Consider the following 115,343-nt stretch of genomic DNA (forward strand, 5'->3'; position numbering starts at 1 on the left):
CTCTATCAGGTACTGCTACCTTCTTTACCTCGGGCGATGCTTCCAGCGTCAACTTCCTTGACGGCGGACTTGGGACTGGCATCGCCAACAGTGGCAGTCTGAATACAGGGGACGGAGAAGACGCGCTCACCGGCACAGGGAAGGGTGGCAACGGCAGCGGTGGGACTGGGACAGGCATTAGCAACAATGGCAATCTGAATGCAGGCGACGGAGAAGATACAATCACTGGCATCGGTACTGGCAGCATCCGCAATGTCCGCTTCTTCACCGCTAATGGTGGCATCGCTAACAGTCGCAATCTGGATGCAGGGGACGGAAAAGACACCATCGCTGGCACTGGTACTGGGGGCAACGGCGGCGATGTTGACAGCGGCAGTTCCGGCATCTCGGGCGGATCTGGGATTGGTATCAGCAACAGTGGCCAACTGAATGTAGGGAATGGAGAAGACACGATCATCGGCACAGGGAAGGGCGGTAACGGCGGAGATGTTAACAGAATCGCCAATAATATTCAGGGCATCGGAGTCAAGGGCGGAGTTGGGATCGGTATCAGCAACAGTAACAAACTGGATACTGGCGACGGAGAAGACACTATCTTCGGCATCGGTAGTGGCGGCAACGGCGGTATCGGCGACAGCGGTGCTGGGACTGGCATCCAGAACACTAAAAATTACACCATCACTACAGGGTCAGACAACGACACAATTACTGGTTATGGCAACAGTTCTGGAGAAAACGCCACCGCCTATGGCATCTTCAACGATGGAATAATTGATACTGGCAATGGTTCTGACAAGCTTACCGGACAGGCTACAGCAACAATTGGTGGTACTGCCTATGGCATTTATGGACAAGGAATAATTGATACTGGCAATGGCAATGACGAAATTATTGCCACCAGTATCCTAAATGGAGTTCAACAGAAAGTCACTATCGGTGGCGGCATCAAGATTGCTCTAGGCACTGATGATGACTACTTCAAAGGATTCGGTGCTGCGAAGGTTGATGGTGGGAACGGTTTTGACACCCTTGATCTGAAAGCTTTCAATCGCTCTCAACTGAGCGTATCTGGTGTTATTTCTGGCAATCCCCTTAAAAGTGCCAACATCACTTTTAATAACAATGGGAACTCCATTAGCTTATTTACCACTGGCTTTGAGAAATTTATCTTTGCAGATAGCTCTTTCTGCTACAGTACTTTGGTAAACGGGGCATAGATTTGTTAACTATCTCGCCTTATATCCCTGTATGGAAAATGTCAGCCCCTTCCCTACGGGACGCTCTTGCGTTCGGGGAAGTCAAAAGTCAAAAGTCAAAAGTCAAACATTTTGAACCCCATAAATAAATTTAGGGGCTTGTACCTTTTTGTTTCTGGTCACTTCCTCTATCTCGTGTTTTAACCCCTGAGTGTCTAATAGGTGTAATTTGCTCTTAATCTGAAAAAGCATCTACCAGCGTATATATTCTTAGCTCCAAACTTGCATAGATTTACTGTAACTCAGGGATTACTCGCCTATATGCAGTTTAGCTGTAACAATAAAGTGACGAAAATCACACGGATCTATGATTAGGATCGTCTCCCTGCACTTATGAAGTAGGCATAATTAATGACAACTGAACTCTAGCCGAGTCATTAATAGGGAACACACTTAATTGCCGACAGCCTTAATCAAAGACTGTCGGTTTTTTATGTCCGTATATCCTTCATCCTTTGAGAAATGCCCCATAAATATACTTATTGAACAAGAATTCACCTATTCTGAATACAAGAGCAAAGCCGGAGACTCCGAAAGCTGCGGTCAGAATCAAAATGCCAAGGGACTTGCTACCGCTGCGGTATCCGCTTTTTCGGTCAGAATTCATCGCTTTATTCTGACTCCTGAATTCTTTATTGATAAAATTTCCCCACAACTGGTTGGTAACTTGACAAAGATTTTGCCAAAGCCACTACCAAATGTGGGGACGGGATGATCAAATTGCGGATCTTATGCCTATCGAGTGCTAATATCTTGCACTCACTTTAGTAGACCAGAAGTATACTCCTAGAACCAGCACACACTTTGTATTAAGACATCGCTTGAATGATGTAATCAAAGTAGGGTGCTGCTTGGGCAGTGTCTTCCGCACTCAGTAAGCTAAGGGAGGCTGTTTTGAGAGAATTGATCGCTTCTACCATTCCAGGCACGGGAACGCCCAATGAATTGTACATTTCCCGCACGCCTATCAAACCGATTTTTTCAATTGGCTCTTTGTCGCCGGCAAGCACACCATAAGTAATTAGACGTAAGTACCAACCAAAATCACGGATACATAGAGAGCGCTGGCGTTCTCCGTAAGCATTACCTCCGGGGGAGATAAAGTCAGGACGCTTCTGCCAAAGTTGTTTGGTTGCTTCCTGAACTATCTTTTTTTCGTTTTCGGCTAAGGTAGCCGCAATCCGCGTCCGTTGTACGCCGGTTTGCAAAAAGTCTTTGATATTTTTAAGTTCGCCACTGCTGGGATAACGCAGTTCGTCGTCGGCTTTGAGAATAACTTGGCTAATTACAGTCATGATTATTGAAATCACCTGAAATATTATCTGTTAGTTTAACGAGTCGGAGGTACACAAGTGAAGGGATAGGAGCTACTTATGTATTGAATTTATCTATTTGGGAAGATAAAAGAGAAATGAAGTGCCCAGTGCTGAGTGCGGAATCTCACTTCTTTACTCATAACTCGGAACTCAAAACTGTTTTGCGCCATGCCCCATACCCCATACCCCATGCCCAATGCCCAATGCCCAATAACTAATAACTAATGACTAAAATAATTTGGCAACAGGGTGAATTAATTGAAGTGACGATCGCTAACCTGAGTGATACAGGCGATGGTGTGGGACGCGCTGATGAGCGTGTTGTGTTTGTCCCAGATACTGTACCAGGCGATCGCGCCATTGTCCGCTTAGTACACGTTAAACCCAAATTCGCCCACGGCAAGCTCCAGCAGCTATTGGAGCCATCCCCTGAGCGTATCCGACCCAATTGTATTGTGGCGGATAAGTGCGGTGGTTGCCAGTGGCAGCATATTAATTATGATTACCAGCTAGTAGCCAAGCAAAATCAAGTTATCCAAGCTTTGGAACGCATTGGCGGTTTTCTCCAACCACTGGTAGATCCGGTACTTGCCGCCCCTTCTGCTTTAAGCTACCGTAATAAATCTACATATCCTCTGGGTAAATCGGCAACAGGACAGGTACAAGCTGGTTACTACCAAAAAGGTAGTCACCAATTAATTAATTTAAATCAATGTCCAGTCCAAGATGCGCGATTAAATCCCTTACTTGCCGAAGCTAAGCAGGATATCCAACAACGGGGTTGGCAAATTTATGACGAACAGCGCCACCTTGGACAAATTCGCCATCTTGGTTTACGCATTGGCCGACACACAGGAGAAATGTTGCTGACTTTGGTCGTGAAGAACTGGAATTTATCAGGAATTGAAACCCAAGCCCAGGAATGGTTAAAGCGCTATCCCCAGTTAGTCGGAGTGTCGCTCAATCGCAACTCTGATCGCACAAATGCTATCTTTGGATCAGAAACCCGTTGCATCGCTGGAGTCCCACACCTGCGTGAAAATTTTGCTGGATTGGAATTTCAAGTGCGCCCAGATACATTTTTCCAAGTTTATACAGAAACAGCAGAGGCACTATTGCAGGTAATTCAATCAGAACTCAATCTTCAAGGGCATGAGTTGCTAGTTGATGCCTACTGTGGTATTGGCACTTTAACTTTACCCCTCGCCAAAAAAGTCCGTATTGCTACAGGATTAGAAGTGCAACCAGCAGCAGTGGAACAAGCTATTTTGAATGCCCAGCGTAACGGAATTGATAATGTAACATTCCAAGTCGGGGCAGTAGAGAAATTGCTGCCAAAAATGGGCACAATACCAGAAGTAATAATACTCGATCCACCACGTAAGGGGTGCGATCGGGCTGTCATCGACACTTTACGGCAACTGAAACCATCTCGGATCGTTTACGTCAGCTGTAAAGTAGCCACCCTCGCCCGCGACCTAAAATTACTTTGTCAAGATGGGCAATATACTATCACACGGGTACAACCTGCTGATTTTTTTCCTCAAACGGCTCATATTGAAGCTGCCGCCTTTCTTACGCTATCAAATTTGTACAAGGATAGTAATTCCTTTACAAAAACTGAAATTTGAAATTTTTAGTCTAGTGCATACTAAAGATGCTAAAATTGAATTAAGCTAAAAATAGAAATTCATTTTGTTTAAATAAATTCAAGTTGCATAGCCTCTTAAAAATATGAATTGGATTGTGTAAATTACAAATCGGCAATTAATTAGAGTATGCCAATACTCTGTCAAATTACTAGCATCTTTTTAGGTTGCTTAATTCATTATCAAAACTATTGCAGCCGTTTTATATTTAAACAATCCCAACTCATACTATAGAGCTAATGCTCCCTAGCATTTTCAATATTTAGTTTTAAAGACGCAAGTTTGAAGGCAGCATGACCACCTCAAGTTTTATCAGGGTGCCTGTAATAGCAAACTGATGTCTAGCTAACTGAAAGCTATGGGGTTTCTCTTGTGATTACTATTTCACTCCGTCCAGTTGGACGTTATTGGGGCACTATTAGTTTTGCCTCAACCCTCTACCTTTGTCCAATATTAGATTTACTATTGGCAGAAATCCCAGCAAAATTACAAGCAGAACTGCGGCTAGGACTTCAAGAAGCCTTAGTAAACGCAGCTAAACATGGCAATAATCTTGATCCAAGTAAAACAGTTGTAGTCCGTTTTTCTTTAATAGATAATCAATATTGGTGGATAATATCAGACCAGGGTAGCGGCTTTACTCCTTCATCTACTAGTGATGAGGAGCCAACAGACTATTTACCACCAGATGAATCAGAAAGTGGTCGTGGTTTATGTCTTCTGCATCAAATTTTTGATCAGGTAGAGTGGAACCGCAAAGGCACAGAATTGAGGCTTTGTAAACAAATGGAAAATCGTCCCCGTTTATCTCTGCGACGGTAGCTTATTTAGGAGTTAGGAGTAGAGACGCGATTAATCGCGTCTCTACAGGAATTAGGATTTAAAAATTTAAAACTTTTAACTCCTGACTGATAATTTTTAAGTTTTTCCGTGAGTTGGACAGGGAGGGGCAGAAATAGAGCGATCTAACCAACCAACTGCTTGTTCTAATCTGGCTTGAGCTTCTTGTGGCTGATTCTTTAAAAGATACACAATAGCTGCTGCCACTTGTTCATTAGCGCGGGAATTGCGGTTAGACTTGAGGCGATGCCAATCGTTAGGGGAAATGCTTAGTCTTTCCATCAGGGCTTGAGCTAGTTCCAAAGTACTAAGTTCATTTAGTTGACTGGTTTGAGGCAGCTGGGTAGATTGGGACATAATCTATTGGCACATTTGCATTTACTTCTACTGTACTACTTGTAAATGAAGCCGTCTAAACAATCACAGCCATCAGGGGAAAATCCACAACCAGATTTTGAACAAGAATTGGAGGAAGTAGAGCGATCGCTCCTATCCTTAAAAGAGCGTTATGATCAAGTGCAACGCGATCGCCAACAACAGGCACAATGGCAACAGCGCCGCGATCAACTGAAGCACAATAAATCTCAGACACCAGAAATCAAAGCAGAGTTACGGCAAATTCAACAGCAGTTGGAAATGCTAGAACTAAACTTAGAAAGCCAGTTATTTTCTTGGCGTAGCCTCAAAAAACCTTTCTGGCAAGTCGTCCGCTTTGGTGGAATGGGCGTTATCATAGGCTGGATATTAAAGTCTTATGCTGGATAAATATGGTAAATCGACGGATTGCAGAAATATTGCGAAGTGGTCAACCTGATGAGTCTCTCCAAATTCAAGGCTGGGTGCGGACGAAACGCGAGTCCAAAGGGTTTGCTTTTATTGAAGTCAATGACGGCTCATCACTAGCTAATTTGCAAGTCGTCATTAATCAGGATTTGCTAGACTATGAAGCTATATTGAAAAAATTGAATACAGGTGCTGCTGTTGAGGCGACAGGGGTACTAGTGGCTTCTCTTGGTAAAGGACAACGGATTGAGTTGAAAGCCGAGACAGTAAAAGTTTACGGAGAAGCTGATCCCGATACATATCCCCTGCAAAAGAAACGCCATTCCTTTGAATTTCTGCGAACCATTGGACATTTGCGATCGCGTACCAATTCTTTTGGTGCAGTTTTCCGCGTCAGAAATGCTTGCTCTACAGCAATTCACCAATTCTTCCACGAAAGAGGCTTTTTGTGGGTACACACACCGATCATCACTGCTAGCGACTGCGAAGGTGCGGGTGAACTTTTTAGTGTTACCAGTTTGGATTTAAAGAATATTCCCCGCACAGAAAATCAAGCAGTAGATTACAGCCAAGACTTTTTTGCTAAACCCACATATTTAACAGTTAGCGGTCAATTGGAAGCGGAAGTGATGGCGATGGCGTTTTCTAACGTCTACACCTTTGGCCCTACCTTCCGTGCAGAAAATTCCAATACTTCCCGCCACTTAGCAGAATTTTGGATGGTTGAGCCAGAAATGGCTTTTTGTGACCTAGAAGGCGATATGGATTTAGCTGAGGCGTTTCTCAAACACATTTTTAAATATGTGTTGGAAACTTGTCCAGAAGACATGGAATTTTTCAATGAACGCATTGATAAATCTGTGTTAGCAACAGCCGAAAATATTATTAATAATCAGTTTGAACGCTTAACTTATACAGAAGCCATCAAACTTTTAGAAAAAGCTGATGTCAAATTTGAATACCCTGTGAGTTGGGGTTTAGACTTACAATCAGAACACGAACGCTACTTAGCTGAACAATTATTTAAAAAGCCTGCGATCGTTACAGATTATCCAGCGCAAATCAAAGCTTTTTATATGCGTTTGAATGACGATGAAAAAACCGTCCGCGCAATGGATATTCTTGCACCTAAAATTGGCGAAATTGTCGGCGGTTCTCAGAGAGAAGAACGCCTAGAAGTATTAGAACGCCGTGTATTAGCGCAAGGATTAAACCCAGAAGATTTGTGGTGGTATCTTGATTTGCGTCGTTATGGTACTGTTCCCCACGCAGGTTTTGGCTTGGGTTTTGAACGACTCGTGCAATTTATGACTGGTATGGGAAATATTCGTGATGTGATTCCCTTTCCCCGTACACCGCAAAGTGCTGAGTTTTAGTTTGAGAATTTGAAACCCAGGCGATTAGAAATCGTGTCTGCACGGACTTATAAAAACTTTGAAACCCGCGATCGCGGGTTTCGCTTGTATAGCCTATCTTCTAGTCAGTCTATACTTTTTAATATGTTTACGACAATAATTCGTTACGCTGACAAAGGAGATATAAATAAAAGTATCAATTTAACAGAGATTGAAGGAATTGTAATCATTGATGAAAATGATAGAGAAGGTAATGAACAATTTAAGGGATTAAATAAATCTTGCTTTGAAGATTATGATATATCTAAAGAATCTAGAAAGCACGGTTCAAAGGATGCTTGGGGGTTTTTATTAACTATTCCAGTTTCACGTTCCAAATTTGTAACTTCAGATGATATCACACAAAGATATTTAGTTATTGAACATTATTTTTCGGACGATTTGCTCAAAAAGTTCAACAAATATGGTCAAAACATTCTTGGAGCAGAAGTGTTTAAAATAATAGGAGATAAAGATAGTTTTGCCAGTAATGTAGAATCTTTTGATATTTCAGAGTTTGAAAACTTTAGACAATTATTTGAAAAGCTTAATAATTTGCTTCAATCGATACAAAACTCATATAAATAAAAGCTTAGTAGTATTGGTAACATTTGATTACAAATACTACTAAATAGAGGTAAAAGTTGTAAATACTTTCTTGCTTACCTACGTGGAATAAGTGACGCTAGTGTTAAAAGAAATCGTGCAAAGCAAAACTCTCATCCCAGAAGTCAAGTAGGAAGCTAGAATGGCAATTTTGAATAAATAAGTAAAATCTAATACTGGTATTTTAGATAATAGACGCACCCAAACTTGTATCCAGATTCGCATTCCTAAAGACTTGCATGAGGAACCAGTCATTTCACGACTGGTTTCTCACTATAGGGTGACAATAATTATTGCTGATGCTCAGGTAAGCACAAACGTGCCACAACATAGTTGCTTCCATCTACAACTGCGAGGTACTGTTTCCCAGATTGAAAGCGCCTTAACTTACCTGGATGAGCTGGATTTAGAAGTTTTGCACCAATCCAGTCCTGAAGAAGATGGGTGGTAATCAATTTTTGATTTCGGATTTTGGATTATGAATCCAAAATCCAAAATCTAAAATCGGCTATGCCATTTGATTTTCAATCGCCCACCGCGCTAGTTCAGTGCGGTTGTGTAGATTGGTTTTGCCCAACATATTGGACACATGGCTTTCAACTGTACGCTGACTAACATTAAGTTCTTCAGCAATTTCCCGGTTAGCTAAACCCCTAGCGACAAACTGGACTACTTTCAGTTCGGTTGGGGTTAACTGCACATCGAAGGGAACCTGGATGCGGGAACTGTTTTCGCCTCCTTTTGCTTGGTGTTCTTTCCAACGGATAGTTTGTTTCAGCGAGGATTCAACTTGTGCTACGAGTTCTTCTGGTTCAAAGGGTTTGACCATATAAACATCAGCACCTTTATTTAAACCCTTAACTCGGTCTGCACTTTGTCCCTTAGCTGAAAGGAAAAGAACCGGAATCCAGCTGGTGCGTTCGTTTTGCCGGACTTGTTCCACAAAAGTATATCCGTCCATTTCCGGCATCATCACGTCGCAGATAATCATGTCTGGAACATCTTGCTCTAAAATTTCCAGAGCTTCACGTCCATTTTCGGCGGTGATGACTTCGTATCCCCGGAATTCCAAGTAATCCTTCACCAGCAAGATGAGGTTAGGGTCATCATCAATCAATAGAAGTCGTTTGTGATCTTTCATGCTGGGCTCTTTCATAGCAGTGGCACTTGTCGCGCTTCGGTCCATCAAAGTCTTGAATATTTATCCTCTATGGTGGGTTATTCGAGATGTTGTCCTTTTTCCTACTTAACTTGCCTTTGCTGTCTCGAAGTCTCAAAAATGCCGAGCACTTTTAATAGACTAGTAGCTCGATAGCAAAAGTCCAGCAAGGATACGTATAGCAGTAGTATCTATAATGCGCTATTATATATCGCTTTGAAAGGGGCGGGGTAAAAAACACTGATTCAATAATAATCTTTCTGACTCACAAGTAAGTATTGGCTTAAAGATGACCCTACCTCAAAACAACCCGCACTTTCTTAAAGCTTACTGCTATAACATATCCTTCGGTTGTTAAGCCTCTATAAGGTGTTCACAAGAAACTAGGGGAGTTTTTGGCAAAGGATGGGTTGAAAACGCATATTCTTCTACCACCTTATTGCCTATTAAGTGTTCTCGGATGAGCCGCAGGGTAACTTCCGGGTTTGCTTGGCGATACCAGGCCCCATCGGCGTAAACCACCATTATGAGTCCAGAACAACAAACGCGCAAGCAGTTGGCTTTAGTTCTAAAGACAGACGCAAATGGGATAACTTTGTTGCGGCTCATCAAGTTTTAACTCTTTAAGTCGCTTTTTGAAGTATTCCCAGGATTCCAGACTAGCTCGTTTTGAGCAGCAGTTAGCAATTGTCTGGTCAGCGCAAATAAAAATGTGTCGCTGAATTTTTGCAAGTCCTAAAGTTTCTACACAATTACTCAGGGTTTGATGTTCGACAGACTTAGTGGTTTTGGGGATTTTATGGCTAGACTGGATCACTGTATTGTTACTCATTGAGCGGCTCCCTGATTACAGTTCTATAACAATTTCCAAGCTTTGCAAATAAAGTTGACCAGATAAAAATATTCGTAACTTACGGAACGGAACCTAAAAACTAGAATTAATTAGGCATTTATACTTAAGTACCCTGATGCTCTTCTAGTTCGGGAACCCGTACTCAAGGAATTCTTGCCATTGGACGCCACTTTTCGGTAGATTAGCACTCAGGAGTTGAGAGTGCTAAACTCTGGAGGAAATAATATGGCTGCTTTATCTTTAAGCGTTTCTACAGTTAAACCTTTGAGCGATCGCGTTTTCGTAAAAGTGAACGCCTCTGAGGAAAAGACCGCAGGTGGTTTGTATTTGCCCGATACCGCCAAGGAAAAGCCCCAGGTAGGGGAAGTAGTTGCCCTTGGTCCTGGCAAGCGTAACGATGACGGTAGCCGTCAGGAATTGGAAATTAAAGTCGGTGATAAGGTGCTGTACTCGAAGTACGCTGGCACCGACATCAAGCTCGGCACCGAAGAATATGTACTGCTTTCTGAAAAAGATATTTTAGCAGTCGTTATCTAATGGGTTATGAGGGCTATGGGTTATCAGGTATGGGTTATGGCGTATGGGAACAATCCCCAATCCCCATTACCCCTTATCCCTAGAGGGAACCCCAAGTTCCCCAATCCCCAATCCCTAATACCCAATTCAAGAAAAAATTGACCTAATCCCTGGATTTAGACACCTATGGCAAAGCGCATTATCTATAACGAAAACGCCCGTCGCGCCCTAGAGCGAGGCATTGACATCCTGGCTGAGGCTGTAGCTGTTACCCTTGGCCCCAAAGGTCGTAACGTAGTCCTAGAAAAGAAATTTGGCGCACCGCAAATTGTCAATGACGGTGTAACGATCGCCAAAGAAATCGAATTAGAAGACCACATTGAAAACACTGGCGTAGCTTTGATTCGTCAAGCTGCTTCTAAAACCAACGATGCTGCGGGCGATGGCACCACAACTGCCACCGTTTTAGCTCATGCGATCGTCAAAGAAGGCTTGCGGAACGTTGCAGCTGGTGCTAATGCAATTTCGCTGAAGCGTGGTATTGACAAAGCTACCAGCTTCCTCGTAGAAAAAATTGCTGAACACGCCCGTCCAGTGGAAGATTCCAAAGCCATTGCCCAAGTTGGTGCGATCTCGGCTGGTAATGACGAAGAAGTCGGTCAGATGATTGCCCAAGCAATGGACAAGGTGGGCAAGGAAGGCGTAATTTCCCTAGAAGAAGGGAAATCTATGTTCACCGAGTTGGAAATCACTGAAGGGATGCGCTTTGACAAAGGCTACATCTCCCCCTATTTCGCCACTGATGCTGAACGGATGGAAGCGGTTTTTGATGAGCCTTTCCTGCTGCTGACCGATAAGAAAATTGCCTTAGTGCAAGACCTCGTACCAGTGTTAGAGCAAGTAGCTCGTGCTGGTCGTCCTTTGGTGATTATCGCCGAAGATATCGAAAAAGAAGCTTTGGCAACTTTAGTAGTAAACCGTTTACGCGGTGTACTCAACGTAGCTGCTGTTAAGGCTCCTGGCTTTGGCGATCGCCGCAAAGCACTGCTGGAAGACATCGCTGTTTTGACTGGTGGTCAACTAGTTACTGAAGATGCCGGTCTGAAGCTAGACAATACCAAGCTGGATAGCCTGGGTAAAGCTCGCCGCGTCACCATAACCAAGGACAGCACCACAATTGTTGCCGAAGGTAACGAAGCTGCTGTTAAGGCTCGTGTCGAACAGATTCGTCGTCAAATCGATGAAACCGAATCTTCCTACGACAAAGAGAAACTGCAAGAGCGTCTTGCTAAACTCTCTGGTGGTGTAGCTGTGGTGAAAGTGGGAGCAGCCACCGAAACCGAAATGAAAGACAAGAAACTGCGCCTAGAAGACGCTATCAACGCTACCAAAGCTGCTGTGGAAGAAGGTATCGTTCCTGGCGGTGGTACAACTCTGGCTCACCTGGCTCCTGAATTGGAAGTTTGGGCGAAGGAAAATCTTAAGGATGAAGAGTTGATTGGTGCGTTGATTGTCGTTCGCGCCTTACCTGCACCTCTGAAGCGGATTGCTGAAAACGCCGGTCAGAATGGTGCTGTGATCGCTGAACGCGTGAAAGAGAAAGAATTCAACGTTGGCTACAACGCTGCGACAAACGAATTCGTCGATTTGTTAGCTGCTGGTATTGTTGACCCTGCTAAAGTGACTCGTTCTGCTCTGCAAAACGCTGCTTCCATCGCTGGTATGGTGTTGACAACCGAATGTATCATAGTTGACAAGCCTGAGCCTAAGGATGGCGCTCCTGCTGGCGCTGGCGCTGGCGGCGGAGACTTCGATTACTAATACTTTGTAGTTACATAATTTGTAAAAACAGCTGCTTCCTTTATGGAGGCGGCTGTTTTTTTGTGTCAGGAGAAGAGGAAGAGGGTGAGTTACGATAACGCTTGTAAATATTTAGCTTGGCGGGTTTGTGGTTTGAAAAGGATTTGGTTCGGCAATTTTTACGGGAGGATATTATGAAAGAATCTGTAATTTATCAAGATATCGTTCAAAAAGAAGCTTTTAAATTGATTAGTCGTCACCTGAAACGGCGCTTTGGTGATATTGATACATTATTATTTGAGCAGGTTCGGAATTTATCTGCTAAACAGTTAGATGAGTTAGGAGAAGATTTGCTTGATTTTTCTGAAGTTGCTGATTTGGTAGCTTGGTTAGAACAGCAGGAACAAGCTTAATCAAAATGAATAACAACCCCCTTTATTACTAAGAGCGGTTAAGAAAATCTTCAGGTTCAATACCAGCTTGCTTTAAAATTGCACGTAATATTCCTTCTGGCATATCACCAGAATGATTGGGAATAGTAGTGTAACGATTAGTTTCAGGATTAAACCAGATTTCATGACTCCCTGCGGCTTGACAATGAAACACAAAGCCAAAGGTTTTTAAGATTTTGATAATCTGTCTGTAGCTAAACCCAGCTAGCCGTCCCATGAATTGACTACTGACTTACAACTAAAGGATAGTTAAATTGTTTGGCTATTGGTTGCAAATAATCTAGTTCTTGATCCGGAGATTGTGCTTCTAATAACTTACGTGCTACATCACGAGCAATTTCTAAAGTTTCAGCAACAGTCCGTCCTTGAGCTACTAAACCTTGAAGTTCATCAGATGTTGCTAAATAAACGCCTTCAGGTAATTTCTCAATGTGGATGTTTAGCAATCTTTCCATTTTTGTAGGCAGTTATTACGTTTTGACCACTTTCGTTTCTATCGTATCGCTTTTCAGAACTACAGCGATCGCACGATATTTTACCTTTACATAAAAACCCATGAGCCAAATTAATCCTGAAACAGCTCCCTTACATACCTGAAACCCACTCAACCGATTTTCTGACAGAGCATTTAAAAATAAAAATGGGAATCATAAGAAGTAGGGTGTGTTAATTCACTCTCAATAAATATCAGAATTCACATGGCACAACCAAAATATGAAGGTTATTGCGAATGCACTCCTACCAAATTAGTCCGAGAAAAGTTTGGAGATGTCAATGTTTTTGCACAAAATGCTAAATCACTCTTAACAAAAGCTACTGGTTTTATTGGTGATTATGATTTTACTCTAAATCCTTACAGGGGATGTCAATACGGTTGTAGTTATTGCTATGCTGCTGCTTTTACCCCTAATGCTCAAATGCGCGAAGATTGGGGTAAATGGGTAATTTTTAAGGAAAATTCTGCTGAAATTTTAGCGAAGGAATTAAAAAAATGGTATGAAAAGAATCCCCAGATTCCTCCTAGTATATACATGAGTAGTGTTACTGATCCTTATCAACCACTTGAGTCTAAACATCAACTGACTCGTCGATTGTTAGATGTAATGCTTGATGTGAGAATTGACGGTTATCCAACTCCAACTTTGGTGATTCAAACTCGTAGCCCAATTATTACTAGAGATATTGATTATTTACAACGATTTAAGCGATTGCGAATTAATATGAGCATTCCCACTGGGAGTGAATTAGTGAGAAAAGATTTTGAACCGCGATCGCCCAGTATTAAAGCCAGATTAAATGCCATCACTAAAATTAAACAAAGTATTGATTATTTCAAAGGTTTTCTTCCCAAAATTTCTATCACTATTACCCCTCTACTTCCTACTTTACCAACTGATGAAGCTACTTTTATTGACAAACTAGCCATCGCCGATAGAGTTGTAATTCAAGCTTTTCATCCAAGCCAGAGTCGTTCTCTTATGGCATCAACTCGCCAAGAAGCTGAAGAAATTAAACAAAAATACGCTTGGTGGTATGAGGATGAGAAATTAAGCTATATGAAATTTAAGGAAAAATTAGTTTCTCGGCTTCCAGGTGTAGAAATTATGGAAGGTAAAGAGGGATTTGGTTATGAATAACCCTATCGTAAATTGGTGGCGAAGTCAGCAGTTCAAATTATCTTTAAAACGCGGGGATATCCGGCGTGCAGTGCAACTATTGCAAGAGATTCAAAAATCAGGTGCAACATTCTCATGGTTAGAAAAACTATTTAGGGATAAACTTCAACTTGAACGTTATTCCCAAGAATATAAACGACAAACAGAAACTTTAACTAAACAACTAACAGAAGCATCCCAGCAAAAAGATGATATCATATTAATCCCAGATAAGGAATTTGTTAAATATATCTATAAAGTTTTTAATTTAATACAGCACGATGAATGGAAACTGCAATCTACTGGTATTGATGAACGAATATTTGATGATTTTGAATCAAGGCTAGTTGAATATCTCAAAGAAGAATTTAGCAAGATTCCTGACAAAAAGTTATTTATTAAACTCGAAGACGCTCTTGAGGATATTAATAACTTAAAAATTGGACAAGACCCAGACTATCGTTTTAGTCTAACTCCTCATGTCTACTTCATGAAGTATTTTTTAGAAAATGTATATTGCATATATTTAGCTTGGTTTCTCATTTACCAAGATGCTTTACTACCAAGTAAGGTTAATATCCTTGATATTGCAGCAGGCCCAGGAACAGTTGCTTATGGTTTAGCTTTATTTCTCCAAAGTAGTAGCGGTTTTTTTCATATGCCGCAAATGCACATATCTTACTACTCTTTAGAAAAACAAGATACTTTCCAGTTTCGTGGACTTCAGTTTTGGCGACGATATATAGAGTCGCGTCTAACCACAGTGAATGCTTACTTCCGCTTTGTTACTACTGATATTTTTACTTGGGAAACTCAATCGAATAATCTACCCAAAGACTTTTTCGACTTTATCGTAATTTCCCACTGCTTCTTTGCAGATCCAGTCAAGAGGGTTGAAGCTAATAATACTTACAAGCAAATATTTGTCAGTAGTTTAAAAGATTCAGGTTATATTCTGCTAATTGTGCAAGATAAGAAGTTATTCAAAATTTACGATGTTCACCAAGTTGAAAACCAAGAGCAAGAAAAAAATGTAGTGGATAAATTTCTCGCAGAACTTGGATTAGAGTTAGTCTGGTATAAATATCTTACCTCAACAGGTTCAAGAACATCTTTGTCCGGTGCTGATTTTGCTAAGTTTGCTCAAGATAAGTTACCAAAAAAACTGTATATGAGTCCAATACTGCAACAGTTTTTTGGTCAGAAGTATCAGTCAAACTATACATTAGATGATTATGTAATTTTGGCGAGAAAATAATGATAAATTGCAGATAAAGTAGCAGAGAATGTATGAAATAAATATAAGGTACGTGAACTTTAATCTTGAATTTATAAATGACTTGCAACTCACAAACAGCAGAAGGTTGGCATGGCAAACTTAATTTAGTCTATGCCGATCGCCAAGGTGCAACCCAACTAATTTATAATCACCAACAAGCGCCCCTGAAGGTACAACGCCCATTTTATCCGGAAGGGGAAAAAGTTTGTCATAGTGTCATTTTACATACAGCTGGGGGAATGGTGGGAGGCGATCGCTTATCCTCTAACATCCACCTCCAACCCCAAGCCCAAGCCTTAATCACCACAGCGGCTGCAAGCAAGATATATCGCAGCAATGGCTTACAAGCTAGACAAACCATCCAAATGCAAGCTGATGTTAATGCATGTTTAGAATGGTTGCCGCAAGAGACAATTTTATTTAACGGTGCGATTTATCGGCAAGATTTACGGGTAGAATTAGCAACCGGGGCTAGTTGGTTAGGCTGGGAAATTACCCGATTTGGTCGCAGTGCTAGAGGAGAAAAATTCTTGCAAGGGGAATGGCGATCGCACACCGAAATTTGGCAACAAGGCGTTCCTTTATGGATTGATCGACAATGTTTACTGGGTAGTGAAGACATTTTTCACAGTCCCCACGGCTTGGCTGGAAAACCAATAGTAGGTAGTCTAGTTTGGATTGGTGGTGCAGTTTCAGCAGAAATCGCCGAAAAAACGCGAAATTTATGGTATGGGGAAGGAGAAGCGGGTGTTACCAGGTTACAACATGGATTATTGTGTCGATATCGCGGTTCTTCCACATCTGAGGTGAGAAACTGGTTTATTAATGTTTGGCAGCTGCTGCGAGTTTCTTTTTTAAATCGTGGTAATTGTATACCAAGAGTCTGGCAGGTTTAAAACGTAGACGCGTAGCGGTGAGGGGGTCGCAGTCTTCTCTACGAGACGCTCCGCGAAGGCGGTTCTCGTCGATTGCGTTAGCGCAAGCGGTAGCGACGAAGGAGCGTCACCCCCGAACCCGTTGGCGCAGCCTCTCCAAGAGTTGGGCTTGCCGCAGGCTACCACAGAGGCGCAGAGAACACAGAGGAGATAGGAATGCAATTGACGCCGCAGGAAAAAGATAAGCTATTAATTTTTACTGCTGCTTTATTAGCAGAAAGACGTAAAGGAAGGGGTTTGAAACTGAATTATCCCGAAGCAGTTGCTTATATTTCTGCTGCCATTTTAGAAGGTGCAAGGGATGGGCAAACTGTAGCTGAATTAATGACTTATGGTACAACTCTATTGACGCGGAATGATGTCATGGAAGGGATACCTGAAATGGTGCATGAAGTACAGGTAGAAGCTACTTTTCTTGATGGCACAAAGTTAGTAACAGTACATAATCCAATTCGTTAAGTTTAGAACTTTAAATTTATTATGATTCCTGGGCAAATTATCACACCAGAAGGTGAAATTGAACTAAATGTTGGTCGTCCAACTATAAAATTGCAAGTGGCAAATACAGGCGATCGCCCCATACAAATCGGTTCCCATTATCACTTTTATGAAGTTAACACTGCCTTACATTTTGACAGAGAACAAGGCCGAGGAATGCGCCTCGATATCCCCGCAGGAACCGCAGTTCGCTTTGAACCAGGCGACGAAAAAGAAGTAACTTTAGTCCCCTTAGTTGGTACTCGCCAAATCTACGGCTTCAACGCCAAAATTAACGGAAACTTGCCACTAATCTAAAATAGACTCAGACATTGATTGAGGATTTTATATGTTAACAGCAGAACAGCGACGCATCAGCCGTGATTTTAAAACTATATTGAAATCAATGGTGTGTCTGTTTAGAGAACCAACTAATCTAGACTATGTTTATAATCTGGAAGATGAGTTGCGTTACACTCAGGCAAGCTTATTAGCTGTTGAGTGGTTAAAAACTCAACCGCAAGTATCACTGTTGATTCAAGAACGTTATATTGCACCATCTCCTAATATCGAAGTATTACTGCAATATCCTGAAGACTCATTAGGATATGCCTACGCATCTTATATTAAAAAATCGGGTTTTGACCCCGCTTTTTATCGTCAAATGCAAGTAGAAGACGATGTGAGTTATGTGCTGTTACGCAGCCGTCAGACTCATGATATTTGGCATGTAGTTACAGGTTTTAAAACTGATGGACTGGGAGAACTAGGTCTTAAAGCTTTTGAATTAGCCCAAACCCGGAGAAATTTAGCTGTTTTCTTAGTAGGAGGCGGGTTATTATCCATCCTCGTAAAAGCGCCAGATGTTCTCCCTAATTTATTAGAACAGATAGCTGTCGGTTACACAATGGGTTCAAAAGCAAAACCATTATTAGCGCAAAAGTGGGAAGAACATTGGGATAAACCTTTATTAGAATGGAGAACTGAATTAGGAATTGATTTAGATATTTTAAATTAAAAGGAATGAGATAATGAGTTACAGAATGGATCGCCGCGCCTATGCCGAAACTTATGGGCCGACAGTAGGCGATCGCATCCGACTTGCAGACACAGAATTATTTATTGAAGTTGAACAAGACTTCACCACCTACGGCGATGAAGTGAAATTTGGCGGGGGTAAAGTTATCCGAGACGGGATGGGACAATCCCCAATTTCTAACGCCGATGGTGCTGTAGATTTAGTAATTACTAATGCCTTAATCCTCGATTGGTGGGGTATTGTCAAAGCGGATATTGGCATTAAAGATGGCAAGATTTTCAAAATTGGTAAAGCCGGAAATCCTTATATTCAAAATAATGTAGATATTATTATTGGCCCCGGAACTGAAGCTTTAGCAGGGGAAGGAATGATTCTCACTGCTGGTGGTATTGATGCCCATATTCATTTTATTTGCCCCCAACAGATTGAAGTGGCGATCGCTTCTGGTATTACCACCATGATCGGCGGCGGTACTGGCCCAGCTACGGGTACAAATGCCACTACCTGCACGCCCGGCCCTTGGAACATTTACCGAATGCTGCAAGCCGCTGATGCTTTTCCCGTCAACTTAGGATTTTTGGGTAAAGGTAACGCCAGTCAACCCCAAGGACTTGTAGAACAAGTAGCCGCCGGTGCAATGGGGTTAAAGCTGCATGAAGACTGGGGAACCACACCCGCAGCAATTGATACCTGTCTCAGCGTTGCTGATGAATATGATGTGCAAGTAGCGATTCATACTGATACCCTGAACGAAGCCGGATTTGTGGAAGATACGATCGCTGCTTTCAAGAATCGTACCATCCACACCTACCACACTGAAGGCGCAGGCGGCGGACACGCACCAGATATTATCAAAGTTTGCAGTCAAGCCAATGTCCTGCCATCTTCCACTAACCCTACACGCCCTTACACCCTCAACACCTTAGATGAACACCTGGATATGTTGATGGTATGCCATCACCTTGATCCAGCAATCGCCGAAGATGTGGCTTTTGCCGAGTCTCGCATCCGCCGGGAAACCATTGCTGCGGAAGATATTTTGCACGACTTAGGCGCATTTAGCATGATTTCTTCCGATTCCCAAGCAATGGGAAGGGTAGGCGAAGTGATAATTCGCACGTGGCAGACATCTCACAAAATGAAGGTGCAACGGGGAACTCTTAACCCACATGGAACAGAGCAAAGAGCAGACAACTTTAGGGCAAAAAGATATGTTGCTAAGTATACTATTAACCCAGCGATCGCTCACGGAATTGCTCAATATGTCGGTTCCGTGGAAGAGGGAAAATTAGCAGATTTATGTTTGTGGCGATCGGCGTTTTTTGGGGTGAAGCCAGAGATAGTGATTAAAGGCGGAATGATTGCATGGTCGCAAATGGGCGATGCCAACGCCAGTATTCCCACACCGCAACCAGTGCATATGCGACCGATGTTTGGTAGTTTTGCAGGTGCTAAGAATGCCACATCATTAACTTTTGTTTCGCAAGCAGCTTTAGAGAAAGAAATTCCCAGCCAGCTAGGTTTACAAAAGGCAGCAGTTGCAGTTTCTGGGACACGCCAATTGAGTAAGCGGGATATGAAGCTGAATGATGGACTACCCCACATTGAAGTTGATCCAGAAACCTATGAAGTCAGGGCAGATGGTGAGTTGCTGATTTGTGAACCTGCGACAGTTTTACCAATGGCACAGAGGTACTTTTTGTTTTAGTTCATGACCGAGCAATTTATCGCTTTTAAGGACGAGAGTAATATTGCCCTGATAAATTTTTTCTTTTGGAGTTACGATCAAATAGTTAAACGTTGCATCTGATGTAGAAAATCATGCTACCTTTTAAGAAAAAAATTGTGACTGATGAAGCGATGTGTCCGGTAGCAGTGTTGATTGATTATCAGGAGTGGCAGCAAATTGAGATGATATTAGAAGCTCATCAATCACAACAAAAACAAGAGTTTAATTTAAACCAGTATGCTGGTGTAATTCAACTAACTCAAGACCCTTTGGAATATCAGCAGCAAATTAGGGATGAGTAGTGTTGACACAACCTTTGATTTTCTTAGATACAAATTAATACACAGTTATTGCAAATTGTGTGATACATAGTGTTCTATTCTGGCTTTGTTTTAATAAGAACATTATCGAAATATACAGCAGCCCCATCATCGCTGCTTCCTAATGAGATAACTCCAATTTTTCCAGAAGTGTAAGAGTCATCTTCAAATATCCCGACCCTTTGGCCATTAATCCATCCAATTACCTTTTTACCATTGCAAACAACTCTTAATCGATTTATATTATTACCTAGCTTGATGCTAGTAGAATGTTGCCAGCCCACTTTCTCTTCCCATTTGTTACTTGCTATGAGTTTTCCCATCGCAAACTCGCCATTCCCTTTAATTAGTAAGTAATAAAAATTCTGCCTTACACTAGATTTCTTGTTCTCGCTAGTTCGGGCAATTACACCGAATGCTGAATCATCAGTTCCATTAACCTTTTTAACATCAACTGAAAAATCCAAGTCTTTAAATATCTGATTTTTATTGCCCCAAATAGATAGTTTAAAATTATTATTTTTAGTTCCAGGATGGAATAAACCTCCATTCTTTATACTTAGCAATGTATCTTTATTCCAATTTTGTGATGGATATTTAAAATCATCGACAAGTACAACATCTGGAAAAAAGTCTATATTATGTTGAAAATTAGTGGTTATCAAGCCAGTTATGAATAGTAGGGAAGGTATGATAATAGCAATTAGATAAACTTTACCTAAATAAGAAAATTGTTCTATACGTTTGAGAGATTGAATTAATCCTATAGCTCCACCGACAAAGCAACCCAATACTAACCACCCAATTGCTGCTTGTTCGACGCCAATTGCCTTAAGTGGATATGTAGTTAAGTCAGTAATGAGAAGAAAGCTTGAACCAAGCCATGCTAGAAGGTTTATTATCCAATTAATGATGAATATAACTAGCCATAATAGTATTAACAATAAAAATGTTGTTTTGATTAGCCAACCTATAATAATCATTCCTTTACTTGGAGAATATCGCAGATTATAACCCCATTGATTACTCAAACGCGAGCGATTTTTATAGTTTTCTATTACTTGATTTATCGAATCATAAAATATTTCTACTTTTGATTTTAATTTTTCCTTGAATAAATTTAAATCTTCACGAAATATAAACGCACAAACAAACAATACTAGACTACCAAAAATAGAACATATAATCTGCACCTCTGGTATCCCAAATATACTCAGATGCAAAAAAGGAAAAAATTCTGGTAAATAAGAAGCTCCAGTGACTTCAGGTGGGTATGACAAAACCCAATTGTCATCTAAACCTACTGATAAATAGTTTCCCAAAATGTGGCGGATTAAAAACATGACTAATCCTACAGGGATACAAATTCTAGCAGTTAATGCGGTTATTATGTCCCAATTTAGAGATTTTTTGAAGTAAATGGGTACTTCAAATTCGCCAGTATTTGTTTTTATAGTTATTTCAGTATTATAGTGACCAGCCTCTAGATTAGTGGTATCTATACTCAACGAAAATTCTAATGATTTTCCTTGCGAACTATGCTGTATTATTTCTATTTCATTCATCTTAGTTGAAGCAATTCCCTTAAGTCTTCCGCCAGAAGACTCACAAGTAATTATTAATGTTCTACTAAAGGAATGCCTACCATGTGAAATAACTCCCAAGTCTAATTTTTCTGGCTTCCTGATATTTAGATTTGTAATTTTGTAACTTATAGGAATTCGACAGGTATACTCAATCTGTTTTAAAAAAATGAAAATACTACCTTGATAATCACCAGGTTCAACTTCAAGAGCATCAAAATTAATATCAAATGTTGTGTCTGTAGAGGAATCAAATTGTTCGGGTACACTCAGACCTGGGAGATTAGGGTTAATTACATCTCCCCATGCAAACCCACGCCCATTGTTACTAATTTTCAAGGACAGCTTATCTTGGTATCCGATGGGGATTTCACCAAGCTCTAGCTGATTCGGTTCAAAAAAGATTTTTGGGTGTGGAGGTCTGCCTAGATGTCTACAAAGTTCCCTCACGAACATTTCTACACCTCTACGCTTTTCTTGCTTATAGCCCTCAACAATCTTTCGAGACAGATTTGCTAAATGTGTTTCACTACGCAAGAATAGCCACTCTTCAAGATATTCGCTATTGAATAAATAATCTTTTGTTATATCTGGATACTTATCACACTTGTCAATTAAATCAGAAACTGAGAAAACTTCCTCATTTTTAAACTTTAATTTAGTTGGGCCTAAATACTCCTCTAGTTCTTTAGTACGAAGCTCTCGACTAGCATTTAAAAAATCGTTATCCTCTTTACTTAAGTTTTTTCCTGCTGCCCATCTCTGTGCATTCTTTAACTCATCTCCACGCAAAAGCCACGATTCATCTTGATAGTTAGAAGCTAACCAAGCTGTTATTGCTTCTCTATAAAACTGTGGTCTTAGCTCGGCTAATTGCTTGTTCACCCAGCTTTTGTCAAAAACTTTCTTATAAATACGATTGTATACCTCTAAGGAAGCCTGTCGCTTAAGCACTAAACCTGTTAGCCGTAGTTCCATTTGTTCTAGAGTGTCATCAGCTAATATCCTCTCTTGTTGCAAGATTTGCTTGTACAGTCCTAGCATCTGACCTGCTCGTTGTTCGTTCCTCAAAATGCGATCACGTATCGTCCTCAAATGCTCAGGCTCGTCTTGTGATTCCCAATTTTCAATGATGCGCGATCGCACTAATTCTTCAACTCCTGATGTCTCCATCTCATTTGGGATGAGATCACAAACTTTTTGGGTAAGAAACGGTTGTCCACCAGTCCAAACCAATACCTCATTCAGCACCGCTTGGGGTTTCTTAACTTTTCCCACCAATCCTTGCGCTAATGGTTCGGCTTCGTGTAGAAGAAAACCGTTGACTTCAATGGCACGACCAATATTAAATGGTGTGCGCTTTTTATCTTGAATCAGATCCGAGGGTGTAGCTACTCCCAACAGACAAAATGTAAGGTGTTTGTATGCTGGTTTATCAACACGCTGGTTATAGCAGAACCTGAGCCAAGCAAAAAAGTCGTCAGTCGAAAAATTCAGGCTGAGAACACTATCAATTTCATCAATAAAAATCACAATAGATTGAGAAATTTCAAGCAGTAGAACTTCCTCGATAAATTCACTTAATCGCTGTACGGGAGAAAGATGATCCTGATCGCGCCACCAACTCCGTAAATTAAACTTTCTTGAAAGCTCAAAACTACTTACTAAATTACGTACTACACCTATATACCAATTATCTGGTGTAATATTCTGGCTACCAATTCCCGTCAAGTCAATCGCAGCACAGGCAATACCCTCTACTTTCAAGCGTTGCATAATTTGTACCCGCAAGCTAGACTTACCCATCTGCCGAGAATTTAAGACATAACAAAATTCCCCAGCCTTCAATGCCTCATACAAATCTTGGTCTGCTTGTCGCACTACATAACTGGGGGCATTAACTGGTAAACTGCCACCAACTTGATATTCATAAGCTGGGTTTTGTTTTATTTTCATCAGCTAACTCTCAAGCGATCGCAAAAATATTGACGATATAAATTACAACGTGGCGTTACATCATTTCCTTGCTGTTGTAATAAGCCCATACTCAGTAATTTAAAGCATTGTATCGAATCCAACCGAACTGGGCTAGTATTGGCAACTACCTTTTTAATAGCAGCAGCTAATTCTGGACGCTGTTCTAAATTCCACAAATGCCGACGTAAGTGGTCGCTATAAGGGCCAGCTTCTGTGGGGGCTGTTTTCAAAAGCTCATTGAGCGTAATATCCTGTCTGGCAATGTGATAAAGTGCTACTCGTACAAGATAAGGATGTCCTCCCACCGTTGCCATTAGTTGTTCAACTTGGGTAAAACTCCAACTGAGTCCATGCCTTTGTGCCAAATCAAGAACCTGTTGAGCGTTAAACTCTGGTAACTCAATCGGCAAGCCTACATTAAACGGTGATTGATTTATATTCATCGGAATATAAACTTCTGTGGAATGCACCACTACCAACCGCAGTTTTTTCCAAATATCCCGGTTTTTAGCATCTTCATGCCAAGCGCGTAACAGCCCAAAAAAGTCTGCGGCAATTTCGGGATGTTGAAATATACGATCAACTTCATCCAATCCCAATGCTAGGGGTTGGTTGATTTCTGACAAGAGATACTCCTCAAAATAAGCGGTGCAATTGTCCTTACTGCCATAAATCACATCCCAGTAATCTGCTAACTTGTTGGCTAGCCTCAACCTCCGTCCGACGCTGGCACAAAACCACTGAAGAAACTTATCTAAATCGGTAAAAACTTTCCCATCTGCTAATTGAAAGCTCAAAGATACAGCTAAACAACCCTGTTGTGAAGCGTGATGGAGAATCCGTGCCATAAGTGAGGTTTTACCCATCTGTCGGGGCGCTTTGATCCGAATCAAAGATCCTGGCTTCAAAATTGCCTCGTAGCAGCGGGATTCAATCGGGGGACGTTCAATATAAAATTCCGAAACTAAATCTACTTGTCCTTCTGGCAATTCTGGTTCTGCAACTGGTAGAGGCGGACTTTCCTGAGTTTCCCAAGCAGGTGCTACAGTTGGTAATTCCTCTATAGCGGCACGATTTGGGCTGCTTCCACCATCTTCGGTCAACAATGATAAAATTTCTTGCAAAATCCTCGGAGTATCGGCAGGCGATTTCCACTCTCGCTGCTGAATCTGACTTAAATAACCCCGTAATTCATAATTTAGTGGTGAACTTAAAGGAAAATTAACCCGAATGGGCAAAATTACTGGTTTATGCTCAGGACGCAAATCCTGTAACTGCTTTGCCCTTCTTACTTCTTCTGTAACCATCTCACTGGTTGCTGATTGTGGAGATAACAGCAGCAGAAAGTAATCACACCGTTCTAATTCTGTATCGATGCGTTGGGGCCAGTTTTCCCCCAAGCGAATACTCTCACCCGCCATAAATACTTCATGTCCAGCAGCTTTGATTGCTTCATAAAAATACTGGGCAAGGCTCAAGTCTGGATCTTGACTGCGATAGCTAATAAAAACTCTGGTGCTGTCGCTATTTGGTGGCAACAGTGGTACATTCTCATTAATATCCAGAAATAGTGACAAATTTGAGCATTTTTGCTGCACTGTAACCAGAGGTAGAGCCAATGCGCCTTCTGTATTGTCATAAGCGGCAATTATGCCAATAACTCGTTGAGTTTCCGCATCAAATACGGGCGAACCGCTATAACCCCCTTGCACTTGTTGCGAATTCGCCTTGACTCGCAACCGCAACATTGGTAAGTTGCTAAATTCAGATTGGGGATTAATATCAGTGATCGTGCCATCAATCGAAGCACCTTGAGGAAAATCCGTTCGCCCATAGCCAATAGACAGAAATCGATCCATCGGCTGAAAATTAAAAGCTAAGGGAACTGAAGCACCTTCATAACCGGATAATTGCAATATGGCAAAATCATCGCGGGTGCGATCGCCTAAATAAACCAACTCAACCCCTTGCCCATTGACTCGCACTTCTTCCCAACCCCCTGCCGATTCAACTACATGAGCGCAGGTGAGTAAATGTCCATTAGGTGAGATAAAAAAGCCCGTGCCTTGGATGCAACCTTCTGGGGTAGCGATCGCTACGGTACAAGCTTTAACTAATTCCCAGTTCATGAAAATTTATTACTTGTTTTCTTCGGATGCCAATTTCCAAGTTATTTTCACCTTCAGTGATGCCTGCCCAGTGGATTCGACCACATAAACCGAGCCTTTAGCGGTAAAATTCACGCCAAACTCAACTTCTCCGCTCACGGGTTGCGATTCTTGCTGCAAGGTACGAAATGCTTTTGTAATTGGGCGACACCCACGAACAATCAATTCCTTAACTGCATCGAAGTTAGCCTCTACTTTTTCTATAGGTAACTCACCAGTAGGCGATACACGACCTACTGATGCATCTGGTAGTTCAACTGCTACCAAAATCGTGCCTCCATCCTCTGTATTCAGTTCTAGAAGCTTACGAGCCATAATTTAATTAGCTTGTGGCTATATCTAAAAAAGGTAAGTAAAGTTGTTTTGAAAGTCAATTTGTATAAATTTGTTAGATAAACAATTTTTTTGAAGAAAATATATCTAAGGGTAATATCTAGTAAAACTATACCAATAAAGCAACTACTCTAAAAATTTACTTTTACCCCATACCTTGCATCTATATGACTTTACAATCTTCTCGCTCTGACAAAATTCTGGTTGTTGATGACTCTCCTGATAACGTGTTTTTGATCAAAACCATTTTGGAGGAAGAAGGTTACACGATTAGCACCGCAGAAAATGGGATTTCAGCCTTGGCAGAATTGAAAGCTTCTCCTTGTGATTTAGTTCTGCTGGATCTGATGATGCCAGGTATGGACGGCTACGAAGTTACTAAGCACATTCGTGGAGAGATGAAATTGCCACAATACATCCCCATATTGCTGATCACTGCCCACGATGCGCCCAACGTCGCCCACGGTTTAGACTTGGGTGCTGATGATTTTATCCGCAAACCTGTAACAGTAGATGAATTGCTGGCACGAGTGCGATCGCTCCTGCGCTTGAAGCATAGTATGGATGAACGTGATGAAATTGCCCGGCAGCGAGAAGATTTTGTCTCCCGCCTCACCCACGATTTACGCACTCCCTTAGTCGCGGCCGATCGCATGTTGATGCTATTTCAGCAAGGAGCGTTGGGAGCATTATCATCACAAATGCAGGAAGTAATCGCCATCATGGCCCGTAGCAATATCAACCTGCTTTCTATGGTCAATACCTTATTGGAAGTTTATCGTTTTGAAGCAGGTCGCAAAAGCTTGGCATTCCAACCAGTTAATCTGGGTCAATTGCTAGAAGAAGTGACTGGAGAATTGTCACCCCTAGCTCAAGACAAAGCACTATCCATTAATCTAGATTTTACTGAGGAGTCAAGCACAAACACAGTGATGGGCGATCGCTTAGAATTGCATCGTCTATTCACAAATCTTATCGGGAATGCGATCAAATTTACCGACTCTGGGTCTGTGACTATTCGTCTTACTTCTCAACGCCAGTTCGACAAAAGTAGCCAATCTCAATTTTCTGGAAAATCCAATTCCGTTGAATATATTAGTATTGAGATAGCGGATACTGGCCCAGGTATTCCCCCTGAAGAACAAGCCACCATATTTGAACGATTTCGCCAAGGCAACCACAAGACTTCTGGTAGTGGCTTAGGACTATACCTTGCTCGGAGAATTGTTGAAGCACATCAAGGCATCATTCTGCTTAATTCGGAGTTAGCGAAAGGTAGTGTATTTATTGTCCTTCTACCCACCAAAGCATGAGAAAATTAGCAATTATAAATTATGAATTATGGAATTTTTACCCTGATAATTCATAATTTATAACTTTACTACTCTCTCCCAATAATTTAAATTAATTATTCCAATTAGAAATCAAATCCTAAAATCTGATGAATCAAATATGCTGAACTAGCAGCACTAACATTAAACAAATACTTTTTGATAGGAAAAAACAATGATTACCACTGAATTATCTAACGTTGGCCATATTATCCAGAGTCAGCGAGATTTTTTTCAAACTGGCAAAACTAAAGATGTCACTTTTCGCATTGAACAACTTAAAAATCTCAAGCAAGCAATTATTGAGCATGAACAGTCAATAGTCGAGGCATTACAAGCGGATTTACATAAACCAGAAGTGGAGAGTTACCTAGAAATCGGCGTAATTAAGGAAATTGATTACGCTATAAAACATCTTCAAAACTGGAGTAAACCCAAAAAAGCAGCGGTTTCCTGGGATTTTTTTTCTTACTCAGCCCGAATTTATCCAGAACCGTTAGGGGTTGTCTTAATTATCGGCCCTTGGAACTATCCATTTAACTTAATTATCTCACCGTTAATAGGTGCGATCGCAGCCGGGAATTGTGCAATTATCAAACCTTCAGAAGTTGCTTCTCATACCTCCCATATCATCACTGAAATTTTTGCCAAACATTTTGACCCAGCTTATATTGCAGTAGTTGAAGGAGGCGTTGAAGCAAGTCAAAAACTACTGGCAGAAAAGTTTGACCATATCTTTTTTACTGGTGGCACAGCCGTCGGCAAAATCATCATGGCAGCAGCGGCCAAATATCTCACACCAGTTACTTTAGAATTGGGCGGTAAAAGTCCTTGTATCGTAGATACTGACATTAATCTTGAACACACTGTTAGACGAATTACTTGGGGCAAATTTATTAATGCTGGACAAACTTGTATCGCCCCTGACTATCTTTTAGTTGATAAAAAAATCAAAAAAGATTTAATAGATGGAATAGAAAAATGCTTAAAAGAATTTTATGGCGATAATCCTCTAACCAGTCCTGATTACGCCAGGATTATCAGTCAAAAACACTTTGATAGATTGGTTAACTTTCTCAAAGATGGGGAAGTTATCATCGGTGGAGAAAATCAACCTTCAGAGCGTTATATCGCTCCCACAGTGATTGATAATGTCTCTTTAGAAGATTCTTTAATGCAGGAAGAAATTTTTGGCCCCATTTTACCCATTATTGAATATACTGATGTTGCCGAAGCGATCGCCTTGATTAACTCTAGACCTAAACCCTTGGCGTTATACTTATTTTCTCAAAACAAAAACCTGCAAAAGCGAGTTTTGCAGGAAACTTCATCTGGTGGAGTCTGTATCAATGACACAATAATGCAGGTTGGTGTCTCGTCTTTACCATTTGGTGGGGTGGGAGATAGCGGTATTGGCAACTATCACGGCAAAGCTAGTTTTGACACCTTTTCTCATGACAAAAGTGTGTTGCAAAACTCATTCTGGCTAGATTTAAAATGGCGATATGCTCCCTATGAGGGCAAATTGCCGCTAATCAAGAAACTTCTGGGTTAAAAGTTATGAGTTATTTGAATTTTGGATTGAAGGAAAAATCTAAAATTTAAAATCTAAAATCCAAAATTGAATAACTCCTAACTATTAAAACCCAAAAGCGTTGCTGTAACGCTCCTCAGCCCAAGGTTCACCACGGCGATGGTAGCCATTGCGCTCCCAAAAACCAAGTTCTTCACCAGCTAAAAACTCTAAACCATTAATCCATTTAGCACTTTTCCAAGCGTAGAGGTGGGGCACAACTAGCCGCATCGGGCCACCGTGTTCAGATGGAAGGTCTTCACCAAAGACTTTAAAGGCAAAGAAGTTTTCTTCGCGCATAAAATCTTCTATAGAGATATTGGTAGTGTAACCGCCGTAGCAGTGTTCCATAATGTGGGCTACTTTCGGGTCTAGCTCAATCAGACCCATGAAATCTGTCATTTTTATGCCAGTCCATTTGACATCGAGTTTAGACCAGCGCGTTACACAGTGGAAGTCTGTTGTGAATTCGTGTTGAGGTAGCGCCATAAAATCTGACCAACTAAAAGTAGCAGATTTTGCTAAACCCCAAACTCGAAACTCCCATTCTTCAATGCTGACTTGGGGAGTTGCACCGTAAGTTAATACGGGGAAACCTTTAGCTAAGTGTTGACCTGGAGGGACGCGTTCCCCCTCTTCCTTCCCTGGTTTCTGAAAAAATTTTCCTAACATAGTTGGAGAAAAATAAGTTTTCTCAAGGTATTTACAAGCTTTCTTGCTGAGTTGCCAACACCACTAGATGTTTTACTCTTTATATGATTACTTGATCATTACTCATGAATGATCGGTAATGGGTAACGGATGTTCCCAATTACTCACTACCAACTTTTCTCGATTTAATCAGCTTGTGTAGAGGATCTATGATCCGTAATGCAATCAGAAAAGCTAAGAAAAAGCGTTTATCCAATGGTAAGAAGCTTGATTGGTATTTATTGCCAATCAAATTTATCGGTGCTGTTCATGCTTTTCCTGACTGGGGAATTATGATTCTTCTTCCTCTTCTTCAGCAGTTGGATACACAAATGTAGAACGTCCAGTCAAAATCGACTTGCCCAGAGATAGGGCTTTCTGAGCTTCGATGACGGCTTTGTGCCTCCAGGTAGCTCGACGTTTATCTCGTTTTGATTTGGAAGTTTTCTTCTTAGGAACAGCCATGTCAGCAGATATTGCGATTCTTGACAACCTTCTTATTCTAGGCCATCCATTGACGCCAAGGACAACAGGTAAGTTGAATTGAGAGGTTGAGACTGAAGTTGGACACAAGATACTGGGACAGAGGGAATTCTAAGATTGACCAAAAAAGACTCATGATACAAGCCCCTAAATTTATTTATGGGGATTATTAATTTTGACTTTTGACTTCTGACTTTTGACTTCCCCAAAGGGGCTGACCTCTTCCTTGTCTTTGTGTCTAGCTCAACCCGTCATTTTTGGGTTGACACACCGCTAGCTGCTGGAACTGTATTAGAGCTATTTTCAAAGAAAAGTAATGATCGCGCTGTTTTGAAGTAAGTGGCCCAATTTTGAGCATCGGGGCGCGATCGCCATTGGGGACGACTAACTTCTAATGTCAGAACAGGTGCGATCGCGCCATAATTTTGTACGGTCACAATGATTGAAACATCTGTCACCAAGATATCTTGGTCGAAACTCCGTTGAGCAGCTGCCCTAGCGGCTGCTTCTGCTCTGGTGAGAACGGTTTCATAGTTTTCTTCTGGCAAGCGGTCAATAGCTAGATCAACTCTAGCGGTGTAAGCTCGCACAACCTGAGGTGCGATCGCTTCCGTTAAAAACCACGTAGGAACGGTAGATATGAGCAAAACTATTAAAGGAACTATCCGGATTCTTCTGGCAATTTGGCTAATAACTGAAAAGGGAGTGATCGATGATGGTAGGTGAGCAGAAATCTTGCTCATGACCTTCTATCTCCTTAGTGATGATCTGTTATTGAAATTATGTGAAAGTATTTTCCGGTCTATTGACGTAATAAAAATTACATTTTAACTTAAGATTCGATCAGAATCACCTAGACATAAAACATCGGTTAGCTTTGTTTTTTTGGCAAAGCTGACCGCAATTTTAAGACCAGCAAACAATAACTGACAAAAAGCGGGATGGCAAATTACTGGGCGATCGCGATTGGCATCAATCAATATCAGTTATTTCAACCTTTAAGTTGTGCCCAAGCAGATGCTGAGGCACTAGAGGATTTTTTGGTGACAGAGGGAGGTTTTGTCCCCAAACACTGTCTAGTCATGACAGATACTTCGCCGCCCATTCAGGATAGGTCAACTTACCCAACAAAGCAGAATATTTTGCTGCTGCTTGAGGATTTGGCAGCGACAAGTTGGCAACCAGAAGATTATCTGTGGTTATTTTTTAGCGGTTATGGGGTCAACTACAAGGGCAAAGATTACTTAATGCCAGCGGAAGGCAACCCCGAACTCGTGCAAGAGACTGGCATAGAATTGCGATCGCTAATGCAAAGTCTCCAACTTGCTGAGATGAATGTATTGTTACTGCTCGATATCAACCGTGCTTTTGGCACCCAAGCGGATGCTCCTGTTGGCGAAGAAACAATAGAACTAGCCCAAGAACTACAACTCGCTACAATTCTTTCTTGCCAACCAGAGCAATTTTCCCATGAAAGTAGCGAACTAGGTCACGGATTCTTTACAGCAGCTTTATTAGAAGCTTTGCGTTCTGGTAATGGCAGCAACTTGACAGATTTAGAAAGCTACCTAAGTCTGCTGATGCCAAAATTATGTCAACATCATTGGCGTCCTGTCCAAAACCCTGCCACGATCATTCCATCAAGACCGCAGGTAATCTTGCCACAATTGGCAATGGAAAGCGACTTTGAAGTAAATCCGGTGATTTATCCGGAAGAATCCTTTGCTGTTGCCCTTGCAGCTCCTCCCCTCGACGATTACCCTAAAACTTCAGCAGAACGAGGCAGATGGGGAGAAGCTACTGTGAATTCCTCCCAACAGGTGAAGGCTTACAAGGAAGAGAAGTCTAAGAGTCAACCAGTCCAGGAGTCAGCTACTAGCTTAGTTTCCCAGCCGATGCCGGAAACTTCTTTAGGAGTGAATACAAGGGGAAGATTTATCCCCAATTCCTCCAAAGGTTACGTCTCTCGATTGCCATCGAATCAGCCAAGTATCCCTTTTTGGAAACAATTTATCTTGTGGGGCGGAGGCAGCCTGCTGGTAGCAGGTTTAATCGCCGTAGTTTTTCTCCGTAATCAAGAAACTTTTAGAATTAAGCAAATATCAAAAACATCACCTAATGCTACTGCTAGCGATCGCCAGGTTATCCAGAATTTACCAAACGATCGCACTCCACCAGTTAAACTCAAAAACCAATCTAGCGCCCAAATAACTTCTAGTTCCGAGTCGAAAAAGCGAAATCAAGCAGTATTAGACTTGGCGAAAATGTCGCTCAGACAAACTCAGGCTAGCGATTTGAGCTTGGCGATTGCTACAGCCCGGAAAATTCAACCCGGTGAACCACTGTACGAGCAAGCTCAGGAGAATATTAAGATTTGGAGCCGGATGATTTTAGATTTAGCAGAGGGTCGTGCTAAACAAAGACAGTATGCTAGCGCTATTGCTGCTGCACGATTAATCACCAAAGATGAAGCCCTCTATGCCAAATCACAAGCAGTAATCAACCTGTGGCGGCTAGAGGGGAAGCAGTATGTGACTAACAAAACTCTTTTAGATGCAGCTAATGCCTTAATTAAGTCTGAACAGGCATCTACCTACAATCGGGCGATCGAAGTTGCTAAGAAAGTACCATCAGATCAACCAGGCTTCGATACTGCCCAAAAATCGATCAATAAATGGAGTGAGAAAATTTTAGACCTGGCCAAGCGTCGCGCCGCCGAAGGAGACAGCAATGCAGCAATTGCGACCGCTGCTTTAGTACCAGAGGAGACAGCCACTTACGAAGATGCTCAGGATGCCATCCAAAAATGGCAAAAAAAATTGTAGAAAATATAGTTAGAAGTTAGAAGTTAGAAGTTATAAGTTTTAATTCCTCACTCCTGACTCCTGACTCGTAACTTTTCCCCCAGCATTCAGCAGTACTGCGACACATCTTCGCCGCATTCGTCCGCTAGATAGCACATTGCTCGGAAACGTAAACCAACCACTTCTTCATATAAGGGGTTGAGCTTGCACATGGGCGGAATGTGAAACAGGGTTTTCCCAAATAATTTGACATCTCGCTCAAATGGACACTGAGATGGAATCAGTTTGCACAAGCGGTGAGCTAGTTGCCGATCGCGGACTTGAATGCTATCTACACGCTGCCGTAGGGGTTGGAGAATATTCCAGTAAGATTTGGAAACAGAACGGTCTAGCTGGGTTGCTTTATGGTCACTAGTCTCTGCTTGATTGATTGATACCCAGCTTGCCAGAAAAATCTTTTTTGTGGTATTATCAGATACCTTCATGGTTAATCCCCTGTATTATTGAGGCTGTTCATCTTTTTGATGAATATATACAACGTGGCAACGAACTTTACCGGAAAAATCGCGTTCTGACTGCGATATAATGTAATACCTGATTAGCCACTTAAGTCAGAACCTAATTTATTACTACGTCAAGTTAATCGCAAATTTCTGGGGATCGGTAGTGTAATATGATCATCTTGTTCATAACTTGATATAGTTTAGATTTTAATGAAGACATCCGTCATTGGATAGGTTTTAGTGTAACATTTACAGAACTTAATATAAGGTCTTTCTGCAAGTATTTTTGCTAAGTATAAATATTGGTAATACCCTAATAGGCGTCTTTCGTCTGCGTATTCTCACTTCCCCACATCAGAGCGTCCTGTTCATTGCTGGCTCAATGCCGTAGAAGTAAAGAGAAGTCTGTAGACGCGGCTGCGGCTTAAATCCAGGTGGGTTGACTTTCTCAGTAGATGCAGAGCGGCTAGTCATGAAACATCAGTTGTGGCAAAGTCTCGGTAAAGAAAGTGATTCTTCTTCAATTTGCAATCTATAGCGTCTTAGGGCTAACTTATCTGGGATTAGCATTGGGCTACATCCCTGGTTTACGCATGAACCGCGCCACCATTGCTCTGGTCGGTTCTGCCTTTTTAATTGCTTTAGGTGTTCTGAATTTACAGGAGGCATGGCAGGCCATTGATGCCAATACCATCGTATTTCTCTTGAGCATGATGGTAGTTAATGCCAACCTATCCTTTGCAGGGTTTTTTAGACGAGCAATCTCAATGATATTGAGTATCACTCGCAGTCCTCTAGGTTTGTTAATTGCTTTAACTTTTGGTAGTGGTATTCTCTCCGCCTTTTTTCTCAATGACACTTTGGCGTTGATTTTTACACCCTTAACCTTGAGCCTGACTCTAGCTTTGGGCTTAAATCCAATTCCTTATTTATTAGCGATCGCAGGTGCAACTAATATAGGCTCGGTAGCAACTTTGAGCGGTAATCCTCAAAATATCCTGATTGGCTCCTTTTCAGGCATTTCCTATCTAGATTTTTTGCGTGTATTGGCCCCAGTTGCCCTAATAGGCTTGCTAATTCAGGTAGGATTACTGTGGCTACTTTACCCAGATGTGCGCTCAGTCAAACCTTGCCAACAGTTAACAGTTGGCAACCAACGGATTTTTAAACCCTTATTTAAAAAAACATTAGTCATCACAATTGGGCTGCTAATTGCATTTACTGTCGGCTTACCCTTAGCGGAGTCTGCTTTAGTTGCTGCTAGCTTGTTGCTAATTACTCGCCGGATTAAACCCCAGCGCATTTTGCAAAAGGTGGATTGGAACCTGCTGGTAATGTTTTCTGGATTGTTTATTCTGACGCGAGTCACGCAAAAGTTGAATTTGCTTCAGCCATTTACCCACATGGTTAACTCTGCTGCAAGTTTTCTGGGTGTAACTGTTGTTTTATCTAACTTGATTTCTAATGTACCTGCCGTACTGCTGCTGCATCCCCTGGTTCCTCCAGGTGACACTAAGTATTGGCTATTGTTGGCAGCTGGATCAACTTTGGCAGGGAATCTAACTTTGTTTGGTTCAGTCGCTAACTTGATAGTTGTAGAAGCTGCTGCTGATTTAGGATACAAGCTAACTTTTGGGGAACATCTAAGGTTTGGAGCGCCGTTAACAGTGTGTACTTTAGTTCTAGTATACCTCTGGGTTCATTGAGGATATGTAGCAACAACCTTAAGCTAAAAACATCTACTGGGCTGTTAGGGTAAGTTCTGCGAATGTTTGAGAAATAATCTGCTGGTTTAATACAAACCGCTGCGGCTTCTATAGCATGATCAGAAACTGTATCTCATCCCAAAGCGCAAAGACGTTAGAAAAACTCTACGCTACGTCTGTGCGCCTATGCATGAGATTATCTTAAATTCCCTATGATGCTACTTGAGCAGCAGTACGAGTGCGTCGTCTTCTGCCATCGGCAACTTTCACAGGCGGCTCATCAGGGATTTGCATCAACAAAGTCACAGATGGCTGACATTGCAATTCCCGACGGATGGAACGTTGCAATTCTCGCTCTAAAGTACCTTGCAATCCACCCCAATCTATATCTGCTGCTTCACCTTCCCCAGCAGCAAATTCTGACCAGCGCACAGTGAGGATTTCTTCAATCCGTTGTTTTACCCAGGTTTGTAGCAGCGATCGCTCTACACTTGTGACTACACCCCGTAAGTGAATTTCTGGTTTTGCCAACAGTTTACCATTCCAATCAATGGCAGCTGCGATCGTGATAATGCCTTCTGAAGCCATGCGTTGCCGTTCTTGTAAAACTTTGGCACTTACCATGCCTGAACTAGTAGTATCCACCAATTCGATACCAGATGGCACTTTACCAGCGACGCGAATGGCATCTTCGGTCAGTTCGACAATATCACCATTCTGAATAATAATCATGTTTTCGGCGGGAATGCCCATACTCTGAGCCGTTTCTGCGTGCTTCACTAGCATCCGATGTTCGCCGTGAAATGGCACAAAAAACTTGGGTCGAGTTAAGGCAATCATCAGCTTTTGTTCTTCCTGACAGCCGTGACCGGAGACGTGAATCCCTTTATCCCGCCCATAGACCACTTTTGCACCCTGAATCATTAATTTATCAATGGTGTTGACTACTGCGATCGTATTTCCGGGAATTGGGTTAGCAGAGAATACTACCGTATCTCCTTGGCGGATTTTAATGTGAGGATGTTCTTTGTTAGCAATGCGGGTCATTGCTGCCATCAATTCACCTTGAGAACCTGTAGTTAAAATTAGTACTCTCTCATCAGGTAGATTGCGGACTGCGTGCAATGGTTGCAGCAGATTATCGTCACACTTGATGTAACCTAAATTGCGGGCATGAGCAATCAAGTTCAGCATGGAACGCCCCACAATCGTCACTACACGGTTTTGCTTCTTGGCGATATCCAAAATCATGTTGATGCGATGCACGCTAGAAGCAAAAGTGGTGACAAATAATCGTCCAGTGGCTTGACTAAATACTCTCTCCAGATTGGGATAGACGGAACGTTCAGAAGGTGTAAATCCTGGTATCTCGGCGTTAGTGGAATCACTTAGCAAGCAAAGAACGCCTTTTTCACCATGTTCTGCTAGCCTCTGTAAATCAAACTTTTCACCATCTACTGGAGTATGGTCAATTTTAAAATCCCCTGTGTGAATGACTACACCGAGAGGAGTATGAATGGCAACAGTGAAACTATCAGCGATGGAGTGGGTGTTACGGATATATTCCACTAAAAAGTTTTTGCCAATCCGCACCACATCACGTGGTAGAACTGTTCTGATTTCTGTGCGATCGCGCACTCCTGCTTCTTCTAATTTACCCTCTAGCATTGCCATTGCTAGTCTGGGCCCATAAATCATGGGGATATCAAATTGCTTGAGATGAAAAGCAATCCCGCCGATATGGTCTTCATGACCATGAGTAACGATCATCCCTTTAATTTTGTGGCGATTTTCCCGCAGATAGGTCGTATCTGGCAAAACAATATTTACTCCATGCATCGCCTCAGTAGGAAAAGCCAATCCTGCATCTAACAGGACAATTTCATCGTCATACTCAAAAAGACAGGTATTTTTCCCAATTTCATGTAAACCGCCCAAAGGAATAATTTTCAAGGCGGAATTATTAGCTTCGTTTTTAGCCATTTTCTCCTTAGATTGTTACTTGTGGTTAATTAAGTTGATAGTTAAGTTTCTTTGTATTTAAGACAACATCATCTGTCTCTTAAGTTAGTCCCAAAGTAATCAAGTTTTAATTGAAATCTTCAATTTTTTATTCAATAAAATGGATTTAAATTGCAACTTATGAACAATTATGGTCATTGTTTATATGTATCTTAAGAAAGCAGCAGATTATCAGCGCTTAACCAGATGGTGGCTAGATTAAACTAAGTTCTTTCAGAACCGCTTCTAACTTTTGACTTACTTCTAAGTCAGCTTCACATAGCGGTGGACGAGTTGAACCAACCTCCCAACCTTGAAGTTTCAGTGCTTTTTTCACTGGAATGGGATTTGAAGTGAGAAAAAGAGCTTTAAACAACGGGAAGAGTTGGAGATGAATTTCGCTGGCTACCTCTATTTTTCCCGCACTAAAAGCTTGGATCATCTGCTGTAGTTGGTTTCCTACCAGATGAGAAGCCACACTTACCACACCCTTTGCCCCGATCGCTAACAAGGGCAAAGTCATGTAATCATCACCAGAGTAGATGTGGAATTCTTTTGGCGTCAAGCGACGAATTTCGCTTGCCTGATCTATGCTACCAGTGGATTCTTTAATCCCGACAATATTGCTAACCTTAGCTAACCGGGCAACTGTTTCTGGCTGAAGGTTTTGTCCGGTACGACCTGGGACATTGTATAACAATAATGGTAGGTCGGGACAGGCTTGTGCTATTGCCTGAAAGTGCGCTTCCAATCCCGCTTGTGGCGGTTTGTTGTAATAAGGAACAACTTGTAAGGAACCATGTACTCCTATTTTAGACGCTTTTTGGGTGGCAGCGATCGCTTCTTTGGTGGAATTTGAACCACAACCTGCGATCACTTTGGCTTTTCCTGCCACGGACTGCAACACCTCGACAAACAACTGGTATTCCTCATCCCAACTTAGAGTAGGAGATTCTCCTGTTGTGCCGCACATTACCAATGTATCTGTACCGTTATTAGCTAGATGTGCAGCTAGTTCTGCCGCTAGATCATAATTTACACTACCATCTGCTTTAAACGGCGTAATCATAGCGGTTAAAACATTGCCAAAATCTCCCACCCTGTTTTCACTCCTGATTACCCATGTTTTTGTATCTTGGTGGTTTTCTATTGTAATAACTTACCTGCATATTGCTTTCAACAGTGATTCGCACATTTGCTCTTTGTCATTAGTTTTTATTTTTACTAATGACTAGCTTGAAACGTAAGCCTTAGCAGGTTTTAGTAGATTTTTTTCTACCAACAATTCGGCGATTTGTACTGCATTCAATGCTGCGCCTTTGCGGATTTGGTCGCCACACAACCATAATTCCAAGCCACACGGATGAGAAATATCCTGACGAATTCTTCCCACTAAAACTTCATCTCGACCAGTTGCTTCAATTGGCATCGGAAAATGATTAGTTTCCCAATCTTCTACCAATTTCACTCCAGGGGAGCAATTTAAAATTTCTCTGGCTTCCTCTGCACTAAAGGGAGTCTCAAATTCTAAATTAATGGCTTCTGAATGGGCGCGGAGTACGGGAACCCGTATACAGGTTGCAGTGATTCTGATTTGCTGCGTACCAAATATTTTTCGGGTTTCGTTGACCATTTTCATCTCTTCCTCACAGTAACCCAAATCGTTTAATGGTGAGTTATGGGGGAATAAATTAAATGCCAGTGGGTAAGGCAATACCTCAGCAACTGGCGGCTGTCCTTGTAGTATAGCGCTTGTTTGGGTTTTGACTTCTGCCATTGCTCGAGCACCAGCACCACTAGCAGATTGGTAGGTTGAGGCTACGATGCGTTGCACTGGTTTAACCTTATGCAATGGCCATACTGCCAAAGTCATTAAAATTGTTGTGCAGTTGGGGTTGGCAATAATACCTTGGTGATTAGCTGCTGCTAGTGGATTTACCTCTGGTACTACTAAGGGAACTTCCGGGTTCATCCGAAAGGCACTGGAGTTATCAATTACCACTGCGCCCTTTTCAACAGCAATTCCTGCCCAAGTTTTGGATATGGAACCACCTGCACTAGCCAGTACTATATCCACATTTTCAAAAGCGCGATCACGAACTTGCTCTACTAGTATATTTTCCCCTTTAAACCGCAGCGATCGCCCAACACTCCGCTCTGATGCCAATAACTTCAAGTCAGCAATCGGAAAATTACGGCTTTCTAATAATTCCAGCAACTCTGTGCCAACAGCACCAGTTGCTCCCAAAATAGCTAAACGATAGGATTTAGACAAACTCACTTCCTCCTTTAAGAGGTTTATTTGCAATTTCTTGGAACAATTGAAAATTTACTTATATTTAAATGGCGATCGCAATTAATCTTAAAATACATTTTGAATATATTTAGATTTTTCTCTAATTTAGTCGATCTCTATAGAGCTAATACATTTATTTTCTTGGCTATTTAATAAGTTAAGTAATGTTGCATTTTACAACAATGGCTATCCAATTTTTACATTTATTTAAACTATATATTATTATACAACAAACCGCCATTTAGTAGAAAAATGGAGATATCTGCACTTAGACGTTTAATAGGCATCCCACCAGTAATCCTAACAAATTTCTTGGTTGCAAAGTTGCTTACCAAGAGGATGAATATATTAAGATTGAAGTGCATAAAATCAGCACAGCATAAAACTGAGCTATGCAACTAGGTAATAGATACACTCTCGGACTACAACTTAATAATAGCTAGACTTAATACTATAACTTTAACTTGGGAGTACTAACCACTCACCCAGAACCAGGATATCACAGCATTAGTCTGCTAAATAATTAATTCCTAAGTTCAGAGTGACTGGAAACTGGGGAACTCGGGGCCCCCTCTGGGGATAAGGGGCAATGGGGACTGGAGAAGAGTTTTCCAATGTCCAATGCCCTGATTAACTAATTGTTATGAAGGTAAAATGTCAAGTCTTTGGTCATTGGCAGTAAACTGGATATTTGCCCCAGGACAAATATCCATCGTTGGATGTCATAAAGCCTTGTGGCAACATCCCACTACCCCTAAGAGACATCAAGCCATAAACGCAAACAATTATTTTATTGCGTCTTGTGTGTACTCCGAGTTTAAAATATCAGCAAACTAGAGACGAAGCATGAAAGTTACCCAGGAAAGACTCCCCGCCAGCCAAATTGGTCTGGAAATAGAGATTACGCCGGAAATTACCAAGCAAACTTACGAACAGGTGATTAAAAACTTAGCGAGTACTGCCAATATTCCTGGGTTTCGTAAAGGCAAAGTGCCTCGACCGATATTGCTACAACGGTTGGGTACAACTCGAATCAAGGTAGCAGCGCTGGAAGAACTAATTCAAGATGGCATTGAGCAAGCAGTCAAACAAGAAGCTATCCCGGCAATAGGTCAGCCACAATTGCGCTCCTCCTTTGAGGATTTGATTAAGAATTATGAACCTGGAAAACCCCTGACGATTTCGGCTGCTGTCGATGTAGAACCAGAAGTGAATCTAGTGCAGTACACTGATTTGCTTTTCCAAGCTGAAGAAGTCAAGTACGATCCAGAACAAGTGGACAGTAGCCTCGACAAGGAACGTGAAGAATTGGCGACATTGATTCCTGTGGAAGGACGTGCAGCCCAAATCGGCGATATTGCCGTAGTCGATTTTAAAGGTGTATTCTCCAAAGCGGAGGGCGAAGACGAAACAGCCGAACCAGAAGTGATTCCCGGAGCCGAAGCAACTGATTTTCAAGTTGAATTGCAGGAAGATAAGTTTATTCCAGGTTTTATTTCTGGAATAGTGGGGATGAATCCGGAAGAAACCAAAGAAATTGCGGCGCAGTTCCCAGATCCATACGCTAATGAAGATTTAGCTGGAAAAGCGGCAACTTTCACAGTAACGCTCAAAGAACTGAAGGAAAAAGAGCTACCAGAATTAAATGACGACTTAGCCCAGGAAATCAGTGATTTTGAAACCTTAGAGGAGTTACGTGCTTCCTTGGTAGAGCAATATCAAAAAGAGGCGGACGAGAAAACAGAAACAAATAAGCAGGAAGCCTTATTAAAGGAACTGCTCAAGCACGTAGAAGTTGACTTACCAGCAACGTTGATTGAGCAAGAAGTGGATGCAATGCTAACGCAAACAGCAATCCGCCTGTCTCAGCAGGGATTAGATGTGAAGAAGTTGTTTACTCAAGATATTATTGTTCAGTTGCGGGAGCGATCGCGCACTGAGGCAATTGAACGCATCAAACGCTCCTTGTCCTTGCGAGAAATCAGTAAACGCGAATCTATCGAGGTAACACCAGAAGAAATTGCATCCAGAGTCACAGAACTTTTGGAACAGTACCCGGAGGAACAAGAGGTTGATGAAGATAAACTGCGCTCAATCGTGCAAAACGAACTATTAACCGAAAAAATCATCGATTGGCTCTTAGAACACTCCTCAGTTGAACTTGTACCCGAAGGCTCCTTGAGTCCCACAGAGGAAACGGAAGCCGCAGAATTAGATGCTGATGCTGATGCACCTCAGACACAGGAAGAAAGCAGCGATTCCACAGAAGTCACAGAAGGATAATAAAAAATTCCACAGCCATGAGTTCACCAGTTCTGAGTTAAAGTACTGGTGAAATGGGTAAGGTAAGGGAGATGAGGGAGCAGGAGGAGATAGAAGGACCACTGCCTCCTAACTCTTGGCTCCTCAAAACTCAGCGATCAAGTCAGAATAATTAAAGAATTAATGAATTTTCGGCAAATAGTGACACCTGTTATCGCCTGAGCTTGATACTGTGTTACACGAGAAGAAATTATATGAGGCATAATGGTTAACACGTAGCTAATAAAAATTTCATTCGTCGAAAAGGCAGCACATGCTGCGGAAACATTTGTCCTAAATTATCGTCAAATTTGATTGTATGCTTGGATCGCAATCGGGAAATTACCCCATCAGCAACTTAAGTCGAATAAAGATTAACTCCCAGTTGAGCAGCCCTAGCAACATCGTGCCGATGGTGGTAGAACAATCTGGAATGGGAGAAAGGGCTTTCGACATCTACTCCCGCCTGCTGCGAGAGCGGATTATCTTTTTGGGAACGCCAATAGACGATGCTGTTGCCAACTCAATTGTGGCTCAGTTATTATTCCTAGACGCCGAAGACTCAGAAAAGGATATCCAACTGTATGTTAATTCTCCTGGTGGCTCGGTCTACGCAGGGATGGCAATCTATGATACAATACAACAAATTCGCCCTGATGTTGTTACCATCTGTTTTGGATTAGCCGCGAGCATGGGGGCGTTTTTGTTGACAGCAGGAGCTGCTGGGAAGCGAATGTCTCTGCCCGACTCCCGGATTATGATTCACCAACCACTTGGTGGCGCTCAAGGTCAAGCCATTGACATTGAAATTCAAGCCAGAGAAATTCTTTACGTTAAGGCTAAGTTGAATCAGTTAATGGCTCACCATACTGGTCAACCCTTAGAAAGACTTGAAGCAGATACGGAGCGCGACTTTTTTATGTCGGCAGAAGAAGCGAAAAACTACGGTTTGATTGATCAAGTCATTTCCAGGCAAAATCTTCCCGTAGCAGGGGAAAACGTCACCATTCTGAAATAAGAGGCTGGTATGTCTAAGTACGACTCCCATTTGAAGTGTTCATTTTGTGGCAAGTCTCAAGAGCAGGTGCGTAAATTAATCGCGGGGCCGGGAGTCTACATCTGCGATGAATGCGTTGACTTGTGTAATGAAATACTAGACGAAGAGTTACTAGATACAAATGGTGCGGCAGCACAACCAGCACCAAGAGCAGAACCACCTCAAAAACGGCGTACCCGATCTTCTAGTATTTCGTTTAATCAAATACCCAAGCCAAGAGAGATTAAAAAGTATCTAGACGAACACGTCATTGGTCAAGACGAAGCCAAGAAAGTGCTGTCAGTAGCCGTTTACAATCACTACAAGCGACTGGCGGTTATTCAGTCTAAAGCTAGTGGTAAACCTGGGGCGGATGATGCTGTAGAACTGCAAAAGTCCAACATTTTGTTAATCGGCCCGACTGGTTGCGGCAAAACTCTCTTAGCGCAAACCCTAGCGAAAATCCTGGATGTACCATTTGCCGTCGCCGATGCTACGACGCTGACGGAAGCGGGGTATGTGGGAGAAGATGTGGAAAATATCTTGCTGCGACTCTTGCAGGTGGCAGATTTGGATATAGAAGAAGCGCAGCGGGGAATTATCTACATTGATGAAATTGATAAAATCGCTCGCAAGAGCGAGAACCCGTCAATTACCCGCGATGTTTCTGGCGAAGGCGTACAGCAAGCCTTGCTGAAAATGTTAGAGGGAACGATCGCCAATGTACCACCCCAAGGAGGGCGCAAGCATCCATATCAAGACTGCATCCAGATTGATACAAGTAATATTTTGTTCGTCTGTGGTGGTGCTTTCGTAGGTTTGGAAAAGGTTGTAGATCAAAGAGTTGGCAAAAAAGCAATCGGCTTTGTGCAACCGGGAGAAGGCCAATCTAAGGAAAAACGGGCAGCAGATACTCTCCGCAATCTAGCACCGGATGATTTAGTAAAATTTGGCATGATTCCAGAATTTATTGGGCGCGTGCCAATGGTAGCAGTAGTAGATCCGCTAGATGAAGAAGCGCTAATGGCGATTCTCACCCAACCACGCAGCGCCTTAGTGAAGCAGTACCAAAAGCTGCTGAAGATGGATAATGTCCAGTTAGATTTTAAACCAGATGCTTTGCGAGCGATCGCTCAAGAAGCCTACCGCCGTAAAACTGGTGCAAGAGCGCTGCGGGGCATTGTCGAAGAATTGATGCTGGATGTAATGTACGAATTACCGTCGCGTAAGGATGTAACTCGCTGCACAGTCACACGGGAGATGGTCGAGAAGCGATCAACTGCCGAACTCATAATACATCCATCTTCACTACCGAAACCAGAATCAGCGTAAATCAATGCTGTTAGCTGATAAGCTATGGTTTAGCCCGTAAAGTTAGGAGTTAAGAGTGGAGAATGAGTAATTAACTCAAAACTCCGAATTCAAAATTAAAAACTTCTAACTCCTAACTCTTAACTCCTAACTCTCAAAAATGCCTTATATTAATATTCGTGGCGTTGAGCATTACTACGAATGGCTGAAAAAACCATCTGGTTCTTTGGTAAAACCAGTGATGATTTTCATGCACGGTTGGGCTGGTTCTGCTAGGTATTGGCAAAATACCGCCAATGTTTTATCAGAGCAATTTGATTGTTTACTCTACGATATGCGGGGATTTGGCCGTTCTGGTGGGAAGCCAACCATAGCTGAAGCAAGTGAAGCTGTTGCTGAGTCTGAGTCCCCTCAGGAAGAATCAGAGGCAATCAGAGAGTTAACCTATGAATTAGAGGAATACGCTGATGATTTGGCAGCTTTGTTAGATGGGTTGCATCTTCAGCGTGTTTATATTAATGCTCACTCAATGGGCGCGTCTGTTGCTACTTTATTTTTTAACCGCTACCCCCAACGAGTGGAACGAGGAATTTTAACCTGTAGCGGCGTTTTTGAGTACGACGAAAAATCCTTTAGTGCTTTTCATAAATTTGGTGGCTATGTAGTTAAATTCCGTCCCAAGTGGTTAAGCAAAATTCCATTTGTTGACCGGATGTTTATGGCCAGATTTCTGCATACTTCCATACCAAATTCTGAGCGTCAAGCTTTTTTGCAAGATTTTCTCGAAGCAGATTACGATGCGGCTTTAGGGACAATTTTTACTTCAGTTAGCAAGGCTCAATCTGAAGTAATGCCGCAAGAGTTTGCCAAGCTTACAGTGCCGACTCTGCTGATCGCGGGGGAGTATGACAAGATTATTCCAGCTGAGATGGGGCGTCAAGCAGCTGCATTGAGTGACAAAGTGGAATTTGTGATGATTCCTAACACAGCGCATTTCCCGATGTTGGAAGATGCGCCAACTTATTTGCAACGAGTACAAGAGTTTTTACAAATTAACACCCCAAAACCAGAAGTGGGATAAATGATAGGGGTTTTTTAAACAGTTAAGTGTACTTGTGTGATACGTTGACGCATTTTATACTGTCGCTTTAACCAAGACTTTTTAATTGTTTTACGGAGCAAGGGAGTAAATTGAATCAACAGCGAACGCAGCAGTGCATTTTTTCGCAATAGTTCACCTTGTTTAGCTTCTTCTAACTGGAGTTGCTGGGCGCGGATAATTTCTGGCTCACGTTCTGCTTGGATGTGCGATAGTGCCATATCAATATCCTGGTGTCCAGTTTTTTTGTGCAACAGTGGCACAAGATGATTAGCAGTGACAATCACATCACGCAATGCGAGATTAATTCCTTGAACGCGGACAGGAGACATTGGGTGTGCAGCGTCACCTAGAAGTAGTACCCCTGGTGCGTGCCATTGTGGACAATAACCAACCACAACAGAAAGCCGAATGGGGGATTCGATGGTTTCTGCATGATTACGGAAATGCTCTGCTAGCCATGAGGGTGATAGTGAGGCAAAAATCTCTGCCCAGTTAGCTTGCTTGAAGTCGGTGTTTTCGGTTGCGGACATTACCCAAGCCAGATGCAGTTTTCCTGACTCTGCTCCGTGAAAGATGGTAAATACGCGATCGCCATTTACAATAGTACGAAATACATTATCGGCTGCAAACTCAGGACTGGCAGCAAGTTTAAACCAGAGAATATCAATATTTTTGGGCTGGCGTACCAATTCCAATCCTATACGTTGTCGCACAAGAGAATTTCGACCATCTGCCCCAATCACTAAGTCAGTAGTTAGTTCTCTCCCATCGCTTAGTACTACACCTGCGACACGTTGATTACTCCAGCGTAAATCTTTGACTGGAATACCCTGAATAAATTCAAACCCATCATTGGTTTGAGCTTCAGAAATCAGTGCATTGAGTAACGGTGGTTGTAAAACCAGTGTACAGGGTCGGGTTGCTCCCATTGGTTCATCAACTCGAAACAACTGCTTATCCCCCAGAATGAATTCCCATGCGTCGAGTTGTCGATGGGGAATATGCTCCAACAACGCCGATAAACCCATTTGCTCTAGTGCATCTAAGCCACTAGGCATTAATCCTTCGCCGCGAAAAACACGATGAAAGTCTTTTGCTGCTTCAATTAACGTTACAGCAATACCACGTTTTACAAGGAGCAGGGCAAGTGTTACACCTGTTGGACCTGCGCCCACAATCACAATCTGCACCATCTCATCCCTCGTGTATTAGTTGCTCTCAAAGATGTTGGTCGAATTATCTTGAGATTAACCTAAACCCAGTTCTCGTTTTAGCAAGTTAATCGAGTTTGTCCCGATATAATTTTCAACCTTAATCAGCTTCGGTGGACGAATAATATCTTCATCAAATGCTTGCACGGCTGCTTGCACTGCCGCAAAACTGGCTTGATCACTTATAATTACCTCAGCCCGCTTAACCATTGCCTGAAGTTTATAGGCATCTTTTGGTTGCGAAGTCATCACCAGTAGTTCATCCCCACGTAGACCGTGCAGGATGACTTCTGCTGCTCGTGCAATCCCGGAACTGAGGCTAACTATGCCTACACAGTTTTGTTTTGGCAGGGTTTTCAATAAGTTGAGTTCTTTGGTGTAGTCGTAGATATCCAAAGGAATCACCCGTGCAGCTTTAGGAGCAGCGATCGCTTCCACATTACTGATAAAATACCGACTTGTGACTACTGTCGCAGAGGTAGTTTTATCTAACGCAACTGTTAATTCTTCCATTGCTACCAACTGGACTGGTATTTTCAAAGCTCGCTCTAATTCATACACCATCAACTCACCAGCACCCATGTCATAAGATGGAACGGCAACCAGTACCCGCGCACTACAACGCAAGCGCCAGTCAACTTCCGCTAAAAATAGCTCTCTAGCTTGATTGAGTGAACATCCTTGAGAGAGCAGCTCGTCAAGTGCTTGCTGGACAACTTGATATGCATCAGGATGTTGTTTAAGAATTGGTGATTGCAGCCTGCTACCGCCCTCATGACCTTGGGCACGAACATAAATTCCCGAACCAGCCATACTTTCAACAAATCCGTCTTCCTCCAGTTGACGGTAAACTTTGCTGATAGTGTTACGGTGTAACCCAGTTTGCATTGCCAGCGCCCGTGTACTTGGCAATTTGTAAGCAGGTGGATATTGCCGAGAAGCGATCGCAAACCGGATTTGATTAAACAGCTGGGTTGATGCGGGAATTTCGCTGTCTGACTGAATACGGAATTGAATCATCACCAAACCTCCTGAATACTAAGTGCTGTTAGCGATAGCGGGGCGTTTAGCCCGTGCTGAGTGCTGAGTGTTGCTTTCCTACTCAGGACTCAGCCCTTTTAACTCAGCACTCCTTTAGTGACCAGCTGCATTTGCTACATGTCAAATATTTTATTTACATATGAAGTTTTTCTAGGAGAAATTTCTAATGCGCTCCTTATTAGTAATTGATAATTTAATTACAAAAAACCTAGTCATACTGGCATAGTTATATCAAATAAACACATGGCTAATCACATAGCACTGGTAAAAATTATTATGACAGAGCAAGCAATAATTACCACAACGATTAATCTTTTGCAAGATAATATTCAAGTGGCTGCAAATCTTGCAGAGCCAAAAGAATCTGGATTTTACCCAGGAATTGTGGTCTTGCAGGAGATTTTTGGTGTCAACGTTCACATTCGGGATGTTACAGAACGGATTGCAAAACTTGGGTATGTAGCGATCGCACCTGCACTTTTCCAACGGACTGCTCCTGGCTTGGAAATCGGATACACACCCGAAGATATTGAAACGGGCAGAGGCTACGCCATGCAAACTCAAGCATCAGAGTTATTGAGCGATATTCAACTAGCAATTGACTACCTCAAAAGCCTGCCCCAAGTGAAAAAAGATGGCTTTGGCTGTATTGGCTTCTGCTTTGGGGGTCATGTCGCATATCTTGCAGCCACCTTACTAGATATTAAAGCTACAGCTTCCTTCTACGGTGCTGGAATTACCACCCGCACACCAGGGGGTGGCGCTCCCACTGTTACCCGCACCAGAGAAATTCCAGGTACTCTCTATGCCTTCTTTGGCACAGAAGATACTAGCATCCCACCCGAACAAGTAGATGAGATTGAAGCAGAGTTAGAAAAATATAAAATTCCTCATCGTCTGTTTCGCTACGATGGAGCTGATCACGGATTTTTCTGTGACCTTCGTGCCAGTTATAATCCTAAAGCTGCTGCTGATGCTTGGGAGCAAGTGAAACAACTCTTTAGTCAACTGAACTGAAGTCTATACAGCCAAGTTCGTTTTTTGTCATTTGTCATTGGTCATTAGTAAGAACCAAAGACACGCTAGAAGTCTGAGCGCTGGATAAAGGTGATGGCTTTGCCAACGCTAAGGACAAACAGAACTTTGAGGACAAATGACAATCTAAACTCCAGTGGAACCATCTCAAATAACAATTAATCTTCAAAAGTCATGAATTCCGAATCGAAACTTTCTCAAACAGCCAATTCGTCGTTTACGATGGACGATTTTGCCAAAGCACTAGAAAAACACGACTACCAGTTTCAAAAAGGACAGGTTGTACATGGCAAAGTGTTCCAACTTGACCATGATGGAGCTTATGTCGATATTGGTGGCAAGTCGTCAGCTTTTCTGCCGCGCGATGAGGCTTCTTTGAGAGCAGTGACCGATTTATCGGAGGTGCTGCCATTGCAAGAGGAAATGCAGTTTTTGATTATCCGAGATCAGGATGCAGAAGGTCAAGTCACCCTTTCTCGAAAGCAGTTGGAAATTCAGCACATCTGGGAACGACTGGCCGAAATGCAGGAAAATGCCCAGACTGTGCAAGTACGGGTTATGGGTGTAAATAAAGGTGGTGTCACCGTCGATATTCTCTCCTTGCGGGGATTTATTCCGCGATCGCACCTGGCAGAGCGTGATAATTTAGAAGCACTCAAAGGTCAAAATCTGACTGTGGGTTTTTTGGAAATTAATCGTAACACCAACAAACTTATCCTTTCCCAACGATTAGCAACTCGTTCTAGCAATTTCAGCTTGTTAGAACTAGGTCAACTGGTGGAAGGTAAAGTTACTGGCATCAAACCTTTTGGTGTATTTGTCGATTTAAACGGTATGGGTGCCTTGCTTCATATCAAGCAAGTAAGCCAAAAATTCATCGAATCTCTAGACAAGGTATTTCAAGTTGGGCAGCCAATTAAAGCTGTAATTATTGACTTGGATGAGGGTAAAGGGCGGGTTGCTCTTTCTACCAGAGTTTTAGAAAACTTCCCTGGCGAAGTGCTAGAGAATATGGATGAGGTGATGGCTTCGGCTGAGGCGCGTGCTAATAGGGCTAATAACAAAGCTTCTGAATAGTTTTGAAATGGGCTGCTTGCACAAAGCGTTTAAATCCCCATGTGAAACAATTTTGAATTGTTAATACTCCCCCTGCATCTACAAAGATGTGGGGGGATTTTAAATTGGGAAAACTTTTCCCAGACTTCTTTCTAGCCTCTGGCTGGAAATGCGGGTAAAACAAGAATTTCAGTCAGCTTTAGATGACTTTCGCTATGAGCCGCAGAATTTATTCTGAGGCGGACGTGTGGGCAATGCCAACATTCTACAATGATGCAAATACCCTGAGTTCACAATCTCACATTTGAACCCATCACCCGCCATAGGTTAGAAACCTACGGCTAATAGCCAAAGTCCTCTCAACAGGACTAAACAAGAACTTATCTCACTTCATGACTCGCTCACCCCGAAATTTTCAACCTGGATTTTGCTATCACATCAAAAACTAATTGCTATCAGCCCCCAGTGCCAGGTATCGGATCTCTAAAATGTTGATAAACTCGTAGAAAACAACCTTATTACAAAGTATTTATAAAAGTCTGAAGTGCTTATATGTTACACTTCACAAGTTTCAGCCCGACAAAAGAGAAACTACCCTCCACTGAGAAAGCTGAGTATAATAAAATCGGGATGTGTCCCTCTGGTGCTGAAGTGTTAAAAGCTACCTCACTCTCTTCTTTAATCCAGTTTCCTTTCACTCTCCATCCTACGCGATCACCAAATTCTTCCCAGGCTTCTTCATCATATTCACCATATTCACCGTCAGCCTTCTCACCAACGCTCAGATAAATTTTCTTCTGAATACTAAAGCCAAAGCGCCCATTGCTGTATTTTACCCAGAGTTGGTTAATGGTGCGTAAGTCAGTACAGGGAAAATTATTGATGGATTCAGTATTAAACTGGCCTTCCTCTTCCCTGCTAGATGCCTTGAGCATCACAGCTAAAGTTTCCTCATCCGCTTCTTTCCACTTGCCTGCTGCTAGTAAATCTCGCAATCGCGTGTAGTTTACTCCCTTCTCAGAACTGAGGTCGTCGGCTTGAATTACTGGCTGTAGCTTTGGTTTTCGCTCTGGCGGTTTTCCAGTAATACCCCAAATTAAGTTCTCCATAGCCTCAGTATCTGTCCGAAAGTCAACCCACGTATGACCCCTAAGAAAAATTGAGAGTTTAGGCTGCTGTGGTGTATTTCCAAGCAAAACGGGAATCACGGGGCAGTTTCTCTCTACAAATTCGTTTAAAAAAGCTCTCATCTCTTGACTTTGCCAAGGGCCAAGTCCACTACTACCGACAAAAACTGCTGCTGATTTAATATTTTCTATTTGTTCTTCTAGTAAAGACTGCCATGCTAAACCAGGACGAAGTGCCCACTTATCTAGCCAAGGTTTAATTCCTTGTCTTGTTAATTCATGAGCAATTTCTATAACTTCAGGCTTGTCTTTGCTATTGTGACAAAGGAAGACATCATACTGATCTTCGTCACTCATCTATAAGTCTCCTGACATCCACTTTTCTATACCAGCAATACTTGCCAAGGCATTATACTTACTGCTCTAAATCCTTCTTCAACGATTCTAACTCAACCCAATACTGCGTACGTTTTGCCTAAAAAATAACTCCAATGTAGGTTGGGTTGAGGAACGAAACCCAACATTTTCACGGCTTTGTTGGGTTTCACTCCGTTCAACCCAACCTACAAATCTTCTTAACGTAATTACTTAAGTTACTAGTTAATGCATCGAAAAAATGGATCAAGTCGAATTTAATAAGCAAAATGGCATTTGACTTACTCAAAATACCATTTGACTTACTCAAAAGCTGTGTTTGCTTTCTAATTTCGGTGTTTTCCGCAAGCAAAAGCTGTGTTTACTTTCTCAAACCCCAGTTTGCTTTCTCATTTCGGTATATTCCGCAAGCAAAATGAGCTTTTACTTTCTCAAACCCCAGTTTGCTTTCTCATTTTGGTGTATTCCGCAAGCAATCAAGCATAGTGCTATCTCAATATGCTTGATTGCTGACTCATTCCAGTAATTCACACACTCGTGACAACTATCCCTTTGAGATTACTTCTCTTTATCTTTATCTAATGCTTCCTCGATCGCACGACGGCAAAATTCTGGAGGATCATCCTTGCTGGATAGTTCTTCCTTCATAGTCTTGGTAATACGTAGGTTAATCCTTTCTGTTAATGATTCTTCTCTATTTGATTTAATTGGTTGTAAATTTTGTGGGTTCCCTTTAGGATTAGGCATTATTGAGAAATATAAACAAGGCTTGATTTACTTGGTGCCAAAACAATAGATTGTTTTTTGGTGGTTGCTACAACTTGCCGGAAGTACAACCACCAATATCCAATTTCAAAAATGGACACTACTATTTTATGTTCACGCGTTCTGAACTTGAAATCAAGACTATTAAAGAATTACGCGACTTGTGTCGTAGATACGGCATCAAACCAACCGGGAATGCAGGATACAAAACCTCGTACATCGTAACTCTGATGGCATTTCCATTTTTAGCGCTGCAACAAATGAAGCAAGGTAAAGGGTTAAAATTCCCTAACTTTAACGCTATCCAGATAATCAGTTCTGCTATTGAAGAGATGAATTCACCCACAGATGAGCAAGCAGCACTAATTCGGATAACTTTAGAGGGTAGGAAAATGAGCTATCCTGACCGCTACGACCAGGAGAACCTGCTGAACTTGCACAAGGCTAAGATGTCGCTTGAACAAGCTATTGACTTGTTGAGCCAGTAAAACTAATCCCATTACCCTATCCCCTGCATCTACAAAGATATGGGGGATCATTTGTAGAGTATTAAGATAAATAAGGTGTGACCTATTGGCTTAGTTGGCGTGAGGATATCTTGAGCATAGTAACAAAGTATAAAGATATGCTCATGTTGTTTAAGTATTGCTCAACGGGTTTTGAGCATATATCGAGCATTTCAAGAACTATAAACGCTGAAAGTATTCAATTTAGGTATTTATATGTTTCTAGTAACTGGAGCAACGGGAGGAATTGGTCGCAGAGTTGTGCGACTCCTACGGCAACGAGAGCAGTCTGTGCGGGCATTTGTCCGCCTTAACTCACGCTACAGCGAGTTAGAACACCGGGGTGCAGAAATTTTCATCGGTGACTTACTAGAGGAAAAAGATATCCAAAAAGCTAGTCGGCATATCCAGTATGTTATCAGCGCCCACGGTTCTGATAGCGATGCCCTATCTTTAGATTACCGCGCCAATATTGAACTGATTGACCAAGCAAAAGCCAATGGCGTAGAGCATTTTGTCTTCATTTCTGTATTGGGAGCCGATCGCGGATATGAAGACGCTCCTGTGTTCAAAGCCAAACGAGCAGTAGAGCGATATTTGGCAGCTAGTGGCTTGAATTACACAATTTTACGCCCAGCTGGATTAGCATCTAACTTGTTGCCACTAGTAGAACGATTTCGGGAAACGGGATTGTATTTGCTGATTGGCGATCGCAAAAATCGTACCTCAATTGTCAGTACCGATGATTTGGCAAGGATAGTGGTGGATTCTGTGACAGTTGAAGGTGCTCGCAACCAGATTTTACCAGTGGGAGGGCCAGAGATTTTATTACGAGAAGATATTCCCCGAATTTTTGGTCGGATCTTCACCAAAGAGCCAGTAATAATTAACTCACCACTATTTCTCATTGATGGGTTACAAGGTGGATTGGGTTTATTTAATCCCCAAATCCAGAAAGCTTTGGGAACCTATCGCACATTGCTAGCAAATGAATTTTTCTGTACAAAAGATGAAATTGCCAATTTAGAGGCGATTTTTAACTTCCAGTTGGAGACATTAGAAAACTTTTTGCGGCGCTATCTAGCTGTTTGAATTAAGTAATGGGGCATGGAGCATGGAGCATGAGCAGAAAAACTAATACCCAATGCCCAATACTTCGACGCCGCTCAGTACAAGTGCCCGATGCCCAATGCCCAATGCCCAATGCCCAATGCCCAATAATCAAAAATTCTATGAAATCTTCCCTATCTGCAAAAGCTGCTCAAGCACGTAAGACAAAAGAGCGATTCCCTCAACCAGAGGAACAACTCACCTATGAATTGGGGAAGGCGGTACAGGAATTGCCACCCCTGTACACTAGATTATTAGCGGGAACGATGAGCGTCATCGTATTTGGGGCGATCGCCTGGGCGCACTTCTCACAAATAGATGAAGTAGCAACAGCACAAGGGGAATTAATTGCTTCCACACAGGTAAGACCGGTGACATCCTTGGGTGGGGGGTCAATTGTCGCCGTCAAAGTGCAAGAAGGCGATCACGTTACCAAAGGTGAAGTTCTGATTCAAAAAGATCCAGACTTGCAAATAACCGATGTTTCCCGCCTAGCCAAATCTACTAGATTGATTCAAGACGATTTGCAACGTTTGGATGCAGAACGCACCGGAGGCAAAACTACTGGGACGAAAGTGCAAGATGAACTTTTAAATTCCCGCCTGCAAGATTTCCAAGCTCGTCAAGCAGCGGCGGAAGCAGAAGCAAATCGCCAAATAGCACTGATCAATCAAGCCAAAGTCCGCTTGACTAGATTGCAAGACAACTTAGTTAATGCCAAAAGCAGCGTTGGCAATGCCAAAACCAACCTTGTGAACGCAGATAGCATCAGAATTAAAATTGAAAGTAATTTGACGCTCGCTCAACAAAGGGAAAAAAGCCTACGCACCTTAATTACTCCTGGTGCTGTACCTCGTGTCGATTACTTGGATGCCCAAGAAAGATTAACTCGGGCAAAAACAGAAATCACTAAAGCACAAGATGATGTTACCAATAGCCAGAATAAAATCACAGAGGCTCAAGATAAAGTCACATCATTAGAAAAAGATATTGCTGCCCAAGTCCAAGAAATTCGACAAGCAGAACAAGCTTACAACGCTGCACGCAGTCAGACCGAGCGTGTATCATCAGAACGCCAAAGTGAAATTTTGACCCAGTTCAATAAGCGTAAAGAAGAACTGACAACTGCTCAAGGTCAATTAGAGCAGGCAAGGAAGCAGCAAGCTTTAGAAACGATTGAGGCTCCCGTTGCCGGTACGATTTACAGAGTTAAAGCCACTAAGGGCCCAGTGCAATCTGGTGAAGAATTGCTGTCAATTTTGCCGGAAGGGGAAGAAATGCTCCTAGAGGTGAAAGTTCTCAATCGTGATATTGGGTTTATTCGTCAAGGAATGAAAGCAAAAGTGAAAATGGCGACTTTCCCCTTCCAGGAATTTGGCATTGTAGATGGCGAAGTCATACAAGTCAGTCCGAATGCAATTGTTGATAAAGAATTGGGGTTAGTTTTCCCCACCAGAATTAAGGTAAATAAACACTCAGTGAACGTGCGGGGTCAAGAAGTAGAATTTACACCAGGAATGGCTGCTACAGGTGAAATTGTTACTCGTAAAAAGTCAATTTTGACATTCATTACTGAACCTGTGACACGACGATTCAGTGAGGCATTTTCTGTTAGGTAGGTTTGTATCTCCTGTTTGAACAAAATGTTCCCTCTCATTTCAGACAACCTACAAAAGAGCGATCGCACTCTATTATTCCAAGCAATAGAAAGGCGATCGCTGCCAATTAACTTCTGTAAAAAAGAGCGCTCGCCTATTTTCTCTCATCCTGTGATAGCTTTTTACCAAATATATTCTATCTGAAATATATGTTTTTTTCGCCTGGTATACTTATCGGGTAAAGATTGTTAGCAATAATTATAAAAATGTAGAGACGCGAAATTTCACATCTCTACAAACTTTTTCAGTTGGTTGATTTTCTTAAGCGAGCAGTATTAAACTCAACTGCAAATCGCTATATAATTTTCAAGCGATACCCAAGTATTTTTTAGACTGCTCTATTTGTTTTTGGATTCCCTCTAGTAATTTGCCAAAATCAGGATTATCTTGATCATCATTATCATCATTGCTATCCACATTGATGCTGCTCATAATCTTCTCAGAGTTTTGGAATTGCGACCATAATTCTGGATTGGCTAATCCGTTATTACCTTCGGTTGGTGTCTGATATTTTCTCGTCTCTGTAATTGCCTGACCTGTTAGAGAACTGACATCAGAATTATTAAAACTAGAAATTGTCTCTGGTGTCAAATATTTTGCCGTTTCTGTAATTGCCTGACCCGTTAGAGAACCGACATGAGAACTATTAAAACTAGAAATTGTCTGTGATGTCAGATAATTTGCTGTTTGTGCGTTGATGTGTAGCAGGTTGTCGTCAGACATCGCCTGCCTTGGCAGAGAATTGACATTGGAAAGATTAAAACTAGAGCTTGTAGTTTGTGTACTATTTATTGCTGTGCTTGCAATCACCTGATTTGCTAGAGAACTGACATTAGAAAGATTAAAACTAGAGCTTGTAGTTTGTGTGCTATTTCCTGCCGTTTCTGTGACAATCTGACGGACTTGGGCATCAGTCAGGTTGTGGTTAGCACTAAGCATCAGAGCAACTACGCCAGCAACGTGGGGAGCAGCCATAGACGTGCCGCTATAAGTGGCATACTGATTATTCGGAACTGATGAGTAGACCTTGACTCCTGGGGCTGTGACGTAAGCGATTTCATTCGTTCCAGAGCGATTAGAGAAGTCGGGCATATTATTATTTCTATCTACTGCCCCAACGGCAATTCCCGACTTGTATGCATGGCGAGCGGGATAGTCTGGTAATGAGTCACCATCATTACCTGCTGCCATGACGACAATCACTCCTTTGCTGCTGGCATAGTCAATGGCTGACTCTAAAGTCTGATTGGTAGATGGCCCTCCTAAACTGAGGTTAATCACGTTAGCTCCATTATCCACGGCGTAGCGAATACCTTTAGATATGGCATTATAAGAACCGGAGCCAGATTCATCCAAAACTTTGACGGGCATAATCTTGGCATCATAGGCAATACCAGTGACACCATAGTTATTATTTTCTCCTGCGATCGTGCCGGAAACATGAGTACCATGACCATTATTATCTAGGGTGTTGTTGTTTTGATCAGCGAAGTTCCAGCCGTAATTATCATCAACATAACCATTGCCATCATCATCTATACCGTTACCTGCAATTTCCTTGGTATTCGTCCAGATATTATTTTTTAAATCCTCGTGGTTATAGTCAACCCCAGTATCTACAACAGCGACAACAACACCTTTACCTGTGTATCCATGTGCCCAGACTTCCGGTGCTTTAACCAAGTCTGCTCCCCAATTATTGCCACCAAGATCAGGAACATCAGCAAAGGTATTCTGACCAGCAGCTTTAGCCACTGCTGCTGCTGCATTAATCAAGCCATAGCCATTGGTGGAGTTATAATTCGCAGTATTAAAAGCAGTAGCGTTACTGCTATTTTTAGAGTCACCCCTATTTTGCAACTGCACATCAGCATCGGCTGAGTTGTAGCTACTACGTCCGATTGAGTTGAGGCTGTAGTCATCCTTCGTATTAAAGCTATCTAATGAGGAGATTGAAGTGACATTGAGCCGTTTATTTGACAACACATTGTTATTAACATGATCAATGTTCATAAGTATTTTTTCTCAAAGATAGCAATCTTTTTTTGACAGCTTGAAGCGTTAAAACCTTTGACAAAAGGTTTTAATGTGTGAATAAACTCCATTGTCAATAATTACTATGGAATTTCAGAAAAAATTGCTAAATTTACTACCAAAAAAAGTTCTAAAAATAGTGCTTTTTCTGAATAATCAATTTATCAAGTCAATTTTAAATTATTAATAGTTAACTAATCGAAATTAGTACCATAGAAAAATTGCACTATATTTCTAAAATTAAAGTTTGCAGAGATTTTTAATGCACTACCTTAACTGTGTCATGCCAGTAGGGTGCGTTACACTCCGTTAACGCACCTATTTTTATACCTTAAAAATAATTGTTCCTAATTCTCTTTCCAGTGATGTAAGACTAAGACGACAAATACCTGATTTAAAAGCACACCATTCTGATCACACCTGATCTGTCGTAGGGGCGCAAGGCCTTGCGCCCCTACCGCGTGGTCTATTTACCTGAAAATAGCTGTAAGTAGGGGCTGGCTGCTTATCCAACAGTCGTTTTAGAAGCCGAAATAGGAAAGGTGGTGTTAAATTTAGACTTGGGATCACCGAATTTACGATGTTTAAATTTTGAAAAATAGAATTGTTGGCGGAGCCTCTCGTAGAGGAGATTCAAAATCCAAAATTTAATGCATGTTTGTCCCTTGCGCGTCTGGTAGAGTTGCCCCCGAATTAGAACGCGAGAATAATTCTATTATCCAAAATCCTTGCATTAATTGACTTTTCAAGTGACTTGATTGCTGGGGTCAATCTAAAATCTAAAATCGTTCGACTGAGCGACTTGTGCCGAGTTTAGCTTGAGCGGCGTCGTAAAGCCTGCGGCATAGCTACGCTTAGGGCGCAGCCTCTCGTAGAGAAGAGTTGGGCGAAACCGAGGTAAGCTGAAAGGAGCCGAAGTCCAAAATTCAAAATTGCTTGACTAGATATTTGCCTGCTGCCGTTGATATAGTGACCAGTACAAACCCTTTTGTTGCAACAACTCGGAGTGAGTACCACGTTCGGCAATCACGCCTTGCTCCAATACCAAAATCAAATCAGCACGTTTGAGGGGGGCAAAGCGGTGAGCAATGAGGAACACGGTACGATTAGCGGAAATTTTTTGTAGGTTATGCAGTACCTGCTGTTCAGTTTCACTATCCAAAGCGCTGGTAGCTTCATCCAAAACTAAAATCGGCGCTTGGGAAAGAAATAGCCTTGCTAGGGCAATACGTTGTCTCTGTCCACCAGATAAAGCTGTACCGCGTTCACCAACATTGGTTTCGTAACCGTAGGGTAATTGACTGATAAAGTCGTGGGCCACTGCTAATCTTGCCGCCTCTACTACTTTCTCTGCGGTAATGTCAGGACTACCGAGAGTGATATTTTCCAAAATGGAACCGTTGAATAAAAAGTCTTCTTGGAGAACTACACTAACTTGTTGCCGCAGTGAAGCTAAATCGGCACTTTTAATATCAAAACCATCAATCAGGATGCGTCCTGATTCAATTTGATAGAGGCGTTGCAATAGCTTAGACACCGTACTTTTACCAGAACCGCTGCGTCCGACAATGCCAACAAATTGCCCTGGTTCGACATTGAAAGATATTCCCCGCAGAATTGCTTCAAAGTTTGGCCGGTAGCGGAAAAATACTTGCTCGAAGGTGACTTGACCTTTCAGGGATGGTAAAACTAAGCCAGTTCCTAGTTCAGCTTCTGGAGAGACGTTAAGAATATCACCAATGCGATCTACAGAAAGTAGCACTTGTTGGAGATTTTGCCACAACTGTACTAAGCGCAGAAGCGGTCCTGTGACTCTGCCAGACAGCATTTGAAAGGCAACTAGCTGTCCGATTGTGAGCTTTTGTTCGATGACTAACTTGGCTCCAAACCAGAGAATCAGCATGGTGGAAAAATTGGTGAGAAAGTCACCGATATTGCTGCTGATATTGGAGGTGGTAGAAGCTTTGAAACCTGTGCGAATGAAGCGAGCAAACAAGCCTTCCCAGCGATCGCGGGCTACTGGTTCTGCTGCATGAGCTTTAACGGAGTGAATTCCTGTGATTGTCTCTACTAGAAACGATTGACTATCGGCACTGCGGTTAAAAGTTTCGTTGAGCCAGTTACGCAGAATTGGTGTTGCAACTATCGTCAAAGTTGCAAATAGCGGCAGTACTGCTAAGGCGACAAAGGTGAGTGGAATATTATAGTAAAACATCAATGCCAGGTACACCACAGCAAAGATGCTATCCAAAATCACAGTTAATGCTGTACCTGTGAGAAACTGACGAATTTGTTCGAGTTCCTGGACTCGTGCTATTGTGTCTCCGACGCGCCGCGATTCAAAATAAGCCAAAGGCAGACGCATTAGGTGGCGAAATAGCTGTGCTGATAAACTCAAATCCAGACGACGAGCTGTATGAGTAAAGATGAATAGGCGCAGAATACCAAGTATGGACTCAAATATGGCTACGAACAAAAGTGCGATCGCCATCACATCGAGAGTCGGCAAACTCCCCTGCACCATCACTTTATCAATGACAACTTGCGTAATTAGTGGTGTTGTTAACCCTAAAAGCTGCAAGGTAAAAGATGCTAACAACACTTCTGTTAGCAATCCCTTATACTTCCAAACTGCTGGGGTGAACCAACTGAGGTTAAATTTTTCTTGCTGAGATATTAGTTCTACTTGCCACAATTGTCGATCCCAAGACGCCTCAACTATCGACTGCGGCAAGCTTTCGCAAATCCGATCGGGATTTAGAGGGTTAGCGATAATTAGGCGATCGTTCTTAACTCCATAGGCTACCACCCAAGATGGACTTTGGGGTGAGTCAGAATTCCACAGCAGTAAGGCTGGAAATGACAGCTGTCGCAACTCACCCCAATTCACTTGTAACCGCCGCACCACTAACCCTAACTTTTCTGCTGCTTCTACAACCTGTTTTGGGCGTTGTCCTCTGAGTTGGCGCTGCACCCATTCCAGCTGCACAGAATTTTCTAACTGTTGCGCCACCATTGTTAAACAAGCAGCAGCGGTGTTCCAGCTGGCAACAAACGGATAACTTGAGACGATTAGATTGGCGGCTGGGAGTCCTCTTTGGGGTTGGAGGCTGTGGGGGCTGGAAGTTCCCTCTGAGGCTGGCGCTAGTGAACGAGTGGAAGAGAAGGAAAATGTCTCCTTTTCTCTCTCCATGCCCACTGGTAATACTTGCCAGAACTCCTGAATTTGTGGGTTAGAAAATTCTGCCCACAACGCTGTATCCCAATACACTACTACCACTTCTTTACTAGCAGCTACAGCTTTAAAATCCCCAGACAGCTTTTGTAAGTCACCAAACCAATCCCCTACATCTAGGGCGGCTATTGGTTTGCCAACGCCCTCTTGAGACAGCGCGTTGGGCAGCTTTGCCGACTTGTCGCGACTGTCGTCTCGCAAGCGAACTTTTCCAGCCACAATTAAGAATTGGTAACCGCCGACATCGTTTGACCAGATTTTTTCTCCAAGACGATACTGACGGGTTTGGGACTGATTTTCCAATCGGGATTTTTGTTCGGGAGTCAACCAGCATAGCGGTGGCTGATTCCAAGGCAAAGAAGCTAGCACTTTTAATCGTAAAGATTCATTATCCAGAATATTTAACTCACTTGTAATTTGACTGTCAGTTTTTGAATTTTCTCTGCTAGCCATTTCTCAAATAACTCATTTTGTAGTGCTTGCTTTAGTTGAGTATCTTCTAAAGACGCTGGCAGAAATTGTTCTACTCGAAACAAACCATAAGGTCCTTCTCCTGGGGGAGAGTCTTTGCCAACGATTTCTATTGGTCCTACTAATTGTCCAGGACTCGCTACATCAATAGCTGCCCGTAATATATCCGGCATACTTCCTCGGCTGACTATTCCCATCATGCCGTTCACAATTCGGTCATCTGAAAGTGAATACTCTTTAGCTAATTGCTCAAAGCTACCTCCTTCTTCAATTTGGGTTTGTAGTTCGTCTGCCAGTTCTTGATTATCAACAACGATCCGGGAAAGTACTACCCGATCCAAAAAAATTTTGCGTTCAATAAAATATTCTTGGAGTTTTGGTTGGGTCACTACAGCTTTTAGCTTTTCTAACTTGTAACCAAAAGCAACCGATGTGTGAAAGGTAGCGTAATCTGTGTTATTGGTCTTTAACCATTCTTGAAAACTTTCGGGGTCAGTCAGTTCATTTTTCAGCCTAAAGTCAATAATTGCCTGTTCAGTTATTGCTGTACCAATCTCAACATCGTCTCGGGTTCGGATTTCTTCTTCAATTACGTACTGGCGAAGAATATCCCCAATGAAGTGTCCCAATTTTCCAGAGGCTTGCAGGTACTTTATTGCTTCCTCAAGAGAAATTATTTGGTCATTGATTGTCAAAAATGATAAAGGTTCCATGAATTAATTATGTTAATATGGTTAAACACTTATAGGACTTTTAAATTAAATCATATAGAAATTATCTTGTGATTGATGGATCAATCTGATAAATATTCCATGAACTAATTACATCTAAATGGTCAAAAAATTATATACCTAGTAAATAAAATAATTTCCCATAATTACTTTTACGGTCTAGTGGGGACAAAACAGGATTGAAAATATCAGTTGTAAAGCAAAGCAAGTTGTGTAACCAAATCTTTATAGATTTAAATAAATGCTCAGGTAGGTAGGCGAAAATAAAGCAAAACATATTAAGAATTGTTTATTGCCAGTTTTCTATCCTAGTTGCTAAAAGTCGAGCCACTGCGTTGCTCAGGTGACCAAAGTTGTCGCAAGTGGTGCAAAAAACCCATACTATACCCGATATTAACGAGTAATTGTTTATTCTCACCGAGCTACTTAATGATGCTTATCCATGTCCAGGCAAGTAGCACTGCGGCGATCGCACCAATTAAAGTATTAAAAATATTAACTACTTCATTAGTCAGCCAAGTATACTTAGATTGCAGTGTTGCCCCAATCACACTTTCTAAGTTGGTGGCAATAAATGCTGCCAGGACACACCAAGCTACTCCCAATAGATCAATTAAACCAACTCCCCAACCAACAAATGCGATCGCTACAGAAGCCACAATACCAGCTAAAGTTCCTTCCAAGCTTACCGCCCCTTCAGTACCGCGAGGTACTGGTTGGAGTGTGGTAATTAGAAAGGTGCTTTTACCATACGCTTTACCGACTTCGCTAGCAGTGGTGTCAGCCAGCTTGGTACTGAAACTCGCTACATAGCCTAACAAAAGTAAGGACTGGAAATTGGGGACTAGAAATTGGGAACTAGGTACAATAAATCCCGAATTTATTATCCCTACTCCCAAAGCACACAGCGCCCCAGTCAAAGCCGAACCCCAAACATTTTCTGGGCCTCTTGCCCCAGAACGCTTTTCAGCAATTCCCTCTGCCTCCTTCTGCGCCATACCAATGCGGGTAACCCCAGAACCAACCAGAAAATAGAACATTACTACTGCGTATCCTTGCCAGCCTAGAGTTACCCAAATTAAGATAGCCAGAAACCAGGCGTGGAATAACCCTGCTGGAGTAAGCAGCTTTTTCGGCGCAATCCAAGCTAAACCCAATATAATTGTGTTTAATCCTACCGCCACCAACCAGGGATTAACAGAATCAATTAAGGATGACATCAGCAATTAATCATGAGTAATTTTGTCTGAATATCAACAGAATAACGAATTTATCACCCTTATTGCTTAATTTCTGACACCTCCCTATTTTAAGTAATATGTTTGTATTGTTACCTAGATTGCGTAGATATCCCTCTGAACGTTGAGTGTAAAACTACAAACAATGTCTTAGATATACACTGCAATATTGACTAAAGAACCTGGATTAAACAAAATGCAAAACTTCTGTTTAGTTAGGTGGACACTTTGAGTGCGTAACCCACCTAACACATCCTAAGAAAGTTTTAAGTTATTAAATCTACGTTCCTAAGTGTGTGCTCATGCAAACCTAAATTAGTATAGGTGCATGGTGCAGCGGCTGAAGTGGTATTCAGTCCGCAATCTTAGTCATCACGATAAAGAATATAAGTTAATGTCAATTAAAACTGTGTTCAAGTTGACCACAATCAAGACTTAACAGCATAAATTGTAGATAGCATCAACTACTAGTTTTTTCCACACAAGCTATGAGCCAAACTTTATTCCATCTTGCTTTCCCTGTGACTGACGTTGCCCAAACAAAAGCATATTACGTGGATGGCTTGGGCTGTATTCCTGGTCGGGAAAACCAGCACGCCCTGATTCTCAATCTCTACAGTCATCAACTAGTGGCTCACGTCACCAAAGAACCCTTGGCACCGCAACGCACTATCTATCCCAGACACTTTGGGCTAATTTTTACTCAAGAACGTGACTGGCAGGATTTACTAGAAAGGGCACAACAGCAACAGCTACTTTTTCGCGAATCAACCAAAAACCGCTTTGTTGGTTCTCCTCTTGAGCATCGCACTTTCTTTTTAGAAGATCCTTTTTATAACCTAATGGAGTTCAAATATTATCGTCACCCAGAAGCAATTTTTGGGAGTTACGAACATACACAAATTGGCGATAGCACTTAAGTAATTCAAAATTAAAAATAAAAGAATGCAAGTGTAACAAGTATCCTGGCTACTAACTGGATGCTTTCTTAAGGAAGAGCAGTTTAATCCGCTCTCAATCCGCTTGGGTTAAGCTGCACAATCTTTAAACATCCCCCTTAATCCTCCTTAAAAAGGGGGAAATAGAGCCATTCTGAGCAAGCTTTTTTAACACGGGTTGAGGGGATCGAGCCTTATGCGAACCGGATTGAATCCGCTCTGCTAAAGCTGCTGTGACTACTGCTAAACTCTTGGAGTCTGTCAGCATCCAAGGGTGGAAAGAAACTGGCACAACTACCTCTTCTCCTACGGGCATTTGTGAACTATTCGCTGGGACAATCATCAAATCATAAGGTGTCCAGATAGATGTAAAGTTTAGCTGTCTTAACATATCAGCATCAGAATTCAAATCCTTGAGAAAAAGGCTGTTGGGGCGCATTTGTATACAACCAGGACGTTGGGAAGCATAAGCAACCACAGTTCCATGATGGGGCGAAGAGATGGTGATAAACCTCTGTACGCGGTTAATTCCTCCCAATCGCTGGACATAGTAACGGCTGACAATTCCTCCCATGCTAAAGCCTACTAAATCTAGGCGTTGTTCTGACGCAAAGCTGGCCGTGACATAATCAGCTACTTGCTTTGCCAATTCATCAAGAGCCACATCACCATTATTAGGAACCAGATTCAAGCTATATACAGACCAACCCCGTTGTATTAGGTATGCCCTCATTTTATAAAAAACTGCCTCTGTGTCGTCAATTCCGTGTACTAGTAACACGGAATTGCGCTGCTGATTTTCAGTGTTCATCTACCAAATCCGGCTGAATTAAGTCTGTAGAAAATGTAACTGAGTACCGTTGCTATCTGTCAACAAACTATGACACTCCTCCTACTGGTTGAAAGTAAACTGCTTGCTTTTCTCCAATCAGTAATTTTCAAACAAAGAAATGTTAATTATTGTGAAGCCTGCTTTCAGGATCTTGCTCTTAGTTACAGTAAAATTTAATAATTAGTTCTCGGTGATACAGGTCGCAAGTGCTTGCAAGAAAACATTTGCCCTCTAGTTTTACTACAATGTTGATTAAGCACAAACCTATAACGGTTGTCACCAGAATGGGGTGACGCAAAGCATAACATGTAACATTTTGTCGTAATTTTTAACAATTACGGTTGAGTTTCAAATATAAAAGGTAAAAGGCAGGAGCAATTGTAATGGGTTTTATCAAAAAGTCAATTTCGAGTATTCAAGGTTTTCTTAGCGGTATTCTGGGTTTCATTACTGGATTGTTACCAGGAAAGAAGAAAAGCAACGGCTACTTCTTAGAATTGGACGAAGCCAAAGATGCTGTGACAGATGTTGCTAAAGATGTAGCATCGAATGTGAAGAAAGTAGCAGAGACAGTTGGAGCGAATGCTAAAAAAGTAACGGCATCAATTGGATCAGAAGCACCAGATCCATCCAAGCCAGATTCATTGAACGGAACAAAAACTGCCGCAGCCAAGGGTAAGGCAAAATCAGCAAAAAATGCCAAACCACCTGATGTTACGCTAGTTCAGACTGCTGAGGGTCTTAAAGTTGAACCTGGCAAAAATGCAAAAGCAGCAGCAGCCAAAGTACTCAAAGAGGAGCCAAAAGAAACAACGTTTGCGCCTAAATATCTCGCTCCTTCGGCTACTAGCTCTAATGGGCGGCGGCGTCCAGGAGCGAATATGAGTGCTTACTTAGACATGGCACGTCAGGTTAAAAAGCCTGGTTAAGTCACAGAGACGCGGTATTTGGCGAATATTTCGTGTATCAAGATAACTGATGAGTTAAGTGTGAATACGCAAGATTAAGATAAGTTTACCAGTTGTAGATGGGAGAATCCAAACTAGGAGCGATCGCTTAATTTTCTCCACTACAACTGCATTTTTTAGGGGTGAGGCTTTTTCATCCAATACTACCCGTCCTACCCGACCTTTGTTCACAGTAAACTCAAAGACGATTTCACCACTGAAGCCGGAAGGCAAGTTTAATTGTTGAAGGTGTTGGCTTAGGTTAGCAATTCCTATTTCATCCAAGCCAGTGACGCTGATGACCTCTAACTGATGGTTGATGGCTGCGTCTAATATTTCATCTTGTTCCATCTTCTCGGAATCAAAGCTCAAAGAGATATCGACTTCTTTCGGTATTGGGGATTTTGGTGATCGCCTTTGCCGTCTTTTACGAGCAAAACCACCAGCAGGAGCGCTGCTAGACATTCTTTCGTATTCGTAATAAACAGCTTCAGGCATTTCTACTGGCACTTGCATAGACACATATTCGCTTCCTGGTTCAACGCGCACGTCATCACTGACAGCCACAAAAGCAGTGTATTGAGAAAGGAGTTGATAAGTTAAGGCTGTTTGTGTAACTGCTTCTACACCAGCTTTGGTTTCAAAGCTCATCATTTGATTCATCAAATCTTTGATACGAGCGCGTCCCCATAACTGCGCTACAGCAAGATTTCCTGTTTCCTCAAATATGAGGTTAAATGTTTTTTGTATTGCTTATCACCCGCAGCAATGCCGGAGATTTGAAGATTACCGCCGGCTCTATCCTGTTTGCGATCAAACAAAACTAATGGTTGTTCGCTGAATAAATCAGGCCCTATGGGTGGGTAAATAACAGGTGATTCTGTGTCACCTTGCCAAGAAATTTGAATATTTGTGAGTACGGGGTTGTTGATTTGCCTGTAAAACTTTTCAGCAACTTCTTTTGTGGGTTCATCATGACGAATAATTCTGGATATTCCCCGGCCAATTTCGGCGAGGCGATTCAGTAAAAAACGGTTAACTGAACTACCAGCACCAAAACTGTAAAGGCGATTTCCTGGTTGGAGGTGTTGTTGTACCTCCGCCAAAATTTCATTTTCGTTACCGATGTAGCCATCGCTTAGGATTACAACACTCCGTAATCTTCCGGCTGGTGTGGGGAAATTTATGGCTGTACGAATGCCACTGAGCATTTCTGTGCTGCCATCAGCTTGTAAATTGTTAATGTAAGCGATCGCTTTGGCACGATTTTCTGGTGTATTCGGTAGAGGTGTTGGTGATAACTGTCTGACTCTATTGGAAAAATCGATAATTGTGAAAGTATCATTAGGATTCAACCCATTAATAAATCGCCGCATTAATTCTTGACACTTTTGCAACGGATCGCCCGATTGGGAACCGGAAGTATCCACCAAAAATACGACATCTTTGGGGACAATTTCATCAGTAGAATATTCCAAAGCTGGAATCAGATAAATGGCAAAATGTCCGCCGCGATCGTCGGCTTGGGCTAATATCGTGGATTGAGTTTCTTGACTAGAAATTTGATAGCGGAGAATTAAATCTTTGTTGGGAATTGTATCTTCTCCAGCTAATTGAATCCGCACTATTTGACCTGAGTGTTCAATTTTTAATTGATGTGAAGGAGAACGTACTTGAGAAATTGCTAAACCCGCATCAATTTCTACTGTGACATTAATATCGTGACGCAATCGCATTCCTTCTGGGACTAAAGACGGTGTAATCCGAGAAGCATCAGGAACTTGGTCTGTATCACCGCTATTATCTATCGGCGTTCCTGGAATATATCTTGGCCCCACCACCGTTGGGAAAACAAATTCGTAATTTCCCGCCTCAAATTTTAAACTTTCGGTGTAACGAATTGTAACATTAATTTGTTCACCAGGTTTGATGTTAGCCAGAGACTGGGTAAAGATGTTGTCTCGTTGCTGTTCTAGAAGTCCGGCGGTGCGTCCTTCTTGTTTAGCCTTTTCGTAGATTTGTTGCGCTTCTTCACGTTTTTTAATATTACCTTTGATAATGCGGTCGCCTATTTTGATTTCCATGTCATCCACCGCCGCTTTATCGGGTAACGGAAAGATATACACTGCTTCTAAAGGCTGCGTGAAGCGATTTTCAAAGCTTTGAATCACCTCAACTCGTGACAAGTTACCTGCAATTTTTGCTAGAACTTCCGTATGCTTGAGCGGAAAAACTAGTTGCTCTCCTTGAGGGGATTGAACGTACAAACCGCCTAACTGTTGATTTTGGTTGACTGCTGAATTCATAGGTTAGATAGAGTACTTTTATTTGATTTGTAAACTTACTTCTTAAGGTAGGCAGTAGGTAATAGTAAACTTAATTACGAATTACGAATTATTTAACAAACACTAGTCCACTATATAAATGAAAAGCTGAGTCCCAATTAGTCTCTTCCCTGCGAAATAGATGAATGTGAGACTTGATATGACCCAGTATTTCTGTTTGATCTAATGTTGTATCTGCAAAGGACGTGAAATCTGACCAAATTTTGACTTGAGGTAGTTGCTGGTCAATCCAACTTGATAAACTATTCCAATTAATTCTGATTGTATTTTGGCTAGCTTGGGGAATGATTTCTAAACCTTGCTGAAATTCATAGCCGTTATCATTAAATCGGAGAATGCAACGTCTACCAGGTAGGTGTAAATCACAAAACTGGGTATAATCTTGTGTTTGAGTTTTCCGTTCCAGTTTCCGGTAGGCATCAACATCTACAACTTGTTCAAAAATAGGCAAAAGTCCCACTACTCTTGCTGTGACTTCTGACCAGTCAAAGGTGAGAGAACCGAGTTGATTTGCCTGGTTGCAGCAAATAACAGTAACTTGTGGGGTAAATTCCTGGAAATATTTGACTTGATAAACTTGAATTTGCTGAATTTGAGCTATTGTTGCCCAAAAGCAAGGAATGCCAGCCTGCTGTAACTGTTTCCCGTAAAATTTTAGTTCTCCTACTTGGCCAGTGCGGTACAACCTCCAGCCACGACTTGGCAGTATTAGTCGTGCAGTATAGGGGTCTAGCTGCATAATCTGGGCGAATTTTCGAGATGCTTCTGTTTTCATCTCGTTACTGAGAGGCTCTAAGACTAGTACGCCAAGTTCTGTGTTATTAGGTTGAGATGTTGCTTGAGAAATGGCTCTTTGTCTTTCTTCTAGCTCCATTTCTTGTAGTCTTTTCAAACCTTGACGTGCTAACGTCACTATTTTGGTATTTGTCGTATCTCGCAGCAGTTGCCGATAAATTTTTTCTGCATCCTGATGCTTTCCAGATACTTCATGCAACCGACCAAGATAAAATTGTACCCAAGGATTGTCTGGTGATTCTTTTCGCAGCTGTTTGAGTAATTTAGCAGCTGTTTGATAATCTTTATGCTCAAAGGCGATCGCAACTTGCTCAATCATCACTTTAAATACACGCTGGAGTGATGTCTCGCGCAAAAGGAAATTTGCGTGAGCTATAAATCATTTATACTTCACAAATTGCGGTAATCAAGGATAATGCTACTACCGGGGCTGTAACTGCTCTCAGGATGCGCCGACCAAGGGAAACAGGTTGAAATCCAGCTGACTTCGCATTTTCAATTTCTTGTGTTGTCCATCCTCCCTCTGGCCCAGTAGCAATGACAATCTCCTCAGAGATGCTACTCAGCACTTTGTTTAAATGGGGATACTCTCCACGAGCCTCACAAATGTAGCGGTGACTTGTCTGATTCGTAGTGACAGCAGTGTTAAAAGTAACAGGCTGTAAAATTGTCGGCACGAATGAGCGCTCTGATTGCTCGGCGGCTTCTGTTGCGATGCGCCGCCAGCGTTCGAGCTTTTGAGGACTAGGATCAAGCAAAGTGCGATCGCTCAATACTGGTGCAATACAAGCTACTCCTAACTCTGTACAACACCGTACCACTTCATCAAATCCATTGCCTTTAGGCAACGCCACCATGAGTGTAATCAATACAGGTAATTCTGTTTCTACTGTCAGTGGTTCTAAAACCTGTGCTTGTTCCCCTGCTAGCTGCGCTAACCACCATTTTCCTCTACCATCCATTGCAATAAAGTGATCGCCTTCACGCAAGCGCAACACACGCCCTAAATAATGTTGCTGTTCTTTTGTGAGCAAAATTTGCCCTTGCTGAAGTTGGGAGGGTGCGATCGCAATTCTTTGCAGTTGAGACATTTTTCTAGATAAATTACTGCCCTGCTATAGATATCTGCTGTCTAACCCAGGTACGGAAAGCACGATGTTGCTGCTATTTGTCCAACTTTCTTGCTTTCTTGGATAAATCGGGGAATCTCCTTTACCAGCACAGGCGCAAAAGTTGGACTGCGATCGCTTTGCGAGTATTGCCCACTGTTAAGGGCGTAGATTCTCAACACATTTCCGTTATACCGCCAGAATTCTGGGACTCCCATTGAAGCATAAAGGGTCAACTTGTCTATCTTCGGTCTGGAATATTCCACTTCTAGGACTATATCTGGTGGTGGATCTGTATTCAGGTCAATATTTTCTTTGTTACGGATTAAGAATTCGTTTTGGATATAGTAACTACTGTCTGGCTCGCCTCCTTGCTCCAAATCATCCCGCGTCATAGTCAACGAGCCAGCGCTTTTAACTTCTAAACCAAATTCTTCACACAGCACAAGAACAAAACCTTCAATCAGACGATTTGAGTTCTCGTGTGGCATCAGCGGGGTAATAATTTCTACTATTCCGTTGTCATAAGCTAGCCTTTTATTTCGCTCAGATCCCATATCTGCCAGCAGAGCTTTGAATGTCTGCCAGCTAATATTTTGCAGCACATCCCTAGTCTCTGCGAATTTTGCTGTTGTTACCATAGTTCAGTTTTTCTGTGGATGTCTTACCTAACTGTATTAGGACTTACACGAGAAAGACACAGATGGATTTATCTGTGTCTCTGTTTGATTTCATTATCTTCAATTTTTCGGCTTACGAAAGATTTTGGAAATAAGCCTCTAGCGCCTCAGTCACTAACTGAGTCATCGGCTTACCTTGGCTTTGGGCTACTTCCTTCAACTTGCTATAAACCTCTGCTTTCAAATTCACCCGATGGCGTGATTTGTTTGCACCATCGGCTGTTTGGGGTTCGTATGTGGCAGTAAATTCGCGGATGGCATCAAAACCAACGCGATCGCAAAAATCACCGAAGCTTTCTTTCGATTTCCGAGATTTCTTGAAGTAGACAAAAATCGGTTCTAGGAAGCTTTCAAAGTCATTATGGTGCAGCTTTTCTATGTAAGGTTGTGCCAGTCGAGTCTGATTTGGCGAACCCCCTAACCATAATTGGTAAGATTCTGGAGCGCTACCGACAAAGCCCAATTCTGCCAGGTACGGACGAGCGCAACCGTTGGGGCATCCTGTCATCCGTACCACAAAATGTTCTTTTTGTAAATCTAATTTATCCAACAGAGCGCGAATCCGCTCCAAAATCCCCGGTATTGCGCGTTCTGATTCCGTGACTGCCAAGCCGCAGGTAGGTAAAGCCGGACAAGCCATTGCATACCGAACTAAAGGTTCGATTTTACTAGGGTCGTCTCCGACACCGTGACGGCTGAGAATATCTTGAATAGCTTGCTTGCTATCTGGTTCGATATCGTAAAAAATCAGGTTATGGTTGGGTGTCAAACGGATGGAGAAGTTAAACTGCTCGACAATTTCCCGCAAGGCAGTTTTTAGTTGAAACGAACCTTCATCCTTGATTCGACCATTGTCAATGGAAATTCCTAAGAATAGCTTGCCATCACCTTGTTCATTCCAGCCGAGGAAGTCGTGATATTTAAACTCTGGTAGTGGTTTGAAGGCTTCAACTGGTTTACCGAAATATTCTTCAACTTGGGTACGGAATTTATCTACACCCCAATCGTTGATTAGATATTTTAATCTGGCATGACGACGATCAGTGCGATCGCCATAATCTCTCTGGGTAGCAACAATTGCTTTCACTACATCATAAACGTCATCTTTCGCTACATAACCGATGGGGTCTGCTAACCTCGCGAAAGTTTCTTCTTTACCGTGTGTTCTACCTAAGCCACCACCAGCAAAAATATTAAATCCTTCTAATTGTCCCTTCTTATTGGTAATTACTACTAAGGTCAGGTCTTGGGAATACAAATCAACCGAATTATCCCCTGGCACCGTCACGCAAATTTTGAACTTGCGGGGCATATAGTGAGTGCCATAAATCGGTTCTTCGCTGTCATGGATAATTGTGCCATTCCCATTGCGCTGTCGCGCCGCCTTCACCTCTGGATTCTCTTCAGCACTAATTGCTTTTTCCCCATCTAACCAAATTTCGTAATAAGCGCCTGTCTGTGCTGAGAGCAAATCAGCAATATTCTGGGCATATTCCCAAGCATATTGATACTCTGGGCGATTCTTAAAGGGGGCTGGTGGTGCCATCACGTTGCGGTTGATGTCGCCGCAAGCTCCCAAAGTCGTACCTAGATTCTTGACAATTGTGGCAATTGCTGTCTTAAGATTCTTCTTTAAAATTCCGTGCATTTGGAAACCTTGACGAGTAGTTACTCGTAAGGTGTGGTTGCCATACTCATCAGCTAGTTTATCTAAAGCCAGATACAGCTGCGGCGGCACCAAACCACCCGGATTTTTTGTCCGCAGCATAAACTGGTAATCTTTTTCCTGTCCCTTGGTGCGGTTGTCACGGTTATCCTGCTGGTAAGAACCGTGATACTTCAAAAGCTGCACTGCATTTTCGGTAAAATGGGTAGTATCTTGTAGGATCTCAGTTGCTACAGGTTCACGCAAAAAATTACTATTTTCCTTGATTCCTTCTAGTTTGGAAGGCTTACGGCTAGCGATGGGGGAAGGAGCAGATTTAACCATTAGACTTGTATAGTATTCTCAATAAAGCATTACGTAGACGCCGAATCAGCACCCTTCGGCTACTTGATCCCCGGTAATCCGGCCGGAATAATGAGGAATATTTTAATTTTACCACGGCAAAAGGCTGCTTTCTCAGTGATGTAACACTTAACAAAACCAGCTTTTTGGAGTAGTGAGTGAAGAAGTGCTAAGTCCTGAGTACTAAGTAAAGTATAGAGTGAGTGAGGACTCAATAATCTTTTATTTGAAGCGATAGCCAATACCACCATTGATACTAACAGCAGAAGCATCGTTATTTTGGTAAGCACAAAGCCCTACCTTAGCATTAGTGTAGATGAGGAAATTGTTAGCAACTTCCGATTCAATACCAGCACCTATCACTACTGAATCTCTTTTACCTATGGGAATTGATGAGCCATCTTTCTCTATAAAAGACTAACCACCAGTTAAATAAGCATTAGTTGTATTAGCGATGGGCACATCCACAGAAAGTTCTGGGATGATGGCACTCGTCTTATCACTCCAGAGGACATTACCGCTGGTAACGCCAGCTGCAACACCAGCACTAACATAACTAGTATCAGTACCTTTTTTGGTTTCAGCAGAAGCAAGACCCGCTGATAGAACAAGAGGAGCAACTATTAAGGAAGATAATGCAGAAATTGTCATGAAAGACTTGAGTAAGTGATTCATAATTTTTACCAAAATTTGTATTTTTTACTTATATATTCAAAATCAAAATCATGTGAAAATGTTCCAAGTAATTCACAGATTTTATTAAATGACTGTTATTGATTCATAACGCTTACAGGGTAACTATCCATGAAAATAAGAAATAAGCTATTATAATTACATTTCAATATCTTTTCATCCTAGTTCTTTATCTGAAGACAGACGCTTTTTAAACTAGCATAATATTTGGAACTTAAACTGATACCAATTATCAGTAAACTTGCACCTAATGATTATTCCTTCTTCCTTGGCTTTTGACTTTTGACTTTTGACTTTTGACTTCCCCGTTCGCGTAGCGTCCCGTAGGGAAGGGGCTGACGTACTTAGCGGTTCGTTAAATAAAAATTAAGTGCATCTTCATAGCGAATTGGTATAAGTCGGGATATGGTAAATAAAATACCTGATTAACAACTTTTTACTGAGCTTTTCACATAGGATGAAAAAGTAGGCTGTAGCATCTGTTGCAACAAGCTATAGAGGGAATCTATAAAGTTAATTTTGAGCAATTATTGTGGAGATTGAATAATGCTAACCGCTGCAAAAACGTTGTCTGGTTTGATGGGTTTATGTGTCGGTGATGCGTTGGGTGTGCCAGTGGAGTTTACTAGCCGTGCTGAACGAGTGAAATCTCCAGTGACAACAATGCTGGGTTATGGCACATGGAATCAACCACCAGGAACTTGGTCAGATGACAGTTCGTTAAGCTTTTGCTTGGCAGAATGCCTTTGTAGAGGGTATTCGTTGGATGCTATAGCTAATTCCTTCTGGCGCTGGTACAAGGAGGCTTACTGGACTCCTCGTGGCGATGTCTTTGATATTGGTCAAACTACCCACACAGCAATTATGCGCCTGAAACAGGGAGTAGTTCCCCATCAGGCGGGTGGCAAGGTTGAAAATAATAATGGCAATGGTTCGTTGATGAGAATCTTGCCTATGGCTTATTGTCACAGAAACTTAACTTTAGGCGAATTGCTGGCGCGGGTGCACGATGTTTCGGCGATTACTCATGCTCATGCGCGATCGCAAATGGCCTGTGGCATTTACATTAGTATTGCAGTGGCGCTTTTGGAAGGGGCTGACCTGCAAACAGCTTATTTACAAGCATTACAAGATATCCAAACAATTTATTCTGTACGGGAATTTTTGTTAGAGAAGCCCCATTTTGGCAGAGTTTTGAGTGGTGAGATTGCCAAGTTACCAGTGGAAGAGATTAATTCTGGTGGCTATGTGATTGATACCTTAGAGTCATCCCTGTGGTGTTTATTAAATAGCTCCTCTTATTCTGAGGCGGTACTGAAAGCTGTTAACTTAGGCGGAGATACTGATACTACTGCTGCTGTCACCGGTGGGTTAGCGGGAATTTACTATGGGGTGGAAAATATTCCTCAAAAATGGATGAATCAAATTCCTCGTAGACAAGACATTATCTACTTGGCAGAGCGTTTTGCAAGGGCTGTTTACAGCTAGTTTGGAATTAGAAATTATACCAATTATTTGATCAGCGGCTTTTCGCAAGTAAAATCAGTTGTAGAAAAGTTTCATGCTGGTTGAACAATGCTAATCGGTGCAAAAACGTTGTCTGGTTTGATGGGTTTATGTGTTGGTGATGCATTGGGTGTGCCAGTGGAGTTCACCAGCCGCGCTGAACGAGTAAAATCTCCAGTCATATCTATGTTGGGTTATGGAACTTGGGATGTTCCTCCTGGTACGTGGTCAGATGACAGTTCGCTGACCTTTTGCTTGACAGAATGTCTTTGTGACGGATTTTCACTGGATGCGATTGCTAATTCCTTCTGGCGCTGGTATCACGAAAGTTACTGGACTCCTGAAGGCGAAGTATTTGATATCGGTAACACCACATTTTTAGCAATTGTGAACTGGAAACAAGGAACTCCACCCCTGAAAGCAGGTGGTACTAGTGAAAATAGTAATGGCAATGGTTCTTTAATGAGAATCTTGCCGATGGCTTATTGTCACAGAAACTTAACTTTAGGGGAATTGCTGGCGCGGGTGCATGATGTTTCGGCGATTACTCATGCTCATGCGCGATCGCAAATGGCTTATGGCATTTATATTAGTATTGCAGTGGCGCTCTTGGAAGGGGCTGACCTGCAAACAGCTTATTTACAAGCATTACAAGATATCCAAACAATTTATTCTGTACGGGAATTTTTGTTAGAGAAGCCCCATTTTGGCAGAGTTTTGAGTGGTGAGATTGCCAAGTTACCAGTGGAAGAGATTAATTCTGGTGGCTATGTGATTGATACCTTAGAGTCATCCCTGTGGTGTTTATTAAATAGCTCCTCTTATTCTGAGGCGGTACTGAAAGCTGTTAACTTAGGCGGAGATACTGATACTACTGCTGCTGTCACCGGTGGGTTAGCGGGAATTTACTATGGGGTGGAAAATATTCCTCAAAAATGGATGAATCAAATTCCTCGTAGACAAGACATTATTTACTTGGCAGAGCGTTTTGCAAGGGCTGTCTATACTTAGAGTTAGGAGTTAAAAGTTAAGAGTTAAGAATTATGAAATTCCTAACTCCTAACTCCTAAAGTGTAGATAAAGAGTAGACCTGACCATCAATCAACAGTCGTGTAATGCCCTTGGCTTGAAGATGGGTACGAGCCTTATGAAGCATTTTACTATCAGGAACTTTAATCACGCGATCGCGCTTAGTAGAAAAGCGCTTGGCGACACGATGGTTATCAAACACCGGCAAAGTTCTTTGCTGAGTTTCCAGGCTGGGAATTTGCCCCAAGTCACCAAAGTCCTTGAGAGGTCGGGTAATTAATTCCGAGGAACGGTCAATCACCAAATAGCAAGTTTTAGGCAAATTGGCTACCGACAGAGGTAAAACTTGAACTGATGCTTCACCTGGTCTTCGTTTTGTGACTAAAGGTCTTTGCTCATCCAGGTCATCGTCATCAAAGTCTTCTTCCTCAAAGTCATCATCTTCTAAATCATCATCTTCTAAATCGTCCAAATCTTCCGATTCATCTAGCAAGTCTTCGCCCAGCATCTGCGCTATGACGGCCGCTCCTGGATGTTCATTCTTTAGCGGTGGGATGGGGATGCTAACTATTTCCGGTGGCTTTTGCTCTGGAGTTTCTAATTTCTCTGTGACTCGGAGCTTCGGTTTTTCCGATGCCGAGGGGCGTCGCCGCACCCGTCTACTAGCGGCAATTGACTCCGCCGTTTCCTCTGAGTAAAGTTCCTGCTCTAAATGAATTACCCGACGCGGCTGTGGCTCTACTTTTGGTACCTCCAAGAGTTGACTTTCACTTTCAACGGGTGGAACTTCTATCTCAGGCTCTGGTTGAATCGGCAGGGGTAACTGCTCGTAGCTTACCTGCGCCCTACCCTCAGGAGTTCTAGCAGCCCGCTTTAAGGAGACCAAGTATTCATACTCATCTTCTGGCAAAGTGCTTTTGAGCAGGCGACTAATTGTCGAGTTACTCACACCATAACGGTCTGCCAAAGTTGAGGTTGTTTCGGCAGTCTCTCGATATAACTTAAGAATTTCTTGCTTGTCAGAGTCTGTTAATTTTCTCACGGTAGATACCAAAAATCTTTACTAAGCTCGTTTTCGTCCGCTGGTACGCCGCGTTCGTCTTAGTGATGCGTCATATTCTAAGACAGCGCCCATGCCAAATAACACTCCACTAAACACCCAAAACACTTCTAATATCTCCCCACTTTGATAATTGGGACCTTGGGCGTATTTAAACCACATATCTGCAATGTAAAGCGAAAAGGCCGCCGCTGCAATCATTCGCCAAGACTGGGAAACTCTTCCCCCCCAAAAGGCTAAAAGCAGAATGGTAGCAATAATTAATAGAAGCACATCACTAACTACGTAAAACCAATTCAAAATAGCGATTAGCAGTTCTGTGGGTGTTTCTTGTTGCATAGAAATCCACCATGCCAACAAACTACCGGACATTGCGATTGCTAACACAACTAGCCACTGCCATTTTTCCAGATTGATTCGTCTGGAAGCCACAGCGAAAATCATACCTGCGCCAAGTAATAGATAAGTGAGTACAAAAAATATATCGCCTAAAGACACATCCGGTTCATTTTTTAAAACTATTTCGGTATAGCCGAAAATTATCCCCCCAACTAAATAGGAAAGCATACCTAAGCCAATTAAGAGCCAAACATTCCGGCCACTGACGATTTGTGGACTCAGCCAGTTCCTCAAGCATAAGATACCGGCACTCAAATAAGCTAAACCTTCAAAAATATTTGTGCCAATCACATACCACTCCGCCCGGCTTTCTATGCCATCTGCTCCGGGAACTTTGGCACTAAACAACAAATAGTATAGCAGTGCCAGTACGGCCCAGCCAATATTAGCTAAGACAATGTTCTGAGTGGTGAAAATGGATTTAGAAAGGAACGAATTATCGTAAGAGTTATTCATAAGACTTGACTATGTAGATGCACTCTGACAGTATTTTGAGTTAAAAAACTGTATATCTAGTACTGTGTCTGCCAAACAATACACAATCAGATACCAAAAGCAAGTACCATTAGCAGGAACTTTGTTAAAAAATTTCCATGCTACTGCCATAGTTTACCCAGTGGCGATTGATTTAGCCAACTGATAAACAGCGATCGCTCCCCTTCTGGCATATCTTCTAGCTTATAAATCACTTGTTTGGTAAAATTAGCGTTGCCAAAATACGCCTTTCCTAGTCGATGCAGTTCTTCCAACAGGATAACTACATGATTTTCTTGCCAATTAGGTACTTTGGCTGTCGGCAAAGGATTTGTAGATACCAAATATTTAACTGCTTCTAGGGAAGATGCTTGGGGAAATTGCTTCTGCTGTAATACCTCCGCAATATCTTTCTCAAATAATGCAGCTTGCCTAGCACCTAAAAAATCTTCAATGTCGATAGAAACACCTTGCAACAACAAAATACTGGCTTGGATTAAAATCCCCGTTTTACTATGACCACCTGTGTCATTACCCAGATGCTCTAAACGGATTTTACCCCAGACGCTAAAGCGTTCCGGTTCCTCCAGCAAAACACAGGCTTTACCCCGATTATCGGTTAATTCTCTCCATAAGGCTCTAGCTTCTTCTTCTTGACTAGCTTTGAAAACACTAATCAAGCGAAAAGTCTGCCCTTGATAATTAAGGATCGGCACCTGCTGATCCCGTTTTGGGTGCTGAATGCTTGAGATTTCAACATCCTGCCGTTTGAGAATAAACATGGCACTAGCAAATAACTCCTCACAGGGGCACTCTTAATATGGAATATATAATGGCATTTGGCAGCATCGCCAAGGCTGAAATTAGCTAACGTGCTGTGGAAATGAGCCTAGCGATCGCTAGATACTTCTCGAAGGTAGCTGCCCAGAGGGCCTTGGCGCTAACAGGCAAATAATCCCTTGACAACACAATATATCTAAACCAATACCCCATCTGTTTCGTTTTTAGTGTAAATTGACTAGCTAGCGACTAGCATCTTAGCCTTGCTAATGGTGAATCTGCAATTTTCGATTGTTTCTTGGTAGGTAGGAACGATATAATAATGCAGGTGACTCCTTTGGGAGCCATAATTTTGTTTTGGGCGCGTAGCTCAGTGGATAGAGCAATTGCCTTCTAAGCAATCGGTCGCAGGTTCGAACCCTGCCGCGCTCGTTTTAAATAAATATGAACCCTCAAGCACTGGGACATGATCTAATGATTTCCTTGATTGAGGGTTTAAGTGCCCCGCAACTAGTAGACTGCATGGTTTGTGTCTGGGTCTAAATCCCCGTTACAAAACGTAATTGCTTTAGCGAAGCCTTGAGCGTCATTGCGAATTGGTTTAATGGACAGATGGTGTCCATTATGATATTAATTTATGCACATAAAAAATTTAAGTGTAGGTATTGTTTGTTGTTAGCGCTACTCTTCGACTTACTGCTGCTCGCTGATAGCGCTAACATTTAAATTTGGTGTCTCAAAACTACATTGTCAAAGATTGAGGATTCGTCTCAATCAATTTCGCTAAATCTTGCAAGAACGCCGCAGCATGGGCACCGTAAATAATCCGATGGTCGGAAGTAATATTGACTTGCATTTGTTGTCGCACACCAAACAAACCGTCTGCTGTTGCTACCACTTGCGGACGGGATGCCCCGATCGCTAAAATTGAACCTTGTCCAGGCGGTAAAATCGCATCAAATTTGTCTACGCCAAACATCCCCAAATTTGACAGGGTAAAAGTACCACTGTTGTATTCTTGGGGCTGTAGTTGTTTTGCCCTAGCTCTGTCTACCAAAGACTTCCAAGTACGTGATAGAGAATATATATCCACTGCGTCGGCATTTTGCAGCACAGGCGTAATCAATCCGCCATCATCCATCGCTACTGCTACGGAAATGTTGATATCAGAATGATAGACAATGCCCTGGTCTGAGTAGCTAGCATTTAACAATGGGTGTTTTTGTAAAGTCACTGCGACAGCTTTCGCCAGCAGCGCTGTCATTGTCACGCCTTTGGATTTAATTTGTTTATAAAGCTTGTCTAAACCATCGGTGGTAATTGTATAACCGACGCGGAAGACAGGCACGGATATGGTGGCTACCATGTTCCGCACTACGGCATTTTGGAAGGTAGTTAGAGGCACGATTTGACCAGGAACAGCCGCTACTGCTGGTATCGGTGCTGGTGTCCGAGGTGCTGGGGGTGCAACTGGGGTGCTGCTTGGTACAGGTGCTAGTGGGGCAACTGGGGTAGTAGCGGGTTGCTTGCCCTTATTGGACAATGCTTCTATATCTTCGGCGACAATGCGGCCGTGGGGACCACTGCCTTGGAGAGTAGTCAAATCAACTTTGAGTTCTTTGGCTAATTTGCGGGCACGGGGTGAAGCTACAAGCCTTCCTTCTTTGTGGTTAGACCCGTTTTGAGAGACTAAGGCAGGTGTTGCAGCTGAGGCTGTGGCGGGGAGTGGTTCGGGAGATGACGTAGCATTAACAGCCACGCCGTCTGAATTGGCAAGAGATTTCGCCTGTTCAATTTCAGCTTCCGTTTCTGCAATAAAGGCGATCGCAGATCCTACCGGGGCAGTTTCACCAGCTTCAACTATGATATGAGCAAGAAATCCCTCATAAAAGGTTTCTACATCCATATCTGCCTTATCTGACTCTACAACCACCACTGTTTCGCCTTTTTCCACTTTGTCACCTGGCGATTTCACCCAGGAGACGATTTTGCCTTCGGTCATGGTAGAACTCAGCGCCGGCATAAATACTTCGTGAATGCTCATAGGGTGGTTTGGGAATCAATGGTTTATGGACTTTAACAGCTTTTATCAGATCGAATTGTATCTTGTTGACACTCCCTGGACTGAACAAATCTCGCTGCGCTCATATGTTCAGTCTGGGGATTTTTGGTTCATCCAGCAATCGGTAACGGAGGGATCTTTACCGAACCGTATTGGGGCGGGATGTCGGGTGAGCGCGATACTTTGACTGTTACAAAAAGAATTTTCGATTGGAGATTTTATATTTTAGGTTGGGCATTGGGTATTGGGGAGTAGAGGAGATGAGGGAGCAGGGGGAGAGTTCCAAACTCCAAACTTTTGACTCTAGGAACCTAAATATAACTTAAAGGTCTATAATACAGAGCTATCCTCAATGGTTAGCTAATATCTCGATCTCGTTTTAGTAGTTGACTAGCAAAAACCACCACGAGTTGCTCACAGATTAAATGGGATTGCTATTTATATTCCTCATAACCACTGCTTAAGATACAGGAGCTTCTCACAGGTAGAGGATATGGGATGCAGTTCAATCTAGAATTCAAAATTGGTAATAAACCTATTTGAAATTCCTGTTTACTTTTATGTCGGCAAAGCTGAAATTCTTTTTGATTGTGATACTAAGTATCTTTGCCACTGTTGGCGCTGGAGTATATATTACCCAGAGCCAGCAATATGCACCGATTGTTGAGACTAGTAAGGGAGTTGCCCAGCAGGTGGGAGCAATACATCAGTCTCAGGAGGTTATGGCATACTTAGAGCGTTACAATTATAAAACTATACCTTTAGGAAATATTAACTCATCGCTCCAAGGTAGTGATCCTGCTACCCTTGCGCTGAATGCTTTTGACGACATAGCATCAGTGCGAGGAACGCGAAAGGTAGAGGTAGCTTATCCGCAACGAAATCAGGCTTTTGTAACGATTACGCAAATCAAGCGGGGTAATGATTCTGTTGGTATTAAATATCGAGTTGAGATGACCACCTTTGGGCGATCGCTTTTTATTAGCTCACCTCCAGTGTGGGAGATTGTTTGGGCTGGCTCCCAGGTAGAATGTTGGGCTGGGAGCCGCTCCAAACTCAAGTTAAATCACATCTGTCGGTAATTAAAAGTCTGCCAATTTTAGATTTTGAATTTTGGATTAAAGGAAAAATTTAAAATCTAAAATCTAAAATCCAAAACTGAACGACTCATAACTTTCTAAATGTCGCCGCGAATTTCTTCTACAACGCCATCACGCAGAACAATTTCGACCTGCATTTTGCTAATCAGGTTATCTCCCGTCTCTACCCGGAAAAAGCCTTCCATTTGGAATTGGTTGACTTCCTGATCTTGCTGGAGAAACTGCACTTGCTGGAGATTTTGTAGCAACTGATTTTTCTGCTCTAGAAATTCACTTTTCTTTTGATTGACTTGGAGTTGGATATTGTCAATTTGTTGGAGAGTCTGGGGGCCAGGTGGTTGCAGACTCTGCTTTTGAATTGCAGCGATCGCTCTTTGTCCTTCAACGTCTAACTGTTGCAGTTGTTGGTCAAGTTGATTGATCTGCGTTTGCAGCTGCTGTTGTACTTCCTCTTTCCAGAGGGGAGTAACAATGACTTTGACGTTAACAACGCGTTTTAGGAGCAAATTAGATTTGGAGACATCCATAAATATTTCACGTTCACTCTTACTAGTTGGCAGGTGGAATAATCAGGCAAACATGCCGTCAATAATATCGTGATAGCGTTCCGTGACGACCTGTCGTCGAACTTTCAGTGTTTGTGTCATCAAGCCATTTTCGATGGAAAACGGTTCCAGAATGAGTTTGAATGTCCCGATGCGGTCATCTGGTCGAAAGCCTGGACGATTTTGCACTTCCCGATTCAATTCTTGCCGAAATAAATCCTGGATCATTCTACTCTCCAAGTCAATTTTTTGACTAGGTGAAGAAGTAACCTGATCATTTTGCCTATCCAGTGTCAGATTCTGACTTGCTGCCCATTTTTCTAGGGCTTCGACATTGGGGACAATTAAGGCTCCCAGGCTGCGCTGATCTTGACCGACGAGCATAATTTGATCGATATATGGCGATCGCAAACACGCATCTTCGATCGGCTGCGGCTCGATGTTTTCCCCATTAGTCAATACAATCGTATCCTTTGCTCTGCCAGTCAGCACCAAGTCGTCTTGTGGTGTCAGCCAACCCAAATCGCCGCTATCAAACCAACCTTCGGCGTCAATTGCTTTCGCTGTCGCTTCGGGATTTTGGTAATAGCCTTGCATAATCTGTGGCCCCCTCAACAATAACAAGCCTCGCTTCTCTACTGGCAAAGGCGCTTTTGTCTCAGGATCTACGATTTTAGCTTCTGTAGCCGGAAGTGGTAGCCCTGATGCACCAATCAAATTCCGCCAAGGACGCCGCACATGGGTAACAGGAGAAGTTTCTGTCAAGCCATAACCTTGCAAAATCTGCACACCAATAATTTCAAAGAAGTTATCTATGTGTCTGGGAAGCGCACCGCCGCCACTAATCATCTGCTTAACTTGTCCTCCTGTGGCTTCTCGCACTTTGGCATAAACCAGTCGTTCTCCCAAGGCATGGAGAGGTAATAAAGCAGATGCTTGGATCTTAGCTGCTAATCGTTCGCCAGCTGAGGTATGAAGATTATTTAAACTCAATCCCTGAACAATTCGCCGCGCTTTGATGTATTTCTCACTATTGTCCAATAAAAAGTTAACTAGGCGTTGCTTATTTGCTGGTTGTTCGCGGAATTGCTTTTGAACTCCTTCATAAATCGATTCCCACAGGCGGGGTACACCCACCATGTAGTTAGGTTTAAATTCTCTCAAATCACCTTTGACAGAGCGCAAATTAGTATAAACTTGCGTGCAACCTTGAGATAGTAGGTAATATTCAACAGTCCGCTCGTAGCTGTGCCACGAAGGTAGAATACTGAGAACGATATCACCCGCGTTTGGTTGCAATACTGTGCCAAAGGTTGTCACTTGGTGCATCAAATTGTTATAAGATAGCATTACACCCTTGGGTTTACCTGTGGTGCCAGAGGTGTAAATTAGGGTTGCCAGAGCGTCACGATTTTGCTTGACTGGCACAAAATTATGATTTACCCCAATTTCAATCAACTGTGCAAAGTTCAGTACCTTTAGGGTTTCATTTGTTGGTGGTGCTTCATCCGAAAGTAAGATGACTACCTGAATTGGTAAATCTTGAAGGCGGTCTTGTAGTTTTTTAAATGTTTTTAAATCCTCAACAACTATTGCTGTGCTGCCACTATTAGCAATGATAAACAGCAGTTCTTCTTTTTCGGCTTGGGAGCTACGCACTGCATCAACTCCACCAGCAGTCATGATACCTTGATCGGCAATAAACCAGCGAGGACTGTTGTCAGAAATTAAGGAAATGCGATCGCCAACTTTTATTCCCAACGCCTGCAACCCAGTAGCAAATAGTTGTATTTGCTCTGCTAACTGCGTATAAGTAATCACTACTTCTGGTTTAGCGTGAGGGCTGCGGAGGGCAACAACATCACCAAATCGTTGAGCTGCCAAAGGCCAAATTTCTGGCAGCGATTCCACATTTGTGTAATCTACCAACCGCTTTAATGCCTGGCGTTCTCGCTCACTGATGTTAGATAAAAAAGAAGACGCAGTTTGGGTTTTTGACATAACACCTTACCTAAATATCGTAAACTGATCGTTTTCCAGTTTATTTGTTATTCTGCTACAATCACCGTCCTTATTATCCACATTCCCTTCTGTGTATGATAATTCCAGGAATTCCACGTTTATATTTACAAAAATTTATGTTAAACTTAGTTTACATAGATTGCAAGCAATAAATTGACTGAACATCAATCCTACACATATATTATGCTTGCATCTAAGAACAGCGATCACCTATTTTTGACAGGGGATGATTACCTATGAATTTGATAGAGGCTATACTGGTAACGCTAATCAACACTGCTGCTTGCATGGTATTTCCTAAGCTTGTAGCTATCCTTCTAGCTGATAAAACCAAACCTACTGAAGCGTTGCTAAATGGTTCAGAATTACAAACAGCCAAAGTGGAACTTACGAGTTTTCCTTATTGTACAGCTTACGCACTAACAAGCAGTCAATTCTGTAAATTCAGTCCTGATTTTTGTCCCAAGTGTTCTCCAAATTGATGGGCTATTTGCCACTAAAAATTACTCGGTACTTCAGTCCAACTTTGTAGATATTTATATTGGGAATTGGAAAAATTTATTTTTTCTGACACCTATATTTTGCGTTCCAAGTAATAATTTATGCGTCTACTTAGTCAAGCGACGCCGAGTAGCCCGCACAACTCTTGGAGACGCTCTTGCTAGCAAGATCCCCGTAGGAGTACGACAAGCTACAACTCTTCTCTACGAGAGGCTGCGCCAAGGAGAGGCTGGCGCTTAGGGCGTAGCTATGCCGCAGGCTTTACGACTGCGGCTCCATTGAGCGTACCCCTACGGGGATCTTGCTACGCGTAGCGTCTCCAAGAGTTGCCGAGATGCTCAGTACAAGTCAGTCACCATCGTAGACATCGCTCATTCCACTATAATCGCTGAAACTCATATACTGTAAGCATTTATAATTTCTACATAAGTCCATTGTCCAGTGCGTACATACTTTCACAGTGGCATCCTGTCGCTGATTATAGCACCTACTCATGAGCATGTGATTAAGCTGCTACGCAGAATTTCTTAGTCCCCAGCACGGACATAGCAAGTAAGATTGCGAAATTGCCGTGGGAAAACGTTGGATAATCAAACATCCAGACCTTTTTGAGTCTGGTAGGGTAACATTATTGGGAGACAACCGATGTGTGAATTACCCACCCAATAAGGCTTCCGCTACATATTTGTTTGCTTGCCAGAATCAGACTCAGTATAATTACTAATTGAAGTTCAGGTCTACATATAACTAATATAACAATTAATATATTAGTTGTTAAATCTATTACATGAGGTCAAACAGCTTGTAATGCCCAAGCAGCCGGAAGTTGGTCAGTTTCTTAACAAACTTCACAAACTTCTAGGGTTAATGCAGGAAAAGTTTGCAGCAAACATTGTTTGTAATGAGCGATGAATCGCTCATAGCAAGTTCTATCAGGACTAAAGTCCTTACCCAACGGGAAAGTTAGTCTCTCATGGGGAGCCACTGCGGTGGACGGGTTAAGAGGCATAAAGGAGGCAGTGCGCCCAAGCGGTTTTCCGACTTGTCCCTTGCGCGTCTCCTGTCTTGAGAAGCAACTGCCGTCAAGTGGCGTGGAAACCCCCTTAGCGCTAGCCTCTTCCTTTGGGAGAAGACTGCGCTAAATCACTACAAACTTTAATTTATTTACGCCTAGCTACTTAGATTAAAAGAGGATTATATGCAAAAAAAATCACCAACTATCTTGATTATCAACATATTCAACTATTAGTTCAAAATCAAAGGTTTTACCATGATTCGGAAACAACTCACAGAATTTTCTTTAGAAGATGGCACAAAGTTTTTAGCTGAAGTTGATGAGTCAGAAAATAGCAATGCTCTTGTACGTGTTGCCAGACCAGACACTGGGCAAATGGTAGTTGAAGCTAAAAAGAGATTTGATGAAGTATTAGATCAAATCCAACCTGTAGCTTCAGCAATTATTACCAAACTGAGTCAGCTTAATACACCTGCCGATGAGGTAGAGGTTAAGTTTGGTATTAAGTTAAATGCTGGTGTGGGTGCAATTTTTACTTCTGTAGGTGGTGAAGCTAACTACGAAATTACCTTGAAATGGAAGCAAAACAAGGCATAGTAACGTATGGCAGCGAGTACAGATAATTATATTCAAACTTTTAGGTCAGCGATCGCCCGGATTTTTCATGCTAATGGTGCGGTAGTTGGTGGAGGTTTTTTAGTTTCTGGGCGAACTCGAAATTACATCCTGACATGCGCTCACGTTGTTACCTCAGCTCTATCTTTACCAGAGGATATAGTTGAAGCTCCTAGTAATGATATCTACTTGGATTTCCCTCTAATTGCATCAGGACAACTACTAAAAGCTAAAGTTGTTTTTTGGCAACCTGTTGTCAACAATATATCAACCTCCGAACCTGAAGATATTGCTGGGTTGCAAATAGAAGGGCAGTTGCCTAAAGAAGCGCAACCTATCAAGCTGATCTCAGCTAATAACGTCTGGGAGCATCCTTTCCGCATATTCGGTTTTCCTCACGGACACAATGATGGCGTTTGGGCCGCAGGCGTGTTGCGAGACGGGCAAGGAAAGGGATGGGTGCAACTGGAAGACAGTAAGGTAACTGGCTACAGGGTAGAACCGGGTTTTAGTGGTGCGCCTATATGGGATGAAACCCTTGCAGGAGCTGTTGGTATGGCTGTGGCAACAGAGAAACAGCGAGAAGATATCAAGACTGCTTTTATGATTCCTGCGGATGCATTGGTCAAAGCATGGGATGAAATAACCTTGCCGATTTCATCAAATGCATATACTCAGAATAATCCGAGCCGGGTACAACAACTCAAAATCAAAACTTTGCAACAACGCTTTGAGGTTCTAAGTAGTGATTATGAGGCAGCTTACAATCAACTTAACTATACACTCAGCGCCAGCGATCGCAATATCATCCAACGCCAAATAAATACCATACTACAAGAACTTGAGCGAGTAGAAAGCGAACTTAATGCCATTAGATATTAATTTAATACCTAAATGCTATGACAAATTCTTCAGATTTACGAAAAAACCATCAACAGTAGTTAATAAACAATTTAAAAACTGATATTGAAAGTATCAGCAACCAAATAGGGTGGACGCTTAATGATGTAGATAAAAATAAATTGCAAAGGCAACTTGACGATAAATTTGATGCATTAGAAAAAGCTGAATCAAAGTTAAACCAGCTAAATCGACAATCTTTAGAGCAAGTTGATCCTGATAAAATCCCATTCACTAATCGCGATGCTGCAATTATTGAGATTACGGCAATTAATTCTCCTCCTTATCGTCTGTTAACTGCTCCCGAAGGTTACGGAAAAACAGAATTTCTCAAACATATCTTGAGGCAATTTCAAAAATTACAATGGTGTTGTGCTTATGCTTCTATATCTAGTTATGAAAGTATTGAAGACTTAGAAAAACGATTAGCAAGTTCTCTGCAAATTATGCTCCCAGAAGGGCATGAATTAAGTTGGGGAGAGCGTTTAGGTTTACTATTGCATAGAAATTGGGCTAAATGGCAATCTCAGGATAAAAAAGGTATTGTGCTGCTAATCGATCTGGATGGAAGTGCCCCACAAAAGCAACGTTTAAACGAAATTTTTAATGACTTTAAGGAATTTGCATGGAGAATTGAAAGATGTTTGAAAGAATTACAGTTCTTTAAAGATAATTCTCGGAGACTTCGAGTTGTGATTGCAGCTCGCTGTCTGATTGATCTCCCCTTAGATCGGACTTTTCCTAAACTAACACTCTCTCCTTTTAACTGGGAAGTGATTCAGGATACAGCAACTAAATATCTCAAGCCGATCGAGATGACTTCTGAAAGTCTTGCTCTACTAGCAGCACACTTACTGTATCTAACTGGCGGACATCCAGGGGGAATTGCTGAAGCACTAAAAGTTTATCGAGGTGGCGGTTACACAGTTAATTTGTTTTTAAACAGTTATGGCAACCAATTATGGGAAAAAAACCTCAAAAAGTGTAGAGACCAAATTAGAGAAAGCTTGACAAAAGAAAATAACTATCTATACGAATCCATTGAAAAATTAAGTATATTTCCCATAATAAATAGTAGTTGCATATTAAAGGAAGCTGTTCAGAGATTTAAGTTACCTTTCAGTGATGATAGTTTTAAATTAAATACTGAACTGACAAAGACATCTATTTTTACTCGTGACAAAACGATTATCAAAGATGGAATGACACGGCGGCTACTAGTTATTGGTCTTCTCCGAGAAAGTTCACCTGAGAGCTTTCAAGAGCTTTGTAAGGAAGCGGCTGAAATCTGCTTGAAATATATTCATGAACTGAAATCAAAGAATGATTCTGCTGTTGCAGGTACTTGGTCTATGCAGTATTTTTTTCAAAGTCTTCAGCAACATGCTGGATTTATCAATTGTGGTGCTAATAGTCTGGCTTATCGACAAGAACTCCGCAAAACTTTCTTCGATAAAACTGTTGAAGAAACTCTGGGAATATTCTGCAATACAGACCGAGAGCAAACCCATGAATTTCTGTCTACGCTTAAATCTGAAGTAGAACACGACTGGGAATTTCAGTTTCTTGTAAATTACTATTTGCATAATGACGAATATAATGATACACCCTATAGAGATTTAATTCAGAAGCTTGATGAAGCCATTCAAAATAACTAACTCAGGAGTCTATTATGTCTGAACTAGATAAATTAGAGTTTGTTGGTCGTGAAGAACATCTAAATCGAATTATTTCCCTTGTTCGGGAGCCTAATCTGCATATCGTTTTGGTGGAGGGTAGAGGTGGAATTGGCAAAACTTGGTTGCTTCGTGCATTACAATCCCGCCTAAACCAAATTCAAATTGGAACAAGTGAAATTATTGATTGTGATACCCCTGTTTTTAATGATGCAGAAGATTTATACACTCAAATCGCCAAACAATTATACGATTATACATATAAAGAATGGTTGCTCCGATTACGACAACTGCGAGAAGATGAAAACCGCCTCAGTCTAACCGCATACCAAGAGGAACGGAAACAAATTGAAAAGTTCCTAGTCGATGAAATTAATCGAAAATCCAGCCAACAGAGATTAGTATTTTTAATTGATACGGTTGAGAAGTTAGGACAACCAGAGATAAGAGCGGAAGTTTGGGAATATATTGCTAATCTATGCCAGCAACTAGACAACACCGTATTTATTTTAGCAGGTCGCCCTAGTATTGCCCGTCAAATTCTGGAAAAGTCATTCAAAGAAGAAGAATTAACTTATTTGGAGTTAAATGAATTTACTCGTGAGGATGTGCAAACGTACATTCTTTCCAAGGAGGAGCAGCTTCACTTTACTCTTGGGAAAGACTTAGTTGAAAAGATTATAGTTCTTTCTGGTGGCAGCCCCATCATGATTGAATTTGGAGTAGAGTATGCTTATCGGGAAGTCATACCAGATTGGTTAGAGAGTGAAGATATAGAAACTATTCCAGGTAGGTTGGAAAAAATTGGTGGATTTGAAGCTGAGATGGTTCGACATATTACGCAGCTTCGGACATCAATGGATCGGCTAACCCTGTTACTTTCACGTATCTACCCATTAGATAGCTCTGATATTGCTAATTTATTAGAACTATCTACAGAAGATGCTCAAAAATTATTTATTGATGCACAGAGCTACTTTTTTATCAAACCAGTAATAGGTGGTTCTCAAATAGCATTGCATGATATTGTGCGAGACTTGGTTGATAAATATGTATGGCCAGATATTGACCCAGATATGGAATGGAGAAAACGAGATAGTCGGATTGCTGCTAAATATTTTGAGCAAAAAGATTATGAGCTAGGCCCACATAAAAGGATATTAGAAGTTCAACGTTATTCTGATGATTCTCATAAAGTTGCTAACATCGAGTTTATGATTGAAGAAGTGAAGCAACTGCGGGAATTCAATACTACACGATGGCTATCGAATGCTTTATACGCCGATCCGATAACAGGCTTTGAAACTTGGCATGAAGTTACTGATAGGATACGCAGTCAATCCAAGAAATATAGCTTTGTGGAAAAATTATTGATAGTTGCGAAACAGTTTGAAAAAGAGCTAACCCCTGATCAAAGATTTAAACTTGTTATTCTTGAAGCAAAGCTTGTTTACGCCCTTGAAGGCAAGATTAAAACAGAAAATGAGGTGAGAAAGCTAGAGGAAATTCTCTCAAAACAATCTTCTAATTATTCTTATCAAGCAGATATTTATAATGTCTTGGGAATGCTGAATGCCAAGTTACATCTTTATGATAAAGCATTGAAATATCAGCAAGAGTGTTTATCCCTAGTTCAAAGCAACAAGCTATCATCTGCTATACCTCGCGTAGCTAACCTAGTTGGTTATCTTTATCGACAACTCAACAAGTTTAACGAAGCTGAAAAATATTACAAACTAGGTTGGGATGCTGCTATGGAAGTTGACACACCTGACAAAGGGTTAACTCAAGTTATGGCTAGCATTCAGAATAATTTGGGATTCTTGTACGGACAAGAAAAAGATTATTTAAAGGCTGAACAGTGTTTTAAGGCTGCTATTGATATGTGGTCGAGTGTTGAGAGTGAACGCGAAATAGCCCACGCCGAAATTGCCTCTGCTACTATTTCGGTAGAGAATGGTAACTATATTAAAGCTAAACAGCTACTTGAACGAGCCTTAAGCCGTTGCGACAATGAAGAAAACGATCATCGAATATTGTGTAGGGCATACTTTCAATTAGGCTTAAATCAGTGGTTTAGTGCCGAGGTAGTAAATGAAGCCGTTTGGGATGTGACACAGGTAGAGTGGGATCTCAATCTGCTAAGTCTCGCTCAAGATGCTTTAGAAAAAAGCCTGAAATTGGCAGAGAAATACGGAATTGAAGAAGAATTACCTAGAATTTTGCACCAAACTGCCAGTGTCTATTGGCATCTTGGGTTTCAAAAGTGCGATCGCTCGCTGCAAGAACAAGCTCTAAAACTCAATCATCGGTCTTATCAGACTAGTCTAGAATACAATGATACGCGATATGCTATTGATAGCCTGGTAGGCAAAGCAGAGTTTGATTATTATGCAAAAGCCTATGAGCATATTTCAGATTATGCACGAGAACTTAGCGATCGCTTCCAATCCTATGAAAATATCCATCAACTATACTTTGGTCGGATATTACGGATAGAAGGTGATGTCGCTTTTCAAGAAGCTAACTACGATTTTGCTTTTAGGAAATATGCTCTAGGAATACCCAAAATCTTTCAGGATGGAGGTTTCGGGCCATATTCGAGCCAACATGAGCTAAATCTGCTCCAAAAGAAAATCGAACGCTTGCCTATAGAACTTTCTAAAACTCTGATCCAGCAACTAAAATCTCGGTGGAATGATCAGAAAGCTCTCAAGGAATGGTGTGATCAACAAATGTTTCTGACTAGAATACGTGCCACAAAACAGCCATCTTCTCATGTTTAGTAAAAAAATTGCTCAACCCAAAATTTTAGTTTCTCTCAATTCTACCTACGTACCCACTGGGCAATGCGATTGTGATGGAGGGGACTGTGCCTGTGACTTATCCCCTTTGCCAGAATTAAGCTCAGATATCCGATTATCTTTGGGGATGTTGGAGACAGAGTTTATGAGAGTTCCCAACTCGCAGATTATGAATCTAGATGATACTTATTCTATCTGTTATGGTACTCATCATCAAGTAGCAGTTATGAATAAATCAGCATTATATTTACTAGATAAATTTACAAATCCTCATAAATTAAATGATATTGCAATAGAGCATTCTCAAATTGACCCAACAGACTTACAGACAGCGATTCAGGAACTATATCAAGCACATTTGATTGCACCAAAAAATAATTGCTCATTTAACCAAAATGAAATACCAGAAACTTTAACAGCATGGTTGCATATCACCGATCGTTGTAATTTAAGATGTGACTACTGCTACCTTCCTCATCTAGCAAAGGATATGTCAATAGATATAGGTAGAGCAGCTCTTGAATCTACATTTCGCTCTGCCACCTTAAATCGTTACCGCCGCGTCAAACTGAAGTATGCAGGAGGAGAGGCATTACTATGCTCTCCTTTAATTAAGGATCTCCATTTGTATGCTCAATCCCTTAGCAAAGAAAGAGACATCATATTAGATGGAGTCGTTCTCAGTAATGGAACATTGATTACGCCTGAGATTATTGGGATGCTGCAAACATTGAATCTGCGTCTAATGATTTCACTAGATGGATTATCAAATTTCCACAATATCCAACGATCGTATGCAGGCGGAAAGGGTTCGTTTCAAGATGTTGAACGAGGTATTAAAATTGCTTTGCAAAATGGTCTTATACCAGATATTTCCATTACAGTTAGTGGGCGTAACGCAGAAGGATTACCCGATCTGATTGAATGGATATTGGAGCATAATTTGCCCTTTAGTTTAAATTTTTATCGTGAAAATGAACTATCAGCTTCTTACGAAGACTTGCAACTAGAAGAATCTCGGCTGATTGAGGGAATGTTGGCAGCGTTCAAAGTTATTGAATTGAAATTACCTAATCAAAGTTTACTAGGTTCATTGATTGATCGTGCCAATTTATCGTCTGCTCATAAACGAACTTGTGGAGTTGGGCAAAGCTATCTTGTATTTGATTACCAAGGGCAAATTGCCAAATGCCAGATGCAGCTACATAAAACTGTATCCTCAGTTGACAATCAAGATCCTTTAACTGTTGTGCGACAAGATAAAGCAGGTATTCAGAATTTGTCAGTTGAGGAAAAAGAAGGCTGTCGTACATGTGAGTGGAAATACTGGTGTACAGGTGGTTGTCCTCTGGCAACGTTTAAGGCTACAGGTCGTTACGATATTCAATCTCCAAATTGCAATATTTACAAAGCTCTCTATCCTGAAGCTCTCCGACTAGAGGGTTTACGCCTTCTCAAATATAGTTACCCAACTAACTAAGTAGCTAAAACCAGGCAGTAGGGGAGAATTTATCCTATCACTACTAAATAGGGTTTCTAGCAACTTAAGTTGACTTTGTTCGCGCCTATAGACCTCTAGTTTAGGCGATCGCCAATAACTTATTTATTATCGGAACTCCGTTATGGATAAACCACAATGTCATAACTGTGACCTCCTACTTGTTGTTTTAATCAAAAACGAGAGTTTGATTATTTATTTGTTCTTGCTGTAGTTATTTTAGGTCTGACGATAATAAAAAATGCCAGCAGAGTAAAAACTAACATTTGCCAAATCACCAAATTCCAGCCACCAAGATGCCAGCATAATAGACCAATGCTAGTACCTACAGCACCGCCGATAAAATAGGTAGTCATGTAAACTGTGTTGATGCGACTATTCGATTCAGCATCAAGAGTGTATATCCTTGCAACATTAGTGACCTGCGTTGCCTGTACACCTACATCTAGTAACAATACAGCAACAGCGATCGCTATCGCAGAATTAGCAGCAATTTTAGCAATTACTAAGCTTGCAATCACGAGCGATACAGCAAGAGTCAAGGAACGTTGGGAGTTACCTTGATCAGCTAATTTACCAAAAACTGGTGCCATTAATGCACCTGCGATCGCCACAAAGCCATACATCCCAATTGTGTCAGATTGAAAATTAAAAGGCACTCCACTTAAATGGAAAGTTAGCGTTGTCCAAAATGAGCAAAAGACACCAAACAATAACCCACCAATTAAAGACGTTTCTCTTAAAAGTGAAAAACGTTTTAATTGTTGAAGCGTTGATTTTAATAAATCTAAATAATCACCACTATATTCATTCTTGACATTAGGCAAGTATATCTGTAGTAAGATAGTAATAATTAAAATCATTCCTGCTGAAAATGCATATACATAACGCCAACTCAACCATTCAGCAATATATCCACTAAAAACCCTTGCTCCTAAAATTCCGATCAATATACCAGTAAAAATGTTGCCTACAGTTTTGCCTGTAGTTACTCTATCTATACTTGCTGCTAAGGGAAGAATAACCTGAGCTGAGACTGTTGCAATCCCAATTGCTACGCTCAATATCCAAACCTCGACGATGTTTTGTGAAAACGTCATGAGGATCAACAAACAGAACAAACATATCAGTAAGCAAAGAATTAATTTTTTCTTGTTGATTTTATCGCCCAAGGGGATTAAAAAGAAAAGCCCAAAACCGTAACCAACTTGCGTAAGCACAGATATGCTACCCGCTTCGCCTTCACTGACTCCAAAAGAAGATGCAATATCTTTGAGGATTGGCTGATTATAATAAACGTTGGCAACACAGACACCAGCTGCGATTGCCATAATCAGTACCTGGACTTTAGTTAATCCGTCACTTGAGATTTGTTTTTGCATTCAAACTAAATTTATACAGGAAAAAACTGGTTTACAGTACAGCTAAAACCAGGCAATAAAGGAGAAATTATAATATCGCTACTAAATAGGGTTTCTACTAATTTAAGTTGATTTTGTTCGCGCCGATAGACCTCTAGTTTACGCGATCGCCAATCAGCAATCCAATATTCTTTTACTCCTCTGGAAGAATAAAGTTTAAGTTTAGCTTCCTTATCCCGTCTTTGGTCTGAGTTGCTAAGAGACAAAACTTCAACTACTAAATCTGGTGCGCCAGTTAAATGTCCCGCTTCATCCAATGTTAGCGCCAAGGTTTCTTTAGTAGCCCAAACTACATCAGGAATCACATTATCTGATTCTGAAAACAAAACGCCGGGGTTGATCACAGCTTCTCCTAAACCAGTAGACTCTGACCAAATGTTAAGCTGTTGGAAAATTCTGCCACAAGTTTGCTGATGTTTAAAGTGAGGTGCCCTAGTCACAAATAATTCTCCATCAACTATCTCGTAGCGCGTCCCTTCATTTTCTGGTAAAAGTTCCAGGTCGTGAATTGTCCAGCGTACTCCTGTATTAAGCATCTGACTCATGGCTAATTTCTTTAATCTTGCTCTTGTATTTTAATTATAAGATTTAAGTTTAGCTTCCTTATCTAGTCTTTCAAAAAATAAATATATGAGTAAATAGTATGACTAAAACAAAATGCACCAAACAAAATGCAAAACCAGCTACCCAGTAATTGTACTTTCTAAAAAAATAATTACGAGATAGTGATATTTTTAAGTTTTTTTACTCGTCCTAAGCAAATTCTCACTTGCGATTTTCACGCCGCCATTTACCCCGCACTAAACGAATTTCATCAAAACTGTAGCTTTCACCTAGTTGTTCTCGAATTGGCGTTAAAGATATATCACCAAGCACTTCTAAAACTTGCCAAATTTTTTGTTGATGTTCAAGAGGTACTAACTGATTTATGTCTACAGGCTGATTTTTTTCAATCAAATCTGTCAAATGGCGAATAATTGTTGTGGGGCGAATGTTGCGTTTTTGAGCAATTTCATTAACACTCAAACCTTGTTTATGTAATTGTAATGTGAATATTTCTGTGTCAGAAGGTAAGCTAACAGAGGGTGTAAAACTAACTTGGGGTGGATCTATCAAACCTTTTTCTTGGCGGTAGGCGCGAATTTCTGCAAGGAATTTATCGCCATATTGGGAAAGTTTGTGACTACCTACGCCCGAAAGTTTACCAAATTCGATTAGTGTTGTAGGTTGTACCTGTGCCATCAATTTCAAGGTAGAATCCTGGAAGACAACGTAAGGTGGTACAGATTGTTCATCAGCAAGTTGTTTACGGAGCGATCGCAACCTCTGCATTAATATCTCTGCTTCAGCAGCTTTTTCACTCCCTTCTTCCCAAGTAATCTTCTGTGCTACAGGAACAGCAAGAGAAACTGTGTGCTGTCGCCGCATCACTTCCCAACTGAAGGCGTTAAGTTTCAAAACTGAGTAACCATCGCTAGTCTGTTCTAGCAAGCCTTGATGTAAAAGCGATCGCCCCAGCATCCGCCACTCATCTACACTCTTATCTTTGCCAATACCATAGGTAGAAAGTTTATCGTGTTCGTTTTGGGTGATTTTCTGGTTTTTTGCCCCCCGTAACACATCAATAATGTGCAGCATCCCAAATCTTTCTTTACAACGCGCCACACAAGATAAAAACTTCATGGCTTCAATTGTCCAGTCTTGCATTGGTTTGGGATGACGGCAATTATCGCAGTTACCGCAATTCCCACCAAAACGTTCCCCAAAATAACCTAGCTGAATTGTGCGTCGGCAAACAGTACCTTCGGCATAGTCAATTACCTGACGCAGTTGTTGTTTAGCAATCAACTGTTCTTGAGGGTCAGTTTTTTGGTTAATACTCCATTCAATAGTTTTGATATCACTGAAACTGAAAAAAAGTGTACAACGTGAAGGTTCACTATCCCTTCCCGCCCTACCTGATTCTTGATAATAACTTTCTAAATTCCGTGGTAAATCAAAGTGAATTACTAACCGCACATCTGGCTTATTAATTCCCATACCAAAGGCAATTGTTGCCACCATGACGCGCACATCATCTCGAATAAATCGAGTTTGATTGCTGCTGCGTTCTTCATCAGTTAATCCGGCATGATAGGACAAAGCGGAAATATGATCATTTTGCAGTTTAAAGGTGAGTTCATCAACTTTTTTGCGCGTCAGACAATAAATAATTGCTGAACCCTCAGTTTCCCGAACGAGTTCTAATAATTCAGCGTAAGCAGACTTGCTTTTAGAACGAACTTCGTAGTAAAGATTTTGGCGGTTAAAGCTAGCAATATGGATACTGGGTTGCTTTAGCCCTAGTTGTTGGATAATATCAGCACGGACGCGATCGGTTGCTGTGGCGGTGAGGGCGAGGGTAGGGACATCAGGATAGCGTTTCCGCAAAGATTTCATCTGCCGGTATTCTGGGCGGAAGTCGTGTCCCCACTCAGAGACGCAGTGGGCTTCGTCAATGGCAAAAGCTGCAATCCCAATTTTTTCCTTGACTAAATCGAGAAACGGCAGAAATCTTTCACTCAAAAGACGTTCTGGGGCGACGTAAAGTAATCTAACTTTACCGCTGAGGATGGCTTCTTCCCGCGATCGCACCTTATAGGGATTCAGACTACTATTTAGAAATGTGGCAGCAATGTTATTATTTCGCAGTCCTTCCACTTGATCTTGCATCAAAGCGATTAATGGTGACACTACCACCGTTAAACCTTTTTTGATCAATGCAGGTAACTGAAAGCACAGAGATTTTCCTCCCCCTGTAGGCATGACAATCAATAAATCTCGATTTTGCAGCGCATCTTCGATAATTTGCCGTTGTCCGGGGCGGAATTTGTCGTAACCGAAGTGATATTTTAGCGCTTGTTCGAGATTGGGGTACTGAAGCATAGCGATCGCTTTTTCGGGGGCTGTCTGCGTGAGTAGTTATGAAGATATCAGGATTTTAACTCACATCATCGGCAGCTTTGGTCAGACATGCGTTTCTGTTGGCGATGTCTACGACGGGCTACCCCTACGCCCGCTCATCAATTATCATACATGATGCGATGTCTACGACGGGCTACCCCTACGCTTGACTTTCAAGACAGTCGCTACAAAATTGGCGATCGCACTATTGCCCTGGCGTCCGGCTCAATCAATGCTATCATTAGCACAAATATTCTCACTTTAGGGATGCACGTAATCAGCAAAGTGAAATTGCGGGAATTCTGGGTTCAACACGCTGATTCTGAAGATGCTCTTAATGACTGGTACAAGTTTGCATCTATTGCAAACTGGTCTAATTTAGTAGATGTTCAAAAAAGATATCCGAAGGCAGAAAGGGTTAGTAACTTTACAGTGTTTAACATTAAAGGTAATAACTATCGTTTGATAGTAGACATTAGATATTCCAGCCAGACAATTTTTATTAAATACGTTCTTACCCATCCTGAATACGATAAGGAAAGGTGGAAAGATGACCCCTACTTCTAGTCAACAAACCTACACTGACTTACTGATTCAGTATCAGCCTAAGCTAATTAAAACAGAACAGGAGTATAACAGAGCCTTAACAGCAGTAGAGGGGATGATGTCTGGCGAGTTGACACAGGCTGAAACAGCGCTTTTTGAGTTGTTGGTTCTTCTGATTGAGAATTACGAAGAACGCCTTTATTCGATGGGTGAATCAAAACCTGTGGCTACTTTAGAATCCCTCATGCATGAGTTTGATGTGCAGCCAACTTCTTTAGTCGGGGTTTTTGGCTCTGTTGAGATTGTTAGGGAAGTGGTTAATGGTCAACGGAAAATTAGCCAATCTCAAGCTGAGTCCCTAGCTAAGTTTTTTAATGACCATTATTCTGGGCTTTCCCTAACGGCTCTTGACTTTGGACAGTGAGAAAATTGAAGATAAAACTGTCGCTACAAGATTAGCGATGTCTACGACGGGCTTTGCGCTGTCGCACTTCCCAAAATCGTGCGATCGGCCTAAACTACATCCTCAGCATCAGCTGCTAATACTTGGTCAACGGTTAAAGTTAAGTCTGGAAAAGTTTGACAAGGAATTGTTTCTCCTTCAAGATACTCAGAGCGTTGATACTCACCATTTTCTAGGGTCAGGACGATCGCCTTTTTTCCTTTTCCTCGCAGACAATATTTAGCAGGAATTTGACCTCGGTAGTCGATAATCCAATATTCAGGTACTCCCAGGGCAAGATATTCTTCTTGTTTGTCTATGAGGTCAGTTGACCAGTTGGATGAGGCAATTTCAACAATCATGAATGGCTGAGTTTGGATGCCCATCCTCGGTTGATCGTCGGGGTAAAACTGGGGGCGTTGGATAATCGCAATATCGGGTCGTCGGCTTTGTGTCTCGTTAATTTGTAATGCGTTTCGCTTCCGAACTGAGTATTTCAGTTTACGCTTGCGGTAGGCAAGTTCAAACATGAAGGACAGGAATTCAAGAATTTCTTCATGCAGTTCGCTGGGTTCTGGCATTAGCACCAGCTTTCCAGCAACCAACTCATACTCATTAAGTTCATTACCTTCGGCGAAATCAAGGAATTGGTTAAAGGTTAGTGGTTTAGGGGTTGTGATCATGGCGATCGCTCCTGATTGATTAGCATCTGGCTTCTCATAACCTTTTGATCTTCAAGTTTATATCTGTTTGCCATTAAGTTTTAGTTTGTTGAGTCTCATGCTTCGACCTAACCGACAAGATCGGCGTTCTACTTGCAGCAGCGCTGACGCTCCTTCCTCTCTACGAGACGCTGCGCGAACGCTACCGCTTCGCTAAGGTCATCGCACGCTCATCAACCTACAATACATGAGCGATCGCTTTTATTGTTTGACTATCGTTATCAGATAGGCGATCGCACGCTCATCAACCATCATGCTAGGAGCGATCGCTTTTATTGTTTAACTCTGGCTATCACATAGGGAGCGCACTTGGAAGATGAAGCGATCGCACGCTTATCAACCTTCATGCTAGGAGCGATCGCTTGACCGTGCCGATTTTAGATTTTAGATTTTAGATTAAAAATTATTTTGGTTCATGCCTTGCCCCTTGTGGGCGGAACAAATCCTCTCATCCAAAATTTAAAATCATCAAGCCCCGTACCCTTGTGGTCTCTTTCAATCCAAAATCGGCAATCCAAAATCTAAAATTGATTGACCTTCAAGACAGTTGCTACAAAATCGGCGATCGCTAAAATTAGATTTGAGATCCGATTGCTCCTAAGGCAGGCTTATAATCTTTTGATGGCACAAGATGGGGTCTTTCTCCGGATTGAGCTAGTGCATACCTTACTGCTTGATTTTAGGACCAGATTCCTTGCTTAGATCCCACTTTTCCTTGTCGTATTCGTAGGGTTGTTCCCTTTTCATAGCCTTTTTTAGACATTCGATCACAGAATTAAGCGCTTCTGATCGCGGCGATACTGCGCCCTCATCTACCTGTGGTAGCGCTTTTTTTGTCTTCTTACCCTGTGAGGGAGCTTGTGTTGCCAATTTTTTATACTCTTCCATTTTCTGGTACATTGTCTTCAGATTCTCAAAGTCGTTGGCAGGCAGTAGCTTGTCCGCGTTATCCTCGAAATCTTTTCCGGGATCGTCTTTGCGTCCGCCCGGCCCGATAACGAGGTTGCCGGGAAACCACTGATACATCTTCTCAATTATTTCGGCGGCCGCGGAGTCCTTTGGACCGACATGTTTCCCATTCTCTCCATTTTTTTTAGAGGCCAAGTTTTCGAGCTCATTGTGTAGCTCCTGCTCAGTTCGTCCGCCTGCATCTTTCCAGTCCTCCTCTGTGGCTTCTTCATGCTTACCCTGTGTGGATTCCTTATTACGCTCTTTTTCACGCGCCTTCTTTGTAGCTTGGAATTGTTCAAAGGTCACATTCTTAAATCCGTAGTTTTTAAGGCTGTTGGTTGTGAGCGTCTTAAGCTCTCCTTCAAGTTGAGCGAGGTCGCCGCTGCTATGCACGGCGTTGTAGAAGTTCATCAGCGTGTCTTTGGGAACAATATGGTGTCGCGTCATGTCGAGCTTACCGAGCTGATTTATCTGCTCATAAAAGTCGGGAACATTGCCGATCTTGTCCATCCTGCCGTTGTCTTTGAAACGCTGCACAGCCCCCCCATTCTGCTGCACCACATGAGTCAACTCATGCGCCAACAACTCCTGCCCCCCTCGACTCCCTGGCTCATACGCCCCCTGCCGAAAGAACACATCCTGCCCCGTGGTAAACGCCTTCGCCTGTATCGACCGATTCAACTGGTCACTCTGAGTATCTGTGTGAACCTTCACCCTACTGAAATCAGCCCCAAATCCTTGCTCCATCGGTTCACGGATATTCTTTGCCAATGGCTGTCCCCCACCCCGTGCCTGATTGATGGATGCTTCCAAATCTTGTGTTGCTGCCACGATACCACCGTTTGACACACGACGCTGCACCATCGGCTTCATTTGCAATTCGTCTTCATCAGGCAATGACTCGCGCTGAAGTTTCTCGCTCTGTGGCTGATGAATCCGTTGCATAACCTGACGTGCTGTTTCGTCAGCTTCCTGCTCATACTTATCTCCAGGCTCCCCAATTGTCAGCTTTGCCTGAATTGGTGTATCTGGTCTTCTTAGTGGAATATTGGCAATGTTGTGACTAAATCGCCTTGCGTGTTGCAGTTGAGAATTCAATAATCCATCCATCTTCGCTTGCAGCACAGTCAGCCGTTCCTGCCCCTCTGGCGTAATCTTGCCATATTTGGCTTGTAATTCCAGTCCAAAAGCCTCCATCTTTTGTTCTGCAAAGGCAACATCTTCTTTTGTACTTTGTGTCACAGGTGCAGCTGATGCTTTTTGAATTTGGCTACCAAACGGTCTATACGCCAATTTAGGGTTTTGTTCTGCTGCTTGGGAATTGGTATTAATGGATGAGGGAGTCTTTGACAATCTTTTATTGTGCATTGTTTTTACAAGTTCTTTATTTGCAGTCAACCTGACATTAAGTTTTCGGTCTACTGACTTTAGGTAATATCTTTATCGAAAGAAATACATATGTAGTACTGCATAGAATTATTTGTTTGCTATAAAACGTATTCATCTATCTTCAGGTAGAGATTCCTATTGAAACAATGTAACTTTTAATTAATTCCGCAAAAAGTAAAATCTAAAATTTGCCTCAGCATCCATCTAAGCGAGAATTTGCAGTTATTACTTTACCCTGATGCCCTATCTGGGTACATTTTCCCTGTGATTCTAAAGCATCAATCTTTCTTAAAAGCGACATTCCCCACACTATAGAAATCACCAACTTAATCGTCATGCCTAAGAGCAAAAGTGTTACTATTCTGGCAGATTTCTTTTGTTGAACCAGCCTTTTTTGGTGTTCTGCAAGTCGTGCTTCAACTTCTTTGGCACGTTCCGCTTCTAATGCTTGCTGCATTTCTCGCCGATCTAATTCTTCACTAGCAGCTAAAAATCGATAATCTAAATTGCTCAAGCTTTTACCATTTGCCCAAGTTTGGGCATCAATCAAGGCTTGTCCGTGCAATAGGCGAGATTCATCCTTTTCCTTTGAGGCTACCCATGCATTGAAGGTTTCGTAGTAGGGGCGCAAGTAAGCTAATTTTTTTCCAACCCATTCTAAATTGAAAACTTCTTGATAAATTCGGTTTTTGATTTGGAGAAAACCTTGCTTTTTGATTACTAAACCAGATAGTAATAGTTCTACCTGTTCTCGACTGTCGTCGGCTGTTACTTCCACTCCTTGGAGAATTTGTTGATAAATTCCTAGCAATCTAGCGGCAAATTGTTCGTTTCTAAGGATGCGATCGCGAATTGTCCGCAAATGCTCCGGTTCATCAAGTGATTCCCATTTTTCGATGATGTGCGATCGCACCACATTTTCTATCCAAAATTCTTCTGTGCCAGGGGGAAATTTTAGCTTTTTACCCACATCATCTTGAGATAAACTGACAAGTAGCCGACATAGTTTTTGAGTAAGAAATGGTTGCCCTTCTGTCCAAGCTAATACTTCTTTCAAAACTTTCTGGGGATGATTGTCTTTAATATCCAGTCCCAAAGATAGTGGTTGAGCTTCTTCAAATGTGAAACCATTGATTTGTATGGCTTTCCCAAAATTAAACGGTGTAGGATGATTTCGATATAGAATTAATTCTGAAGGTGTCGCAACACCAAAAATTGCAAATGTAATCCGATGATACTCTGGATCAATTGCTCGTTGGTTGTAGCAAAATCGAATTAAACTAAAAAAGTCATCAACAGAGAAATCAAGGCTGAGAATACTATCAATTTCATCAATAAAAATAAATAATCTTTCGTTAGGAAATTGAGCTAACAGATTTTCCGAAATAAATCGACTGAGTTTCTGAACTGAAGAGATATCATTTTGTTGTTCACACCAACTTTTTAGATTAACTTTTCCTGACAGTTTAAAACCTAACCATAAGTCCCCGATAATTCCCTTATACCACTGCTCTGGAGTTATATTTTCGCAACCAATATTAGTCATATCAACGGTTGCACATCTAAAGCCTTCTTGTTGCAAGCGATGCTTTGTTTTGACCATCAGTGAGGATTTGCCCATTTGCCTACAGCTAAGGATGTAGCAAAATTCACCCTGTTTCAAGGCTTCGTAGAGTTCTACATCTGCCCTGCGCTCAACATAGCTAGGAGCGTCACTGGTTAAAGTGCCGCCAACTTGGTATCGATAATTGTTCATTTGATTTAAAATTTAAAATCCGTTCTCGTTCTTAATAAATGAATTAGTATCGGGACAATTGATAAAATTCATCTTAAGAATGAGAATTACTTATTTTGATTATTTGTCTTTCAATAGTCTACCAGAACCATCAGTACCCTGAGTGTCCAAGTTGTTGGCTAAAATAAAGGCGATATAACTCACACATCGTGTGAGCTTGATTACCGTTTAGTTGAACCAAACCCATGCTTTCTAGCTTATAAGCAGCGATCGCGTCTAGTTCTACTTTTTCATCTGTTGCAATTACCTGTTGCATAGCTGACATTAATTCTGGTTCTTTTTGGAGTAGGTTCAACAATTCTCGTAAATGCTGACTGTAAATTCCCACTGGTGTAGATGCAGTTTCTAGTAACACCTCTAATGTGATTTCCTCCTGACATAGATGATAAAGCGCAAGGCTCACTAAATAGGGATGTCCTCCTACCATTGTTTGTAGGGGTACAAGGCGTTTTGCCCCTTCGGAGTCTGCTGCCCAGTGTAGTCCGTAACATAATGCTAAATTCTGTACCTGATTGAGAGTAAACGGTGGCAGCGTAATTGTTATCCCTACATTGAAAGGCGATTGGTTGAGGTTGAGCGGAATATAAATTTCTGTTGTGTGAACCACCACCATCCGCAGTTTTTGCCAGATTTGCTCCTGCTTTGCTTGTTCATGCCAACATCGCAGCATTGGCAGAAAGTCTTGGGCAATATTGGGATGTTCAAAAACTCGATGGACTTCATTCAAAGCCAAAACTACAGGACTATGATCAATGTATTGCAGCAGATACGCTTCAAAATAGATTTTGCAGCTTACCTTGCTGCCCATTTCCGTATCCCAAAAATCATCTAGACTGGGAAAGAGATTTAACTGCCTGCTGACATTGACACAAAACCAACGCAAAAATTTATCAATACAAGCAAAAACGTCTTCGTCAGCTTCTTGAAAGTCCAAATAGACAATTTGATAACTTTGCTCTCTAGCATAAGCAATCATCCGGTTGAGCAATGAACTTTTTCCCATCTTTTTAGGTGCTTTAATCCGGATTAAGCAACCAGGGTGTAAAATCTCGTTACAAACAAGTTCTTCTAGGGGAGGGCGATTGATGTAAAAAGGAGAACCCAGTGGTACAGGGCCGCTAGGAAATTCTATCTTGCTTGCTGAAAAAAAGTTTGGAGATATTTCTAAGCTAGATTCTTCACCGAACTGATGTTGGCTCTGATTCTGCCGATCGCCTATCTTGTCTTGCAGGTATTTATTCAAGGCTAAATGCAGATTTTTTTTCGTTACTCTTTTTCCAAGTGCAACGGAAAGGTCTTGCCACAACTCAGAGCCAACTTCCTTGATGTAATTGTTGCGGTAGCCTGATGCCTGTGCCATTTCACTGTAACTTTTGCCCAACCACGATTGAGAGAGCACAAACCACTGAATGGAAGCAAGAGGCTTGTCTTGCAAAATTCTTTCTACTGCTTGCTGAATATCTTCCACGGATATTAAAGGTTAAACAATTAGTAGATGCATTTATCCACTTTGGTCTAGTAATAATATACTACCGATTAAATACTTAAAAAAAGAAAAAAATGTATATGGGTAAAAAATTTTATGCTTTATTAATCTTCAAAGAAAGAAAATTATTAGTCTGACACTTCAGAGTAGCAAAAGTGGATTTTAGTGGGAATCAGCTGCTACAAATGGTCTTCTTCCCAAGGGTCACAGATAAAAGTAACTTATGGAACCACTATTTTTTGTAAAAGCGACACTACCGCCGCTTCTGCGTTGGTAACAAACGATGGATAAATGGGAATTCAAAGATATTACTTCTTCAGTGCCAGAGTCAAGCCATCTGCGATCGCTACTACACTAAGACTAACTCGCTGGTCTTGATGCAGCTTTTGATTAAAGGCACGAATCTTTTTAGTTCTATTATCTTGCACTTGGGGGTCGGCAACCCTGCCTGACCAGAGGACATTATCGATCGCAATCAGTCCTCCCCGTCGCACTAATTGCAGCGATCGCTCATAGTAGCCATCATAGTTGCTCTTATCTGCATCGATGAAGGCAAAATCAAAAGTTTCCACTTCTTTGGTTGCGAGTAGCCGATCCAAAGTCTCCAAAGCTGGGGCAATGTGCAGTTGAATTTTATCCGCGACTCCTGCTTGCTGCCAATAGCGCCGGGCGATCGTTGTAAATTCCTCACTCACATCACAGGCTACTACCTGACCGTCGCTCGGTAACGCCAATGCCACCACTAAGGCACTATAGCCTGTAAATACCCCAATTTCCAAAGTTTTCTTGGCTGCCAACAATTGCACTAGTAACGCCAGAAACTGCCCCTGTTCGGGAGCAACCTGCATCCTGCCGATTGGATACTGGGCTGTTTCGTGTCTGAGTTGAGTCAAAATTTCCGGTTCTCGCAAAGAAATTGATAGTAAGTAGTCATAGAGGTTTTGTTCGAGTCCTAGTGTTTGAGTTGTCATAACGTGTCCTCCTGCAATCCATAACGTTTACACAGCGCTTGCAGTTTCAACTTCAACAGCGAGTGGGGAATCTACACAAAGTTGAGGCTGCGCGTTGCGTATTCTCCAAGAGTTGTAGCTACTGCCATTTGATTGTTGCGCTTACTAATATTAGACCTCTTGCATAAATCAAAAGCCCTCACCCTAAATCCCTCTCCCATGCTTGGGAGAGGGACTTTGAAATTGCCTCCCCTTCTCCCAATTTTGAGAGAAGGGGTTGGGGGTTGAGGGTAGTTTTGCATTTGTGCAAGAGGTCTATTATATTGATTTCTTGCTTCATTCCGGGATTGAACCCAATAATCACGCTTGCGATCTGGTTAGCGATCGCCAACTAAACACTACACTTAGTACAGCATTTCATTAATTCCAGGACTTACGCACAAGTAACGGAAAATCAAACCGCAGAGTCCGCAGAGAAGCCAGTGCGCCCTTGCGGTTCCCCGACTTAAAGCAACTGGCGCGACACGGAGAAGTAAGAGTTTCAGAGAGTTCTTGCGTAAGTCCTAAATTCGTAACGAATTAAATTTGGCAATACCCGGCAATGCCAATGCGTCGCTTTACATTGTTAATGCGTCGGTTTACATCGTTAATGCGTTGGTTTACATTGTTAATGCGTTGGCTTGCATTGTTAATGCGTTGGTTTACATTGTTAATGCGTTGGCTTGCATTGTTAATGCGTCGGCTTACATTGTTAATGCGTCGGCTTGCATTGTTAATGCGTCAGCTTGCAATGCCAGTGTGCCGACTTGCATTGTTAATGCATCGGCTGGCATTAACAACGTTACGCTTTTACGCAAAGCTGTATTTAGTACTTAATATAATTCTTTTCTTTACCTTTAATTAAAAATATGCAGAAAACCCAAAATGCAATCTTCAAAAACCCAAAACTTTTGAGGATTGAATATCTTTGAAATCGGGGATGAAAGTTAATAGCAGGAAATATCAAAACCTTGATAAACTGCGTCCACATTGAAAACTGTAGTTCTGTATGAACAGAAAAACCCTCATCCCCCAGCCCCTTCTCCCAATACTGGGAGAAGGGGAGCCGGAAAGAAGTCCCTCTCCCAAGTAGGGAGAGGGATTTAGGGTGAGGGCAAAAACTACGGTTCTCAATATAGATAAAGTTTATATACAGTTAACTTCCTAAATTTCCCAGTAAAATACTCAATCCACTACTTAATATTGACAGTTCAAAGAAATTCAATTTATCGTCTGGAATAACACTCGGCTGTTGTGTAAGAACTTCATAACTGAACTTTGATCACCCAGAGGTTTTTGTAATGCCTATCGATTTATTGAGCCGCAAAAAAACTCATTTTGTCTTGTGGCGTCCCGGTGCTTCAGAACTAGTTCCCACTCTCTATATTGGCAACACTGCTCCCGAAAGCCCAGACAGATTAGCCCAATTTAAAGAAATTCCGCTTCGTCAATCAACAGAATTTCCAGAATTGTGGGAAGTTTCGGCTCAAGAATCTAGTTTGACGGAAGGACAGGTCTACTTTTACTGGTTTAAAGTCCGCAACTCAGACCCTTACGACTCTGCCAATGCTAACCAAATTCTCTACTGCACAGATCCAACAGCGACGACTGTGGATCGACGCTTACGTGCACCAACGCCGTCAGAATCGGGAGGTGTTGCTAGCTTCGATCCGGCAAGCGTCGTGCTTTATCAAAATGGGACGCTGATTCCCTGTGATCCCGAAGGGCAAACTGTAAATTGGGAAGGGGATGCTGCTTTAGAGACGCTGCCAACCAATAATCAACTGGTGATTTACGAATTACCAACCCGCTGGACAAAGATTAACTCAAATGGATTGATTGAAGAAGGAAACGGCACATTTCGTGACGTACTGGCACTGTTGATACCAGAAGCGATCGCTCCTACTTTTCCCATACTCAGCGCCTTGAATAACCGCGCTCATCTTGTGGAACTGGGAATCAACGCCTTAGAACTTCTGCCACCAGAAGATAGTGATGATGATCTCAATTGGGGCTATGGTACAGCAAATTATTTTGCAGCGGATTTTGACTTAGGACGCCCAGATAGCAAGTCAGCACCTACTGCTTCGACTGATTTAGCTAATCTGATCAAAGTTTGTCATCAGCAAGGGTTGCGCTTTTTTGTGGATGTGGTGATGGCATTCTCGCGGAATAATCCTTACCATAACGTTAATTTTTTGGAATTTTACATCAAATGGGCCAGTGGTGATCCAGAACAAGGGTCAAGAGATGGCTTTGGTGGGGATTTATTTAAGTACGACTATTGGGTAGAGGGTTATAACCCGATTACTGGGCAAAAGTCCTGGCTTGTCCCAGCCCGTGAATACTTAAAAGCGCATATTGCCCACTGGTTAGAATACTATCGGGTTGATGGTCTGCGGTTGGATAGCGTCAATAATATCGCCAACTACGACTTTTTGCAGGAATTTAAAGATTTTGCCCGCACCCTTTGGGACAAAAGAGGTGGAATCGGCGATAGGTTCCTCGTAGTTGGCGAAGAGTTGAGTGTACCCTTATCTCTCATCCACCAAAATCGTCTGGATGGACTTTGGAATGAAAAGTTCAAGCAAATCATCCGACAGGTGATTTTAGGTAAGAACGCCTGGGATGAACCCAGCTTTGAGTGGAGTATCCGCAAACTAATTGATTGCCGAAACTTAGGCTTTACAGATGGTTCTCAGGCGGTAAACTATATAACTTCCCATGATGTTGGCGGTTATGGTAACGAGCGTTTCTTCAGCTACTTGGTTAGTAATGGAATTGATCATACTGAACCGCGGATTAAGTTAGCATTTGTCTGCCTGCTTACCGCTGTAGGAATTCCCATGATCCTTGCTGGAGACGAATTTGCCGATCAGCAGGATTTGCCTCCAACAGATGATCATAAGCAGATTGACCCTGTTAACTACAGCCGTGTGAAAGATGATTGGCGGCAACGCATTTTCCAATACGTTGCCAGGTTGGTTCGCTTGCGTAAGACTTCCGATGCTTTAGCTGTAAATGAGACTCAATTTCTTCATGTTGACTTTAATGATGGTAAACGAGTTCTAGTCTGGCAGCGTGGTAATAAAGCCGATCAATTAGTAGTTGTAGTGGCGAATTTCTCTGATTATGGCACTCCTGTTGGTTCTGAGTACAGAGTCCCGAATTGGCCTGCAACCCCAGTTGGCAAGCAGTGGCAGGAAATTACTCAAGAGCGGATAATTCCATCTGAATGGGTAGGCAGAGAAGGTATCTTCCCTTGGGAAGCAAAAGTGTACGCTGTAGTTTAATCTTGATGCCGCTCAGTGAAAGATCATGTTAGGTCAGGTTTGGTACTTCAACCTGACCTATTCCGATTACCAGGATGAGATACTACAAAATTCGGATGCTTAATTCTGAAACTCAGCGGCTAGATCCATGATTATGGGTACAGATGACTCAATCAGCCATGTAGATTGTAATTATTATGCAATAAACCAGCGCACAGACATTCTATATGTAGAGATATTGCATACCAAGCCTTTAGTTGAGTTACTCGCCTAAACCCTTCTAGAATTAAAACTATTGTAGGGAAATTTTATTACTAAACTTGTTTTTATTCTGGGAGGTATGATGAGCCGTCCAATAATTCTTGGTATTGTAGGCGACAGCGCTGCTGGAAAAACAACACTAACGCGAGGAATCGCTCAGGTACTCGGCCCAGAAAATGTTACGCTTATTTGCACAGATGATTATCACCGTTACGATCGCCAACAACGTGCAGAGATTGGGATCACTGCCCTTCACCCGGACTGCAACCACTTAGATATTATGCAGCAACACCTGTCGTTGCTACGCACAGGACAACCAATTCTTAAACCAGTTTACAGCCATAAAACCGGCACATTCGAGCCACCGCAGTATATCAAGCCAAACAAATTTGTGATTATTGAGGGATTACTCGGTTATTCTACTCGTGCTGCCCGTGATTCTTACGATGTTAAAGTTTACCTTGCACCTCCTGAAGAACTACGCACTAAGTGGAAAGTCAAGCGGGATACGCAAAAGCGCGGCTACACTGCCCAACAGGTAATAGGGGAATTAGAAAAGCGCGAACCAGACTCAGCACAATTCATCCGTCCGCAGCGGCAATGGTCTGATATAGTTATTAGTTTTTACCCACCCATTGAGGAAGCTGATGAAACCAATGGACATTTAAATGTGCGTTTGGTACTACGTCCGACAATTCCCCACCCAGATTTTACCCCAATTATCAACTCTAGCTATGGTAATTCTGATTCAGCCATCCGTCTGGGGCTAGACAGGGATATGAGTAAGCCTGTGGATGTCTTAGAAGTTGATGGTCATGCAACCTTAGAACAGGTGAATAAGCTAGAGCATATTATTTGTTCTGATATGCCCCATTTACGAAGTATTTGCGATCGCGAAAGTAATCCAGAACTGGGTAAAATCGCAGGTACAACTGGGGAGACATTGCAAAGTTACCCCCTTGCTCTTACTCAGTTGATCATTACCTACCACATGCTTAAAGCAACGCAAATTTATCAGTAATCAGCGAAGATGAAGGGGTTTAACGGGTTTGCGATCGCGTTTAGTGTTGTGTGCTGAATTATGCGATGCCTACGGCGGTAAACTACGCACTATGCTAACGGCTAATCTTCAGGTAGAGATTTGCTTATGAATGTAGTCCAAGAGTTCTCCAACAGTGCAAGCTACAGGAACTGAATCACCGAAAGAATTATAGCTAAATGACGGAGGCCATTTTTTAACTGACCCTAATATCTCCTCAGGTATTTCAATATTAAAATCAAACGCCTCTTCAAGTGCCATTGCAAGCTCAACAGTATCAAGCTCATCTGCTCCTAAATCGTTACAGATGTGACTAGTTAAAGTTACTTTATCCAACTCATCAACCTTCAACTGTTCACTGACTATATCTAGAACTTTAACAAAAAGCTCGGACATACTCTTGTCTCTACCAGACTCATCTAACTTTTTAGCTAACTCAATCAATCGATTTTGCCTGCGATTCTCCGCCTCTGTCGCTTGTTGAGCTTCTTGTGCCACTCGTCGAGCTTCCTCAACTTTTTGGCACTGTAAGCGCTTGTAGGCTGCTGCTTTCTCAGTCGCTACGTGCATTTTCAAGACTTCGATATGGGAGTTAATAATATCACGCACTAGAGAAAATTCAACCTTGTGTCCGCTCTCGCTATAAATTTTTGTAGCTATCTTCCAGACAGTCTCATCGTGTTTGGATACTAGAGAATTTAAACCCTCTTCTGTAACTGGTATAGTTTTATCTAAATAAGTGTTGATTACTTTTTTCAGGATGTCTAACTCATAGGCTCTATCATCAGCGGTCATTGTAACCTCTCTTACACCTGGCATCCGTTAACCTTTTGCTATCTGTTTGTAAGCATCACAGGTAATTTTAGAGACATAATGGGTGAGGAAAACTTTTATCTTCTTAGGCTGCCCACTCTAATATAGTCGGATCATCCTTACCCGACAAATTTACATCTTGGACTCGAATGATGTCGATGTTTGGATTGTGGCGAAGCAACCCCCTGACGCAATACAGCTCAGTTAAGCATTTCTTTCTTCTCTGTGCGTCCTCTGCGCCTTCTCTGCCAGACGCTGCGCGTTGGCGGAAGCCTCTTGTAGAAAAGGCGGTTCGTTAAAAAATTGATTTTTATTCCTCCGAAAACATGATGTGCAGAAATAGATAAAATTTCCCAAAATTAAAGATTTTCTCTAGTTAAGGATAATTCCGATCGCAAACAAGGGATAACTAAGGATAGTTCCATCTAGGGTGAGTATTCTCTTAGTTTTCTATGACCTATTGCCTCAGAATTGCCGACCTACCTACAAATGAGCGTCCGCGTGAACGGCTAATGACGCACGGTGCCAAAATTTTAGCCACAGCGGAGTTAATTGCAATTCTTCTAGGCACCGGTCAAGGGCCAGGAAAATTATCTGCTGTGGGTTTGGGACAATATATCTTGAGCGAATTAGGCAAACACCAACGTGATCCTTTGGTAGTTCTGCGAGAAGTTACCCCCGCTGAGTTGATGCAAATTTCTGGTGTTGGCCCAGCAAAGGCGACAAGTATCTTAGCAGCAATTGAATTGGGCAAACGCGCCTTTCAATCTCGACCTTTAGATGGCACACTAATTGATAGCCCACTTGCTGCTGCTGCTACCCTCAGTCAAGATTTGATGTGGCAAACAAAAGAACGTTTTGCAGTGGTGCTGTTAGATGTCAAGAATCGTTTGCTGGGTACGCAAGTAATTACTATTGGCACTGCAACCGAAACCCTAGCCTCTCCCCGTGAAATCTTTCGGGAAGTTATTCGTCAAGGTGCAACGCGGGTAATAGTTGCTCACAACCATCCTTCTGGGAACCTTGAACCCAGCCACGAAGATATAGAATTAACGCGTCAGTTGTTAGCAGGGGCACAGCTTTTGGGCATTCCGGTATTAGATCATCTGATTTTGGGCAATGGCAATCATCAAAGTTTACGGGAACTGACAACTTTGTGGGATGAGCATCCACAAGGGGATTAAATTAACAAGACGCGACGGTTCATTCACCGCATCCTTGCGTTACAACTTATTTGCTTTCCTGCATGTTTCTAACTAGTTTAGTCACTAGCTTTCTGGGAGTAAATCTTACGGATTCAGCCAGGAGCTTATTTTTAATTCCAGGAACCACAACAGTTTTGTTTTCCAATAGACCACGATAGCCGATCTCGGCTACCGTTTCCGCAGTCATAATCTTTTGACCGCTTATCAGCTTTGAGTCTTCCATCGCGGCTCTTTGTTGAAAACCAGATTCTGTAGGTCCTGGACAAAGCGCCGTCACAGAAACACCTGTACCTTCTAATTCATTAGCGATCGCTTCTGAAAACGATAAAACATAGGCTTTACTAGCGTAGTATACTGCCATCAGCGGCCCTGGTTGAAAAGAAGCAGTCGAAGCCACGTTTAATATTTTTCCAGACCCCCGCTTAACCATACCCTTGAGGAATAACTTGGTTAAATGTGTGAGACATAAAATATTGACCTGTAGCAATTCCAGTTCAGCATTCAGGTCAATTTCGTGAAATAAGCCGTAGGTACCAAACCCCGCATTGTTCACCAGCACATCAACTCTGACTGATGCTTGTTCTAACTCAGTGAAAATTTCTTCTGGCGCTGATGGGTTAGATAAATCCCTGGTAATAACTTTGACATCAATACCAAATTTCTTTTGAAATTCATCGGCGATTTTATTTAGCTTGTCCACACTTCTAGCTACCAACACCAGATTGTAACCATCTTGAGCAAATAACTTCGCGAATTCATAACCGATGCCGCCAGATGCACCAGTAATAAGAACCGTTTGTTTGCGATTACTGTGCATAATTTTTCCTTTCTTAACAGCCTGAAAACAAATGAATCATTAGTTATTAGTCATTAGTAACCTAACGCTCTTTAACTTTGATTATTCTCTCACTAAAATAATAAAAAAGTGTTAATTAACCATAACTAATCACTGACTACAGAACAACAAGCGGTATTTTGCTAAACAAATATTAAAATTTACATTACTTTTTCTCTGGTACAAGCTCAAAGAAACCACCCATAGGAATGTAGTCCTTTGAATTTGTACCTCAAGATTTTGCCGCAATTTAGTAGTCCACCAAAGCAACTTTGCTAGGTATCCAAATTAACAAAACGAAAAAACTTTTCTCTACTCCCTATTCCCTACTATCACTCCTCAAAGTTGGCTTGAGTAACTACTACTTAACAATCACATTTATTGCCATTTGGAGATTTCCAAGCAAACTGCCGCATTTGTTCCTAAGACTTTTTGCCCACGTTCAGGTAGGGGAACATCTGCAACATATACATCTGAACTGGATTTTGGATTGGGATTTAAGTTCGTTACTGGCTCTTTTTCATCGGAATTCCAGCTATATGCAGCCTTGTATGTGCTATTTAATTCCACAACATCAGTAATTAGATAGTCAGACCAGAGGGGTACTTGGTCGAGATGACTCTCACCCAACCAATTTGTCTGTTGTTTTGTGAAAGAATGCAGTGCTAAACGCAGGGCATATCTACAGACATTATTATCACTGGCTGAATTTCTTGGGATTAAAAAGGCTGTAAATAGGGGAATGGGTTTATCTGTTCTGGTTAACTCTTGTGTGATTGGGCAATAATGAGCGATCGCCTGCTCATATATAGGAATAGGAAGACCACGCAAAGCAACCCTAGTTTCCAGTTGATAAAAATTCTTATCTAGGTCTTTTAACTGGACATTGCTAAGAGACAGTTTCACCTGAATATCACCAAACAAAAAGCGTTGCAGGTTTTGATAACCTTCTTCGGAGTTCACTATGCCATAACGCCCATCATGAGAGCGGTGAACATAGGCCCGATGAGATCCTGTGATGTAAGCTCTATCGATCTGAACTAGACCATCACTTTTCACCCCCACAGTCCTGCGTGAAAGACCAAAACCTCCTTCATAATCATGTGCATTAGTGCCGATCAGAGAAAAAACGCGGTTTGGCGAAAATGCATTCTCTAGACTTTGTAGTTTTTCTAACTGAAAGCCCTTGGGTAACTCATCCTTTGGCTGGACACCAGGTGTTAAATACTGGTACATCCGCTGGGGGCCAAAGTCATCAGAATTATTCAATTGGAACCTGTCCCTCAGGTTTTCAAGCAAGCCACTCCCGACCTCAAAATAAATGCCACCATGAGGTGTCGCGTAGGTAAATAACTTGTCAATGTGATCGGCAGCTTGCTTGCGTTCTTCTGGATAAATCTTTTGAATCAAGCTGCGACAAACAAGACCTCCCATCGAGTGGGCGACAAGATAAACTTTGTCAGTACCCGTCGTTTGCTTGACATTCTGGATCAGGTCTCTTAATCCCTTAGCTATCTCCTCCATCTCCTGTCGAACTACACTTGAAGATCCATAACTAGGTGTAGTTAGATCATAAAATCGGTAGACCCAAATAGTTTTATGAAGTTGGCCAGACAATCTCTTAATCTGATTGCTGACATTCTGATTCTCAACAATCGGTTGATAACCATGATCGGTCATTAGCCGCAGTAATGGACTCTCGAAAAAAAACTTCTGGGGATTTTCTTTCTCATCCACTCGAATATGAGTTGAACCACTATTGAAGCCATAAAACGGATCATCAACCGTTTGCTCAACGTCTTTTTGTGTACCTGCATATCCACGAACGAAGATGATCGGTAAATACTGCATATATATCCTCACTATTTAATTTAAGTATTTTTGCTTGTTCCCAGATTTAACCTGGAAACGAGTGCTGTCTTAGAACCAATAAGGCTTGATCCTCCCTAACCCTCCTTAAAAAGAAGGGAATTAAGCCCCCTCAAAAGGAGGAAATTAAGCCCTCTCGAAAGGAGTAAATTAAGCCCCCCTTAAAAAGTAGGATTGGCAGGG

The 115,343-nt window shown here is 41.9% G+C and carries 95 protein-coding genes, 1 tRNA gene and 3 pseudogenes; 49 read left to right on the top strand and 50 right to left on the bottom strand.

Annotation, left to right across the window (positions count from 1 at the left end):
* The first annotated feature begins 1,653 nt into the window (after positions 1-1,653).
* Complete coding sequence (locus Q0541_RS14925; RefSeq protein WP_298911490.1) at positions 1,654-1,971, top strand: hypothetical protein; 318 nt, start codon at positions 1,654-1,656, stop codon at positions 1,969-1,971.
* 94 nt (positions 1,972-2,065) lie between these two features.
* Here the strand turns inward: Q0541_RS14925 and apcD are convergent, their stop codons facing one another.
* Positions 2,066-2,551 (bottom strand): allophycocyanin subunit alpha-B, encoded by a 486-nt coding sequence (gene apcD, locus Q0541_RS14930; protein ID WP_273767312.1) that lies wholly within the window; start codon positions 2,549-2,551, stop codon positions 2,066-2,068.
* A 245-nt stretch (positions 2,552-2,796) separates the two neighbouring features.
* On the opposite strand from apcD, the gene rlmD reads away from it, so the two are divergent.
* Positions 2,797-4,203 (top strand): 23S rRNA (uracil(1939)-C(5))-methyltransferase RlmD, encoded by a 1,407-nt coding sequence (gene rlmD, locus Q0541_RS14935; protein ID WP_298911491.1) that lies wholly within the window; start codon positions 2,797-2,799, stop codon positions 4,201-4,203.
* Between the two features lie 390 nt (positions 4,204-4,593).
* Positions 4,594-5,043: an anti-sigma regulatory factor gene (locus tag Q0541_RS14940; protein ID WP_298911492.1), complete on the top strand. Its 450-nt coding sequence runs from the start codon at positions 4,594-4,596 to the stop codon at positions 5,041-5,043.
* Between the two features lie 96 nt (positions 5,044-5,139).
* Here Q0541_RS14940 and Q0541_RS14945 read toward each other — a convergent pair whose 3' ends face one another.
* Positions 5,140-5,418, bottom strand: coding sequence for a DUF6439 family protein (locus Q0541_RS14945; protein WP_298911493.1), 279 nt, complete (start codon positions 5,416-5,418; stop codon positions 5,140-5,142).
* A gap of 45 nt (positions 5,419-5,463) precedes the next feature.
* Between Q0541_RS14945 and Q0541_RS14950 the strand changes: the two genes are divergently transcribed.
* From Q0541_RS14950 to Q0541_RS14965, 4 genes are all read left to right on the top strand, one after another.
* On the top strand, positions 5,464-5,826 hold the full coding sequence (locus Q0541_RS14950) for a hypothetical protein (protein WP_298911494.1): 363 nt from the start codon (positions 5,464-5,466) through the stop codon (positions 5,824-5,826).
* Between the two features lie 2 nt (positions 5,827-5,828).
* Complete coding sequence (gene asnS, locus Q0541_RS14955) at positions 5,829-7,220, top strand: asparagine--tRNA ligase (RefSeq protein ID WP_298911495.1); 1,392 nt, start codon at positions 5,829-5,831, stop codon at positions 7,218-7,220.
* A 33-nt stretch (positions 7,221-7,253) separates the two neighbouring features.
* Entirely contained in the window at positions 7,254-7,826 is a 573-nt protein-coding gene (locus Q0541_RS14960) for a hypothetical protein (protein WP_298911496.1), read from the top strand.
* Between the two features lie 235 nt (positions 7,827-8,061).
* Positions 8,062-8,295 (top strand): NIL domain-containing protein, encoded by a 234-nt coding sequence (locus Q0541_RS14965; RefSeq protein WP_366941886.1) that lies wholly within the window; start codon positions 8,062-8,064, stop codon positions 8,293-8,295.
* A gap of 57 nt (positions 8,296-8,352) precedes the next feature.
* On the opposite strand, the gene Q0541_RS14970 is transcribed toward Q0541_RS14965, so the two are convergent.
* Together Q0541_RS14970 and Q0541_RS14975 are read right to left on the bottom strand one after the other, a co-directional pair.
* The gene (locus Q0541_RS14970) at positions 8,353-9,030 is read right to left on the bottom strand and encodes a response regulator transcription factor (RefSeq protein WP_273767301.1); all 678 of its coding nucleotides are present in this window, start codon (positions 9,028-9,030) and stop codon (positions 8,353-8,355) included.
* 541 nt (positions 9,031-9,571) lie between these two features.
* Complete coding sequence (locus Q0541_RS14975) at positions 9,572-9,835, bottom strand: hypothetical protein (protein ID WP_298911497.1); 264 nt, start codon at positions 9,833-9,835, stop codon at positions 9,572-9,574.
* 246 nt (positions 9,836-10,081) lie between these two features.
* Here Q0541_RS14975 and groES point away from each other — a divergent pair, with 246 nt between their 5' ends.
* The 3 genes from groES (at position 10,082) to Q0541_RS14990 (ending at position 12,585) form a co-directional block, all read left to right on the top strand.
* Positions 10,082-10,393 carry a co-chaperone GroES gene (gene groES, locus Q0541_RS14980; RefSeq protein WP_069071443.1) on the top strand — a complete coding sequence of 104 codons (312 nt, stop codon included), beginning with the start codon at positions 10,082-10,084 and terminating at the stop codon, positions 10,391-10,393.
* 165 nt (positions 10,394-10,558) lie between these two features.
* On the top strand, positions 10,559-12,193 hold the full coding sequence (groL, locus tag Q0541_RS14985) for a chaperonin GroEL (protein ID WP_298911498.1): 1,635 nt from the start codon (positions 10,559-10,561) through the stop codon (positions 12,191-12,193).
* Positions 12,194-12,366: 173 nt separating this feature from the next.
* Positions 12,367-12,585, top strand: a complete 219-nt coding sequence (locus tag Q0541_RS14990; protein WP_298911499.1) for a DUF4351 domain-containing protein — start codon at positions 12,367-12,369, stop codon at positions 12,583-12,585.
* Between the two features lie 28 nt (positions 12,586-12,613).
* On the opposite strand, the gene Q0541_RS14995 is transcribed toward Q0541_RS14990, so the two are convergent.
* Positions 12,614-12,841 carry a type II toxin-antitoxin system HicA family toxin gene (locus tag Q0541_RS14995; RefSeq protein ID WP_298911500.1) on the bottom strand — a complete coding sequence of 76 codons (228 nt, stop codon included), beginning with the start codon at positions 12,839-12,841 and terminating at the stop codon, positions 12,614-12,616.
* Positions 12,842-12,848: 7 nt separating this feature from the next.
* The gene (locus Q0541_RS15000; protein ID WP_298911501.1) at positions 12,849-13,079 is read right to left on the bottom strand and encodes a DUF1902 domain-containing protein; all 231 of its coding nucleotides are present in this window, start codon (positions 13,077-13,079) and stop codon (positions 12,849-12,851) included.
* 243 nt (positions 13,080-13,322) lie between these two features.
* Between Q0541_RS15000 and Q0541_RS15005 the strand changes: the two genes are divergently transcribed.
* The 8 genes from Q0541_RS15005 (at position 13,323) to Q0541_RS15040 (ending at position 20,040) form a co-directional block, all read left to right on the top strand.
* Positions 13,323-14,261, top strand: a complete 939-nt coding sequence (locus tag Q0541_RS15005) for a radical SAM protein (protein WP_298911502.1) — start codon at positions 13,323-13,325, stop codon at positions 14,259-14,261.
* Positions 14,254-15,537, top strand: coding sequence for a photosystem II assembly protein (locus tag Q0541_RS15010; RefSeq protein ID WP_298911503.1), 1,284 nt, complete (start codon positions 14,254-14,256; stop codon positions 15,535-15,537). Before Q0541_RS15005 ends, Q0541_RS15010 begins: the two co-directional genes overlap by 8 nt.
* A gap of 77 nt (positions 15,538-15,614) precedes the next feature.
* Positions 15,615-16,454 carry an urease accessory protein UreD gene (locus tag Q0541_RS15015; RefSeq protein ID WP_298911504.1) on the top strand — a complete coding sequence of 280 codons (840 nt, stop codon included), beginning with the start codon at positions 15,615-15,617 and terminating at the stop codon, positions 16,452-16,454.
* Between the two features lie 195 nt (positions 16,455-16,649).
* Positions 16,650-16,952: an urease subunit gamma gene (gene ureA, locus Q0541_RS15020; RefSeq protein ID WP_298911505.1), complete on the top strand. Its 303-nt coding sequence runs from the start codon at positions 16,650-16,652 to the stop codon at positions 16,950-16,952.
* Between the two features lie 21 nt (positions 16,953-16,973).
* Complete coding sequence (locus Q0541_RS15025; protein ID WP_298911506.1) at positions 16,974-17,288, top strand: urease subunit beta; 315 nt, start codon at positions 16,974-16,976, stop codon at positions 17,286-17,288.
* 31 nt (positions 17,289-17,319) lie between these two features.
* Positions 17,320-17,988 (top strand): Coq4 family protein, encoded by a 669-nt coding sequence (locus Q0541_RS15030; RefSeq protein ID WP_298911507.1) that lies wholly within the window; start codon positions 17,320-17,322, stop codon positions 17,986-17,988.
* A 13-nt stretch (positions 17,989-18,001) separates the two neighbouring features.
* A complete protein-coding gene (gene ureC / locus Q0541_RS15035) occupies positions 18,002-19,717 on the top strand; it encodes an urease subunit alpha (RefSeq protein ID WP_298911508.1) in 1,716 nt (571 codons plus the stop codon).
* A gap of 113 nt (positions 19,718-19,830) precedes the next feature.
* Positions 19,831-20,040, top strand: a complete 210-nt coding sequence (locus tag Q0541_RS15040; RefSeq protein WP_298911509.1) for a hypothetical protein — start codon at positions 19,831-19,833, stop codon at positions 20,038-20,040.
* Positions 20,041-20,114: 74 nt separating this feature from the next.
* Here Q0541_RS15040 and Q0541_RS15045 read toward each other — a convergent pair whose 3' ends face one another.
* Genes Q0541_RS15045 through Q0541_RS15055 form a run of 3 tightly spaced genes read right to left on the bottom strand, consistent with a single transcriptional unit; the run spans position 20,115 to position 26,101 of the window.
* Positions 20,115-23,597, bottom strand: a complete 3,483-nt coding sequence (locus Q0541_RS15045; RefSeq protein WP_298911510.1) for an AAA-like domain-containing protein — start codon at positions 23,595-23,597, stop codon at positions 20,115-20,117.
* Positions 23,597-25,747, bottom strand: a complete 2,151-nt coding sequence (locus tag Q0541_RS15050) for an AAA-like domain-containing protein (protein ID WP_298911511.1) — start codon at positions 25,745-25,747, stop codon at positions 23,597-23,599. The genes Q0541_RS15045 and Q0541_RS15050 overlap by 1 nt, the downstream gene beginning before the upstream one ends.
* Before the next feature lie 9 nt (positions 25,748-25,756).
* Positions 25,757-26,101 carry a CU044_2847 family protein gene (locus Q0541_RS15055; RefSeq protein WP_190939146.1) on the bottom strand — a complete coding sequence of 115 codons (345 nt, stop codon included), beginning with the start codon at positions 26,099-26,101 and terminating at the stop codon, positions 25,757-25,759.
* A 185-nt stretch (positions 26,102-26,286) separates the two neighbouring features.
* On the opposite strand from Q0541_RS15055, the gene Q0541_RS15060 reads away from it, so the two are divergent.
* On the top strand, positions 26,287-27,432 hold the full coding sequence (locus Q0541_RS15060) for a hybrid sensor histidine kinase/response regulator (RefSeq protein ID WP_298911512.1): 1,146 nt from the start codon (positions 26,287-26,289) through the stop codon (positions 27,430-27,432).
* 193 nt (positions 27,433-27,625) lie between these two features.
* Complete coding sequence (locus tag Q0541_RS15065) at positions 27,626-29,005, top strand: aldehyde dehydrogenase (protein WP_298911513.1); 1,380 nt, start codon at positions 27,626-27,628, stop codon at positions 29,003-29,005.
* Between the two features lie 84 nt (positions 29,006-29,089).
* On the opposite strand, the gene Q0541_RS15070 is transcribed toward Q0541_RS15065, so the two are convergent.
* From Q0541_RS15070 to Q0541_RS15080, 3 genes are all read right to left on the bottom strand, one after another.
* Positions 29,090-29,695: a sulfite oxidase-like oxidoreductase gene (locus Q0541_RS15070; RefSeq protein ID WP_298911514.1), complete on the bottom strand. Its 606-nt coding sequence runs from the start codon at positions 29,693-29,695 to the stop codon at positions 29,090-29,092.
* Between the two features lie 309 nt (positions 29,696-30,004).
* Positions 30,005-30,178, bottom strand: a complete 174-nt coding sequence (rpmF, locus tag Q0541_RS15075; RefSeq protein ID WP_190892708.1) for a 50S ribosomal protein L32 — start codon at positions 30,176-30,178, stop codon at positions 30,005-30,007.
* Positions 30,179-30,447: 269 nt separating this feature from the next.
* Positions 30,448-30,939, bottom strand: a complete 492-nt coding sequence (locus Q0541_RS15080; protein ID WP_298911515.1) for a hypothetical protein — start codon at positions 30,937-30,939, stop codon at positions 30,448-30,450.
* A gap of 198 nt (positions 30,940-31,137) precedes the next feature.
* Between Q0541_RS15080 and Q0541_RS15085 the strand changes: the two genes are divergently transcribed.
* Positions 31,138-33,021 (top strand): caspase family protein, encoded by a 1,884-nt coding sequence (locus tag Q0541_RS15085; protein ID WP_298911516.1) that lies wholly within the window; start codon positions 31,138-31,140, stop codon positions 33,019-33,021.
* Positions 33,022-33,107: 86 nt separating this feature from the next.
* Here Q0541_RS15085 and Q0541_RS15090 read toward each other — a convergent pair whose 3' ends face one another.
* On the bottom strand, positions 33,108-33,485 hold the full coding sequence (locus Q0541_RS15090) for a Mo-dependent nitrogenase C-terminal domain-containing protein (RefSeq protein WP_273767262.1): 378 nt from the start codon (positions 33,483-33,485) through the stop codon (positions 33,108-33,110).
* A gap of 527 nt (positions 33,486-34,012) precedes the next feature.
* Here Q0541_RS15090 and Q0541_RS15095 point away from each other — a divergent pair.
* Positions 34,013-35,209 carry an anion transporter gene (locus tag Q0541_RS15095; protein ID WP_298911517.1) on the top strand — a complete coding sequence of 399 codons (1,197 nt, stop codon included), beginning with the start codon at positions 34,013-34,015 and terminating at the stop codon, positions 35,207-35,209.
* Positions 35,210-35,419: 210 nt separating this feature from the next.
* Here the strand turns inward: Q0541_RS15095 and Q0541_RS15100 are convergent, their stop codons facing one another.
* The 3 genes from Q0541_RS15100 to Q0541_RS15110 all read right to left on the bottom strand — a co-directional run bounded on the left by Q0541_RS15100 (position 35,420) and on the right by Q0541_RS15110 (position 39,485).
* Positions 35,420-37,192: a ribonuclease J gene (locus Q0541_RS15100; protein WP_298911518.1), complete on the bottom strand. Its 1,773-nt coding sequence runs from the start codon at positions 37,190-37,192 to the stop codon at positions 35,420-35,422.
* 232 nt (positions 37,193-37,424) lie between these two features.
* Positions 37,425-38,309, bottom strand: coding sequence for a 4-hydroxy-tetrahydrodipicolinate synthase (gene dapA / locus Q0541_RS15105; protein ID WP_298911519.1), 885 nt, complete (start codon positions 38,307-38,309; stop codon positions 37,425-37,427).
* Positions 38,310-38,441: 132 nt separating this feature from the next.
* Positions 38,442-39,485: an aspartate-semialdehyde dehydrogenase gene (locus Q0541_RS15110; RefSeq protein ID WP_298911520.1), complete on the bottom strand. Its 1,044-nt coding sequence runs from the start codon at positions 39,483-39,485 to the stop codon at positions 38,442-38,444.
* Between the two features lie 867 nt (positions 39,486-40,352).
* Here Q0541_RS15110 and tig point away from each other — a divergent pair.
* The 4 genes from tig to Q0541_RS15130 all read left to right on the top strand — a co-directional run bounded on the left by tig (position 40,353) and on the right by Q0541_RS15130 (position 45,235).
* A complete protein-coding gene (gene tig, locus Q0541_RS15115; RefSeq protein WP_298911521.1) occupies positions 40,353-41,789 on the top strand; it encodes a trigger factor in 1,437 nt (478 codons plus the stop codon).
* A gap of 337 nt (positions 41,790-42,126) precedes the next feature.
* Positions 42,127-42,825 (top strand): ATP-dependent Clp endopeptidase proteolytic subunit ClpP, encoded by a 699-nt coding sequence (gene clpP / locus Q0541_RS15120; RefSeq protein ID WP_298911522.1) that lies wholly within the window; start codon positions 42,127-42,129, stop codon positions 42,823-42,825.
* Between the two features lie 9 nt (positions 42,826-42,834).
* Positions 42,835-44,175 carry an ATP-dependent protease ATP-binding subunit ClpX gene (gene clpX / locus Q0541_RS15125; RefSeq protein WP_298911523.1) on the top strand — a complete coding sequence of 447 codons (1,341 nt, stop codon included), beginning with the start codon at positions 42,835-42,837 and terminating at the stop codon, positions 44,173-44,175.
* Positions 44,176-44,314: 139 nt separating this feature from the next.
* Positions 44,315-45,235 carry an alpha/beta hydrolase gene (locus tag Q0541_RS15130; RefSeq protein ID WP_298911524.1) on the top strand — a complete coding sequence of 307 codons (921 nt, stop codon included), beginning with the start codon at positions 44,315-44,317 and terminating at the stop codon, positions 45,233-45,235.
* A 14-nt stretch (positions 45,236-45,249) separates the two neighbouring features.
* Here Q0541_RS15130 and Q0541_RS15135 read toward each other — a convergent pair whose 3' ends face one another.
* Entirely contained in the window at positions 45,250-46,449 is a 1,200-nt protein-coding gene (locus tag Q0541_RS15135) for an FAD-dependent monooxygenase (RefSeq protein ID WP_298911525.1), read from the bottom strand.
* A 54-nt stretch (positions 46,450-46,503) separates the two neighbouring features.
* On the bottom strand, positions 46,504-47,487 hold the full coding sequence (locus Q0541_RS15140) for a GntR family transcriptional regulator (RefSeq protein WP_273767245.1): 984 nt from the start codon (positions 47,485-47,487) through the stop codon (positions 46,504-46,506).
* A gap of 297 nt (positions 47,488-47,784) precedes the next feature.
* Here Q0541_RS15140 and Q0541_RS15145 point away from each other — a divergent pair, with 297 nt between their 5' ends.
* Entirely contained in the window at positions 47,785-48,525 is a 741-nt protein-coding gene (locus Q0541_RS15145) for a dienelactone hydrolase family protein (RefSeq protein WP_298911575.1), read from the top strand.
* A gap of 192 nt (positions 48,526-48,717) precedes the next feature.
* The gene (locus Q0541_RS15150) at positions 48,718-49,620 is read left to right on the top strand and encodes a S1 RNA-binding domain-containing protein (protein WP_273767242.1); all 903 of its coding nucleotides are present in this window, start codon (positions 48,718-48,720) and stop codon (positions 49,618-49,620) included.
* Positions 49,621-50,147: 527 nt separating this feature from the next.
* Here the strand turns inward: Q0541_RS15150 and Q0541_RS15155 are convergent.
* Positions 50,148-51,083, bottom strand: coding sequence for a GUN4 domain-containing protein (locus Q0541_RS15155; protein WP_298911526.1), 936 nt, complete (start codon positions 51,081-51,083; stop codon positions 50,148-50,150).
* 576 nt (positions 51,084-51,659) lie between these two features.
* Positions 51,660-51,848, bottom strand: coding sequence for a hypothetical protein (locus Q0541_RS15160; protein ID WP_298911527.1), 189 nt, complete (start codon positions 51,846-51,848; stop codon positions 51,660-51,662).
* Positions 51,849-51,976: 128 nt separating this feature from the next.
* Here Q0541_RS15160 and Q0541_RS15165 point away from each other — a divergent pair, with 128 nt between their 5' ends.
* The 3 genes from Q0541_RS15165 to Q0541_RS15175 all read left to right on the top strand — a co-directional run bounded on the left by Q0541_RS15165 (position 51,977) and on the right by Q0541_RS15175 (position 55,101).
* Positions 51,977-52,354, top strand: coding sequence for a hypothetical protein (locus Q0541_RS15165; RefSeq protein WP_292761512.1), 378 nt, complete (start codon positions 51,977-51,979; stop codon positions 52,352-52,354).
* 234 nt (positions 52,355-52,588) lie between these two features.
* Positions 52,589-53,464 (top strand): SDR family oxidoreductase, encoded by an 876-nt coding sequence (locus Q0541_RS15170; RefSeq protein ID WP_298911528.1) that lies wholly within the window; start codon positions 52,589-52,591, stop codon positions 53,462-53,464.
* Positions 53,465-53,604: 140 nt separating this feature from the next.
* Entirely contained in the window at positions 53,605-55,101 is a 1,497-nt protein-coding gene (locus Q0541_RS15175; protein WP_298911576.1) for an HlyD family efflux transporter periplasmic adaptor subunit, read from the top strand.
* Between the two features lie 345 nt (positions 55,102-55,446).
* On the opposite strand, the gene Q0541_RS15180 is transcribed toward Q0541_RS15175, so the two are convergent.
* From Q0541_RS15180 to Q0541_RS15195, 4 genes are all read right to left on the bottom strand, one after another.
* Positions 55,447-57,153, bottom strand: a complete 1,707-nt coding sequence (locus Q0541_RS15180; RefSeq protein ID WP_298911529.1) for a S8 family peptidase — start codon at positions 57,151-57,153, stop codon at positions 55,447-55,449.
* Positions 57,154-58,114: 961 nt separating this feature from the next.
* On the bottom strand, positions 58,115-60,862 hold the full coding sequence (locus tag Q0541_RS15185) for a peptidase domain-containing ABC transporter (RefSeq protein ID WP_298911530.1): 2,748 nt from the start codon (positions 60,860-60,862) through the stop codon (positions 58,115-58,117).
* Positions 60,811-61,593 carry a peptidylprolyl isomerase gene (locus Q0541_RS15190; protein WP_298911531.1) on the bottom strand — a complete coding sequence of 261 codons (783 nt, stop codon included), beginning with the start codon at positions 61,591-61,593 and terminating at the stop codon, positions 60,811-60,813. The genes Q0541_RS15185 and Q0541_RS15190 overlap by 52 nt, the downstream gene beginning before the upstream one ends.
* 440 nt (positions 61,594-62,033) lie before the next feature.
* The gene (locus Q0541_RS15195) at positions 62,034-62,831 is read right to left on the bottom strand and encodes a TIGR00297 family protein (RefSeq protein WP_298911532.1); all 798 of its coding nucleotides are present in this window, start codon (positions 62,829-62,831) and stop codon (positions 62,034-62,036) included.
* 506 nt (positions 62,832-63,337) lie between these two features.
* Here Q0541_RS15195 and Q0541_RS15200 point away from each other — a divergent pair.
* A complete protein-coding gene (locus Q0541_RS15200) occupies positions 63,338-63,769 on the top strand; it encodes a VOC family protein (RefSeq protein WP_298911533.1) in 432 nt (143 codons plus the stop codon).
* A 124-nt stretch (positions 63,770-63,893) separates the two neighbouring features.
* On the opposite strand, the gene Q0541_RS15205 is transcribed toward Q0541_RS15200, so the two are convergent.
* On the bottom strand, positions 63,894-64,598 hold the full coding sequence (locus tag Q0541_RS15205; RefSeq protein ID WP_298911534.1) for a triacylglycerol lipase: 705 nt from the start codon (positions 64,596-64,598) through the stop codon (positions 63,894-63,896).
* A 404-nt stretch (positions 64,599-65,002) separates the two neighbouring features.
* Between Q0541_RS15205 and Q0541_RS15210 the strand changes: the two genes are divergently transcribed.
* A complete protein-coding gene (locus Q0541_RS15210; RefSeq protein ID WP_298911535.1) occupies positions 65,003-65,548 on the top strand; it encodes a hypothetical protein in 546 nt (181 codons plus the stop codon).
* Between the two features lie 54 nt (positions 65,549-65,602).
* Here the strand turns inward: Q0541_RS15210 and Q0541_RS34470 are convergent, their stop codons facing one another.
* From Q0541_RS34470 to Q0541_RS15240, 7 genes and pseudogenes are all read right to left on the bottom strand, one after another.
* Positions 65,603-66,220 (bottom strand): after-VIT domain-containing protein, encoded by a 618-nt coding sequence (locus Q0541_RS34470; RefSeq protein WP_366941883.1) that lies wholly within the window; start codon positions 66,218-66,220, stop codon positions 65,603-65,605.
* 44 nt (positions 66,221-66,264) lie between these two features.
* Positions 66,265-67,872, bottom strand: a complete 1,608-nt coding sequence (locus tag Q0541_RS15215; RefSeq protein WP_366941884.1) for a VIT domain-containing protein — start codon at positions 67,870-67,872, stop codon at positions 66,265-66,267.
* A gap of 88 nt (positions 67,873-67,960) precedes the next feature.
* Entirely contained in the window at positions 67,961-69,025 is a 1,065-nt protein-coding gene (locus Q0541_RS15220) for a tetratricopeptide repeat protein (RefSeq protein WP_298911577.1), read from the bottom strand.
* A gap of 64 nt (positions 69,026-69,089) precedes the next feature.
* Complete coding sequence (locus Q0541_RS15225) at positions 69,090-69,797, bottom strand: 16S rRNA (uracil(1498)-N(3))-methyltransferase (protein WP_298911536.1); 708 nt, start codon at positions 69,795-69,797, stop codon at positions 69,090-69,092.
* A 13-nt stretch (positions 69,798-69,810) separates the two neighbouring features.
* Positions 69,811-70,456 (bottom strand): annotated as a pseudogene (locus Q0541_RS15230) (Uma2 family endonuclease).
* Between the two features lie 112 nt (positions 70,457-70,568).
* Positions 70,569-72,485, bottom strand: coding sequence for a sulfite reductase, ferredoxin dependent (sir, locus tag Q0541_RS15235; protein WP_298911537.1), 1,917 nt, complete (start codon positions 72,483-72,485; stop codon positions 70,569-70,571).
* A 240-nt stretch (positions 72,486-72,725) separates the two neighbouring features.
* Positions 72,726-73,178, bottom strand: a pseudogene (locus tag Q0541_RS15240) (hypothetical protein).
* Positions 73,179-73,742: 564 nt separating this feature from the next.
* Here Q0541_RS15240 and Q0541_RS15245 point away from each other — a divergent pair.
* A complete protein-coding gene (locus tag Q0541_RS15245) occupies positions 73,743-74,684 on the top strand; it encodes an ADP-ribosylglycohydrolase family protein (protein ID WP_298911538.1) in 942 nt (313 codons plus the stop codon).
* 87 nt (positions 74,685-74,771) lie between these two features.
* Entirely contained in the window at positions 74,772-75,713 is a 942-nt protein-coding gene (locus tag Q0541_RS15250; RefSeq protein ID WP_298911539.1) for an ADP-ribosylglycohydrolase family protein, read from the top strand.
* A gap of 55 nt (positions 75,714-75,768) precedes the next feature.
* Here the strand turns inward: Q0541_RS15250 and Q0541_RS15255 are convergent, their stop codons facing one another.
* From Q0541_RS15255 to Q0541_RS15265, 3 genes are all read right to left on the bottom strand, one after another.
* On the bottom strand, positions 75,769-76,773 hold the full coding sequence (locus Q0541_RS15255) for a transposase (protein WP_298911540.1): 1,005 nt from the start codon (positions 76,771-76,773) through the stop codon (positions 75,769-75,771).
* Positions 76,774-76,794: 21 nt separating this feature from the next.
* Positions 76,795-77,646 (bottom strand): hypothetical protein, encoded by an 852-nt coding sequence (locus tag Q0541_RS15260; RefSeq protein ID WP_298911541.1) that lies wholly within the window; start codon positions 77,644-77,646, stop codon positions 76,795-76,797.
* Positions 77,647-77,786: 140 nt separating this feature from the next.
* Positions 77,787-78,446, bottom strand: coding sequence for an Npun_F0813 family protein (locus Q0541_RS15265; protein WP_298911542.1), 660 nt, complete (start codon positions 78,444-78,446; stop codon positions 77,787-77,789).
* A gap of 357 nt (positions 78,447-78,803) precedes the next feature.
* Here Q0541_RS15265 and Q0541_RS15270 point away from each other — a divergent pair.
* Positions 78,804-78,876: transfer RNA gene (locus Q0541_RS15270), tRNA-Arg, on the top strand.
* A 310-nt stretch (positions 78,877-79,186) separates the two neighbouring features.
* Here the strand turns inward: Q0541_RS15270 and Q0541_RS15275 are convergent.
* The gene (locus Q0541_RS15275) at positions 79,187-80,488 is read right to left on the bottom strand and encodes a dihydrolipoamide acetyltransferase family protein (protein ID WP_298911543.1); all 1,302 of its coding nucleotides are present in this window, start codon (positions 80,486-80,488) and stop codon (positions 79,187-79,189) included.
* Between the two features lie 578 nt (positions 80,489-81,066).
* Here Q0541_RS15275 and Q0541_RS15280 point away from each other — a divergent pair.
* Positions 81,067-81,588 (top strand): hypothetical protein, encoded by a 522-nt coding sequence (locus Q0541_RS15280; protein WP_298911544.1) that lies wholly within the window; start codon positions 81,067-81,069, stop codon positions 81,586-81,588.
* A 95-nt stretch (positions 81,589-81,683) separates the two neighbouring features.
* On the opposite strand, the gene Q0541_RS15285 is transcribed toward Q0541_RS15280, so the two are convergent.
* Together Q0541_RS15285 and Q0541_RS15290 are read right to left on the bottom strand one after the other, a co-directional pair.
* Complete coding sequence (locus Q0541_RS15285; protein ID WP_069072569.1) at positions 81,684-82,133, bottom strand: YlqD family protein; 450 nt, start codon at positions 82,131-82,133, stop codon at positions 81,684-81,686.
* Between the two features lie 42 nt (positions 82,134-82,175).
* Positions 82,176-84,152: an AMP-binding protein gene (locus Q0541_RS15290; RefSeq protein WP_298911545.1), complete on the bottom strand. Its 1,977-nt coding sequence runs from the start codon at positions 84,150-84,152 to the stop codon at positions 82,176-82,178.
* A 257-nt stretch (positions 84,153-84,409) separates the two neighbouring features.
* Here Q0541_RS15290 and Q0541_RS15295 point away from each other — a divergent pair, with 257 nt between their 5' ends.
* Positions 84,410-84,655: a hypothetical protein gene (locus tag Q0541_RS15295; RefSeq protein ID WP_298911546.1), complete on the top strand. Its 246-nt coding sequence runs from the start codon at positions 84,410-84,412 to the stop codon at positions 84,653-84,655.
* A gap of 857 nt (positions 84,656-85,512) precedes the next feature.
* Here the strand turns inward: Q0541_RS15295 and Q0541_RS15300 are convergent.
* Positions 85,513-85,683, bottom strand: coding sequence for a hypothetical protein (locus tag Q0541_RS15300; RefSeq protein ID WP_298911547.1), 171 nt, complete (start codon positions 85,681-85,683; stop codon positions 85,513-85,515).
* Positions 85,684-85,944: 261 nt separating this feature from the next.
* Here Q0541_RS15300 and Q0541_RS15305 point away from each other — a divergent pair, with 261 nt between their 5' ends.
* From Q0541_RS15305 to Q0541_RS15325, 5 genes are all read left to right on the top strand, one after another.
* The gene (locus Q0541_RS15305; RefSeq protein ID WP_298911548.1) at positions 85,945-86,286 is read left to right on the top strand and encodes a CU044_2847 family protein; all 342 of its coding nucleotides are present in this window, start codon (positions 85,945-85,947) and stop codon (positions 86,284-86,286) included.
* A 6-nt stretch (positions 86,287-86,292) separates the two neighbouring features.
* The gene (locus Q0541_RS15310) at positions 86,293-87,186 is read left to right on the top strand and encodes a trypsin-like peptidase domain-containing protein (RefSeq protein ID WP_298911549.1); all 894 of its coding nucleotides are present in this window, start codon (positions 86,293-86,295) and stop codon (positions 87,184-87,186) included.
* 62 nt (positions 87,187-87,248) lie between these two features.
* The gene (locus Q0541_RS15315; protein ID WP_298911578.1) at positions 87,249-88,862 is read left to right on the top strand and encodes a hypothetical protein; all 1,614 of its coding nucleotides are present in this window, start codon (positions 87,249-87,251) and stop codon (positions 88,860-88,862) included.
* 14 nt (positions 88,863-88,876) lie between these two features.
* Positions 88,877-91,666 (top strand): AAA family ATPase, encoded by a 2,790-nt coding sequence (locus tag Q0541_RS15320; RefSeq protein ID WP_298911550.1) that lies wholly within the window; start codon positions 88,877-88,879, stop codon positions 91,664-91,666.
* Positions 91,659-93,164 (top strand): radical SAM protein, encoded by a 1,506-nt coding sequence (locus Q0541_RS15325; protein WP_298911551.1) that lies wholly within the window; start codon positions 91,659-91,661, stop codon positions 93,162-93,164. Before Q0541_RS15320 ends, Q0541_RS15325 begins: the two co-directional genes overlap by 8 nt.
* Positions 93,165-93,373: 209 nt before the next feature.
* Here the strand turns inward: Q0541_RS15325 and Q0541_RS15330 are convergent, their stop codons facing one another.
* The 3 genes from Q0541_RS15330 to recQ all read right to left on the bottom strand — a co-directional run bounded on the left by Q0541_RS15330 (position 93,374) and on the right by recQ (position 97,528).
* Entirely contained in the window at positions 93,374-94,564 is a 1,191-nt protein-coding gene (locus Q0541_RS15330; RefSeq protein ID WP_298911552.1) for an MFS transporter, read from the bottom strand.
* Between the two features lie 11 nt (positions 94,565-94,575).
* Positions 94,576-95,148 carry a Uma2 family endonuclease gene (locus Q0541_RS15335; protein WP_298911553.1) on the bottom strand — a complete coding sequence of 191 codons (573 nt, stop codon included), beginning with the start codon at positions 95,146-95,148 and terminating at the stop codon, positions 94,576-94,578.
* Between the two features lie 220 nt (positions 95,149-95,368).
* Positions 95,369-97,528, bottom strand: a complete 2,160-nt coding sequence (gene recQ, locus Q0541_RS15340) for a DNA helicase RecQ (RefSeq protein ID WP_298911554.1) — start codon at positions 97,526-97,528, stop codon at positions 95,369-95,371.
* Between the two features lie 285 nt (positions 97,529-97,813).
* Between recQ and Q0541_RS15345 the strand changes: the two genes are divergently transcribed.
* On the top strand, positions 97,814-98,113 hold the full coding sequence (locus Q0541_RS15345; RefSeq protein ID WP_298911579.1) for a type II toxin-antitoxin system HigB family toxin: 300 nt from the start codon (positions 97,814-97,816) through the stop codon (positions 98,111-98,113).
* Complete coding sequence (locus tag Q0541_RS15350; protein WP_298911555.1) at positions 98,097-98,516, top strand: transcriptional regulator; 420 nt, start codon at positions 98,097-98,099, stop codon at positions 98,514-98,516. The genes Q0541_RS15345 and Q0541_RS15350 overlap by 17 nt, the downstream gene beginning before the upstream one ends.
* 89 nt (positions 98,517-98,605) lie before the next feature.
* Here Q0541_RS15350 and Q0541_RS15355 read toward each other — a convergent pair whose 3' ends face one another.
* The 5 genes from Q0541_RS15355 to Q0541_RS15375 all read right to left on the bottom strand — a co-directional run bounded on the left by Q0541_RS15355 (position 98,606) and on the right by Q0541_RS15375 (position 105,848).
* Complete coding sequence (locus Q0541_RS15355) at positions 98,606-99,217, bottom strand: Uma2 family endonuclease (protein WP_298911556.1); 612 nt, start codon at positions 99,215-99,217, stop codon at positions 98,606-98,608.
* A 705-nt stretch (positions 99,218-99,922) separates the two neighbouring features.
* Entirely contained in the window at positions 99,923-101,605 is a 1,683-nt protein-coding gene (locus Q0541_RS15360; RefSeq protein WP_298911557.1) for a DUF4157 domain-containing protein, read from the bottom strand.
* Positions 101,606-101,789: 184 nt separating this feature from the next.
* Entirely contained in the window at positions 101,790-103,352 is a 1,563-nt protein-coding gene (locus Q0541_RS15365; protein ID WP_298911558.1) for an AAA-like domain-containing protein, read from the bottom strand.
* A gap of 130 nt (positions 103,353-103,482) precedes the next feature.
* A complete protein-coding gene (locus tag Q0541_RS15370; RefSeq protein ID WP_366941885.1) occupies positions 103,483-104,859 on the bottom strand; it encodes an AAA-like domain-containing protein in 1,377 nt (458 codons plus the stop codon).
* A gap of 326 nt (positions 104,860-105,185) precedes the next feature.
* Complete coding sequence (locus Q0541_RS15375) at positions 105,186-105,848, bottom strand: class I SAM-dependent methyltransferase (protein ID WP_298911559.1); 663 nt, start codon at positions 105,846-105,848, stop codon at positions 105,186-105,188.
* Between the two features lie 564 nt (positions 105,849-106,412).
* On the opposite strand from Q0541_RS15375, the gene Q0541_RS15380 reads away from it, so the two are divergent.
* The 3 genes from Q0541_RS15380 (at position 106,413) to Q0541_RS15390 (ending at position 110,420) form a co-directional block, all read left to right on the top strand.
* The gene (locus Q0541_RS15380; RefSeq protein WP_298911560.1) at positions 106,413-106,703 is read left to right on the top strand and encodes a hypothetical protein; all 291 of its coding nucleotides are present in this window, start codon (positions 106,413-106,415) and stop codon (positions 106,701-106,703) included.
* A 464-nt stretch (positions 106,704-107,167) separates the two neighbouring features.
* Positions 107,168-109,159: an alpha-amylase family glycosyl hydrolase gene (locus Q0541_RS15385; protein ID WP_298911561.1), complete on the top strand. Its 1,992-nt coding sequence runs from the start codon at positions 107,168-107,170 to the stop codon at positions 109,157-109,159.
* 322 nt (positions 109,160-109,481) lie between these two features.
* A complete protein-coding gene (locus Q0541_RS15390) occupies positions 109,482-110,420 on the top strand; it encodes a phosphoribulokinase (RefSeq protein WP_298911581.1) in 939 nt (312 codons plus the stop codon).
* A 231-nt stretch (positions 110,421-110,651) separates the two neighbouring features.
* Here the strand turns inward: Q0541_RS15390 and Q0541_RS15395 are convergent.
* Positions 110,652-110,834: pseudogene (locus Q0541_RS15395) on the bottom strand (acyl carrier protein); the annotation flags it as partial.
* An 869-nt stretch (positions 110,835-111,703) separates the two neighbouring features.
* On the opposite strand from Q0541_RS15395, the gene radC reads away from it, so the two are divergent.
* On the top strand, positions 111,704-112,435 hold the full coding sequence (gene radC / locus Q0541_RS15400; RefSeq protein WP_273767179.1) for a DNA repair protein RadC: 732 nt from the start codon (positions 111,704-111,706) through the stop codon (positions 112,433-112,435).
* 46 nt (positions 112,436-112,481) lie between these two features.
* Here radC and Q0541_RS15405 read toward each other — a convergent pair whose 3' ends face one another.
* Both Q0541_RS15405 and Q0541_RS15410 read right to left on the bottom strand, forming a co-directional pair.
* Positions 112,482-113,273 (bottom strand): SDR family oxidoreductase, encoded by a 792-nt coding sequence (locus Q0541_RS15405; RefSeq protein WP_298911562.1) that lies wholly within the window; start codon positions 113,271-113,273, stop codon positions 112,482-112,484.
* A gap of 396 nt (positions 113,274-113,669) precedes the next feature.
* Positions 113,670-115,142, bottom strand: coding sequence for an alpha/beta hydrolase (locus Q0541_RS15410; protein WP_298911563.1), 1,473 nt, complete (start codon positions 115,140-115,142; stop codon positions 113,670-113,672).
* Between the last annotated feature and the right edge of the window lie 201 nt (positions 115,143-115,343).

The organism is uncultured Nostoc sp. (genome assembly GCF_937863485.1).
Lineage (GTDB): Bacteria > Cyanobacteriota > Cyanobacteriia > Cyanobacteriales > Nostocaceae > Nostoc.

Bases quoted from the DNA above. Each gene is read 5' to 3' on its own strand.
- ureA (WP_298911505.1), top strand. From the start codon at position 16,650: ATGCAATTGACGCCGCAGGAAAAAGATAAGCTATTAATTTTTACTGCT.
- Q0541_RS15365 (WP_298911558.1), bottom strand. From the start codon at position 103,352: ATGAACAATTATCGATACCAAGTTGGCGGCACTTTAACCAGTGACGCT.
- Q0541_RS15285 (WP_069072569.1), bottom strand. From the start codon at position 82,133: ATGGATGTCTCCAAATCTAATTTGCTCCTAAAACGCGTTGTTAACGTC.
- Q0541_RS15140 (WP_273767245.1), bottom strand. From the start codon at position 47,487: ATGATTCAATTCCGTATTCAGTCAGACAGCGAAATTCCCGCATCAACC.
- Q0541_RS15390 (WP_298911581.1), top strand. From the start codon at position 109,482: ATGAGCCGTCCAATAATTCTTGGTATTGTAGGCGACAGCGCTGCTGGA.
- Q0541_RS14945 (WP_298911493.1), bottom strand. From the start codon at position 5,418: ATGTCCCAATCTACCCAGCTGCCTCAAACCAGTCAACTAAATGAACTT.
- recQ (WP_298911554.1), bottom strand. From the start codon at position 97,528: ATGCTTCAGTACCCCAATCTCGAACAAGCGCTAAAATATCACTTCGGT.
- Q0541_RS14990 (WP_298911499.1), top strand. From the start codon at position 12,367: ATGAAAGAATCTGTAATTTATCAAGATATCGTTCAAAAAGAAGCTTTT.
- Q0541_RS15005 (WP_298911502.1), top strand. From the start codon at position 13,323: ATGGCACAACCAAAATATGAAGGTTATTGCGAATGCACTCCTACCAAA.
- Q0541_RS15085 (WP_298911516.1), top strand. From the start codon at position 31,138: ATGGCAAATTACTGGGCGATCGCGATTGGCATCAATCAATATCAGTTA.
- Q0541_RS15245 (WP_298911538.1), top strand. From the start codon at position 73,743: ATGCTAACCGCTGCAAAAACGTTGTCTGGTTTGATGGGTTTATGTGTC.
- Q0541_RS15385 (WP_298911561.1), top strand. From the start codon at position 107,168: ATGCCTATCGATTTATTGAGCCGCAAAAAAACTCATTTTGTCTTGTGG.
- Q0541_RS15350 (WP_298911555.1), top strand. From the start codon at position 98,097: ATGACCCCTACTTCTAGTCAACAAACCTACACTGACTTACTGATTCAG.
- Q0541_RS15185 (WP_298911530.1), bottom strand. From the start codon at position 60,862: ATGGCTAGCAGAGAAAATTCAAAAACTGACAGTCAAATTACAAGTGAG.
- apcD (WP_273767312.1), bottom strand. From the start codon at position 2,551: ATGACTGTAATTAGCCAAGTTATTCTCAAAGCCGACGACGAACTGCGT.
- Q0541_RS15170 (WP_298911528.1), top strand. From the start codon at position 52,589: ATGTTTCTAGTAACTGGAGCAACGGGAGGAATTGGTCGCAGAGTTGTG.
- groES (WP_069071443.1), top strand. From the start codon at position 10,082: ATGGCTGCTTTATCTTTAAGCGTTTCTACAGTTAAACCTTTGAGCGAT.
- Q0541_RS15225 (WP_298911536.1), bottom strand. From the start codon at position 69,797: ATGTCTCAACTGCAAAGAATTGCGATCGCACCCTCCCAACTTCAGCAA.
- rpmF (WP_190892708.1), bottom strand. From the start codon at position 30,178: ATGGCTGTTCCTAAGAAGAAAACTTCCAAATCAAAACGAGATAAACGT.
- Q0541_RS15275 (WP_298911543.1), bottom strand. From the start codon at position 80,488: ATGAGCATTCACGAAGTATTTATGCCGGCGCTGAGTTCTACCATGACC.
- Q0541_RS15090 (WP_273767262.1), bottom strand. From the start codon at position 33,485: ATGAAGGTATCTGATAATACCACAAAAAAGATTTTTCTGGCAAGCTGG.
- ureC (WP_298911508.1), top strand. From the start codon at position 18,002: ATGAGTTACAGAATGGATCGCCGCGCCTATGCCGAAACTTATGGGCCG.
- Q0541_RS15000 (WP_298911501.1), bottom strand. From the start codon at position 13,079: ATGGAAAGATTGCTAAACATCCACATTGAGAAATTACCTGAAGGCGTT.
- Q0541_RS15060 (WP_298911512.1), top strand. From the start codon at position 26,287: ATGACTTTACAATCTTCTCGCTCTGACAAAATTCTGGTTGTTGATGAC.
- Q0541_RS15295 (WP_298911546.1), top strand. From the start codon at position 84,410: ATGAATTTGATAGAGGCTATACTGGTAACGCTAATCAACACTGCTGCT.
- Q0541_RS15215 (WP_366941884.1), bottom strand. From the start codon at position 67,872: ATGAATTCAGCAGTCAACCAAAATCAACAGTTAGGCGGTTTGTACGTT.
- Q0541_RS15010 (WP_298911503.1), top strand. From the start codon at position 14,254: ATGAATAACCCTATCGTAAATTGGTGGCGAAGTCAGCAGTTCAAATTA.
- tig (WP_298911521.1), top strand. From the start codon at position 40,353: ATGAAAGTTACCCAGGAAAGACTCCCCGCCAGCCAAATTGGTCTGGAA.
- Q0541_RS15310 (WP_298911549.1), top strand. From the start codon at position 86,293: ATGGCAGCGAGTACAGATAATTATATTCAAACTTTTAGGTCAGCGATC.
- Q0541_RS15100 (WP_298911518.1), bottom strand. From the start codon at position 37,192: ATGGCTAAAAACGAAGCTAATAATTCCGCCTTGAAAATTATTCCTTTG.
- Q0541_RS14950 (WP_298911494.1), top strand. From the start codon at position 5,464: ATGAAGCCGTCTAAACAATCACAGCCATCAGGGGAAAATCCACAACCA.
- Q0541_RS15265 (WP_298911542.1), bottom strand. From the start codon at position 78,446: ATGTTTATTCTCAAACGGCAGGATGTTGAAATCTCAAGCATTCAGCAC.
- Q0541_RS15130 (WP_298911524.1), top strand. From the start codon at position 44,315: ATGCCTTATATTAATATTCGTGGCGTTGAGCATTACTACGAATGGCTG.
- Q0541_RS15405 (WP_298911562.1), bottom strand. From the start codon at position 113,273: ATGCACAGTAATCGCAAACAAACGGTTCTTATTACTGGTGCATCTGGC.
- Q0541_RS15200 (WP_298911533.1), top strand. From the start codon at position 63,338: ATGAGCCAAACTTTATTCCATCTTGCTTTCCCTGTGACTGACGTTGCC.
- Q0541_RS15050 (WP_298911511.1), bottom strand. From the start codon at position 25,747: ATGAACTGGGAATTAGTTAAAGCTTGTACCGTAGCGATCGCTACCCCA.
- asnS (WP_298911495.1), top strand. From the start codon at position 5,829: ATGGTAAATCGACGGATTGCAGAAATATTGCGAAGTGGTCAACCTGAT.
- sir (WP_298911537.1), bottom strand. From the start codon at position 72,485: ATGGTTAAATCTGCTCCTTCCCCCATCGCTAGCCGTAAGCCTTCCAAA.
- Q0541_RS15330 (WP_298911552.1), bottom strand. From the start codon at position 94,564: ATGCAAAAACAAATCTCAAGTGACGGATTAACTAAAGTCCAGGTACTG.
- clpP (WP_298911522.1), top strand. From the start codon at position 42,127: ATGCTTGGATCGCAATCGGGAAATTACCCCATCAGCAACTTAAGTCGA.
- Q0541_RS15195 (WP_298911532.1), bottom strand. From the start codon at position 62,831: ATGTCATCCTTAATTGATTCTGTTAATCCCTGGTTGGTGGCGGTAGGA.
- clpX (WP_298911523.1), top strand. From the start codon at position 42,835: ATGTCTAAGTACGACTCCCATTTGAAGTGTTCATTTTGTGGCAAGTCT.
- Q0541_RS15345 (WP_298911579.1), top strand. From the start codon at position 97,814: ATGCACGTAATCAGCAAAGTGAAATTGCGGGAATTCTGGGTTCAACAC.
- Q0541_RS15175 (WP_298911576.1), top strand. From the start codon at position 53,605: ATGAAATCTTCCCTATCTGCAAAAGCTGCTCAAGCACGTAAGACAAAA.
- Q0541_RS15150 (WP_273767242.1), top strand. From the start codon at position 48,718: ATGAATTCCGAATCGAAACTTTCTCAAACAGCCAATTCGTCGTTTACG.
- radC (WP_273767179.1), top strand. From the start codon at position 111,704: ATGACCTATTGCCTCAGAATTGCCGACCTACCTACAAATGAGCGTCCG.
- Q0541_RS15300 (WP_298911547.1), bottom strand. From the start codon at position 85,683: ATGCCTCTTAACCCGTCCACCGCAGTGGCTCCCCATGAGAGACTAACT.
- Q0541_RS15305 (WP_298911548.1), top strand. From the start codon at position 85,945: ATGATTCGGAAACAACTCACAGAATTTTCTTTAGAAGATGGCACAAAG.
- Q0541_RS15135 (WP_298911525.1), bottom strand. From the start codon at position 46,449: ATGGTGCAGATTGTGATTGTGGGCGCAGGTCCAACAGGTGTAACACTT.
- Q0541_RS15030 (WP_298911507.1), top strand. From the start codon at position 17,320: ATGTTAACAGCAGAACAGCGACGCATCAGCCGTGATTTTAAAACTATA.
- Q0541_RS14975 (WP_298911497.1), bottom strand. From the start codon at position 9,835: ATGAGTAACAATACAGTGATCCAGTCTAGCCATAAAATCCCCAAAACC.
- Q0541_RS15015 (WP_298911504.1), top strand. From the start codon at position 15,615: ATGACTTGCAACTCACAAACAGCAGAAGGTTGGCATGGCAAACTTAAT.
- Q0541_RS15280 (WP_298911544.1), top strand. From the start codon at position 81,067: ATGTCGGCAAAGCTGAAATTCTTTTTGATTGTGATACTAAGTATCTTT.
- Q0541_RS15145 (WP_298911575.1), top strand. From the start codon at position 47,785: ATGACAGAGCAAGCAATAATTACCACAACGATTAATCTTTTGCAAGAT.
- Q0541_RS15155 (WP_298911526.1), bottom strand. From the start codon at position 51,083: ATGAGTGACGAAGATCAGTATGATGTCTTCCTTTGTCACAATAGCAAA.
- Q0541_RS15320 (WP_298911550.1), top strand. From the start codon at position 88,877: ATGTCTGAACTAGATAAATTAGAGTTTGTTGGTCGTGAAGAACATCTA.
- Q0541_RS15025 (WP_298911506.1), top strand. From the start codon at position 16,974: ATGATTCCTGGGCAAATTATCACACCAGAAGGTGAAATTGAACTAAAT.
- Q0541_RS15335 (WP_298911553.1), bottom strand. From the start codon at position 95,148: ATGAGTCAGATGCTTAATACAGGAGTACGCTGGACAATTCACGACCTG.
- Q0541_RS15040 (WP_298911509.1), top strand. From the start codon at position 19,831: ATGCTACCTTTTAAGAAAAAAATTGTGACTGATGAAGCGATGTGTCCG.
- Q0541_RS15165 (WP_292761512.1), top strand. From the start codon at position 51,977: ATGTTCACGCGTTCTGAACTTGAAATCAAGACTATTAAAGAATTACGC.
- Q0541_RS15205 (WP_298911534.1), bottom strand. From the start codon at position 64,598: ATGAACACTGAAAATCAGCAGCGCAATTCCGTGTTACTAGTACACGGA.
- Q0541_RS15290 (WP_298911545.1), bottom strand. From the start codon at position 84,152: ATGTCAAAAACCCAAACTGCGTCTTCTTTTTTATCTAACATCAGTGAG.
- Q0541_RS15045 (WP_298911510.1), bottom strand. From the start codon at position 23,597: ATGAAAATAAAACAAAACCCAGCTTATGAATATCAAGTTGGTGGCAGT.
- Q0541_RS15410 (WP_298911563.1), bottom strand. From the start codon at position 115,142: ATGCAGTATTTACCGATCATCTTCGTTCGTGGATATGCAGGTACACAA.
- Q0541_RS15180 (WP_298911529.1), bottom strand. From the start codon at position 57,153: ATGAACATTGATCATGTTAATAACAATGTGTTGTCAAATAAACGGCTC.
- Q0541_RS15325 (WP_298911551.1), top strand. From the start codon at position 91,659: ATGTTTAGTAAAAAAATTGCTCAACCCAAAATTTTAGTTTCTCTCAAT.
- Q0541_RS15055 (WP_190939146.1), bottom strand. From the start codon at position 26,101: ATGGCTCGTAAGCTTCTAGAACTGAATACAGAGGATGGAGGCACGATT.
- Q0541_RS34470 (WP_366941883.1), bottom strand. From the start codon at position 66,220: ATGATGAGCTTTGAAACCAAAGCTGGTGTAGAAGCAGTTACACAAACA.
- Q0541_RS15260 (WP_298911541.1), bottom strand. From the start codon at position 77,646: ATGAATAACTCTTACGATAATTCGTTCCTTTCTAAATCCATTTTCACC.
- Q0541_RS15210 (WP_298911535.1), top strand. From the start codon at position 65,003: ATGGGTTTTATCAAAAAGTCAATTTCGAGTATTCAAGGTTTTCTTAGC.
- Q0541_RS15190 (WP_298911531.1), bottom strand. From the start codon at position 61,593: ATGGAACCTTTATCATTTTTGACAATCAATGACCAAATAATTTCTCTT.
- Q0541_RS15375 (WP_298911559.1), bottom strand. From the start codon at position 105,848: ATGACAACTCAAACACTAGGACTCGAACAAAACCTCTATGACTACTTA.
- groL (WP_298911498.1), top strand. From the start codon at position 10,559: ATGGCAAAGCGCATTATCTATAACGAAAACGCCCGTCGCGCCCTAGAG.
- Q0541_RS14995 (WP_298911500.1), bottom strand. From the start codon at position 12,841: ATGGGACGGCTAGCTGGGTTTAGCTACAGACAGATTATCAAAATCTTA.
- Q0541_RS15220 (WP_298911577.1), bottom strand. From the start codon at position 69,025: ATGATTGAGCAAGTTGCGATCGCCTTTGAGCATAAAGATTATCAAACA.
- Q0541_RS15080 (WP_298911515.1), bottom strand. From the start codon at position 30,939: ATGAGCAAGATTTCTGCTCACCTACCATCATCGATCACTCCCTTTTCA.
- Q0541_RS15070 (WP_298911514.1), bottom strand. From the start codon at position 29,695: ATGTTAGGAAAATTTTTTCAGAAACCAGGGAAGGAAGAGGGGGAACGC.
- rlmD (WP_298911491.1), top strand. From the start codon at position 2,797: ATGACTAAAATAATTTGGCAACAGGGTGAATTAATTGAAGTGACGATC.
- Q0541_RS15250 (WP_298911539.1), top strand. From the start codon at position 74,772: ATGCTAATCGGTGCAAAAACGTTGTCTGGTTTGATGGGTTTATGTGTT.
- Q0541_RS15355 (WP_298911556.1), bottom strand. From the start codon at position 99,217: ATGATCACAACCCCTAAACCACTAACCTTTAACCAATTCCTTGATTTC.
- Q0541_RS15065 (WP_298911513.1), top strand. From the start codon at position 27,626: ATGATTACCACTGAATTATCTAACGTTGGCCATATTATCCAGAGTCAG.
- Q0541_RS14970 (WP_273767301.1), bottom strand. From the start codon at position 9,030: ATGGACCGAAGCGCGACAAGTGCCACTGCTATGAAAGAGCCCAGCATG.
- Q0541_RS15160 (WP_298911527.1), bottom strand. From the start codon at position 51,848: ATGCCTAATCCTAAAGGGAACCCACAAAATTTACAACCAATTAAATCA.